The sequence below is a fragment of the Flexithrix dorotheae DSM 6795 genome (assembly GCF_000379765.1).
Lineage (GTDB): Bacteria > Bacteroidota > Bacteroidia > Cytophagales > Flammeovirgaceae > Flexithrix > Flexithrix dorotheae.
In genome coordinates, this window is sequence record NZ_KB903436.1 from 1 (window position 1) to 115,343 (window position 115,343).

General features: G+C 37.2%; 102 protein-coding genes (1 of these 102 running past the window's edge). 51 read left to right on the top strand and 51 right to left on the bottom strand.

Annotated features, from left to right (window positions below):
• Window positions 1-21 precede the first annotated feature (21 nt).
• The gene (locus A3EM_RS0110830; protein WP_425402057.1) at window positions 22-1,050 is read left to right on the top strand and encodes a PAS domain-containing sensor histidine kinase; all 1,029 of its coding nucleotides are present in this window, start codon (window positions 22-24) and stop codon (window positions 1,048-1,050) included.
• A gap of 100 nt (window positions 1,051-1,150) precedes the next feature.
• On the opposite strand, the gene A3EM_RS0110840 is transcribed toward A3EM_RS0110830, so the two are convergent.
• From A3EM_RS0110840 to A3EM_RS0110850, 3 genes are all read right to left on the bottom strand, one after another.
• Window positions 1,151-3,658 (bottom strand): glycoside hydrolase family 9 protein, encoded by a 2,508-nt coding sequence (locus A3EM_RS0110840; RefSeq protein WP_020528232.1) that lies wholly within the window; start codon window positions 3,656-3,658, stop codon window positions 1,151-1,153.
• 213 nt (window positions 3,659-3,871) lie between these two features.
• A complete protein-coding gene (locus A3EM_RS0110845) occupies window positions 3,872-4,105 on the bottom strand; it encodes an FAD-dependent oxidoreductase (RefSeq protein ID WP_020528233.1) in 234 nt (77 codons plus the stop codon).
• Window positions 4,106-4,129: 24 nt separating this feature from the next.
• Complete coding sequence (locus A3EM_RS0110850) at window positions 4,130-4,960, bottom strand: class II fructose-bisphosphate aldolase (RefSeq protein ID WP_020528234.1); 831 nt, start codon at window positions 4,958-4,960, stop codon at window positions 4,130-4,132.
• Between the two features lie 291 nt (window positions 4,961-5,251).
• Between A3EM_RS0110850 and A3EM_RS0110860 the strand changes: the two genes are divergently transcribed.
• Window positions 5,252-6,112, top strand: a complete 861-nt coding sequence (locus A3EM_RS0110860; RefSeq protein ID WP_020528236.1) for a DMT family transporter — start codon at window positions 5,252-5,254, stop codon at window positions 6,110-6,112.
• Between the two features lie 35 nt (window positions 6,113-6,147).
• Here the strand turns inward: A3EM_RS0110860 and A3EM_RS0110865 are convergent, their stop codons facing one another.
• Entirely contained in the window at window positions 6,148-7,095 is a 948-nt protein-coding gene (locus A3EM_RS0110865) for a carbohydrate kinase family protein (RefSeq protein ID WP_020528237.1), read from the bottom strand.
• A gap of 375 nt (window positions 7,096-7,470) precedes the next feature.
• Between A3EM_RS0110865 and agaR the strand changes: the two genes are divergently transcribed.
• Complete coding sequence (agaR, locus tag A3EM_RS0110870) at window positions 7,471-8,253, top strand: transcriptional repressor AgaR (RefSeq protein WP_020528238.1); 783 nt, start codon at window positions 7,471-7,473, stop codon at window positions 8,251-8,253.
• Between the two features lie 230 nt (window positions 8,254-8,483).
• Here the strand turns inward: agaR and A3EM_RS0110875 are convergent, their stop codons facing one another.
• From A3EM_RS0110875 to A3EM_RS0110885, 3 genes are all read right to left on the bottom strand, one after another.
• The gene (locus A3EM_RS0110875) at window positions 8,484-9,434 is read right to left on the bottom strand and encodes a sugar phosphate isomerase/epimerase family protein (RefSeq protein WP_020528239.1); all 951 of its coding nucleotides are present in this window, start codon (window positions 9,432-9,434) and stop codon (window positions 8,484-8,486) included.
• An 82-nt stretch (window positions 9,435-9,516) separates the two neighbouring features.
• Complete coding sequence (locus A3EM_RS45730) at window positions 9,517-11,685, bottom strand: beta-N-acetylhexosaminidase (RefSeq protein WP_020528240.1); 2,169 nt, start codon at window positions 11,683-11,685, stop codon at window positions 9,517-9,519.
• A 148-nt stretch (window positions 11,686-11,833) separates the two neighbouring features.
• The gene (locus A3EM_RS0110885) at window positions 11,834-13,111 is read right to left on the bottom strand and encodes a Gfo/Idh/MocA family protein (RefSeq protein WP_157637831.1); all 1,278 of its coding nucleotides are present in this window, start codon (window positions 13,109-13,111) and stop codon (window positions 11,834-11,836) included.
• Window positions 13,112-13,349: 238 nt separating this feature from the next.
• Between A3EM_RS0110885 and A3EM_RS0110890 the strand changes: the two genes are divergently transcribed.
• The 13 genes from A3EM_RS0110890 (at window position 13,350) to A3EM_RS0110950 (ending at window position 31,757) form a co-directional block, all read left to right on the top strand.
• A complete protein-coding gene (locus A3EM_RS0110890) occupies window positions 13,350-14,570 on the top strand; it encodes an Nramp family divalent metal transporter (RefSeq protein WP_020528242.1) in 1,221 nt (406 codons plus the stop codon).
• Between the two features lie 11 nt (window positions 14,571-14,581).
• A complete protein-coding gene (locus tag A3EM_RS0110895) occupies window positions 14,582-15,598 on the top strand; it encodes an NAD-dependent epimerase/dehydratase family protein (protein WP_020528243.1) in 1,017 nt (338 codons plus the stop codon).
• Window position 15,599: 1 nt separating this feature from the next.
• Window positions 15,600-16,658, top strand: coding sequence for a dihydrodipicolinate synthase family protein (locus tag A3EM_RS0110900; RefSeq protein WP_020528244.1), 1,059 nt, complete (start codon window positions 15,600-15,602; stop codon window positions 16,656-16,658).
• Between the two features lie 20 nt (window positions 16,659-16,678).
• The gene (locus A3EM_RS0110905; RefSeq protein ID WP_157637842.1) at window positions 16,679-17,671 is read left to right on the top strand and encodes a glycoside hydrolase family protein; all 993 of its coding nucleotides are present in this window, start codon (window positions 16,679-16,681) and stop codon (window positions 17,669-17,671) included.
• 63 nt (window positions 17,672-17,734) lie between these two features.
• Window positions 17,735-18,811 (top strand): amidohydrolase family protein, encoded by a 1,077-nt coding sequence (locus A3EM_RS0110910; protein WP_020528246.1) that lies wholly within the window; start codon window positions 17,735-17,737, stop codon window positions 18,809-18,811.
• A 38-nt stretch (window positions 18,812-18,849) separates the two neighbouring features.
• A complete protein-coding gene (locus A3EM_RS0110915) occupies window positions 18,850-19,761 on the top strand; it encodes a polysaccharide lyase (protein ID WP_157637832.1) in 912 nt (303 codons plus the stop codon).
• 218 nt (window positions 19,762-19,979) lie between these two features.
• Window positions 19,980-21,182 (top strand): SIS domain-containing protein, encoded by a 1,203-nt coding sequence (locus A3EM_RS0110920; protein ID WP_044238101.1) that lies wholly within the window; start codon window positions 19,980-19,982, stop codon window positions 21,180-21,182.
• A gap of 67 nt (window positions 21,183-21,249) precedes the next feature.
• Window positions 21,250-22,266: an amidohydrolase family protein gene (locus A3EM_RS0110925; RefSeq protein ID WP_020528249.1), complete on the top strand. Its 1,017-nt coding sequence runs from the start codon at window positions 21,250-21,252 to the stop codon at window positions 22,264-22,266.
• A gap of 32 nt (window positions 22,267-22,298) precedes the next feature.
• Window positions 22,299-23,138, top strand: a complete 840-nt coding sequence (locus tag A3EM_RS45735; RefSeq protein WP_020528250.1) for a PIG-L deacetylase family protein — start codon at window positions 22,299-22,301, stop codon at window positions 23,136-23,138.
• 441 nt (window positions 23,139-23,579) lie between these two features.
• Complete coding sequence (locus A3EM_RS0110935) at window positions 23,580-26,660, top strand: SusC/RagA family TonB-linked outer membrane protein (RefSeq protein ID WP_044238105.1); 3,081 nt, start codon at window positions 23,580-23,582, stop codon at window positions 26,658-26,660.
• 18 nt (window positions 26,661-26,678) lie between these two features.
• Window positions 26,679-28,184 carry a SusD/RagB family nutrient-binding outer membrane lipoprotein gene (locus A3EM_RS0110940; protein WP_020528252.1) on the top strand — a complete coding sequence of 502 codons (1,506 nt, stop codon included), beginning with the start codon at window positions 26,679-26,681 and terminating at the stop codon, window positions 28,182-28,184.
• Between the two features lie 238 nt (window positions 28,185-28,422).
• The gene (locus A3EM_RS0110945; protein ID WP_157637833.1) at window positions 28,423-30,423 is read left to right on the top strand and encodes an alpha/beta hydrolase; all 2,001 of its coding nucleotides are present in this window, start codon (window positions 28,423-28,425) and stop codon (window positions 30,421-30,423) included.
• Window positions 30,424-30,503: 80 nt separating this feature from the next.
• Complete coding sequence (locus tag A3EM_RS0110950; RefSeq protein ID WP_020528254.1) at window positions 30,504-31,757, top strand: NAD(P)/FAD-dependent oxidoreductase; 1,254 nt, start codon at window positions 30,504-30,506, stop codon at window positions 31,755-31,757.
• Between the two features lie 550 nt (window positions 31,758-32,307).
• On the opposite strand, the gene A3EM_RS0110960 is transcribed toward A3EM_RS0110950, so the two are convergent.
• Window positions 32,308-33,297: a sialidase family protein gene (locus A3EM_RS0110960; RefSeq protein ID WP_342663054.1), complete on the bottom strand. Its 990-nt coding sequence runs from the start codon at window positions 33,295-33,297 to the stop codon at window positions 32,308-32,310.
• 454 nt (window positions 33,298-33,751) lie between these two features.
• Between A3EM_RS0110960 and A3EM_RS42100 the strand changes: the two genes are divergently transcribed.
• Window positions 33,752-34,813, top strand: coding sequence for a glycoside hydrolase family 88/105 protein (locus A3EM_RS42100; RefSeq protein ID WP_020528257.1), 1,062 nt, complete (start codon window positions 33,752-33,754; stop codon window positions 34,811-34,813).
• A 57-nt stretch (window positions 34,814-34,870) separates the two neighbouring features.
• Here the strand turns inward: A3EM_RS42100 and A3EM_RS0110970 are convergent, their stop codons facing one another.
• The 3 genes from A3EM_RS0110970 to A3EM_RS0110980 all read right to left on the bottom strand — a co-directional run bounded on the left by A3EM_RS0110970 (window position 34,871) and on the right by A3EM_RS0110980 (window position 37,607).
• On the bottom strand, window positions 34,871-35,515 hold the full coding sequence (locus A3EM_RS0110970; protein WP_020528258.1) for a trimeric intracellular cation channel family protein: 645 nt from the start codon (window positions 35,513-35,515) through the stop codon (window positions 34,871-34,873).
• Between the two features lie 308 nt (window positions 35,516-35,823).
• The gene (locus tag A3EM_RS0110975; protein ID WP_020528259.1) at window positions 35,824-36,657 is read right to left on the bottom strand and encodes a 3'(2'),5'-bisphosphate nucleotidase CysQ family protein; all 834 of its coding nucleotides are present in this window, start codon (window positions 36,655-36,657) and stop codon (window positions 35,824-35,826) included.
• A 2-nt stretch (window positions 36,658-36,659) separates the two neighbouring features.
• Window positions 36,660-37,607: a phosphotransferase gene (locus tag A3EM_RS0110980; RefSeq protein ID WP_020528260.1), complete on the bottom strand. Its 948-nt coding sequence runs from the start codon at window positions 37,605-37,607 to the stop codon at window positions 36,660-36,662.
• Window positions 37,608-37,987: 380 nt separating this feature from the next.
• Here A3EM_RS0110980 and A3EM_RS0110990 point away from each other — a divergent pair, with 380 nt between their 5' ends.
• From A3EM_RS0110990 to A3EM_RS0111010, 5 genes are all read left to right on the top strand, one after another.
• Window positions 37,988-38,575: an RNA polymerase sigma-70 factor gene (locus tag A3EM_RS0110990; protein WP_020528262.1), complete on the top strand. Its 588-nt coding sequence runs from the start codon at window positions 37,988-37,990 to the stop codon at window positions 38,573-38,575.
• Window positions 38,576-38,666: 91 nt separating this feature from the next.
• On the top strand, window positions 38,667-39,632 hold the full coding sequence (locus A3EM_RS0110995) for a FecR family protein (RefSeq protein ID WP_020528263.1): 966 nt from the start codon (window positions 38,667-38,669) through the stop codon (window positions 39,630-39,632).
• Window positions 39,633-39,861: 229 nt separating this feature from the next.
• The gene (locus A3EM_RS0111000; RefSeq protein WP_044238078.1) at window positions 39,862-43,248 is read left to right on the top strand and encodes a SusC/RagA family TonB-linked outer membrane protein; all 3,387 of its coding nucleotides are present in this window, start codon (window positions 39,862-39,864) and stop codon (window positions 43,246-43,248) included.
• Window positions 43,249-43,289: 41 nt separating this feature from the next.
• Complete coding sequence (locus A3EM_RS0111005; RefSeq protein WP_245576495.1) at window positions 43,290-44,936, top strand: RagB/SusD family nutrient uptake outer membrane protein; 1,647 nt, start codon at window positions 43,290-43,292, stop codon at window positions 44,934-44,936.
• A 188-nt stretch (window positions 44,937-45,124) separates the two neighbouring features.
• Window positions 45,125-46,750 (top strand): metallophosphoesterase family protein, encoded by a 1,626-nt coding sequence (locus A3EM_RS0111010; protein WP_020528266.1) that lies wholly within the window; start codon window positions 45,125-45,127, stop codon window positions 46,748-46,750.
• Between the two features lie 106 nt (window positions 46,751-46,856).
• Here the strand turns inward: A3EM_RS0111010 and A3EM_RS0111015 are convergent, their stop codons facing one another.
• From A3EM_RS0111015 to A3EM_RS0111050, 8 genes are all read right to left on the bottom strand, one after another.
• On the bottom strand, window positions 46,857-47,471 hold the full coding sequence (locus tag A3EM_RS0111015) for an arsenate-mycothiol transferase ArsC (RefSeq protein ID WP_020528267.1): 615 nt from the start codon (window positions 47,469-47,471) through the stop codon (window positions 46,857-46,859).
• Window positions 47,472-47,718: 247 nt separating this feature from the next.
• Window positions 47,719-48,609: an arsenite methyltransferase gene (locus tag A3EM_RS0111020; protein WP_020528268.1), complete on the bottom strand. Its 891-nt coding sequence runs from the start codon at window positions 48,607-48,609 to the stop codon at window positions 47,719-47,721.
• Between the two features lie 228 nt (window positions 48,610-48,837).
• The gene (locus A3EM_RS0111025) at window positions 48,838-49,050 is read right to left on the bottom strand and encodes a hypothetical protein (protein WP_020528269.1); all 213 of its coding nucleotides are present in this window, start codon (window positions 49,048-49,050) and stop codon (window positions 48,838-48,840) included.
• 15 nt (window positions 49,051-49,065) lie between these two features.
• A complete protein-coding gene (locus A3EM_RS0111030; RefSeq protein WP_020528270.1) occupies window positions 49,066-49,443 on the bottom strand; it encodes a nuclear transport factor 2-like protein in 378 nt (125 codons plus the stop codon).
• A gap of 15 nt (window positions 49,444-49,458) precedes the next feature.
• On the bottom strand, window positions 49,459-49,584 hold the full coding sequence (locus A3EM_RS48310; RefSeq protein ID WP_020528271.1) for a hypothetical protein: 126 nt from the start codon (window positions 49,582-49,584) through the stop codon (window positions 49,459-49,461).
• Entirely contained in the window at window positions 49,585-50,037 is a 453-nt protein-coding gene (locus tag A3EM_RS0111040; protein ID WP_020528272.1) for a VOC family protein, read from the bottom strand.
• Window positions 50,038-50,039: 2 nt separating this feature from the next.
• A complete protein-coding gene (locus A3EM_RS0111045; protein WP_020528273.1) occupies window positions 50,040-50,477 on the bottom strand; it encodes a VOC family protein in 438 nt (145 codons plus the stop codon).
• 4 nt (window positions 50,478-50,481) lie between these two features.
• The gene (locus A3EM_RS0111050) at window positions 50,482-50,865 is read right to left on the bottom strand and encodes a DoxX family protein (RefSeq protein ID WP_020528274.1); all 384 of its coding nucleotides are present in this window, start codon (window positions 50,863-50,865) and stop codon (window positions 50,482-50,484) included.
• A gap of 140 nt (window positions 50,866-51,005) precedes the next feature.
• Between A3EM_RS0111050 and A3EM_RS0111055 the strand changes: the two genes are divergently transcribed.
• The 10 genes from A3EM_RS0111055 (at window position 51,006) to A3EM_RS0111110 (ending at window position 62,962) form a co-directional block, all read left to right on the top strand.
• Window positions 51,006-51,989 carry a GlxA family transcriptional regulator gene (locus tag A3EM_RS0111055; RefSeq protein WP_020528275.1) on the top strand — a complete coding sequence of 328 codons (984 nt, stop codon included), beginning with the start codon at window positions 51,006-51,008 and terminating at the stop codon, window positions 51,987-51,989.
• A 418-nt stretch (window positions 51,990-52,407) separates the two neighbouring features.
• Window positions 52,408-53,940 (top strand): BON domain-containing protein, encoded by a 1,533-nt coding sequence (locus A3EM_RS0111065; protein WP_169513347.1) that lies wholly within the window; start codon window positions 52,408-52,410, stop codon window positions 53,938-53,940.
• Between the two features lie 60 nt (window positions 53,941-54,000).
• Complete coding sequence (locus A3EM_RS0111070; RefSeq protein ID WP_020528278.1) at window positions 54,001-54,861, top strand: universal stress protein; 861 nt, start codon at window positions 54,001-54,003, stop codon at window positions 54,859-54,861.
• Between the two features lie 62 nt (window positions 54,862-54,923).
• A complete protein-coding gene (locus tag A3EM_RS0111075; RefSeq protein WP_020528279.1) occupies window positions 54,924-56,084 on the top strand; it encodes a baeRF7 domain-containing protein in 1,161 nt (386 codons plus the stop codon).
• Between the two features lie 440 nt (window positions 56,085-56,524).
• Complete coding sequence (locus A3EM_RS42105; protein ID WP_157637834.1) at window positions 56,525-57,289, top strand: OmpA/MotB family protein; 765 nt, start codon at window positions 56,525-56,527, stop codon at window positions 57,287-57,289.
• Window positions 57,290-57,366: 77 nt separating this feature from the next.
• The gene (locus A3EM_RS0111090; RefSeq protein WP_020528282.1) at window positions 57,367-58,866 is read left to right on the top strand and encodes a BON domain-containing protein; all 1,500 of its coding nucleotides are present in this window, start codon (window positions 57,367-57,369) and stop codon (window positions 58,864-58,866) included.
• 515 nt (window positions 58,867-59,381) lie between these two features.
• Entirely contained in the window at window positions 59,382-59,834 is a 453-nt protein-coding gene (locus tag A3EM_RS0111095) for a hypothetical protein (protein ID WP_020528283.1), read from the top strand.
• Window positions 59,835-60,169: 335 nt separating this feature from the next.
• Entirely contained in the window at window positions 60,170-60,673 is a 504-nt protein-coding gene (locus A3EM_RS45740; protein WP_020528284.1) for a PRC-barrel domain-containing protein, read from the top strand.
• A gap of 397 nt (window positions 60,674-61,070) precedes the next feature.
• Window positions 61,071-62,597, top strand: coding sequence for a sulfatase family protein (locus tag A3EM_RS0111105; RefSeq protein WP_020528285.1), 1,527 nt, complete (start codon window positions 61,071-61,073; stop codon window positions 62,595-62,597).
• Window positions 62,598-62,665: 68 nt separating this feature from the next.
• Entirely contained in the window at window positions 62,666-62,962 is a 297-nt protein-coding gene (locus A3EM_RS0111110) for an antibiotic biosynthesis monooxygenase family protein (RefSeq protein WP_020528286.1), read from the top strand.
• Between the two features lie 33 nt (window positions 62,963-62,995).
• Here the strand turns inward: A3EM_RS0111110 and A3EM_RS0111115 are convergent, their stop codons facing one another.
• A complete protein-coding gene (locus tag A3EM_RS0111115) occupies window positions 62,996-64,039 on the bottom strand; it encodes an endonuclease/exonuclease/phosphatase family protein (RefSeq protein WP_020528287.1) in 1,044 nt (347 codons plus the stop codon).
• Between the two features lie 61 nt (window positions 64,040-64,100).
• Window positions 64,101-64,331, bottom strand: coding sequence for a hypothetical protein (locus tag A3EM_RS0111120; RefSeq protein ID WP_020528288.1), 231 nt, complete (start codon window positions 64,329-64,331; stop codon window positions 64,101-64,103).
• Window positions 64,332-64,898: 567 nt separating this feature from the next.
• Between A3EM_RS0111120 and A3EM_RS0111125 the strand changes: the two genes are divergently transcribed.
• The 3 genes from A3EM_RS0111125 (at window position 64,899) to A3EM_RS0111135 (ending at window position 66,845) form a co-directional block, all read left to right on the top strand.
• Entirely contained in the window at window positions 64,899-65,345 is a 447-nt protein-coding gene (locus A3EM_RS0111125) for a DUF4199 domain-containing protein (protein WP_157637835.1), read from the top strand.
• A gap of 139 nt (window positions 65,346-65,484) precedes the next feature.
• Window positions 65,485-66,576, top strand: coding sequence for a site-2 protease family protein (locus tag A3EM_RS0111130; RefSeq protein ID WP_020528290.1), 1,092 nt, complete (start codon window positions 65,485-65,487; stop codon window positions 66,574-66,576).
• 53 nt (window positions 66,577-66,629) lie between these two features.
• Complete coding sequence (locus A3EM_RS0111135; RefSeq protein ID WP_020528291.1) at window positions 66,630-66,845, top strand: hypothetical protein; 216 nt, start codon at window positions 66,630-66,632, stop codon at window positions 66,843-66,845.
• Window positions 66,846-67,141: 296 nt separating this feature from the next.
• Here the strand turns inward: A3EM_RS0111135 and A3EM_RS0111140 are convergent, their stop codons facing one another.
• The 5 genes from A3EM_RS0111140 to A3EM_RS0111165 form a co-directional block, all read right to left on the bottom strand.
• Window positions 67,142-67,561 carry a hypothetical protein gene (locus A3EM_RS0111140; RefSeq protein ID WP_020528292.1) on the bottom strand — a complete coding sequence of 140 codons (420 nt, stop codon included), beginning with the start codon at window positions 67,559-67,561 and terminating at the stop codon, window positions 67,142-67,144.
• Window positions 67,562-67,689: 128 nt separating this feature from the next.
• Complete coding sequence (locus A3EM_RS0111145; protein WP_020528293.1) at window positions 67,690-68,079, bottom strand: hypothetical protein; 390 nt, start codon at window positions 68,077-68,079, stop codon at window positions 67,690-67,692.
• Between the two features lie 114 nt (window positions 68,080-68,193).
• Window positions 68,194-68,553 carry a thioredoxin domain-containing protein gene (locus A3EM_RS42115; protein WP_020528294.1) on the bottom strand — a complete coding sequence of 120 codons (360 nt, stop codon included), beginning with the start codon at window positions 68,551-68,553 and terminating at the stop codon, window positions 68,194-68,196.
• Window positions 68,554-68,580: 27 nt separating this feature from the next.
• Entirely contained in the window at window positions 68,581-69,462 is an 882-nt protein-coding gene (locus tag A3EM_RS0111155; protein WP_026210233.1) for a mechanosensitive ion channel family protein, read from the bottom strand.
• Between the two features lie 300 nt (window positions 69,463-69,762).
• On the bottom strand, window positions 69,763-70,287 hold the full coding sequence (locus A3EM_RS0111165) for a Dps family protein (RefSeq protein ID WP_020528297.1): 525 nt from the start codon (window positions 70,285-70,287) through the stop codon (window positions 69,763-69,765).
• A gap of 322 nt (window positions 70,288-70,609) precedes the next feature.
• Between A3EM_RS0111165 and A3EM_RS0111170 the strand changes: the two genes are divergently transcribed.
• On the top strand, window positions 70,610-71,431 hold the full coding sequence (locus A3EM_RS0111170) for a formate/nitrite transporter family protein (protein ID WP_020528298.1): 822 nt from the start codon (window positions 70,610-70,612) through the stop codon (window positions 71,429-71,431).
• 46 nt (window positions 71,432-71,477) lie between these two features.
• Here A3EM_RS0111170 and A3EM_RS0111175 read toward each other — a convergent pair whose 3' ends face one another.
• The 7 genes from A3EM_RS0111175 to A3EM_RS42120 form a co-directional block, all read right to left on the bottom strand.
• On the bottom strand, window positions 71,478-72,743 hold the full coding sequence (locus tag A3EM_RS0111175; protein WP_020528299.1) for a sensor histidine kinase: 1,266 nt from the start codon (window positions 72,741-72,743) through the stop codon (window positions 71,478-71,480).
• A gap of 74 nt (window positions 72,744-72,817) precedes the next feature.
• Complete coding sequence (locus A3EM_RS0111180) at window positions 72,818-73,828, bottom strand: SpoIIE family protein phosphatase (protein ID WP_020528300.1); 1,011 nt, start codon at window positions 73,826-73,828, stop codon at window positions 72,818-72,820.
• Window positions 73,816-74,223, bottom strand: a complete 408-nt coding sequence (locus A3EM_RS0111185) for an anti-sigma regulatory factor (protein ID WP_020528301.1) — start codon at window positions 74,221-74,223, stop codon at window positions 73,816-73,818. The genes A3EM_RS0111180 and A3EM_RS0111185 overlap by 13 nt, the downstream gene beginning before the upstream one ends.
• Window positions 74,189-74,593, bottom strand: a complete 405-nt coding sequence (locus A3EM_RS0111190; RefSeq protein ID WP_026210235.1) for an STAS domain-containing protein — start codon at window positions 74,591-74,593, stop codon at window positions 74,189-74,191. Before A3EM_RS0111190 ends, A3EM_RS0111185 begins: the two co-directional genes overlap by 35 nt.
• On the bottom strand, window positions 74,535-75,446 hold the full coding sequence (locus tag A3EM_RS0111195; protein ID WP_020528303.1) for an STAS domain-containing protein: 912 nt from the start codon (window positions 75,444-75,446) through the stop codon (window positions 74,535-74,537). Before A3EM_RS0111195 ends, A3EM_RS0111190 begins: the two co-directional genes overlap by 59 nt.
• Before the next feature lie 190 nt (window positions 75,447-75,636).
• Window positions 75,637-75,828 (bottom strand): CsbD family protein, encoded by a 192-nt coding sequence (locus A3EM_RS0111200; RefSeq protein WP_020528304.1) that lies wholly within the window; start codon window positions 75,826-75,828, stop codon window positions 75,637-75,639.
• 232 nt (window positions 75,829-76,060) lie between these two features.
• Window positions 76,061-76,477, bottom strand: a complete 417-nt coding sequence (locus A3EM_RS42120; protein WP_020528305.1) for a response regulator — start codon at window positions 76,475-76,477, stop codon at window positions 76,061-76,063.
• Between the two features lie 661 nt (window positions 76,478-77,138).
• On the opposite strand from A3EM_RS42120, the gene A3EM_RS42125 reads away from it, so the two are divergent.
• The 3 genes from A3EM_RS42125 to A3EM_RS0111235 all read left to right on the top strand — a co-directional run bounded on the left by A3EM_RS42125 (window position 77,139) and on the right by A3EM_RS0111235 (window position 80,180).
• Entirely contained in the window at window positions 77,139-78,251 is a 1,113-nt protein-coding gene (locus A3EM_RS42125) for an App1 family protein phosphatidate phosphatase (RefSeq protein ID WP_169513348.1), read from the top strand.
• Between the two features lie 98 nt (window positions 78,252-78,349).
• Entirely contained in the window at window positions 78,350-79,021 is a 672-nt protein-coding gene (locus A3EM_RS0111220; RefSeq protein WP_026210236.1) for a YiaD family glycine zipper/OmpA-like lipoprotein, read from the top strand.
• 526 nt (window positions 79,022-79,547) lie between these two features.
• Window positions 79,548-80,180, top strand: a complete 633-nt coding sequence (locus tag A3EM_RS0111235) for a porin family protein (RefSeq protein ID WP_020528310.1) — start codon at window positions 79,548-79,550, stop codon at window positions 80,178-80,180.
• 98 nt (window positions 80,181-80,278) lie between these two features.
• Here A3EM_RS0111235 and A3EM_RS42130 read toward each other — a convergent pair whose 3' ends face one another.
• Complete coding sequence (locus tag A3EM_RS42130) at window positions 80,279-81,175, bottom strand: DUF6503 family protein (protein WP_020528311.1); 897 nt, start codon at window positions 81,173-81,175, stop codon at window positions 80,279-80,281.
• Between the two features lie 246 nt (window positions 81,176-81,421).
• On the opposite strand from A3EM_RS42130, the gene A3EM_RS0111245 reads away from it, so the two are divergent.
• The 3 genes from A3EM_RS0111245 to A3EM_RS0111255 all read left to right on the top strand — a co-directional run bounded on the left by A3EM_RS0111245 (window position 81,422) and on the right by A3EM_RS0111255 (window position 84,184).
• Window positions 81,422-82,258, top strand: a complete 837-nt coding sequence (locus tag A3EM_RS0111245) for an MlaE family ABC transporter permease (protein ID WP_020528312.1) — start codon at window positions 81,422-81,424, stop codon at window positions 82,256-82,258.
• A gap of 33 nt (window positions 82,259-82,291) precedes the next feature.
• Entirely contained in the window at window positions 82,292-83,071 is a 780-nt protein-coding gene (locus A3EM_RS0111250; protein ID WP_245576496.1) for an ABC transporter ATP-binding protein, read from the top strand.
• Between the two features lie 87 nt (window positions 83,072-83,158).
• Window positions 83,159-84,184: an MlaD family protein gene (locus A3EM_RS0111255; protein ID WP_020528314.1), complete on the top strand. Its 1,026-nt coding sequence runs from the start codon at window positions 83,159-83,161 to the stop codon at window positions 84,182-84,184.
• 280 nt (window positions 84,185-84,464) lie between these two features.
• On the opposite strand, the gene A3EM_RS0111260 is transcribed toward A3EM_RS0111255, so the two are convergent.
• From A3EM_RS0111260 to A3EM_RS0111275, 3 genes are all read right to left on the bottom strand, one after another.
• Window positions 84,465-84,746: a DUF4235 domain-containing protein gene (locus A3EM_RS0111260; RefSeq protein WP_020528315.1), complete on the bottom strand. Its 282-nt coding sequence runs from the start codon at window positions 84,744-84,746 to the stop codon at window positions 84,465-84,467.
• A gap of 224 nt (window positions 84,747-84,970) precedes the next feature.
• A complete protein-coding gene (locus A3EM_RS45745) occupies window positions 84,971-85,618 on the bottom strand; it encodes a biliverdin-producing heme oxygenase (RefSeq protein ID WP_020528316.1) in 648 nt (215 codons plus the stop codon).
• 315 nt (window positions 85,619-85,933) lie between these two features.
• A complete protein-coding gene (locus A3EM_RS0111275) occupies window positions 85,934-86,956 on the bottom strand; it encodes a helix-turn-helix transcriptional regulator (RefSeq protein ID WP_020528318.1) in 1,023 nt (340 codons plus the stop codon).
• A 316-nt stretch (window positions 86,957-87,272) separates the two neighbouring features.
• On the opposite strand from A3EM_RS0111275, the gene A3EM_RS0111280 reads away from it, so the two are divergent.
• Together A3EM_RS0111280 and A3EM_RS0111290 are read left to right on the top strand one after the other, a co-directional pair.
• Entirely contained in the window at window positions 87,273-89,513 is a 2,241-nt protein-coding gene (locus tag A3EM_RS0111280; protein ID WP_020528319.1) for an ATP-binding protein, read from the top strand.
• Window positions 89,514-90,033: 520 nt separating this feature from the next.
• A complete protein-coding gene (locus A3EM_RS0111290) occupies window positions 90,034-91,389 on the top strand; it encodes a sigma-54-dependent transcriptional regulator (RefSeq protein WP_020528321.1) in 1,356 nt (451 codons plus the stop codon).
• 168 nt (window positions 91,390-91,557) lie between these two features.
• Here A3EM_RS0111290 and A3EM_RS0111295 read toward each other — a convergent pair whose 3' ends face one another.
• On the bottom strand, window positions 91,558-92,364 hold the full coding sequence (locus A3EM_RS0111295) for a M48 family metallopeptidase (protein WP_020528322.1): 807 nt from the start codon (window positions 92,362-92,364) through the stop codon (window positions 91,558-91,560).
• Window positions 92,365-92,453: 89 nt separating this feature from the next.
• A complete protein-coding gene (locus A3EM_RS47505; protein WP_157637837.1) occupies window positions 92,454-92,606 on the bottom strand; it encodes a lmo0937 family membrane protein in 153 nt (50 codons plus the stop codon).
• A gap of 477 nt (window positions 92,607-93,083) precedes the next feature.
• Here A3EM_RS47505 and A3EM_RS0111305 point away from each other — a divergent pair, with 477 nt between their 5' ends.
• Complete coding sequence (locus tag A3EM_RS0111305; protein WP_020528324.1) at window positions 93,084-93,653, top strand: DUF4142 domain-containing protein; 570 nt, start codon at window positions 93,084-93,086, stop codon at window positions 93,651-93,653.
• Window positions 93,654-94,106: 453 nt separating this feature from the next.
• Complete coding sequence (locus tag A3EM_RS47510) at window positions 94,107-94,244, top strand: hypothetical protein (protein ID WP_020528326.1); 138 nt, start codon at window positions 94,107-94,109, stop codon at window positions 94,242-94,244.
• A 33-nt stretch (window positions 94,245-94,277) separates the two neighbouring features.
• Here the strand turns inward: A3EM_RS47510 and A3EM_RS0111320 are convergent, their stop codons facing one another.
• From A3EM_RS0111320 to A3EM_RS0111360, 9 genes are all read right to left on the bottom strand, one after another.
• Complete coding sequence (locus A3EM_RS0111320) at window positions 94,278-95,747, bottom strand: AsmA family protein (protein WP_020528327.1); 1,470 nt, start codon at window positions 95,745-95,747, stop codon at window positions 94,278-94,280.
• An 85-nt stretch (window positions 95,748-95,832) separates the two neighbouring features.
• The gene (locus A3EM_RS0111325; protein ID WP_169513349.1) at window positions 95,833-96,792 is read right to left on the bottom strand and encodes a YihY/virulence factor BrkB family protein; all 960 of its coding nucleotides are present in this window, start codon (window positions 96,790-96,792) and stop codon (window positions 95,833-95,835) included.
• A 182-nt stretch (window positions 96,793-96,974) separates the two neighbouring features.
• Window positions 96,975-97,139, bottom strand: a complete 165-nt coding sequence (locus A3EM_RS47045) for a DUF1328 family protein (protein WP_026210238.1) — start codon at window positions 97,137-97,139, stop codon at window positions 96,975-96,977.
• Window positions 97,140-97,245: 106 nt separating this feature from the next.
• Complete coding sequence (locus tag A3EM_RS0111335; RefSeq protein WP_020528330.1) at window positions 97,246-97,467, bottom strand: hypothetical protein; 222 nt, start codon at window positions 97,465-97,467, stop codon at window positions 97,246-97,248.
• A gap of 177 nt (window positions 97,468-97,644) precedes the next feature.
• Window positions 97,645-98,544: a mechanosensitive ion channel family protein gene (locus A3EM_RS42140; RefSeq protein WP_020528331.1), complete on the bottom strand. Its 900-nt coding sequence runs from the start codon at window positions 98,542-98,544 to the stop codon at window positions 97,645-97,647.
• A gap of 83 nt (window positions 98,545-98,627) precedes the next feature.
• Complete coding sequence (locus tag A3EM_RS0111345; RefSeq protein WP_020528332.1) at window positions 98,628-99,413, bottom strand: DUF1206 domain-containing protein; 786 nt, start codon at window positions 99,411-99,413, stop codon at window positions 98,628-98,630.
• Window positions 99,414-99,507: 94 nt separating this feature from the next.
• On the bottom strand, window positions 99,508-100,272 hold the full coding sequence (locus A3EM_RS0111350) for a hypothetical protein (protein WP_020528333.1): 765 nt from the start codon (window positions 100,270-100,272) through the stop codon (window positions 99,508-99,510).
• A gap of 67 nt (window positions 100,273-100,339) precedes the next feature.
• Window positions 100,340-100,714 (bottom strand): hypothetical protein, encoded by a 375-nt coding sequence (locus A3EM_RS0111355; RefSeq protein WP_020528334.1) that lies wholly within the window; start codon window positions 100,712-100,714, stop codon window positions 100,340-100,342.
• Window positions 100,715-101,189: 475 nt separating this feature from the next.
• The gene (locus A3EM_RS0111360; RefSeq protein ID WP_020528335.1) at window positions 101,190-102,362 is read right to left on the bottom strand and encodes a dipeptidase; all 1,173 of its coding nucleotides are present in this window, start codon (window positions 102,360-102,362) and stop codon (window positions 101,190-101,192) included.
• 471 nt (window positions 102,363-102,833) lie between these two features.
• On the opposite strand from A3EM_RS0111360, the gene A3EM_RS0111370 reads away from it, so the two are divergent.
• The 5 genes from A3EM_RS0111370 (at window position 102,834) to A3EM_RS0111390 (ending at window position 108,096) form a co-directional block, all read left to right on the top strand.
• Entirely contained in the window at window positions 102,834-103,415 is a 582-nt protein-coding gene (locus A3EM_RS0111370) for a Crp/Fnr family transcriptional regulator (protein WP_020528337.1), read from the top strand.
• Window positions 103,416-103,496: 81 nt separating this feature from the next.
• Window positions 103,497-104,180 (top strand): type 1 glutamine amidotransferase domain-containing protein, encoded by a 684-nt coding sequence (locus A3EM_RS0111375; RefSeq protein ID WP_020528338.1) that lies wholly within the window; start codon window positions 103,497-103,499, stop codon window positions 104,178-104,180.
• A 2-nt stretch (window positions 104,181-104,182) separates the two neighbouring features.
• Window positions 104,183-104,665, top strand: coding sequence for a GlcG/HbpS family heme-binding protein (locus A3EM_RS0111380; protein WP_020528339.1), 483 nt, complete (start codon window positions 104,183-104,185; stop codon window positions 104,663-104,665).
• 12 nt (window positions 104,666-104,677) lie between these two features.
• Window positions 104,678-106,252 carry a Dabb family protein gene (locus A3EM_RS0111385; protein WP_020528340.1) on the top strand — a complete coding sequence of 525 codons (1,575 nt, stop codon included), beginning with the start codon at window positions 104,678-104,680 and terminating at the stop codon, window positions 106,250-106,252.
• 413 nt (window positions 106,253-106,665) lie between these two features.
• Complete coding sequence (locus tag A3EM_RS0111390; protein WP_020528341.1) at window positions 106,666-108,096, top strand: glycoside hydrolase family 125 protein; 1,431 nt, start codon at window positions 106,666-106,668, stop codon at window positions 108,094-108,096.
• Between the two features lie 76 nt (window positions 108,097-108,172).
• On the opposite strand, the gene A3EM_RS0111395 is transcribed toward A3EM_RS0111390, so the two are convergent.
• The 3 genes from A3EM_RS0111395 to A3EM_RS42145 all read right to left on the bottom strand — a co-directional run.
• Window positions 108,173-111,595: a VCBS repeat-containing protein gene (locus A3EM_RS0111395; protein ID WP_020528342.1), complete on the bottom strand. Its 3,423-nt coding sequence runs from the start codon at window positions 111,593-111,595 to the stop codon at window positions 108,173-108,175.
• Window positions 111,596-111,764: 169 nt separating this feature from the next.
• Window positions 111,765-113,285 (bottom strand): RagB/SusD family nutrient uptake outer membrane protein, encoded by a 1,521-nt coding sequence (locus A3EM_RS0111400; RefSeq protein ID WP_020528343.1) that lies wholly within the window; start codon window positions 113,283-113,285, stop codon window positions 111,765-111,767.
• 13 nt (window positions 113,286-113,298) lie between these two features.
• On the bottom strand, window positions 113,299-115,343 hold the 3' portion of the coding sequence (locus tag A3EM_RS42145; RefSeq protein WP_157637838.1) for a SusC/RagA family TonB-linked outer membrane protein. It continues 1,210 nt past the right edge of the window; the window shows 2,045 of its 3,255 coding nt (coding positions 1,211-3,255); the start codon falls outside the window, past its right edge — the gene reads right to left on this strand; the stop codon is at window positions 113,299-113,301.

Below are 115,343 nucleotides of genomic sequence, written 5' to 3' on the forward strand. Positions count from 1 at the left end.
GATCAGGCTTCAATTGTAGCCATCACTGATAAAAGGGGAGTAATTAAATATGTTAATGACAAGTTTTGTCATATTTCAAAATATTCAAGAGAAGAATTACTTGGGAATACACATTCAATTGTGAATTCGGGACACCACTCCAAAGCTTTTTTTAGACACATGTGGAAAACCATTTCCTCAGGTAAAATNTGGATGGACGAAATTAAAAACAAAGCAAAGGATGGTTCTTTTTACTGGGTAGATACTGCCATTATTCCTTTTAAAGATGAGCAGGGAAATATTATTGAGTATATGGCTATAAGACAAGACATTAGCAACCTTAAAATTGCCCTGGAAAATTTAAATACTCAATTGATTAAAAACGAGCAAAAAAATAAGGAAATTGAAAATTTTGTTTATATCGCTTCTCATGATTTAAAAAGTCCATTAAACTCAGTGAAGCAAATTTTTAATCATGTTTTAAAAAATTATTCGCTAGAAGAGAATGTAGGGAAGTGTATGGAGATAGCTCNAAGGTCGATTGAAAGNTTGAGAGATTTGGTAACAAGTTTACTGGATTATTCCATAACAGATCAGCAATATTTATTGGAAGAAGTTAATATCAATCAGATTTTAGANGCTGTAAAAAGTGACCTGAAAAGCTTAATGGATGAAACNCNGGCNGATCTGTATTTTAAGGAAATGCCCACCATCCCGGTTTATAAAGTCCCTTTTCGACAATTGATTCAGAATCTTGTTGCAAATGGAATGAAATACCACCGGAAGGATATAAACCCTAAAATCTCCATTTCCTTTACAGAACAGTGTGATCATTACGAATTTCGAGTGTGTGACAATGGAATTGGGATTGAGCAGTGCGATTTTAATAAAATATTTGTTCCATTTTCCAGACTTTCCAATGGGACAGATACAGATGGAAATGGATTAGGGCTGGCCAATTGTAAAAGGATAGTAGAACTTCATGGAGGTAAAATCTGGTTAGAAAGTAAAGTTAACCAGGGAAGTACTTTTTTATTTACCCTAAAAAAATCGGTTGAAAATCAAAATTAATCCATTTTTTGTCTCAAAAAATGGATTAATTCCTGAATAGTTTTTTTGCTGTTGTTTACCGCCTCCAGTCAAATTGTTTGGGTGGAAAAAGCAATCTTCATCAATCAGGCTTTAACCGAAGCAATTCTGGGAGTGAGACAAATTCATATCCTTTTTTCTGAATAGACTGAATCATTTGGTCAAGTTTGAGGTAAAACTTGTCTTTCCTATCCGGATTTGTTCCTATATGGCTTAGCAGCATAAATCCATTAAGCCCTTCCTTTTCTTCAAGTTCGAAAATGGATTGCAGAATTACTTCACTACCCTTATAATTTTCCATTTCCGGAGTGGTATAATCTGCATGTGAAATTGTTCCTGGTGAATAATTGATCAATTGTAGATCTAACTGTGCAGTCCACTGGGTAATCATTTCATCATTCCATTCATAGGGAGGCAGGAAGTATGGGGCATTCTCTTTTAGTATTCCAAATCTTTCCATTTCCTTATAATTATTCAGTAAATCCAGGGTAAATTCATCATGGGAAACCAATCGTTTTTTTTCTTTAGTCCAGTCATTATAAAGCAAATGTTTGTCGGAATGAGCACCCAGGTAATGGCCATCTTTTTGCGCCTTTTGAATAAAATCATGGAATACTTCATTGCGGTAAAAATTGCCAGTAAGGAAAAATGAACCCTGAATATTATATTTTTTGAGTGTGTTTAAAATAACCTCTGCCCCATCTCCAAATTGGTCTCCTGTAAACACCAGATTGATTTGCTTTTTGCTTTTATCTCCCCTGATAATTGCCCCGCTTCCATCGTAGGTATATGCCTTTTTCACATGGCCTTTTTCCAAACTTTCTTTTTCCATAGCGGAAAGATAATATACCAGACTTGCGGTACCATCCATAGTGGGTTCATTGGTAGAATAATCTCCCGCATCATCATGGTAAACCACAAAATCAGATTGAAATTCAGCATAACTGTCTTCTTCATAAAGCTCAAGCCCAATCAGTTTTTTGAAAATCGAACCATAAACAGGCCCATCTACCAGCCCGCCATAAGTCTGATAGCCATTGAGAATAAGTAAAGATGAATGTGGTTTTACAGGAGAATCTGCGTAATTAGGCAAACCTACAATCATAGTGGTTCCCCATGGATTACATCCAAAAAGCCAGTCCCGCAATGCGGCTTCCATTTCCAAATATTGGTTGTCATTTGTAATTTCTCTGTACAATTTTGCCTGAGTCATTCCAGCCGAGACAAAATGGTTAGAGCACCAGACCAATGGAGTTCCGATAAAAAATGGATTTTCCTTTCCCCTTTGGTATAAAGTCTCCAATCCCTCTTTGTAGTAGGAAATCACCTGGGCTTTATCCATATTTTTTGTGGACTGGGCAAATTCAAAATGTCCTACATTTAAAAAAGGATAGTATTGATAGTGACTCACGGAATCACGCCCAATCCATGGAGTAAGTTTTTCCGCTGATGCAAATTTTAAACCTTCTTTTTTATAGAATTCTTTGCCGGTCACTTTAAATAACTGACTCGCTGCAAGTTCCATATCATCCAACCAATTATCTTCCTCATAAAAATAGGGGCCTTTACACGGAGCGGTTTGACTTACTCCCGGGTTAGCCATTCCATATTTGAATGCATCTTCTGCCCTTTTCTGTAGATCTTCGGAGTATTCCGGAAAAAAATCGGGCAATATGGCTGCACCCAAAGCAAATGCAGAGGCAAATTTTCCCGCAGTAGAAGCAACTCCTGTGGATCTGTTTTGGTACTTTTTTAAGCCTTGTTTCTCTGCAGAGGCCAGGTACACAGGCCTTCCCTTATAATTTTCATTGTAAACAACGGAGTCCTTATTGGGCAATCGAAATCCTGCATGATCTCTGTCATCAGCAATTTGATTGTAATATTCTGTTGGGGAAGGATTCATTCTTTTCAGCCAATCCATCCCGAATTTGGCTTCATCAATTACATCTGGAATGCCATTTGGTCCGGGTAATCCGTTTGCCTGATAGGCATCCCCAAATACCTCCGGATTTTCCTGATAAGCAAATAAAAGTTGAAAAACAGCATTGGCTGAGGTAGCGGTGTATTGTAGATAATCGGTGGCATCATGCCAGCCTCCGGTCACATCAATTCTTTCTCCGGTTTTGGTAGGATGGTAGATAATGTATCCGTCATCCAAATGACAGGAATCTGTTAAAAAAGGGTTATATCCGCACCTTTGCTGACGCATGTATTTCAAAAGAAAATCAGCAGTGTGGTCATAAACTTGCTTATGAATTCTAATTTCAGGTGAAATAACCTGTCCTACCTTAATGTAATATTTCCCTTTTTGCCTGAAATCGGAAAAATTGAGCCGATAGCCAGTCTTAAATGGCCCAAACGCTCCTTTGGATTCTATTTTTTGGGAAGTGAATACTTGCTCATCAGTAAACACATCATGCAAAGAAAAAGTGGTAGGATTCAGTACTGTTTTTGAGACCAAAACGGCTACTTTAGTGGAGCCTGGGAGATACCCCAGGTTATTTATCCTAATCCAGGAAGCTTGTTCTGTAGTTAAATTGGTTGCTGAAAAGTTTAGTAAAAAAATTGAGATTAATAAGATGTTTTTCATTCTAAATGTTGACTATATGGTTAAACTAATAGTGTAGTAGACATTAAGAAGCAAATTAATACAATTTTTTGTGCTTTCAGGTGGTGATACAATGTGTAATTATGAACGGTTGATATTCTTGGCTTTTAATCTTTGTTTCAGTACTTCATACTCCAGATCATGAAGTGAAGAATTTTGTTCCAATGTTAATACCGCTTCAGTGGCTGCAGATTGTCAAAGTACTTTAAAAATAAGTTCCATTTGTATAGAGTCAAATGCAATATGGAATGCCCTTAGGCATACGGGTACGAATAAATTACTACATTCTTCCTGTTTTGGAATAATTGATCGGTAAATTATAAAAAATGGAGTTGAAACATAGGCTCCCACATTTCCTTCATTGCGTGCAAACCCCTCTGCTGTGACATAACGCTGCACCTTACGGGAGTCCATTCCATAAGCTGCCAAACCATATTATCTTCTACTTTATTTTTACAAGAAATTTTTCCCACTAACTACCTGTAATTTATGGTTAACTAAATCAGAGACCGCAAGCATGGCTGGGGGAAAAACCTTTCTGAGGTCAATTTCCGAGTTTTTTTGCAAAAGACCACTTAAACTTTGCATAAACATATTTTTAATTTCGGTGGCCAAATTGATTTTGCAAATTCCCCTTTTAACAGCCTCTCTCAAGGCAACATCTGGTATCCCAGAACCCCCATGCAATACAAGGCATGCATTTGTTTCCTTCCTAATGGCGCTTAATCTTTCAAAATCTAATTTGGGTTCTCCCTGATAAAATCCATGTGCGGATCCTATAGCTACAGCAAGGGCATTAATGCCAGTTTCCTCAATAAACAGCCTGGCTTCTTCTGGGTCTGTGAAGCCAACTTTCTGATGTGACTCACCTAATTTGGCAATGTAACCAAGTTCTGCTTCCACATTGGCACCATAATTTTTGGCGATCAAAACTGCTTTTCTTGTGGTTTTGATATTCTCCTTAAATTCTTTTTCACTCGCATCAATCATTACTGAATCAAAACCTGCTTTCAGGCATTCTTCCACTAATTCAATAGATCCTCCATGATCCAGGTGTATCCAGCCTTCAACCTGGAATTGTTTCAACCCGGTACGTGCCATCTCTACAGCTACTGACATTCCCATATAATCTATAGAGCTTTTTGTCAACTGCAAAATCACAGGCATTTCCGTTTCTCTGGCAGCAGTCAGTATACTTCGTAAGGTTTCGTAATTGTAAAAATTACAAGCCAGGAGTGCTTCCTGGTTTTCCTGACATTCTCTTAATTTATCCTGTAAGTTCATGTATTAATTTTTTAAGCTGTTATTTCAAAAAGACTTTTCTAAAGGTCAGTTTCATCTGCTTTTCCAGTTTTATGAGACCGTGAGCCCAGTTTTTTGGCCAATAATCCTAATGGTTCAGGCAAACGAGTCATCCTATTTCCTTAGGATTTATAAAAACAAAACCTTTTATTAAACTTTCGTTTTATTTTTAATAGCAAATATATATCTTTCAAAATATTTTACAATAGTAATCATTAAGTTTATTTAAGAGTAATTTCTTATTTACACTTTCAAAACATTATTAATATCATAATGAAATCGACACCTTGGTTAGCTTACGCAATCACTACCACTATTTTTTGGGGAGCTTGGGGAGCATTAATTGAAATACCTGAAAAAAGAGGGTTTCCGGAAACCTTAAGTTATTGTGTATGGGCATTTACGATGCTAATACCTACATTTTTTGCATTAAAGAACATCAAATGGAAAATAGAAAAAAACAGAAAATCGATACTCCAAGGAGTCCTTATAGGGCTTTTAGGAGCATTGGGGCAACTGGTATTATTTAAAGCACTTAGTTTGGGGCCTGCTTATCTTATTTTCCCTTTTATCTCCCTTTCTCCTGTTGTTACCATCTTATTTTCCTTTATTTTTTTAAAGGAAAGAACTTCACTCAAAACCTGGATTGGAATTGGCTTAGCTTTAGTGGCCATACCTATGCTATCCTATCAACCCCCGGAAAATGGCTCATACGGGCACCTATGGATTTTTTTGGCCCTTTTTGTTTTTTTAGCCTGGGGGATTCAGGCTTTTTTCATGAAACTTGCCAATCAGTCCATGTCCGCAGAAAGTATCTTTTTTTACATGGCCATTTCGAGTATTGCCTTACTACCCATTCCTATTTTGATGACCGATTTTGATCAACCTATCAATTGGGGTTGGGATGGACCACTGCTGGCTGGGGGCATTCAGGTCATGAATTCTATAGGGGCTTTGAGTCTGGTGTATGCATTCAGATATGGTAAAGCTATTATTGTCAGTCCATTAACCAATGCAGGCGGGCCAGTAATCACCATTATTTTATCACTCATTATTTACGCAGTATTTCCCCATTGGATTATTTTAATTGGGATGATCCTGGCCGTTGTAGCTATATTTTTAATGGCAGAGTAACTTTACTTTGCCATTAAAAATTTGAAAGAGCCTTTTTAGAGACTTTCACCGAATTTTTCCAGGGCAATTTGTTTAAAAACTTCCATATTTTTAAAAGCTGTTGTGCCTCCGGGATAGGTTGTTGAAACAGCACCTGTCAGGTTACCAAACCGCTGGCATTCCTCCACTGGAGATTGATTAATATATTTCCAGACAAAACCTGCATTAAAGCTATCTCCAGCACCGATTGAGTCCACCACTTTCTCATTTAAAAACGGGGGCATATCCCTGGATTTACCATTATAAAATACCAATGACCCTTTTCTTCCCCTTTTTATCACCAGGACCTTGCACCATTTTTTTACCTTCTCAATTGCTTCCTCTAGAAGCGTACTTTTTGTAGCCAAAAGCAATTCGGTTTGGTTGGGCAGAAATATATCCACATGAGGTAAAATTCCAGGGAGGTCAAGTTCCCATTTTTCATTTGGGTCCCATTGCATATCAAAAGAAGTAGTAAGTCCAAGTTGTTTGGCCAATTTAAATAACCTTCCCACATCTTTTTGCAGTCCATTTTGTAGAAAAACAGAGGAAAGGTGCAAATGCCTTGCTCTTTGTAATTGTTCAATACCAATATCTTCAAATACCAAATGGTCCATGGCTCCCGGATGGGTAAGATTTGCTCTGTCTTCATCCACATTCAACACCACCGTAGCCCCTGTGGTCAGAAATGCATCTTCTATTATTAAAGAAACATCAACCCCGCTTTCCTGAAGACTTGAAATAATTAACTTTCCGAAAAGGTCTTTTCCTACCTTACCAATTATAGCTGTTTTTGCACCCAGTTTGCTAATATTTGAGGCAAATATAGCTGATGAGCTCCCAAGGGTAAGGTCCATATTTTTGGCAATTATTTCTTTCCCTACCACGGGAAATCCCTGGATACTGTTAAGAATCAAATCTACATTTAATTCCCCAACTACGATTACGTCTAAATCTTTCTCCATTTTAGCATTTTTTTATATTTTAGAGGACCTTTCCATAATTCGCACCCACCAATGTAAGGTTTAAAAACCATGGTTTTGCTAAATTATAATTACATTTCTTTTATAACAAGTATATTTGCATTATCTTTCGATATATTTAAATAAAGAAAGGTTTTGAAGACATTAAAAATTTTTTTCCTGGATGTAGAAAGAAAGATTAAAAACCTGGCAATTTACAAACAAAAGAAAACTCAATGAATACACAGAATTTACTTATGTAATTTTTTACTATAACCCGGAATAAACTATAATATATGTATCAAAGTGTTATTTTTGACTTTTGATTCATTCCGAAAAATCATTTTTATACAAAACAAAGTTTAACAAGGCAGTCAAATGGATGGTGAAAATAAATCAACAGTAAGTCGAAGAATTGCAATTCTGGACAAGCTTAATAAAAATGGGCAAGTGACCGTGAGCGAATTAAGCACAGCCCTGGGTGTTAGTGAGGTCACCATTAGAAATGACCTGACGAATCTTGAAAAAAAGAATATGCTGATTAGGGCACGAGGGGGCGCAATGAAAATAAAGCAAAATTATGTTGGTCTTGATCACCCATTATCCGACAAACAAAAAAAGCACCTGCAGGAAAAAAAGGAAATTGGGAAAAAAGCCATTGAATTCATCGAAGAAGGGAATACTATCATCCTGGACTCTGGCTCAACCACCTATGAAGTAGCTAAAAATTTTAGCAAGTTTGAACAGCTTACGGTTATTACCAATGCGCTAAATGTGGCTACTTATTTAGCTGAAATCAAGAATATTAATGTCATAATTCCCGGTGGGACCCTGCGGCCGGATTCACTTTCCCTTACAGGGATTCTTGCTGAGAAAGGCTTCAGAAACTACTTTTGTGATAAGTTATTTCTAGGGGTTGATGGCTTTGATATTGACCACGGGATTTCTACTCCTAACATTGAAGAGGCGCATTTAAACCAGATTATGATAGAAGTTTCAAAAGAAGTGATTGTAGTGGCAGATTCCAGTAAATTTGAAAGAAGAGGATTTGCTTTTATAGCTCCTGTGAATAAAATAGATACCGTTATTACTGATAAAGGAATTTCTCTGGAAAAGAAGGAGAAAATGGAAAGCCTGGGTATAAAGGTTGTCATTGCCTGAAAGACGTTATTTCACATTAGCCCAAATAAAAAACACCAGAGAAATCCCTGGTGTTTTTTATTTTTCTCACTTAGTTATTGGTTAAGGTGGAGTTTTTAGTTTTCATGGTCGGTGGCTACCGTTCTTATGAATTGGGTTAAAAGGATAAGGTGAAAACATAGTAATCTGTATACTAAACACAATTCAACATGAATTAACCTTTGATATCTTAAAAACCTTACGGTATATTATTATTTCATCTCCTTTATTTTCAATCTCGCTTTTATAGTTGTTAAATCTTTTTTCATGGTGGCTTTAGCCAACAGCTCTTTTTCCTGTTTATTGGTAATCCCCTTATAGGTTAGGTAAGGCAGGTGCAAAGAAATAGGACCAGCTAAATCCATAGCCTTGTACAAGTCAAAGTATTGATCAAAATTGACCATACCTTCCTCCAGGGGTACATTTTTTATTTCCCATTCCCTTTTGTTTGTTTGGGTCCAGTGGAAGTCTTTAACTGCACTGCATTTGATAAACTTTTGGATCAATTTTAAATCATTGGGCCAGGAGGAACTCCCTTCAACAATTGCATGTCTGATATCAAACTGTACCCCTATCCATTTCGGGTCCAGGTCTTTTATGAGGTACCACAAATCCCAAATTGAAGCCCCTATCCTTCCCACTCCATCATGGTTTTGATAAGCTCCATGAATCCCATACTTTTCGTTTAGTTCCGAAAGCTTTTTGAATTTATCCTTATAGATTTCCAGATTTTCCTCTATGCTTATATTTTTATCAAAATAGGAATACTCAATGCGGTAAATTTTAATACCACATTGGCTTGCGGTTTTCAATACCCGCTCTGTATAAGGTTCATCAGCATTATGGATATCAGTAGCTATCATTGGAACTGCCACACCTGATTTGGTAATTTCTTCAATGGCTTTTGGCAATTGCTCTTCTACCTCATAAGGAAGGACATGGCCTTTTTTTCTTACGGTGAGGTCCACTCCATCAAATCCTAGTTTTTTGGCAAATGCACCCAATTCCCTAAAATCCATCCAATCCAGATGTTTGGAAAAGATACAAATGGGGTTGGCATTCTTTTCACTTTCAACAGACAGGAAATTATTTTTCCAATTTTCTCCCATGGTAATTCCCAAGCCTGAGACAGCCGAAAATTTGATAAAATCCCTTCTTTTCATTTTGAATAAATGATGGATTATAGATGATTGATTAAAACCGTTTTTCTGAATTAAAATACACTTTCTCAATAAGTAGTAATGCTTATTTGAGGTAAGTATCAGCGTAATACTTCATATATTCTTTCAACTTGTTTTGGTATCCTTCCAAATCCAGTAACTGTTCATCATAAATCATGTAGGACATATCTGCTGTTCTTTGTGCAAAATGTCTTGCCCGGTCCTGCTGAAAGAAATATTTTTGATTTGCTGTAGAATACCCTTTGGGCAAACGAGATTTCTCCCAGGTTTTCACTAAATCACCATAAACCTGAGCTCTCCTTTCAATACTTTTTGTGATCAGTAAAGAGGCTTCTTCCATATAGTTATACGCAATTTTATGATCTATAAAATGACTTCTGTGTGCCTTGGTGATCAGGTTTTCCAAACTTTCAAGATCTTTATATGTCTGGGTGGTATGTGTTATCATTCGGGCGATACTCCGGAAGATTTCAAAGTCATATTTATTTTTAACAGGCAGATTCAGGTTGTTTTCCGTAATCTGAATAGCCCGCTTCATTTTCTCATTTATTTTTGAAGATTTGAGAAGCATTTCCCGGTATTCCCTGATCCAATAAGGATCATATTCCAAGGCATCACCCCTTGGGAGGTCAGGTAAATGGGTTTTACCCACATCTCCCCAGGCCCAAACCTTTCGCTCAAATGTGTTCATATAATAAAAAGCCCCCTCATTCAAGAGCTCAAACAACTCTTGCATATCTGTAGCATCTTCACCATAGTAATTATTAAAAAAACTGTGGGTAAATTCTTCCAGACCAGGTTTTTTGCCATTCCATGAAAAAGCTGCTGAGGTGACAAAGCTTAACATCCATACCTGGTTATGCAACCCGGAATCATCCCATGAAGTGTTGATCATACCATCAAATACTCCTGAAATGGCCGTAGAAGTCAGAAATTTATAAGAACCTTCGAGGCTTCCTTCTTTCCTCCCCTGCTTTGATTCCCTGAAAAAATACGGAAGAAACATTTGCTCAATACCCGGGTTAGGATCATAAGCAAAAACTTCATGTCCTAATGCTTTTGCTTCTTTGGCATATTTGAAACCTGGTTTTTCATATTCGTAACTTTCCGTAAGTACCAGGTCCCGGTCAGGCTCAATTCCTACAGCGGGTGATTGGCTCATTTTCCAACCCATTGGTCTTTCCCAGGCCATTACTTTCCTACCCTTTGATTTGAGGTACTTTGTCGCTTTATTCACAAATAAATGATACACACCACTTGCCCCTATCTCGCTGGCCTTAGCTTTACATTGTTGGCAATGCGCCAACTCATAAGTTTCATCACTACCAATATGGATATATTCAGATCCTGGGGTCGCTTCTATGGCATCATCCCATAGCCTGAAGAGTAAGTCGTAGCTTCCTTCTTTTAAAGGGCAAAATTCCCAGTTAGAATTGGCAATTTCCCTCAGATGTGCATGCTGGGGCCATTTTAATATAAAACTCACATGACCAAGGCCTTGTACCAGGGGAACCAACTCAATATGATATTTTTTAGCATAAGCCGTAAATTCCTGCATTTCAGCCATGGTAAACGCTCCGGGTGCACCAATTTCAGGTTGAGAGGGATAAGCTAATTTATCTTCCCATTCCCATACCAGCATATTGATTTTGTATTTGGCCATATCCCGGATAAAACTTTCCACATAGGCCTTTTTATCCTGATGATGTTTGGTATCGTAATGGACTGCTCTTTCTTTAATATCCGGCCAATCGGTAATCTGCATGCCATAAATAAAAGGCACTGACTTTCCTTTTTTTATTAATTGAAGCAAAGTTTGGGCACCATAAAAAAGACCAGTAGAAGATTCTGCTTTTATGGTAAGTAATTTATGATCCACAAAAAGATGGTAACCCTCCACGCCTACCTTTCTTGAAATCCCTTTTTTAGTCAGGATAATTGAATTTCCGGATGGATTGGAAGCTATTTTGGCTGTGATCCCAAACTCCTCCTTTAATTCGGTTATTAATACATCTGCAGTAAACTTATCATCTTCAGAGGCATTTGGGTCAAGAACTATGGAAATTGGAGATTCAAAATAAAAATTGTCACCATCAACAATTACTTCTTGTGGGTAAGGTATTACATTTAATCCAAGCTGGTATAAATCAGTGGCTTTTGCTTTAAAGGTCAACAGGAATACCAGGGAGAGGGAAAAGGCAAAAAAAGATGAAATTATCTTGAAAGATTTCATTTATTTAGTAGTTAAGTTTTTAAAAATTATTAAAGCTGGGAGATTTCCAACAAAGCAAGTTTTAACAATAGATAAGGCAAAAGCACCCCTTCATTCAGATGAAGGGTTTATGATGGAAAATCGTAAAAAAATATGGGCTTTACCTCAATTAATACACTTTAGATATACCTGGTTTAGGTACAGGGTAAATGCCATTTTCATCTGGTAAAATTGGGGCTGTAGTATCCCAGTCCATGTTATCCGGGGAAAGCTTTACCTCAGAGTTCAGGCAATCTTCCCAGGTAACCACCTGACCCGAGTGACAGGCCATTCTACCCATTATTGCAGCCAGTGAGCTTTTAGCTCCAAATTCGGTATCATTAATCGGAGTATCATTTACGATGGCTTCAAATAATTTATCGTGTTCAATCTGGTAAGGGTTAAGGTTTTCCTTGTCCCTGTATTTCCAGATTTTATTACCACTCAAATCTTTGATGCCCTTATTTACATTGGCTGTACCTTTGGAACCAATGAAAAAAGTCCCGTTTTTATTCCAGGTATTATCCATCACCCGAATCTGACTATGCATGGTAGTACCATCGGCATACAGATATTCAATGTAAAAGTGATCGAATACCTCTCCTGTATCGGGGCCATCCAAAACAGCTCTTCCCCCCATGCCCTGAGCACTAACCGGATAGGCTCCCTTTGCCCAATGTACAATATCTGTATTATGAATCTGAAGTCCTGCGGGTGCAGCGCCCCACAACCAATTGAAGAAATGCCAGTTTTTTATTTGAAAAGCCAACTCGGAATTTACAGAAGACCTTGGAACGACCTTATAACTGCCCTTCATATAGTAGCAGGTTGAAGAGAGTATCTCTCCGATCTTTCCTTCTTTGATCTGCTCCACCATTTGAGTATAGCCTGGATCATATCTGTTTTGTAGTCCCACCACTACTTTCAGGTTTTTTTGAGTAGCTTTTTTACCAGTAGCCAATACCTTTCTTAAACCCGGCCCGTCACAAGCCAAAGGCTTTTCCATAAATACATGCTTTCCTGCATCTACGGATGCTTCAAAATGCGCTGGACGAAAGCCGGGAGGTGTCGCTAATAGGACAACATCTGATTCCTGGATGACTTTCAGGTATCCATCAAAGCCTACAAACTTATTTTTTTCTGGTACTTCCACCTGTCCTTTAATTTCTTCCATTGCCATGATATGGGTGTAGCTTTTATCTAATTGCTCCTTAAATACATCAGCCATAGCCACAAGCTTTATATTAGCTCCCGCTTTTAATGCCTGAACAGCAGCACCAGTTCCCCTGCCCCCACAACCCACGAGTCCAACCTTTATTTGGTCTGTTCCTGAAGCAAAAACACTTTTTGAAAAAGACAACGAACTCAAGGCTACTCCCCCTCCTATCGCTAAGGAACTCTTTTTCATAAAGTCCCTTCTTTTAATATTTTTGGTTATTTTCATAGTGAGAGATTTTATTTTCTTAGCAAAGATACCATTTTTTATTTTATTTCATTATTTTTGAGAAATAAAATTTACGAAACCTTTCTTTTTTAAGGAATTCATTACTTTTGCTTTATTATTATATCCTTCAATATTTCATTATTTTTAGAAGGGGGCTCATGAAAGTTATCGGCTCTGATCAATAAACCTTGTTTGGATTTTTATGCAAAAAAACAATACTATAGTATCTATAAAAAAGCGATTGGTTTCTGTTGGTCCTGGAATAATCACTGCTGCTTTGGTTTTTGGTCCGGGAAGTTTAACGATTACCTCTAAGATGGGAGCCATGTATGGCTTCAATATGATTTGGGTAGTTGCCTTATCAGTTTTTTTTATGATGAGCTATACTGAAATGGGTGCCAGAATTGGTATGGTTTCCAAAAACTCCCTCCTTGGGGAAATAAGAGGAAGATGGGGGAAAGGCACAGCAATTATTATAGGCTTAGGCATATTCCTGATTACTTCCTCTTTTCAGGCGGGAAATACCATTGGAGCTGGACTGGCTTTCGCAGAATTGACAGAAACTTCCACCATTCCCTGGGTTATCGGTTTTACCGCCTTGGGAATTTCATTACTTTTTTTTAAATCATTTTATAAAGTGCTGGAGCGGATCATGCTGGCCATGGTTGGATTGATGTTAGCCTCATTTTTCATCACCCTTGTGCTGGCTCAACCAAACCTGGCAGATGTTTTACAGGGATTCGTGCCTACCCTTCCGAAAGGAGCTGAAATTTTAACCATAGCACTGATCGCATCGAGCTTTTCCATTGTAGGAGTATTTTACCAGGCTTACCTTGTCAAGGAAAAAGGCTGGAAAAAGGAGGAGCTCAAACAGGGCAAGCGCGAAAGCTTAACAGGGATATTCATATTAGGCTTAATATCCGCATTTATCATGATAAACGCGGCTGCTGTATTGCATCCCAAAGGAGTGGAAGTTAAATCAGCACTGGATATGGGGCTGGCACTGGAGCCTTTATTTGGAAAGATCACAGCATTGATTTTTATGCTGGGTCTGTTTGGGGCTTCTTTCTCTTCTCTGGTTGGAAATGCAACCATTGGAGGGGCATTATTTGCAGATGCTTTTTCCCTTGGAAACAGACTTGACAACAAAAATGTGAAATTGCTGATCATGCTTGTCATGGTGGTGGGGGCTGTCATTGCATTGTCATTTGGCAAACTGCCCCTGGAACTTATCATTTTTGCTCAGGCCATCACCATTGTACTTGCTCCTATGATCGCAGTAGCACTACTATTAATTGCCAATGACCAAAATATTATGGGTGAGCAAAAAAATAATATCACTCAGAACATCACCTGTTCCTTAGGCCTGCTTCTATTACTTTTTTTAGCGGGCAATCATATCTATTTTTTATTTATTAAATAAACAAACAAAGTATGGGAGACCTGAAAAAATTAGAAGATTTACTTTTGCAGCCCTCTGCAGACTTAATCGAAGACTTGAAAAACCTGGAGGATGATATTTTAATATTGGGTGTGGGGGGGAAAATGGGACCAAGCCTTGCTTTGCTGGCAAAACAGGCATTACAAAAAGCAGGAAAGACAAATCGAGTGATAGGAGTTTCCCGTTTTTCTTCCGAAAATCTGGAGCAGGATCTCAATAAGAAAGGAATTGAAACCATCAAAGCGGATCTTTTGAATGAAAAAGACCTGGAAGCGTTACCAGATGTTCGAAATGTCATTTATATGGCCGGGACAAAATTTGGTACGCAGGGAAATGAATCTTTCACCTGGGCAATGAATGCTTACCTTCCCGGCAGGATCGCAAGTAAATTTAAGCATTCTAATATTGTGGTATTTTCCACAGGAAATGTATATCCCCTGGTTCCACTGGTTTCTGGAGGTGCAACTGAGTCTGTCCAGCCGGGTCCGGTAGGAGAATATGCCCAATCATGCCTTGGCCGGGAAAGGGTATTTGAACATTTTTCAAAAATAAACAAAACACCAATGTTGATTTACCGGCTCAATTATGCGGTAGATTTCAGGTATGGTGTTTTGGTTGAAATTGCCAAATCTGTAAGGAATGAAGAACCAATTGATCTCTCTACCGGTCATGTAAATGTAATTTGGCAAAGTGATGCAAATGAATATGCCCTGCGTTCGCTAAAGCATTGCAAAAACCCAATGGAAATTTTAAATATCACGGGGCCAGAAACGGTTTCAATTCGTTGGCTTGCCAATGAATTTGGACTCAGGTTTGGGAAAAAACCTCATTTTATCAAAGAAGAACAATCCACTGCACTTCTTAATAATGCTTCTCAGGCGCATAAGCTATTTGGATATCCAAAAGTGTCCCTCCAAACCATTATTGACGCTACGGCCATGTGGCTGGAAGAAGGTGGGGCACTGATAAATAAACCAACACATTTTCAGGAAAGAAAAGGAAATTACTAAAATGGCTACATTAAAAAGAGAAATCAGAGAACTCCTTCATGAGGGAACCGTTATTCCTGCACATCCCTTGGCACTTAATGCTAACCGAAAACTAGATGAAAGGAGACAAAGGGGCTTAAGTAGATATTACCTGGCAAGTGGTGCTGGAGGAATTGCTGTGGGTGTCCATAGCACACAGTTTGAGATTCGGGATAAACAACACAACCTATTTAAACCGGTATTGCAATTGGCTGCAGAGGAGGTAGACAAGGCTAATTTAAACAGACCTTTTATCAAAATAGCAGGGATAACCGGACCCACTGAACAGGCTATTGAGGAAGCTGAAACAGCCGTAGAACTGGGATACGATATGGGTTTACTTAGCATGGGAGGGTTGAATGACTGGACGGAAGAAGCTTTAATTGAAAGGGCAAAAAAAATAGCGAAAATTATCCCTGTTTTTGGTTTTTACCTTCAACCAGCCGTGGGGGGAAAGGTATTTACCTATGAGTTTTGGAAAGCCTTTGCTGAAATACCGAATGTACAGGCCATCAAAATGGCACCCTTTAACCGGTACCAGACACTGGATGTAGTGAGGGCAGTTTGCAACTCCTCGAGATATAAGGAAATCGCCCTTTATACAGGTAATGATGACAATATTGTGGTTGACTTATTGAGCAATTATGCCTTCAAAGTAAATGGCGAACTTCGGGAAAAATCTATTGTGGGTGGCTTATTAGGTCATTGGGCAGTATGGACACAAAAAGCAGTTGAGCTCCTCTGGGAAATTAAGCAAATTAAAAAAGAAAACAAGGGCATCTCCCAGGAAATATTGACCAGGGCAATTGCCGTGACTGACACCAATGCCGTTTTTTTTGATGCCGCAAATAATTTCAAAGGATGTATTGCCGGACTGCATGAAGTTTTGAGAAGACAAGGGTTGCTGGAGGGCATTTGGTGTCTGAATCCTGATGAAGATTTATCCCCTGGGCAGTATGAAGAAATATCAAGGTTGTACAAAGAATACCCGGAATTAAATGATGATGCTTTTGTAAAAGAAAATTTAAACAAATGGATTTAAATCAATCCGGAATTTTTGAAATGGAAATATTTATAACTAAAAACTTTACGACAATCAAAAAGAATAAATATTGGGCAATAGCGGTGCTCTTCCTGGGACTATTTGCCTGTCAGCACAATGAAAAGGGAAATACCGATAAAGAAAATTCTCCTCAGGAAAACCTTCAATTCCCAAAGGAAATGGTTGCCTTTAGTCCCTATCAAAAGAATCCTTTATTTTCTGGCACTGAAAGGGATACCTGGGACAAAAAAATAAGGGAAAGAGGATTTATCCTTCAGGAAGATGGGAATTACAAAATGTGGTATTCCGGGTACAAGGGTAATAATCAGGATCCAAAATATTTAGGTTATGCTACTTCCACCGATGGAATCAATTGGGAGCGATATGCAGAACAACCAATCTTTGAGGAAAAATGGTGTGAGGATATGATGGTAACTAAGCACCAGGGCAAGTATTATATGTTTGCAGAAGGGGCAAATGACATCGCCCATGTGCTTGTATCCGTAGATGGAATTTCCTGGGAAGAATTAGGTGATTTGGAAATTTCCCAGACAAATGGAGAGCCTATTGCTCCAGGACCTTTTGGGACACCGACAGTATGGATTGAAAATGAACAGTGGTACCTTTTTTATGAAAGGGATGATGAAGCTATTTGGCTGGCCACTTCCGCGGGTGATCCAAGAATCTGGAAAAATTTACAGGATGAACCGGTTTTAAAAAAAGGGCCGGGAGATTATGATAAAGGGGCTGTAGCTACCAATCAAATAGTGAAATTTCAGGACAAATATTTTATGTATTATCATGCTTCTTCATACCCTGACTGGCAATCCACTAATGCAAAATGGTCCTCAAACGTGGCCATGTCAACCGATTTGATCCATTGGGTAAAATATCCTCATAATCCTATAATTGAAGGGGATTACTCCAGTCCGATCCTTGTCCCGGACCAAAAGGGAAATTTCCATCTGTATACCATGCATGACCAGGTCCGATTGTATTTGCCTACTGAATAAACCTGAGGAATTTTAAAAGGAGCCTGAGGGTAAACTGATCACAAAAATTATAACTCTAATGCAATGAAAAATTTTATTTCTTCTGTTTTGCTCATTTTTCTTATTTCTTCCTGCAATGAGGAAGCATCATATTACAAGATAAGTGATTTTGAAAAAGTGACGAAAACAGATGTACATGTTCATATTCATACCGAACGTCTGGCTTTCTACGATCAGGCCAAAAATGATAATTTTAAATTACTGACTATTGGATTGGATTCCCATAACAAAGAAAAAAAGGTAAGAGAGCAATATGCCTATTCTGTTTATCAGGTAAGCAAACACCCTGAGGAAATTCAATTTGCTACCGCCTTCACCATGGAGGGTTGGGATGAACCTAACTGGCTGGAAAGACAGCTTCAAATGCTAGATTCTGCCATAAACAACGGTGCCAGGGCCGTGAAGGTCTGGAAAAATATTGGTATGGTTTACCGGGACAAAGATGGAGAGCTTATCATGGTAGACAACCCAAAACTTGACCCCATCTTTCAAATGCTTGCCGATAGGAAAATACCAGTTATCGGGCACCTTGGTGAACCTAAAAACTGCTGGTTGCCTCTCAATGAAATGACGACTAATAACGATAGCACATACTATGCTTCACATCCTCAGTACCATATGTTCCTTCACCCGGAATTACCTTCTTATGAAGACCAGATTGTTGCCAGGGACAAAATGCTGGAGAAAAATCCCAACCTGATATTCATAGGAGCACATTTAGGAAGCATGGAATGGGATGTGGATGAAATTGCTAAAAGATTGGATAAATTTCCCAATATGGCAGTGGAAACCGCAGCCAGAATGGGGCAGGTATTTTATCAAACTCACCATGACAGGGAAAAAGTAAGGGATTTTTTCATCAAATACCACGACAGGGTATTGTACGCCACTGATTTAGGAGATTCAGGCAAAAGAGAAGTCAATGACTTACATGAGTATTTACACAACACATGGTTGAGGGACTGGCGCTTTTTTGTAACAGATGAAGAGATGACAAGTGATTTGGTAGATGAGCCATTTCAAGGCTTGAAATTGCCTAAAGAAATTGTGGATGATATTTATCTCCATAATGCCCAAAAGTGGTTTAAGATATTCAATTAAAATGCTCATTCGAATTTGTAAAAATAAAATTTATAGCATTGATTAGTACATTAATTTTATTGGCTTTATTTCTAGCTTCTGCTTGTAATCATACCACTCAAAAAAAAGATGTTCCCCCTACCTCCTATTGCCTTTCTTGTACCGAAGAAATAGAGGGTATCATTTTTTGTGATGATTTTGAGTCGGACGATCCTTTAAGCAATCGTTATTTTGAATACCATGATGATAACGGGGATTTTGTTAGACTTGATGGGGTTGGGAGAGATGGCAGTGCTGGTATGAGAGCTATTTGGCAAAAGGGAGAAGTGGATGCCGGTGCCTTGAGAAAATCTTTTGGGAAAACTCCTGGTGAATATATCAGTAAACACGCAAGTTTTCCACAACAACAATTTAATGAAATTTATTGGAAATTAGAGGTAAAAAACCAGATCGGATGGGAAGGTGGTGGGGCTGCTAAACTTACCAGGGTCACCACAATGGTCAATGATGACTGGGCACAAGGAATGATTGGGCATATCTGGAGTGGTGGTCCTGAAAATAATTATCTGGTATTGGATCCCGCAAGTGGCATAAGTGAAGGGGGAGAGCTTGTTTCTCAAAAATATAATGACTTCGATCATTTAAGGTGGCTCGGTAATATCACAGGAACAACCGATCTTTTTAATGATAGTAATGTAGGAAAATGGTATTGTGTCGTAGGGCATGTAAAATTGAATACCCCAGGTCAGGCAAATGGAGTTTTCGAGTTTTGGATAGATGATACCCTTCAGGCAGCACGATATGACCTCAATTGGCATTCTGATTGGAATACGAACCCCGAAAATATGATGATCAATGCCGTATTTTTTGAAAACTACTGGAATAGTGGTTCTCCAAAGCAGCAGGAACGCTACTTTGATAATATTTTAGTTTCTACCAATCCAATTACCTGCAATTGCAAGGAAGAATAACAGACTAATTTGACTCTCCTAATTCTAAATTACAACATATTGAAAAGAAAATACTAAGGTGATGGTAACTCCTTCAATTCAATGCAAAACTGGGCTTTACTCCAAATTTCTACTTTCTTTTCCAAAAAGAGTCATATTTTTTTAAAATTTATAAAAGAAAAGGTTTCGAAAATAAAAAAATAATGATATGTTTATATCATGAATCAAAACAAAATAAAATGGAAGAAATATATCTAGGTTTCTCCGAAAGGGAATTACAAGAATTTGATGGATTAAATACTGCAAGAGAAATTTGTGGACAACCAGATTTATGGCTGAAAACTTTTGAACATTTAAATGAAAACAAAACCCATACTTTAAGCTTTCTTCAAAGGGCTTATTCAAATAAAAACTTACAGATTATCCTTACCGGAGCAGGTTCATCTGCATTTATCGGTGATATTTTGGAAGGACTTTTTCAAAAAAATACCAATCATAATGCAAGGGCAGTAGCAACTACTAACCTGGTTACGCATCCAGAAAATTACCTCAATAAACATACCCCAACATTAATGGTATCATTTGCGAGGTCGGGTAACAGTCCTGAAAGCCTGGCAACCATAAGGTTAGCGGATAGCATTTGTGAAAAAATCTACCATATTGTTATCACCTGCAATAAAGATGGGGATATTATCGATGAAATTTCCCCTGAAAACAGTTTACTTCTTTTATTACCTCCAAAGGCTAATGACAAGGGATTGGCTATGACAGGCAGTTTTACCTCCATGGTTTTGACTGGTTATCTAATTTCTAAAATTGAGGAAATAAGCTTCCTTGAGGAACAAATAGAACACCTGGCGGAAAGTGCTCAAAAGGTATTGAATGAATATAGTAAGGTTTTGCTTGATGTGGCAAAAATGGATTTTACCAGGGCAATTTTTCTGGGATCAGGTCCTTTATTGGGTTCTGCCAGGGAAGCCCATTTGAAGCTTCAGGAACTTACAAGTGGTATGGTCATCTGTAAGCATGATTCTTTTCTTGGTTTAAGACATGGGCCCAAAGCAGTTATTGATAACAAATCATTACTCATTTATATGTGCTCGAATGAACCTTACATTGAACAATATGAAGCTGATTTTATCCAGGAAATAGACAATGGAGAAAAAGGGATGTGCAGAATTGGAATTGGAGAGCATTTGGCTACCCCCCATCTTTATAATATTGCAATAGAGCTTGGTCAAAAAAACAGTCCTAAAATTGACCAGGATTTATTACCGATAATCAATGTGCTACCTGCCCAAATGCTTGCATTTTTTAAATCATACTTATTAGGACTTTCACCGGACTCCCCTTCTTTAAATGGTGCCATTTCAAGAGTGGTAAAAGGGGTGAACTTATACCCTTATAAACAAAACAGTTACAAGGAGGCAACTTCAGAATAACCTGATAATCGTATTAATTTTATTTCTTTGGCAATATACTTAAACTGAAACCACAATTATTAAAAGGATGCATTACAACTTGGAAGACTTCTACACGGTAAAAAAAATTGATGCACATGTTCATATAAATGGTCATTTCACTTCATTTATGAACCAGGCAAGGCGTGACCAATTTTATTTGTTGAGTATAAATACAGAAGTACCAGGATATCCTGTCTTAGCCAAACAACAATCACATATTCACCAGCTTTCGAAAGACTTTCAGGGTCAAGTGGGCTATTTAACTTCATTTTCAACAGAGCACCTTCATTCGGACAATTGGGAAGAAAAAGCTTTAGCATACCTCAAAGCTTCTTTTGAACAAAGTGCAGCCGGAATGAAAGTATGGAAAAATATTGGAATGACCCTCCAGGACAATAATGGGAAATTCATCATGATAGACGACCCATTATTTGACCCAATATTTGATTTTGTGGAAGACAATAACATCACAGTCTTAGGACATATAGGGGAGCCCAAAAACTGCTGGCTTCCTTTGGAAGAAATGACTGTCAACAATGACCGAAATTATTATAAGGAACATCCTGAATACCACATGTACCTTCATCCACAATATCCTACTTATGAAGAGTTGATTCAGTCCAGAGATAATTTACTTGTAAAACGCCCCGGGCTAAAATACATTGGAGCACATTTGGGTAGTATGGAATGGTGTATAGATGAGGTGGCCAAACGGTTAGAAAAATTTCCAAACATGGCTGTTGATCTCACAGACAGGATATGCCACTTACAATATCAGTCCATTACCAATTGGCAAAAAGTATATGATTTTTTCGTCAGATATCAGGACAGGATTATTTATGGAACGGATCTGGAGCCGCAAACCAACCTGGCTCCTCAGGAAGTGATGAACAGAGCCCATGAAGTCTGGATGATGGATTGGCAATATTTTGCGACTAATGAAACTATGAGTACGCCTGCTGTTAATGGCTCTTTTGCGGGATTGAATTTACCAAAAGAGGTTATTGACAAAATCTATTATTCGAATGCCAAATCCTGGTACCAACTTAAAATTGACTTTTAATATTTTATTTGTCCATTTAATTGCTAAAAACCATGAAAAATGTCATTCCGCTTATTTTAAGGAAAACAGCTATTTCTACATCATTTCTTAAGGCGATCTTCATATCAGGTTTGTTTTTATTTACCCAGTGCACACCCCAGTCCCAAGCTGTGGAGGAAAAAGTATTAATGGCTGTTTTTGCACATCCTGATGATGAAATTTCAGTTGGGCCGTTGCTTGCAAAATACGCCAACGAAGGAGTTAAAGTTTATCTTGTGATTGTTACTGACGGGCGACTGGGTACAGGACGCTCAGGTCTTCCCTCGGGGGAAGGGCTGGTTGAACTTAGAAAAGAGGAAGCAAAATGTGCTGCCGAAAGATTTGGTATCGAACCACCAATCCATCTTGGTTTTCATGATCAATTGGATTTAGACAAGGGCTTTTTTGGGCACACTCCGGTAGCACAGGAGCTTATCCGGAAAATGGATACTCTATTTAGTGAAATACAACCTGATGCAATTATTACCTGGGGGCCAGATGGAGGTTCCAATCATGTTGACCACCGGTTGGTAGGGGCTACCGTCACTCATGTTTTTCTAAGCAAAAAAAGGTCAAAACAACAATTTTTATATTACTACGGGCAACCTGCTTCTATTTTTAAGGATCAACCGGAACAAATACTCCGAAGCATTGATGATCAGTACCTTACCACCAAAATTAATTACAACAAAGAGGATCTTTCAAAAACCTTGGAAGCGCTGTCTTGTTACCAAAGCCAATTTGGTCCTGAGGTGATGGAACAAAAGGCTTTAAAGTTTAAAAAGTTTAATTACTCAGTCTACTTGAGGCCTTTTATGGCTCCAACTACCTCATCAGAAGATATCTTTCATTAAAAAGCTTTCCCTTTTCCTTTCACTCTTTATCCTAAATGCCAATACCGTGATGAACAAGTTCATTTTTCCAACCTGAACTAAGTAGTAGGTTATTGAATTTTCACCAAAAATTAACACAATTTCCTTTCACCTTACACACTAAAGTAAAACTGCATAAATAATTTAACGAAAATATAACGAAAGGTTATAAAAGACTTGTTATTTATCTTATCTTTCTATAGATTTACATATACTGAAATATATTTCATTTTTACTGTTAATAATTTTCAAAAACTTATTAAAAATGTTATGAAACATTTCTAAGTAATTATTCCTTCCCGTATATCTCTAATCAAAATTATTATGAAATTTAAAAATTACACTTTTCATGTTTTGCAATGCCTTAAAATACATTTTGGCATTAACTTTTGGATTTTTATTTTAAGCATTTTTTTACATCAAATGGCTTATGCTCAAAGCAGAATAGTCACTGGTACAGTTACCGCTGATCAGGGTAAGGATCCCTTACCGGGGGTGAATGTATTAATAAAAGGTACAGCAACAGGGACTGTAACTGATATAAACGGAAAGTTTTCTATTGATGCTCCACCTGATGGTATTTTGGTGTTTTCATTTATTGGCTACCAAACCTTGGAGGAAGGGATCATGAACAGGTCTGTAGTGGATATTACTCTGGAGGCAGATGTACAGCAACTTTCGGAAGTTGTAGTAACGGCCTTTGGAATCGAAAGGGAAAAAAAGGCAATAGGTTATTCTGCACAGGAAGTTAAAGGGGAAGATCTTTCAATTGCAAGGGAAACTAACGTAATGAATGGACTAAAGGGAAAGGTAGCTGGTGTACATGTGAACTCATCTTCTGCAGGTGTAGGCGGATCTTCTTTTGTTTCCATAAGAGGTAATAGTTCTTTAAGTGGAAACAACCAGCCCTTATATGTGGTGGATGGAGTGCCTATTAATAATGATAACCTGGGAGCAGCGGGTATTTGGGGAGGAAGAGATTACGGAGATGGCATTCAAAATATCAACCCCGATGACATTGAATCTTTATCTGTTTTAAAAGGGCCTAATGCTGCAGCACTTTACGGTTCTAGAGGATCAAACGGGGTAATCTTAATTACCACCAAAACCTCCGCTAAAAAAGGTATTGGTGTTTCGTTTAATTCTAATGCCACTTTTGAAGAACCTAATGTTCTTCCAACCTTTCAGAATAAATATGCAGGTGGCTATGATGATGATTTTAGTGCCTGGAATACCCAAACAATTGATGGGGTCGAATATCCGGTTTATCCAGGCTGGTTGCTGGACCAATGGGGGCCAAAAATGGAAGGTCAACTGGTGGGTATTCAAACATTGCCTGAATTAGGTCTTGTTCCACTTGTAGGACAGCCGGAAGATAACATCAGAAACTTTTACAGAACTGGAAAAACCTTTACCAATACACTTGCAGTAACTACAGGGTCTGATAAAATTAACTTCAGGTTATCAGTTTCCAATCTCACAAATGAAGGAATTCTTCCCAATAGTTCATTTGACAGGAATACCGTGAACATGAATATAGGCGCAAATGTTACTGATAAGCTTAGGGTGGAAGCCAAGGCCAATTATGTAAATCAAAAAGGGAAAAACAGACCGGTAATCGGGCAGTCATCAAGTGAATCGGTGGCCCCCAGCTTAAATTTAATGGGCCGTCATGTAGATTTAGACTGGCTCAAAGAATATAAAACCGAAGATGGAGCTTACCGAAACTGGAAGAATAATTCTCCTACAAACCCTTATTGGATTGTAAACGAATTCCTTACTGAAGATCAAAGGGACAGAGTAATCGGTTTTGTTTCTGCCAATTATGAATTCACGGATTGGTTGAGTCTTATGGCCAGGGTTGGTAGTGATTTTTACACGGATATCAGGTCAGAAAGGGTGGGACAAGGCACCCCGGGAAGTGCAAGAAGGGACGGTATTGTTAAAGAAAACATGTATAATGTGAAAGAACTGAATACCGATATCATCCTGACAGCCAAAAAGGATTTCTCTGAGAACTTTACAGGATCTCTTAACCTTGGATTAAACAAGTACAATTATAAGCTTGAAAGAGTGGGATATACCGGAACGAAACTGGATATTCCAGACCTGTATCAAATCACAAATACATTAAATTTGGTGGCAACTCCAGCTTACATCAGAAAAGAAACACACTCTGTATTTTTCAATGGGCAATTAGGTTATAAGAACTTTTTATTCCTTGATGTTACAGGTAGAAATGACTGGTCTTCTACCTTGGGAGTTAATAATTATTCATTCTTTTATCCGTCAAGCAGCCTTAGTTTCGTATTTACAGATGCCCTGCAGGTTGACTCCAACATCCTAACTTTTGGTAAACTAAGAGTTTCTTATGCAGAAGCAGGTAATGATGCAACTCCCTATCAAACCATTACTGGTTATGCCATTTCCCAAAATACTTTTAAGGGTCAAAGATATGCCAGTGTGACCAGTAATGTAAAAAATGCGGATCTCAAAAATGAGCTCACCTCTTCATTTGAGGCGGGTACCGACATTCGCTTTTTTAATAATCGCCTAAGTGTGGATTTTACTTATTATAATTCTTCTACCATCAATCAAATTCTCCCTGCAGAAATTTCAGCTTCAACCGGCTACTCTACTTTATTGGTGAATGCAGGAGAGATAAAAAATGAGGGGATTGAGTTGTTATTGTCAGGAACACCTATTTCGATGAGTAACACGTTCAAATGGGATTTATCTGTCAATTTCTCTAAAAACAAATCGAAAGTTGTGTCTCTTATTGAGGACATAGATTCTTATACACTAATCAGTACAAGTAATGCCAGTATTGAAGCCAGACCTGGTGAATCTTTCGGTAATATTGTGGGGTTCCCTTATAAGAGAAATGAAGAAGGAAGATTCATCATTACTGAACTAGGATCCTATCAGCGCGATAACGAAAGGGTTGTATTAGGTAACATTCAGCCAGACTGGTTAGCAGGGATTACCAACACCTTTTCTTTTAAAGGGTTTAGTTTAAGTGGCTTGCTTGATGTTAGAAAAGGTGGGCAGATTTATTCCTTCAGCAAGTATGACCAGACTGCAAAGGGAACCGGAAAATTTACTGAAAACAGGGATAATCTTGTTGCTGATGGTGTAGTGGAAAATGAAGATGGCTCCTTTTCCGAGAATACCCAGGTGGTAGCCGCACAAGCCTATTATGCCCAAAAAGCATGGGGAAATATTGGAGAAGAATTTGTCATGAATGCTGATTATGTCTCTTTGAGAGAAGCCAGCTTCAGTTATAATTTTAACTCTTCCATGTTATCAAAAACTCCTTTTAGAACAGCTCAATTATCCATTGTTGGCAGGAATTTATTATACCTCTACCGCGATCCGCAGGCAAAATTGATGGGGATTAGTCCGGAAAACGCCTTTGCTCCTACAGCGGCTGCACAAGGCTACGAATTTGCCTCCATTCCTACGACAAGAAGTATTGGATTTAATCTATCGCTTACATTCTAATTTAAACGCTTAAGGACAATGAAATTTAAAGATATAAAAACAGCTTTTTTGTGGGCACTCCTCATCGCTGTAACTGGTGCATGTACTGATGATTTTGAGGAAATTAACACCGACCCAAATCTGGTTACAAAGGATAAAGTAAACCCTGATGCCATCTTAACTTATGTTTTAAAAGAGTCAATTTTTGATATTATTGATTTTGGCAGAATCGGAGAATATGCTGGTTATGTGAGTAATCCTTCTTCTGGATTTCCTCTTCAAAATGTAATAGGAAGTTTTGATGATTACAGGGCTAAAATCGTAAATGTTACTGAGCTTGAACGCCTAACGGCTGAGGACCCCACCTTTTCCAATAAAAATGCAATAGCCAAAATCTGGAAAGCATGGTTATTTTACCGAATGACCGATAATTTAGGTGATGTCCCTTATACTGAAGCCGCTCTTGCTTTTGAAGAAATTATCACAAAACCTAAGTATGATGAACAAGAATTCATTTACAAGGATTTATTGAATACATTAAAAGAGGCTGCTGCACAATTAAGGGATGAAGAAAACCAAAAGTCTTATGGCACTGCAGATATTTTATTTCAGGGAGATATTTACGCATGGGAGCGCTTTGCCAATTCCTTACGGTTCAGGTTGGCTATGAGGGTAAGATATGTGGATGCCGGGCTGGCCCAACAACATATCAGTGAGGTAATCAACAGCCCTTTAATTGACAGCAATGATCAAAATGCGGAGCTTACTGCTGAGGGTGATGATGCCGTCCTCAATGAAAACAGAGGCCCATTTTATAACTATGTTGCTAATAATAATGTAAACCCCTTACATCCATCCATGACTGTAAGTGAAAACCTGCTTCAAAGGAATGATCCAAGGCTGAGCATTTATCTCACAGAATCAGAATTTGCAGGGTACCGATCAAGGCCATTTAATATGGTATCTGAGACACAAAAACCAAGGTATTCAGGAGACAGTATCACCAAAGTAGGCGAAACTTTCTTGGTATCTGATTATACTTTCAAAGTCTTTACTGCAGCGGAAGTAAAATTCTTAAAGGCAGAAGCTGCTTTAGCAGGGATAATTTCAGGGGATCAGGAAGACCTTTTCCAACAGGGGATTCAGGATGCGATGGCGCTTTATAGCGTAAGTCAGGACAGTATTGATGCGTATCTGGCCAGCCCATATGGTTCGCTAAGTGGGACTGAGGAGGAACAATTGGAGGAAATTATAGTACAAAAATACCTGGCCAATTATTACCAGACTCACGAAGCCTGGGCCGAATACAGAAGGACAGGTTATCCAAAAATTTGGATTGGTGATGGACCTTCTGATACAGGAGGGCAATTGCCAAGGCGTCAGATGTACCCACTGGATGAACATGCTAAAAACCTGGACAATATGACTACCGCAGCAAAAAGACTGGCAAACGGAGATGATCCAATGAGCAAAGTTTGGTGGGATGCCAAACCCGGGCTTCCTTATGCCCATCCCAAACAGGGTCAATTTCCTCCGGAAGAATAATTTCAACACCAGCTATAAATAAAAAGGAGCAGGGTTTTGGGTAACCACAAAAAATTATCACAGTTTATAAGCCAACATCTATGGCTATGGAATAAAAATTTTTCAGAATTTAACCATAGGTGTTGGCCTGCTCTTTTTTTTTCATGAAATTGAAATGAGATAAGGAGGAATATTAATAATGATAAAATTTTATAATTGCATGCAGGCTAAAATAATTATAGGTTTAATTTTTTGGCTAATGACTACTTTATGCTTTGCCCAAATACCCTTTGGAAATAGCCAGCCCAATAATATACGATACTATCTAAACCGTACTGCCTGTGAAATCACTCAAAATTCTCTATCAGGGGTGAATTCCCTTGGAGATTGGGAAGGCATTAAAAAACAACGATACAGAGAATTAGTAGAAATGTTAGGGCTTTATGACAACCCTCTGGAAGGGGAACGCCCTCCCTTAAATATTAAAAAAACAGGAACTGTCAGGCAAAAAGGCTATAGGATTGAAAAAATTTATTATGAGTCTTTACCCAGTTTATATGTGCCTGCGAACCTCTATATTCCCGATGGTATAAAAAAACCTGTTCCAGCAATATTATATGTTTGCGGTCATGCACCCACTCAAAAAGAAAGATACCAGGAACATGCCCAGAAATTTGCAAAGCTAGGTTTTGTTTGTCTGGTTATCGAGACCATTCAATTTGGGGAAGTTCGGGGAATGCATCGGGGCCAGGAATCATATGGTCAGTTCCACTGGTATAGTCGTGGTTACAATGCGGCTGGTGTAGAAACATGGAATGGAATCAGGGGAATTGATTTGTTATCTCAGTTGCCAGAAGTTGACCCAGAAAAGATTGGGGTTACTGGTATCTCAGGGGGAGGTTCACAAAGTTGGTACTTACCAGCCATTGACCAACGGATTAAGGCAGCTGCTGCAGTAGCCGGGGCTGGTTCTTTGGAAGGACAAATTTACCACCGCACAATCGATGAGCACTGCGATTGTATGATGCCCAACAACACCTATCTCCAGGATTTTGCTGATTTCGGAGCCCTCATTGCACCTCGTCCTTTTATGATTGCCCAAACCAATAGGGATGGGTATTATTCCTTCGAAAGCGTGCAGACTTTATATAACAAAATTAAAAAAATATACACTTTTTATGAGGAGGAGGAAAACCTCATTTTGGCCGAAGGATCTGGCAAACATGGCTATGGGGAAACTTTTGAACTAAGAAAAGATATCCTGGCTTTTTTCCTTAAAGAACTGATGGACAAAGACATTTCTGAAAAAGAAATAGAAGCTTTTGATCAGGAAATATTGCCCCGACTTTCTGTAGAAGAACTTCGGGTGTATGTGGATGGCATTCCTGAGGATGATCGTACCTCAACTATTCAGGATTCCTTTGTGAAACTGGCAAGTCCCCCCGAAATTTCCAATAAAAAAGAATTTGAAAATTATCGAACAACTGTTATCGATTTCCTAAAAAAACAGACCTTTCATGCTTTCCCCAAAAAAGAAACGCCTTTGGATGTCCATTTGGAATTTCAGGATAAAAATTTCGGAAAATATGGAAGAGAGGTTTATAGGTTCACCTCAGAAAAAGACTGGAAATTAGAATTATCCTTAAAAAGAACCCTTCCAAAAGATAGCCTTCAGCCGGTTTTATTAGTATTGAGAAACCCGGAAGAAAAAAGATATGCTTCTGAAGGTTTTGTTTCAGGAGCGGGGAAAAACATGAATATTGTTTTTTTCGAAGCTAGGGGAATTGGGAATACGGGCTGGTCCCAGCAATTACAATGGCACATTAGAAGAGCATCCAACTGGACCGGTCGTACAATTGCCTCTATGAGGGTATATGATGTACTTCGATGTGTTCAGGTTCTAAGAAATACTTCAGGTATAGACCCCGAAAATATAAGTATTGCCGCACAAGGTGAAATGGCAACGGTTGCCCTTTATGCTGCCCTATTGGATGGAAATATCAAAAACCTGGTCATTAAAAACCCACCAGCTACTCAGAATATAGCCAGTAGTCCTGATGGAACCGGGGATGCGATTGAAATGCTTAATTGTTTGCGTATTACTGACTTGCCACAGGTAGCAGGGTTACTTTTCCCAAACAATTTTATAGCAGTTAAGGACTTGCCTCCCTCCTATCAATGGGCAGAAAAACTGTATACCAACCTTGGTACTTCAAATCATTGGATAAAAGTGGAAAAAGTATCGGAATGGAAACCCTAGTAAAAATATAAATTCCTCATTAGTTAATTAGCTTAGAGTAAACAACAACCTCAGTTTAAAAGAATTTAATCCTGAATTAAGTGAATAATAAATCAGATGTTTTAATTGTTGGAGGTGGAGTAGTCGGTCTTTTCATTGCCTATTATTTGAACAAAAAGGGATATGAAGTAACCATTGTGGACGAAGGCCCTATGAAAAAAGCCGCTTCCTATGGTAATTGTGGTTTGGTAAGCCCCAGTCATGCTTTGCCATTAAATAGCCCGAAACTCATGTGGAAAGCAACAAAATGGCTGATGAAGCCCGACTCCCCTTTTTATATCAAACCGCAATTAAACTTTTCCATGATGCAATGGCTGACTCAATTTGCACTGAATTCCAGCAAAGCATCCATTGAGCGGGCAATGCACGGCCGGCATAATATTTTACAAAGCTCCCGACAACTTTATGACCAGTTTTTGGCGGAAGAAAAAATCAATTGCGACTGGAATGATAAAGGAATATTATTCTTATTTAAGCATGAAAAAACTTTTTATGACTATGAAAAGGTAAATGAAAAACTTATATCTGAAATAGGACTGGCCGCTAAACCATTTGCTGAAAAAAAACTGATTGATTTTGAACCTGCTATCAGGGAAGATGTTTTTGGTGGCTTTCTTTATGAGAATGATGCCTCTTTAAAACCGGATAAATTAATTACAAGCCTGAATACCCTGCTCAAGGAGAGAGGAGTTAATTTTAAAGATGGGGTAAAGGTAAACACTTTCAATACACAAAAGGACCAGGTAAGTGAGGTAATTACCAGCAATGGAGAAAAACTTAAAGCCCATCATTATATCCTGGCTGGGGGCGCACTGTCTCCCCTCTTCCAATCTCAATTGGGTATTAAGATCCCGGTAAAACCCGGGAAAGGTTACAGCATTACTATGCAAAGTCCTAAATACTCCCCAAAGGTACCCTGTATTTTTGAGGAAAGAAAAGTGGTGGCGACACCCTGGGGTAATTCTTATCGGTTAGGTGGAACCATGGAGTTCAGCAATTATAGTACTGTTTTAAACAATAAGCGGCTAAATGCCCTCAAAAAAGGAGCTGCTGAATATCTAAAAGAACCTTTTTCTGAAAGTGAATATGAAGAATGGACTGGTTGGAGACCCATGACTTCGGATGAACTTCCAATTATTGATTTTTCAACCGGGCATAAGAATTTGCTAGTTGCTACTGGTCATGGTATGTTAGGTGTGAGTATGGCCCCGGGCACAGGCCAGTTAATTGCTGAATTACTTTCAAACCAAAAAACACACATCAATCCTGCATTTTATTCTTTAAAAAGATTCTAAAAAATGTTTTTCCAAGGGTTAATATAACCCGGCAATTAGCCTTGAATATTGAAAATTAATCAAACGTATGGTTTCCACACTAAACTACTTCAATAAAGGATGAAACATTTTTGGCTAATCAATTACTAAAAACTCATTTTATTATAATGCTGTACATAAGCAAGACCGCCTTCAAAATTAGTGTGGGAAAGACTACCAGATACGGGAGATTTTTTTCAAGTCCCAAGTGGGAAAATATTGCAAATACCTTCCTTACTTGCTCGGAAGACCTTTTTGAAGGCAAGATTTTTTCGTCTATTTTTCATCGACTGGAAAAATAGACAAAAGCTAATTCATAATGCTTTGCTTATAATTTAGTATTGAAATTTTGGGTGAAAGGTCATTAATAAAATTAAAAAAGTTGCGAAAACTCCCAAAAATTTGCTTTCGCAACTTTTTTAAATTTTTAATATTCTACCCTATATGCCGGGTTATACAGGATTGAAAAGTTTGAGGGTGGGGGTGTCTACATAAAAAAGTATACTACCCGAATAAAGTCGGCCTCTGGAAATTACTCTGGCCAGTTTCCATCTTTTATTGGTTTTTTGATAAGTTGATCAGGATCCACCACAACATGTTTCACTTTGTCCCGCTTCCAGGTGTAAACAATATGAACTTTACCATCTTTTGCCTGAATCACAGAAGGGTAAGAGTATTCCCCAGGCTCATCTTCCAGAACAAGTGCGGCATCCCACTGCTTACCATCGGAGGACACAGCAACATTTAAAGGCGATCTTTTCCCTCCCCACTTGTTAGGATTTTTGCCAATATGGTTATACACAAGCAAAAAGCTTCCATCTTTCAGGGTTTCTGCATCTGTTCCGGAATTGGGATTTGGCAGTCCAGAAGGCTCCAAATCGCTCCATTGAATGCCACTATCCTCAGACCAGGAAGTCAGTACACTTACCTCTTTACTTCTTGCCATAATCTGAAGCTTTCCGTCCTTATGAATGAGTACACTTGGCTGAATGGCATTGTATTTTTTACCATCGTTGATGGGCTCCCCTTTTGTCCAGGTCTTGCCGAGGTCCATGGAATACTCAAAATGCACACGCCAGCCATCATGTTCTGTACTCGTTGGACTGATCAACATGCCATTGCTCAATAAAACAGGCTTGTTTTTGATAGGACCAAGTACACCCTCCGGAAGCATCACAGGCTCGCTCCATGATTGGCCGTTATCATGAGACTCTATGATTAATCCCCACCATTCCCTGGGGTTGGGACCAACTTTGTAATAGAGTTGCAATGGTCCATCAGGGACCTGGTACAGTACAGGATTCCAACAAGGATACCTTAAGTCTTCGTTTTGAATTCCGTTTGCCACAGATACCGGATCACTCCATTTACCATTTATTTTTCTACTTACCCAAATTTCTACATCCTTATTTTTCTCTTTAGTCCCTCCAAACCAGGAGGCTACCAAGCCACCCTCGGTTTCAGCAATGGTTGAGGCATGACATTCTTTAAAGGGAGCCTTTTCGTAAATAAACTCTTCCACTAAAATACCTTGTTTTTGGCCAAAGGATAGAGAAATTGATAACAGTAATAGATTGGTTATTATTAAAAAATGATATCGCAGATTCATATTTATTAGTTTTGTTTTATTTAATATACTCCGGGACAATGAAAAGTTACCCTTTAGAATTCATCTTTTTTGCAACAATGAAATATCACTGAACAACTGAGTTAAAGATAATGGTGAAAACTATGGGTGGACGCCCAAATATATTGTCTTTTAAAATCTTTTTTTGTTTTTTGAAATAAATTACACTAAACACCGGATTACCAATCGTATTCTATAATTATTTTATAATATTAAGGGCTGTTTTAAGCTACAATTCTGATTTCATGAAATGAAAATTATTTATTCCAGGCGTGCATAGTATGCGTAATGGATACAAAATTACTGCACTCGGAAAATATTACCGGATTGAATATTCAATGATAAATTTATGAAGAAGAAAATAACATTATTTTTGAGTTTTTTCCTGTTGGGATGGACTGCTAAGGCACAGGTTAATGTAGGTAAGAAAATTGAAGTTGTAAATGATCCGGCAATTATTGGAAAAAAAGTAGCAGAAAATGTCATCCACAGGAGATTTGGCTGGCGGTATCAACGTGTCTGTGCTTACTATGGCAGTTTGATTTTTTCCGATGTGACTCATGATCCGGCAATACTTGAGAAAGTGAAGAAAGGGTATCACAGTTTTTCAAAGGGGCTTAAATTCAATTTGAAGGGACATGTAGATTATAATGTATTTGGTATTTGGCCTTTTGAGATCTATCGCCAAACGGGTGATGCACACTATCTGGAAAAACCAAAATTTCTTGCAGATCATGAATTTGAAAAGCTTCAGGAAGATGGCCTATCAAGTTTTACCCGTTTCTGGATCGATGACATGTATATGGTAGGTTCCCTGCAGGTTCAGGCTTACAAATCCTTAAAAGATACGGTTTACCTCAATCGGGCTGCTAAAACAATTAAAGTTTATTGTGAGAAATTGCAAAGGCCTAACGGAATGTTTTACCACAGAGCAGATGCACCTTTCTACTGGGGGCGTGGCAATGGTTGGGCTGCCGCAGCTTTTGCGGAAATCATTCCGGTATTGCCACAAGATCATATCTATTACCAGGATATAAAATCGGCTTTTCAAAAAATGATGAAGACCATTGCAACTCACCAGGATGAAGAGGGCATGTGGCATCAATTATTGGATGATCCGGATAGCTATCCGGAAACTTCATGCACAGGTATGTTCCTTTATGCCCTGGCCACAGGTATAGATTATGGTTGGCTGGATGTTGATGATTATGGGCCAAAAGTTTCAAAAGGCTGGGATGCCCTTGCAGGATATGTCAATGACAAAGGGGAAACCGAAAATGTCTGCATCGGAACTAACGCCAAAGATTCCAGGAAACATTACCTGACAAGACCTACAAGTACTGGAAATTTCCATGGGCAGGCTGCTGTACTTTGGTCAGCCACAGCCATACTTAGATTAAAGCAGGATTAGCGTTACCAAGATTTTATCCACTAATTTTTCACTTCATTTTCTTTAAGGTAAGGGCTTTTATTCCTTCTTCCCCCTTAGTAGCATCCATTTGGGAACATGCAATTTCCAGTGAATAGCTGCTGCCCGGAATAAGAAAGTGAGCACTGCGCATCCAATACCAACCAATGACATGTGGTTTGGAAAAACATTTAAAAGTACCGTATAAAGGAATGCCCCAAGGGTTAAAGGAACCGCATACAATTCTTTCTTCATGAACAGGGTGGTATTCCCGGCAAGTACATCACGGATAACCCCACCACCAATGGCTGTGGTTAATCCTAATAACACGGGTCCTGCCGGCATGGCAAATTCCAAAGCTCTTGTCTTTTCAGCCCCCTGAATGACAAACATGGCTACACCCAACCCATCTAAATAAAGCATGGTGGAATATACATATCTGCGTTCCATCAGTCTATTCCCATAAAAGGCTACAATACTGGAAACCAGTGCCACCCAGATATAATTGAGGTCATTTCCCCAAAAAATAGGTTGATCAAGAAGGATGTCCCGAATAGTGCCCCCTCCTACTGAGGTGACGATACCCATTACACATGCTCCAAAAAGGTCAATATCTTTTGGAATAACAGCAAGGACTGCTGTCACAGCAAAGGCGACAGTACCAGCCATTCCAAGTGCATAGTAATAAAATTCAGGTACGTACATAGGTATTCAATTCACTGTTCTCTTTCTATTAACTACAAAAAACTATCTCAGGCAATCCTTCGCAGCAGAAGCTTATTGATTGCTGACATTTTTTGCTGCTCCACTTGAAAAGAAGCATTCGGCAAAGCTATCTACAAGTGCAATTAAATCCATACTTGAATTCTGTTATTTTTTATTACCTGACTACAAAATTTACCACAGGATGTCCGACTTCACCCCTCGGTAAAATAGAGGATTATTTCCTCGGTAAAATTCCATTTTTAAATGATTCCCGGTTTTGAACCTATACAAGCATTTATGAAATCTTCTTATTTATTTCCCAAAATCATATTAGCATAAAATACACCCTGATGATTCATAAAAGTGCTGTCTTTTCTATTCAAGTCTAACTTTCCGCCCTCAAAATTTGTGGCAGGCAACCCTAATTCCTGGTAAATACAGGCTGTAGCGGCAAAATCCCAAATACTCCCCCCTCCACTTTCTTTTTTCGGAAATTTTAACATACATGCAGGGCCATTTTCCAATACAAGAATAGCGTTCAATACAGAACCCGAACCGGCAATTTCTTTTATCCCATTTAAATTGAACTTCTCTGCATTTTGGTTTAGCAATGTTGTTATTTTACCTGCCTGAGGGGTATCCTTTAACTTGCGATCTGTCACATAAGTTAGATAGTCATTTTTATGCTTAATTTCCCAGCGGCTATCATTCTTATATGCTCCATCTCCCTTAATGGCATGGTACAATGTCCCTGTGCTGGGATCAAAGACTACTCCAATATATGGTATCCCATCTTTTGCAATTAAAGCAATGGATACGGAAAACCCTGGTTGCTTATTAATAAAAGGCAGCGTTCCATCCATCGGGTCGATACACCAGAAAAAATCTTTATCAAACCGGCTTTCATCATCTTCAGTCTCTTCTGATAAAAGCGCTAAATCAAAGGCTTCACAAGTGGGACGCAAATGGGAAAGGATTGCTGCTTCACATGCCCTGTCCACTACAGTGACCACTTGTGAAGCATAACTTGATCCTCCCTGTTTGCTTTCCACCACAACTTCCTCATTCATGTATTGCTGAATGATTTTTCCTGCGGAAAGTGCTGCCTTGACGGCAATATTTTTAAGTTGTAAGAAATCCATTTTTAAAGACTATTGATTACTTCTGCTGTTACTTGTTCGCTATATCCATTTATTTTCCAGTGCCCGGGACTCCACCCTTTTAAAAAACGATGAAAGTCTGCCCAGGCTACTCTGTATAAGGAACGCCATTCAGCTTCTAAGGCTTCATTTTTTGCGCCAAGTTCATTTTGTAAATGTTCGAAATAGGTATCCAGTATTTTTATTTCCAACCGTTCACATGCCCTTTCATCCAGACAACTTCCTATAAAATAGGCCACATCTTTCATCCCACATCCACCACCAACATATTGAAAATCTACCCCTGCAACCTGTCCATCCAGAGCAAAACAGAAATTGGCCAGCTTGGCATCCCCATGTACAAATGTTTTGTATGCACTGGCATTCAGTTTTTCATCTATAAATGGAGCTGCCGCTTTCAATTGAGGATCATCCAATACCGCTAATTCCTGTGGTCTGGTCTCCAAATGCCAATAGGTTCCCACTTCCCAAAGCCCATCAGGAACCTTACCCAGAAAGCTCGCATGAAACTTGGCTAACCATGCCAAACACTTTTCAATTTCTTCCCACACGATAGACCGTTTGCGTAAGGGGAAACCTGCTGCATCCAAGTCTTCCAGTAACATCATTACCTCATTGTTCCGTCTTGCTATGGCAAAACATTGTGGCAGACGAGCTATGCTGTCCTGACTGTATTTGTCATACCAGGTAGTTTCAACTTCATATGATTTTAACTTCCGCTGATGACTGATATCTGTATTCCAACCACGTGGATGCCTATTATTTTTGGGCAACTGCACATGCTTTACTACCACACTTTCCAAAGGAGCATCTTCCAGTTCAACTCGTATGATTTTTCCGTACCCACTCCATAATTCCTGAATCACTTCTTTTTCAGTTATTGAGGAAGCTTCTGTACTTTGCAGGATTATCGACTTAAAATGTTCATTCATAGGGCATCAAAGATAATAAATTGTCTAATGTTAAGTCCCTGATTCTTCTTTTAAGGCTTGGGGTATGCAAATAGGGTTAAAAATTTTTACAGCGATATATTTTAATTGAATGAGGCTTAATAATTTTTAGATTGCTCTAAATAATTTGGGAAAGTTATAATGAGGTATATTTTTCGACTGGTTGTAAACAAAAAGTTTAGCACATATTTTTTTTACACTAAACCATTAAATGGTCCTGTCCCAAAATTGATTTATGCCTTGGTAAACAAGGTCCATCCTCCTGTTTGGAATAGTGAGATTAAATTTTTACTTTTAGTTATAGCCAACAATATGTTCATCAAATTCTTACCTTATAACCAAATTGTAAAATTTGAAATTTAATGTTTAACAGACCTTCAATAAAAAATTACCAGAATATTCCTGATGATAAATTGCTTTTTCTAATACAAAAGGATGATGAGGATGCATTCCTGGAAATTTATCAGCGATATTGGTCGAAACTTTATAATTACGCATTTAATGTAATCCGAAAGACTCAGGTTTGTGAAGATATTATCCAGGAAATATTTGTTGACCTATGGTTGAAAAAAAAGGAAGTTTTAATTTCAAACCTTTCTGCTTATTTATTTAAATCCGTAAAATTTCAGATTTTTAAATTCCTTCGTCATCAGGAAGTGGAACAACGCCATTTGCAGACTATTAATAAAATAAAATTAGTGAATGAAACAGAAAATTTAATCAATCTGCAGGACCTTGAAATTATATTAAATGAGTCAATCACCAACCTTCCAAACAAGTGCAGAGAAATTTTTTACCTGAGCAGATTCGAACAAAAATCCCATCAGGAGATTGCTGACCAGCTTGGTATTTCTGTGCAAACGGTTAAAAATCAGATAAGTAAAGCCCTCAAATTACTCAAAGCTTCCATCCCAAGTCTGGCTGTTTTCCTCATTTTGTGCTTCAGTTAAAAAAAAAGTAATTTTTTTTTTAACTGGCATAGTACCATTCCTTTTGCTAAGGTACTTCAAGTTAGAACCATCATAAAATGAAACTTCCCCTATGGATAAAAAGGAAATAAGTAATTTATATGAGAAATACCTCAGAGGGGATTGTACCTTAAAGGAGGAAAAACTTCTTGAGGATTTTCTGGAATCTTTTCAACATCAAAAAATAAAGTTTGAAGAAGAAAATGAGGAGTATAAAAATAACAGGGGCTTAAGAATTCTCAATAATATAAAATTTGAAATTCAGGATAGAGAATACAAATCAGTTTGGAAAAGAAGGGTTTTAAAATATGCAGCAATGCTTACCATTCTGCTTGTGTCAGGTTGGATTATTTATCAAACTAATCTGCCTCAACCGGAAAACAAGAAAGCTGAAATTGCCTATATAACAAAGAGTACACAAAAAGGACAGCGTCTGGAGCTGGTGCTTGGAGATGGTACTTCCATTAAAATAAATTCGGAAAGTGAATTGACTTTTCCAGAGAAATTTATTGGAAATAAACGAGAAGTTTTCTTAAAAGGTGAAGCATTTTTTGAGGTAAAAAGAGATGAAAAAAGACCATTTATTATTCGTACAGAAAATGTGACTACCCGGGTATTGGGTACTTCTTTTAATATCAATTCTTATCCGGGAGAAAATGAAATTCAGGTAGCTGTGGTTTCGGGAAAAGTACAGGTGGTATCTGATGAAAATAGGAAAACTGATGCTGTAATTCTTACTGCTGAAGAAATGGCAACCTACCATAAAGGCAAAAAAGATATCACCAAAAGTCGTCATGATAGTGACCTTACTGCATGGAGAGATGGGATTTTGCTTATAAAAGGGGAGAATTTCACAGAAATTATAGCCATCCTTGAAAGATGGTATGGAGTAGAATTTCAATTAAAAAAACCTGTTGTACTGGAGTCTGAATTTTATGGCAGATACAACAATGAAAACCTGGACAACATATTGAAAACGCTAAGTTATGCAGGCGGTTTTAAATATAAACTTAAGAATAAGCGGGTAATCATTTATTGACCTCCTGTAGCCGAAAGGAAAATATTTTTAACTAAAATAAAATGAAAATGAAAACACGAATCAAGCCTAGTTCCCCCAATTCCAGCTAAAGGCCGGGTAAAATAAAAGCCAGTCCTTCCTAAGAATTACCGGCTTTTATCTTTCATCCTTATTTCCAGAAAAGTTTTGGCGAACACAGACTGGAAAAATAAGGATCTCATTGACTTTATTCATCAATAACATTAAAAGTATGAAATTGAAATTAATACAACAAGTAATTTTTATGTCTAAATTAGCATTATTTGGACTTTTAATTCAGTCTCTTTTATTTACAGTTCTTATTGCAAGAGATGGAAAGGCTCAGAAAAGTATAGAAGAAATTTATGTTGACATCGGATTTTCCAATGCCAATATAGGTGAAATTATCAAAGGGCTGGAGTCCAAGACAGAATTCTCTTTTATATATGAGAAAAGGAATATTTCTAAAATTGACATGATTTTCAATTATCAATTTGAAAATGAATCATTGGGAAATATTCTCAGGAAAGTTGCCGAAGAATCCGGGTTAGCCTTCAAAAGGATTAATAACAATATTACGATAAAGGAATGGAGAGTTAAAATGGAGCCTTTGGAAGAAGCCTTTGAAGGAATTACGTATCAACAGAAGATTTCCGGGAAAATTACCTCAGATGAAGACGGAGAGCCCTTACCAGGCGTGAGTATTTTAGTGAAAGGGACTACCAATGGAACAACCAGTGATTTAGATGGTAATTATTCCCTTATGGTTCCGGAAGGAAGTTCCCTTCAATTTAGCTATATAGGTTATAATACTCAGGAAATCGTAGTAGGAAATCAAACAGAAATTAATATAGTACTGGAACAAGATCTGGAACAACTTGATGAGGTAGTAGTGGTAGGTTATGGCACACAGAAAAAAGTGAATGTAATTGGTTCTGTTTCACAAATTGACTCTAAGGATATTGAAAACAGGCCGGTTTCTCAACTTTCAAATGCTTTGGTTGGCCAAATGGCTGGAGTTACGGTTATTCAACGATCTGGAAAACCTGGAAGCAGTTCTGAAATTAGGGTCCGGGGTGTAGGTTCATTTGGGGCTACTCCAAGTGCATTAGTGCTTGTGGATGGAATCCCGGGTTCGCTCAATGAAATTAACCCGGATGACATTAAATCAATTTCGGTTTTAAAAGATGCTTCCTCTGCTGCCATTTATGGAGCTCGTTCTGCTAATGGTGTAATTCTTATTACCACAAAAAATGGACAGAAGGGCAAGATGTCTGTGAGTTATAATGGATATGTAGGGATTACTTCTCCCACAGAATATCCGGATTTGGCTGAATCCTGGGAATATGCGGAAATGTTTAATATTGCTTCCGGTTCCAACAGTTATACAGCAGATGATATTGCCAAATTTAAATCAGGTGAAGACCCTGATAATTATCCTAACACCAACTTCCTTGATGAAGTTTTTTCGAGAAATGGCGTTCAAACCAGTCATAATGTATCCCTATCCGGAGGACTGAATTCTCACAAATATTTTCTTTCAGTGGGTTACTTAAATCAGCAGGGTCTGGTAGAAAAAAATGATTATGAAAGATTTAATGTTAGGCTAAACCTGGAAAGTGAACTTACAAAAAACCTTACACTTACTACTCGGGTAGCCCTTTCCACTGAAGAAAGGAATGAACCACAGGCCACAGCAAATAAGGGCGGAAACTTTGAAGACCAGCTTATTCAAAATGCGGTGAGATATCCTTCTGTTTTCCTTGGTCAGGCTTCCAATGGCGATTTTGGCATTGGGCCAGAAAGTGGAGGAACACCTGTAGCCTGGTTACAATCAGCTTCTTACCGATACAGGCCTACCAGTAAAGCCGGAATTAATGGTCGGTTAGACTGGAAACCAATAGAGGGTTTAACCCTTTCTGCAATCGGAGGATATAATTTCACTTTAGATGAGGATGAATCCTATCATGCCTCCATGGTACTCAATCCTCAGGTAAATTTAGCTTTATCTGATAAAACTCAGTCAAGGAATAAAAATTTATTTAAAACCATGCAGTACCTGGCTGAATATGGTAAGGATATAAATGGGCATTCATTCAAAATATTAGCCGGTTATTCATTTGAAAATGCAGTAACAAGTTATTTTGATGGTTTTCGTCAAAATTTTCCAAGTAATGACTATACCAGTCTGACAATGGGAGGAATTGACAATCAACAGGTAAATGGATTTGATGAAGAATGGGCAATTCAATCCTTGTTTGGCCGATTGGTATATCAGTATAATGATAAATTTTTATTTGAAACCACAGTCAGAAGAGATGGTTCTTCGAGATTTCCAGAAAACCAGAAATATGCTACTTTCCCCTCAATGGCGCTTGGATGGAGAGTTATTGAGGAAGATTTCATGCAAAATATTACCTGGCTTTCCAACTTGAAACTTAAGGCTTCATGGGGAATTCTTGGTAACCAGAATATTGGTAATTATCCTTATCAGGCCACACTTGCCTCTGGTAGAGATTATCCTATTGGGACAAGTGTTTCAACCGGAGCTGCCTATGCTACCTACAAAGACCCAAATATTCACTGGGAATCAACAGAAACTTATGATTTAGGTTTTGAATCAGGTTTTTTTGACGACAGATTAAGGTTTAATGCCACTTATTTTAACAGAAATACCTATGATGTTTTATATACGCCATCTTCAAGCGTTTCAGCTGTTTTAGGAGTAGGAATTGGGGAAACCAATACCGGAAAAGTGAAAAATGCTGGTTGGGAATTTGAATTAGCACATGAAAATAACCTGGGAGATTTTAGATATAACATTCAGGGTAACTTAACCATCATTCAGAATGAAGTGGTAACCCTTGGATTGGGAAATGTAAATCAACCAAATGGGTTGGTCGGTAATGGCAGTGATTTGTTTATTGGTTATCCTATGCAAATGTATTATGGTTATTTATCTGATGGGGTATTTTTAGGTGAGGATGATATCAATGCGTGGGCAGATCAAACTAAAGTAACTCCGAATGCACAGGCAGGAGACATTAGATATAAAGATATCAGTGGACCTGATGGAGTTCCTGATGGTGTAGTTGATCCCACCTATGACAGAACTTACCTAGGTAGCAGAATTCCAAAATATACATTCTCCATGAACATGGGGATGCAATATAAAAACTTCGATTTTTCTGCCTTTTTACAGGGAGTTGCCGGGGTAAAAGGCAGGATGGAAGGTTATGCAGGATATGCATTTTTTAATCTGGGAAGTATTCAGCAATGGCAAATGGATGGGAGATTTAATCCGGATAGCCCTGAAAGATACCCTGAATATCCAAGGCTCGAGGTACTAACCAATAGTGGATCTCCCAACACGCAATTATCTGATTTTTGGGTAATTAGTTCTTCATATCTCAGGATAAAAAATCTACAAATAGGATATACTATTCCTAATTTAGTTTTGGAGCCTGCTGGCATTCAGAGCATACGGGTGTATGCAAGTGGAGAAAATTTATTCACTTTTAATTCTTATCGGGAAGGATGGGATCCGGAAATTAATTCTGGTGGTGCGTATTACCCCATTTTGGCCACTTACACTTTGGGTGTAAATGCCAGATTTTAAATCCATATTTCCAAAATTCAAAAAAGATAAAATCGATGAAAATGAATAGCATAAATAGATATATAATATTAAGCGTGTTTTTCTTTAGTTTGACAGGAATCATGACTTCCTGTGAGGATAAACTGGAACAATATCCCGAAAACCAATTTGCTTCCGGAAGTTTCTGGACCAATGAAACAAATGCCTTAATTGCTTTAACCGGAGTATATCGCGGTGCAATTGAATATGGCACTAGTGTAAATCCGCCAGATTGGTGGACCTATAGTGGTATTGTTTTCTTGGAGCATGCCACAGATAACGCTTATGACAGAAGAGGTGACAATGCCAACCAAAACAGACTAACTGATGGTACTTTATTACCCAATAATGGCGTACTTTCGTCCTATTGGGGGGGATCGTATAAACGAATTGCCATTAGTAATGACTTTTTGGAAAATGTGGTAAATGTACCAATGGAAGAAGCCAAAATAAACAGGATGGCGGCTGAAGCCAGGTTTATCAGAGCAACTCAATATTTTTATTTGTCACAGTTTTGGGGAGGAGTTCCTTTAGTGACAACCACCTTAACTCCTGATGAAGCAAATGTGGTCAACAAGGCTCCAAAATCAGAAGTTGTACAATTTATTATCGGTGAATTCTCCGAAATAGTAGATGACCTGCCAAGGTTTTCCGAATTAACTGATGCGGAGCAAGGCAGAGCCAGTAAGCAGGCGGCATTAGCTTTCTTAGGTAGAATCTACCTGGCGGAAAAGCAATTTGCGCAGGCTGCAGCAACTTATAAACAAATCATAGATTTTGGAGATAATATGATTGATCCTGACTACCAGTCAATTTTTCTCCCTTCCAAAGAAAATAGTGCTGAAAATATTTTTAGCTCATTGTATTATGATGGAATAGCCGGGAATGCTTTACCTCAGCATACTTTACCGGCCTCTTCCGGTGGGTGGCATATTGTAAATCCATTAGGAAGTCTGGCAGATGCTTATGACTGGGATGACGGTACTCCTTTTTCCTATGATGACCCAAGGTATAATTCAAGGGATATGGGTGCTAACAGGGACCCTCGTTTCAGGTACACCCTTACCTGGGATGGATGTGATTTTCAGGGACGTACTTTAGTGGTTCATCCAGATTCCACCAATTCCCTTGATCAACTTACTTATTCAAAACAAGCCACCAGAACAGGATATGGCCTCAGAAAATACTTAGATGAATCGTATAATGGAGGATTAAGGCTTTATGGAGGGAATCTTCCGGTTATCCGTTATGCAGAAGTCTTATTAAGCTATTTGGAAGCTGAACTTGAAGCAGGATCAGTAATTACTCAGGATTTATTAGACAATTCCATCAACCTGGTGAGGGGAAGAGAATCTGTAAATATGCCGCCAATTACGGAAACCGACCCGGCAAAACTCCGGGAGATTATCAGGAAAGAGAGAAGGGTTGAAATGGCTATGGAAGGCACACGACTTTGGGATTTATTGCGATGGGAAATTGCAGGAGATGTTTTGCAGGGGGACTTTTGGGGAGCTCCTTTTCCAGATTCTGAACTATATGAATCTACCTCTAAAAAACTCGATCCGAACTTCAGGTGGTATGTAACTACAAAAAACTTCAGGAAGGGAATAGATGAGGTTTGGCCTATACCTGAATCCGAAACCAATATTAATCCAAACCTGACAAATTAAACACCTACACTCCATATCAGGAACTGGTATGAGTCTTTAATAACAACCTCTAAATCGTGTATTTATATGATTAAATACACGATGAGGTTAATCTTCAATATACTACTTTATCAGTGTTTGGAACATAAGGGTATGCCCTTCGCAGGGCTACCTTATTCTAATACTGGACAAACTTTTACCATCAATTTATGAAAAAATACTTTGCTATATTAATCTTTGTGATAATCTCTATCAATGGATGTCAATCCCCAACTACTGAAACGGCCATGGAGCCTCCTGTTTTAGCTCCTTTTTCGGGATTGGATACATTGGCTACTAACGACTGGTGGAACAGAGGAAAAAGTAAAATAGTGGATATAGATGTTCCCAGAGAGGAAGTGGTTGCTTTCGGAATGTATTCTGTGGCAAATCATGTTTTAAAACTTTCTGCTCAGCTTTTCCCCCTATATCCTGATGAAACCCGGGAAGTCAGATTAGAAATAAAAGAAGGAAACAGTTGGAAAGAAATACAAAAGCAAACCGTAAACGATATTGGCTGGTCTGCCTTATTCAGAATAGAAAACTGGGACGATTCGAAAAATATACCCTATAGAATTCTACATGGTGAAAAAGCTTCTTTTGAAGGGACAATCCGAAAGGATCCAAAGGACAAAAAGGAAATTGTACTGGCAGCCATGTCTTGTAATTCCAATCAGGACAGAGGAATGAGGGAAAATTATATCCGAAATATCAACTTTCAGGACCCTGATCTTGTCTTTTTTGCAGGAGATCAATCCTACGATCATCATGAACATACCGCAGCCTGGTTAAAATTCGGATTGCAATTCAGAGATATATTTAGGAATCGACCATGCGTCAGTATTCCGGATGATCACGATGTAGGTCAGCCAAATCTTTGGGGTGAAAATGGAAAAAAGTCAGTGGCCAAAGGAGCCAGCGATGGAGGTTATACGTATCATCCGGAATATGTGAAAATGGTAGAAAGATGTCAGACTGCCCATCTTCCTGATCCTTATGATCCCACCCCAATAGAACAGGGAATTGGTGTTTATTACACTAATTTAATCATTGGAGGAGTTGATTTCGCCATTGTGGAAGATCGAAAATTTAAATCCGGACCAATGGGTAAAATTCCCCAGCAAGGCCCCCGACCCGATCATATCAATGATCCTAATTATGACCCAAAAACTGTGGATGTGGAAGGTTTGAAATTATTGGGTGATCGCCAACTGAATTTCCTGGAAGACTGGGGTAGAAATAAGGAAAATTCTCTTATGAAAGTAGTTTTATCGCAGACAGGGTTCTCCTGTGCCTCTCATTTACACGGTTCAAAGGAAAACAGGCTACATGCAGATATGGATTCAAACGGCTGGCCTCAAACCGGTAGGAATAGAGCGCTTGAAGAGATAAAAAAAGCTAATGCCGTCCATATTGGAGGTGACCAACATTTGGCGACTGTAATCAAACATGGTATTAATGAGTTTGGAGATGGCCCCTGGTCGTTTGTGGTTCCGGCTATTGTGAACAATTATTACAGCAGATGGTGGTGGCCTGCAAATGAAAAAGAAGGATTAAACCATAATCCTAAAAATCCTTTGCCATGGACTGGAGATTATCTTGATGGATTTGCGAATAAAATATCAATGTATGCCTATGCCAACCCTGATTCTGATTCTAATGGAGCTGGCTACGGTCTGATCCGTTTTCACAAAAATGAAAATAAAGTAACTTTCGAATGTTGGCCCAGAAACGTTGATGTTAGGGAAAGTAATGCTTCACAATTTGTGGGCTGGCCAATTACCGTAGAACTTTAGTATTAAAGTTTTTTACTAATTGAGGCGAATTTTGTAAACGTAGGCTTTTTTCATTGGAAATTTTAACCGTGAAAAAGCCTACGTCTATTTAATCATTTTCCCAAAATCACACTTTGGAAAATACATACAACATTTCCCTGGCAATGTCTCTGCATCTTTCATCATATTTTTCCTCCTGCTGAGGGGTTCCATCATAAGCTTTGGGATCATCAAAAGGAAGAGAAATCCTTTTAGCTGCGGTAGGAATAAAAGGACAATTGGCATCTGCATGAGAGCAGGTCATCACCGCAGCAAAGCCATTTTGTATGTTAAAACTGTCATCATAGGTTTTTGAAAATCCAATGACAGCTGGTTCGTCTGGGTGGTATTTGATCGCATAAACAGGATTACTGGCATCTGAAAGCTTTTTGATTTCCAACCCGGCTTTTTCAAGTGCATGAGCAGCCATATGATACATAGCTGTGGCTTCGGTACCCCCTGAATAGGCCTGAACGTTTTTAATCCCATAATGAAAAGCAGCTACCTGTGCCCAAACCTGGGACAAGTGACTTCTTCTGGAATTATGGGTACAAATTAAAATCAGGTCAGCATTTCCCTTTTCCTGCACAGCAGTCTGAATAAAAGCAGTCAACTGTTCCAGTACGTTTTTTCTTTCCTGAGAAATCTGGTCAAATTCTAATTTAACTTCTTTAATATATTGTTCTAATTTTTGAATATCCATAATTTTATTCTGAGAGGAACATGGCTATTTCCTCAGTTTTTTGATAATCATTTGTTTTATATAACATATTACCATCAGTATCTGTAATCACGAAGAATGGTAACCCTACTTTTAACTCCAGGAAGCGGGAATCTTCCTTGTACTTTTCAAATACTTATGAAAGGTCGTAAGTTTTAAATTTAATATAGCACCACTTACTATTAGACTCATGAAGTTGCGGATGTTCTTTCATTAGCAGCCTAAAAAATTAACAACATCCCGATCCTGGTGCACAGGAATTTTCAGGGCTTTGAAGCGCTGAAAGTTTGATTTTGGATTTTGTTGATTGACCTCCGGGTTTCTCTGCATAGACAGTTATACTAAAAATGCCTGTCTCCCCTTTATTAAAATCTGATATTTTCTGGTCAGATAGGTACTTGCTTAATATGTCCTCTGGAATACTGATAGGTTTTTCTTTTTGTATAACAATATGCTGAAATCCCATTTCCTTAATATAATTCAGGTATTCTTCTTTTTGAATCGCCCCCGCCACACAACCCGCATACATTTCTGCATCAGCACGCAAAGCTTCTGGTAATTCCCCAACCAAAACAATGTCCGAAATACTAAAGTGGCCACCAGGTTTTAAAACTCTGAAAATTTCCCCAATCACCTTTTGCTTATCGGGTACAAGGTTAAGCACACAATTACTTACAATTACATCTGCCACATCCTCATTTACAGGCATATTGTCTATGTCACCTTCCCTAAATTCTACATTATTAAAGCCTAGTTTTTCTGCATTTGCCCGGGCTTTTTGAATCATAGCCGGAGTAAAATCTATCCCGATAACTTTTCCTTCAACTCCTGTTTCGTGACGTGCCACAAAACAATCATTACCTGCACCTGAGCCTAAATCAATTACTGTATCTCCTCTTTGAATTTTGGCAAATTGAGTAGGCAGCCCGCAACCTAATCCCAAATCCGCTTCTTCTACATAGCCTTCTGTTCCTGTATAATCATCCATCATGATATTATATACCTTATTGGATGAAGGGGTAGCCCCACAGCAGGAGGAAGCATTTTCTGCTTTTTCCTGGTTAGCTATTTCACTATACTTTTCTTTGACTACATTTTTTAATTTTTGCTCAGTATTCATAATTTTATGTTATTGCAATATAACGATAATATTAAATAAATTTTTTTACCAGCATTCACCTGATAAACTTATGTTGCTTCAATTTGATAAAAATTATTATCCAGTAAAAGAACATTATTTCATTGCAATATTGCAATGAAATAATGTTTAAAACAAATTTTCGAACAATTAATTTTTCCATTGGTTTTAAATCACTTTTTCAGGTGAAAAGATTTATGGGTTTGGGGATTACTCCAATATGTTAATTTGAATTCCCATCTTTTCAGAAATAGCCTCAATTTCAGTTTTGTTTAGCTCATTTTCATAGACTATCCTGAATATTTTGTCACAATCTTCCAGGTCAAAATTAATCTGCAAATCGGGAAAGTGGGACAAAATAGTTTTTTCAAGCTCTTTAGCCCGATGAGTACTCGATAAATTTGTGCGGTATACTTCAACCATTTTTAATTACACACGTCAAATTTTGATTACGAAAGATTTTATTTCATTCAAAACTTTTGAGCCGGCACTTTGGAATTTATAGATATCGCAAAAGGCATATGTTCCTCCTTCCATCACTATCCATCCATTTGCCGCACCTTCATTTCCATGAGTGATGATCGAATCAATTATCAACTCTTTAGCTTTTGGATATTCCTGCATTTCCTTAATTTTTTCTTTAAAGGCTGCTTTGCCATTCAAATCAAAATCTCCATAAACACACCATTTTATATTTTCTCCGGCATGGTCTATTAGAAAGGAAGCATTGCCTTCAGCAAATGCAATATTGAAATCCCTTATAAAGGCTTTTTTAGGGGAATTTCCGCAATCTGGTTTTATGTTGATTTTAGTCATAATTATATTTTAGGTTCAATCATGCTGAATTTTACTTACTCCAATTACTGCAGCGTAGGACTGATCCAGCTTATCATCTTTTACCAGAAGCAGCCCACCGTTTATTGAAGCAGTGGGTGCTCCGGGTTCATACTGATTCATTTAATTTTGGTAAGCTTCTTCTAATTCAGCCACAATAATTTTACTCATTTTCATCATTGCATTCACCACCTTTTTGGCTTTTTCAGCATTTGGGTCGTTGGATAGCCTAATCAGGATTTCTGGAATGATCTGCCAACGCACTCCGTATTTGTCCTGTAACCATCCACACATGGAGGCTTTACCACCGTCATTGATAAAAGTATTCCAGTAGTAATCTACCTCTTCCTGATCTTTACAGTCTACATAAAAGGAAATTGCATCATTGAAAGCATCATGTGGTCCGGCTTCCAGAATAGAAAAGCGTTGATTACATAACTCAAATGTGGTGACCATTGGCACTTGAGAGATAATTCTGGAATCAGGGAAAATATTAGTGTAGTATTCAGCTCCCTCTCGTCCATTGGTTTCAAACCAAAGAAAAGGGGTAATTTTGGGGTGATTAATTTTAGCCATGATTAGATTTTTTCTTCGCAATTAAACATCCATTGAACACCATATTTATCTGTACAGGAACCAAAATAATCTCCCCAAAACATTTCAGCGAGTTCCATTGTAATCACTCCACCTTCAGAAAGTTCCTCAAAGAGTCTTTTTGTTTCTTTTCTGGTATCTGGCTGAAGATTGATACTCATATTATTTCCGAAATTCAGGTTGAAACCCATAGATTCCGGAGCATCCGTGCCCATGAGTATATGTCCTCCGGTAATCGGTAACATAATATGCATCACCAGGTTTTTATCTCCCTCTGCCAATGGAGGCATACCTTCTTGTGGTGGAGTATCCTTAAATCTGGTGATTTCACCAATCAGATCAGTTTGAAATACCTTTTTATAGAAATTAAATGCTTCCTCTGTGTTTCGTGAAAAATTAAGATACGTACTTACGCTTGCCATAATATTATTTTTTAAATGTGAAAATGCTTTTAACTTGTGGGTTTCTTAAAAGTAAGCCACCCCATGCCAGTATCCCGATATAGACGGGAAACAATACATGTGAAAATAAAGGATTGTCTACCCGAAGGTTTGAGGCGATTGCTCCACCAAAAAATCCGGTCATTAATATGGCCCCTAAAATTGCAGTGCGTGGAATTAAATATAAAATGGTAACCACTAGCGAAAGGAGACCCATGGTAAGAATATGATGTACTGGCCATCCCAACTCAGAAGTGGTGTCTATAACTTCTTGCGGGCGGATAAATTTAAATAAGGTATCCATAAGCATAAAGGCTATCACCAAACCACTCATGATCATGCCTAAAGTTGATTTTTTTAGTTTATTCATTTGGTTAGTTTTGAGTAAAATATACTATACAAATATACCTTGGGCCAGCATGAATGATACCTTGCAATTGCGACTAATTAAGGGGTTGATTGCGACATTCAGAATTGATATCTTAGCTGACTTATAATTTGACATTCCATATGAAACACATCTCTATTCTTATCCCAAAAGGTCAATTTAGTATTGTCAATATTGCAGGGACTTTTCAAATCCTAAACTGGGCAAATGACATGTTTTTTCAACAAGCCAGAAAAAGACTGTTTGAAATTGAATTTGTTGGTCATCACAAACCTTCCAATGACTCAAACGGGTTCTTCAGTGTAATGCCTTCCAAAACACTGGACCAGGTAGAAAAGACTGATTTAATTGTTGTTCCTGCAGTTCATGAGGATCATGCCAAAGCCATTGAAATGAATGAGAAAGTTATCAGTTGGATACGCCAGCAATACACCAATGGAGCTGAAATTGCTGCGTATTGTATCGGTGTATTTCTTTTAGCCGAAACCGGACTTTTGAATGGCAAAACATGTTCTACCCATTGGGGAGAAGCTGTACATTTGCAGGAAATGTTTCCAGAAATTAAAGTGCAATCTGAGAAGATCATTACCGAATGTGAAGGATTATACACAAGCGGAGGAGCTTATGCCTTTACCAATCTGGCCATATATCTGATCGAAAAGTACGGGGGAAGAGAACTGGCAATTCTGACTGCTAAGGCTTTTATGATTGATGTTGATAAAAATGATCAATCTCTCTTTGCCATGTTTATTGGGCAAAAACAACATCAGGATGAAATGGTGCTTGAGGTTCAGGAAATGATAGAAAAAGATTTTAAAGAACAGCTGAATGTAGAGCAAATAGCGAGAACAAAAGCCACTAACCGCAGAACACTAGAACGCAGGTTTAGAGCAGCTACAGGCAATTCAGTTATCCAATATCTACAGAGGGTCAGGATAGAATCTGCCAAAAAGTTGTTGGAGCGCGAAAATAGTAATATCATGGACACTATGTTTTTAGTGGGCTACAGTGACAGCAAGGCCTTTCGGGAAGTATTCAGGAAACATGTGGGGATTAGCCCCTCCGAGTATCGAAAAAAGTTTGCGGCTGCGGTTTCACTGGGATAGAATGGACTAGAAAGATTTTACGTTTATTCCGCTGATAAATAACGCAAAACAGGAGCTACTGGATAAAATAGGCAGGATATACCCAGTAAATTGAATTGTAGATCATTCCCTTCAAATCTGTAGAAAGCTTTCCACAATCATGCTTTCATTGCCCCTGCTAATAAACTGTAAGCCCCTCATTTACAACCTTCTGGCAAATATCGATTGGGATTCCCGGCCATGGCATATTCTTTTCTTCAGTAATTGTAAATGATGATTTTAAATCATTTGACCCAAATTATTGGAACAGGAGCAAAATTGATGGAGATTTTTTTGAACTGACTTTTCCAGGTAGCTATTTTTTGAATTTGCGCATTCAATAAGTGAAGAATTCAATCTCCAGGTTTGGGTATAAATGTTAAACTTTAAAGCCAAAGTTATGGAACCAGAAGATACATTAAAAAACACATTCAATCATATTATTCAGTTTATAAGGGAACATCCTCAAATATTTATCTTGTTAGTTTCCCTTTGTTTTGCTTTTTCCAGTGTTGCACAGCAACGGGAAATGGATGACGAACAAATAGTATTGGTTCTGGAATCTCAATTTGCAAAAAGTCAGGGGATTCCTGAAAACAATATTGATATTATTTCCGAAGACGGTATTGTTTCACTTTCCGGTCATGTCAATAATCTGCTGGTGAAAAGAGAAGCAAGAGAAGTAACCATGTCTATTCGTGGTGTAGTTGGGGTAATAGATAGAATGGAAGTGAAAAATAAAGTAGTTGCTGATGATAAAATAAAGGAGAATATTAAAAGTGCAATTTCCAAGAATCCTGCAACCAAAAATTATAAAGTAAATATCAGTGTGAATGATGGAGTGGTCACCCTGGGGGGAAAAGTAGATTCATGGCAGGAAAAGGAACTTACTGAAATGTTGGCCGAAAAAGTAATTGGTGTAAGATCAATTGAGAATAACCTCATTTTTACTGCTACAGCAGATAGATCAGATTTTGATTTAAAACAAGATATCTGGTATAATTTGAAATGGGATAGAAGAATTGATGAAAACCTTATTGAAATCAAAGTGAATGATGGAGTAGTTTTTATTTCGGGTAAAGTTGGAAGTGCCTGGGAGAAAAACTGGGTAGGCCTGAAATCCTGGATCAATGGAGTAGAAAAAGTAGATGTCTCGGGTCTGAAAGTCCGGGAAAAGTATAGCCAGGATGAAATCAGAGAGGAAGTCATTACCATTGTGCCGGATACTGAAATCCGAAAAGCAGTAGAAAATGTATTTCAAATCGATCCAAGAGTGAAACGGGAAAAAATAAAAATCACGGTAAAAAACGGTGAAGTTTTACTAAGTGGAAAGGTAAATAGTCTTCAGGCGAAAAATGCCGCAGCAGATGATGCCAATAACATAGTCGGAGTATGGAAAGTGAATAATTTGCTTAAAGTACAGCCATCAATCATTCCCGATAATAAACAATTGGTAAGCGATGTAGAGTGGGTATTAAATCAAAACCCCTATCTGGAAGACATTGAAGTACACGTTTTTGCCGAAAATGGGAAAATTACTTTGCAGGGGGCAGTGGATGCTCAATTTGAAGTTGACTTAGCGGAGGAACTGGCTATGGATGTCGATGGTGTCCTTTCTGTTCAAAATAACCTGATTGTGGATTCCAACCTGATGCCAAAGGATTTTACCTATCACAATTATTACAGGAGCTATATGCCCGGACCTTACCAGGTTTTAGGCATTAATGACAAAGAAATTAAAGATGACATTGAAGAACAAATCTGGTGGTCGCCTTTTATAAATCCTGAAAATATTAAGGTAGAAGTAAACGAAGGTAGGGCTCTGCTTACCGGTAAAGTAAACTCAAGTCAGGAAAAGCAGTATGCCACCATCAATGCCCTTGAAGCGGGAGCCCTGGCAGTTGACAACAGGCTGAAAGTCAGCAAAAACTGATGTAAAGCATAACTGACTTTAAACCAAAAAATTCAATAAAACCAAAACCTAAAAAAGAAAATGGAAAAAGCAATTGTATATTTCGATCTCACAGATGAATCCAAAAAACTGGTGGAGTATGTGATGCACCTGAAAAGGCTCATTCCCTTACAAATTCACCTGGTCTATAATCCCGTAATTTATGATTATGCCTTTTATCCGGTATCACCTGCAGGATTATATGATCAATCTACATTTATTCCACCAATAACTGCCGATAAACAAGAACTGGAAGAAAGGATTCATGAATTTATAGATAATTCATCCTGTTGGGGAAAATCCGAATTAAAAGAAAATTTAAAAATTGAAACGGGCGAATTGTTCAATGTCATTCAGGATTATAAAGATGAAGTAAATGCAACTTTTGTGATCATTCCTGAAATTGATGAACGAATCCTTTTGGAAAAGTTTTTCAACAATGAACAGTTTAAAATTATAGAAAAAGTAGATGTCCCTGTAATGGTAGTCCCAAGAGATTTCAAATTTCAGCCCTTTAAATCCATAGTTTATGCTACAGATTTTCATAAGCGGGATAAAAAAGCCATACAGTTTTTATCCAGGCTGGCCATCCCTATAAATGCTCCAATTCATGTGGTGCACATAGCGGAATCTGAAAGTTCAGAAACCACTAAAAACATGGATAAGCTGCACAAAGAAGTTCAGGAACTCTTACAACATGATGCTAAATCCATAAATTTTGAATGTTTTGTGGGTGATCATGTCACGGCTGCCGTCCACCAGTTTGCACAAGAACGCGAGGCGGGAATAATAGCACTATTACAGCAGAAGGAAGGGTTTCTGGCCAGAGTACTGGGGCGAAGCACTACCGATAAAATGACGAAAAAAACGAATTTCCCCATTCTTGTTTTTAATAAAGATTAACCCGATTCAGTAAAATTTTATCCCAAAATTTATTGAATCTAATCAAAAATTATTTTAAAAAAATGAATTTATTTAACAGAGAAGTATTTGAAAAACTTGCTGAAAAAGAAGAAGAAATTGCAGTCTCCTTATTTATTCCTACTACACGTGGTGGCCATGAAGTGTTAGAAGGAAAGGATGCCATCCATTTAAAAAATGAGCTGAGACAAGCCAAAAACCAATTGGTAGATATTTTTAAATTGACCGAACCGCAAGCCGAATCATTTTTAAAACCGGCTAGGAATTTAATGCGAAATGATGAATTCTGGAGAGAACAAAGTGACGGCCTAGTCCTGTTTATTAGTGATAATGACATGAAGGATTTTTCCGTTCCGGTAAATTTCAGGCCTGAGGTTTATGTATCCAACTATTTTTATCTAAGACCCCTGGTACCCATGGTCAACAAAAGAGAGAAATACTTCCTCTTGTTACTTAGCCAGAATCAAATTAAATTCTATGAATGTACCAAATATGCAATCACGGAGGTCATGATTAAAGATCTGGTTCCGGAGGGAATGCTGGAAGTAGTTGGGGAAGACTACAAGGAAAAAACATTGCAATCTCGTTCCGGACAGGGAGAATCAGGTGAAGCCATGTACCATGGACATAACGTAGCGAATGACAAGCACAATGAAGAACTGGAAAAATACATGCGTGCCATCGATGAAGGATTAAATGAAATGCTCCATGATGAAAATGCCCCACTTGTAGTTTGTGCAGTTGATCATATATTTGCCGATTTCAAAAAGTATAGCAAATACAACAATATTTTTCCAGAAAATATAAGTGGTAATCCCGAACACGAATCTATTCTGGAATTACATGAAAAGAGCGTAAATCTGCTAAAACCATTTTTTAATGAAGCACACCAACAGGCCTGGAAACAATTTGGGGAAAACGTACACCAGGAAAATACCTCCACAAGTATAGAAGAAATTCTGCCAAAGGCCATCAATGGCAGAGTAGAAACGCTTTTTGTAGGTAGTGGTTCGGACCGATATTTTGGAAAATACAGCCGGAAAAACAATACTATAACAAAGAACAAAATCCAATCTCCGGATAATTATGAGTTAATCGACCTGGCTGCCAGAAAAACTATTGCTCAGGGAGGTAATGTGTATATTAAAGAAAAAGCAAACCTTTCTGGCCACGAACAAATCATGAATGCTTTCCTGCGGTATTAATCCGCAGCTTTCATAACCTGAATTTGATCTACATTTTTCAAAGGAATACGCATTATTGGGTATTCCTTTTTTTTGTGATTTCAAAAAAGCCCCCATTTAAGTTGTAGAATCACTTACATTTTATTGTAGATTTAATTCCTCAGTAAGTAAATAAAAATTATGATTTTATTTATTTTAATTAATTGATTTACAGTTAATTACAGCTTTTAAAGCATATGAACCCCTTACGGGCATAGTTCTTCCTTTATTAATAGTAGCAACCTTTAAAAGCTTGACTAACAAAAAAATAAAATCAATAAATCTGATTGTGAAATTATGCCTTTTTCCCACGAACAAAGGATTATTTCATATCTGAAAAAAATAATATCGAATAACTCTAATACAATTTGAAGTCAGGGTTTCTCCCCACTTCAGTGTATGAAAATAAAACCATAAGCATTATGAAAAAGTCATTAATATTTACCATTGTAACAGGATTTACCTTCCTTTTTTCAGGTTGTGTTTCAAAGAAAGTTTATGAAGCACAAGTAACGGAAAGCGTGAGTTTAAAACAGGAAAACAGGCGAATGGCCGAGAGGCTGGACAGCCTGGATCTGGCAAATCACGGATTACAAACTCAGGTAACCGCACTCACAGAATACGCCAGCAACAAGGCTATTGATCATATGAATGAAAAGCTTGAAAAGGAAAAAGAAGTAAATCGGCTCAGGTCCATGCTCCTAGAACAAAAAACCAGACTGCAGGGCCTTAAGTGGACAATTTCCACACTTTTATTGCCTTATCAGGAAATCAGTAACAGCACATTCATAAAAGATGGAATGTTATATATTTCGTTGGATGAAAGGTTACTTTTTCCCTCAAACAAAGCCAATCTGAATGGCTCTGGTAAAAAAGCACTAGATGCCATTTTGCCAACACTTTTCGCAGCAAATGATTTAAACATCATGGTTGTAGGACACACGGATAATTTACCAGTAATTAATGGTCCTTACAAGGATAACTGGGAACTGAGTACGGCAAGAGCCAATGCAGTGGTTAGGTACCTCATGGAAAAAAGTAAAATCAATCCCGGTAGAATTACTACAGCCGGTAAAAGCTTCCATGATCCAATCACACAAAATAATACAGTGGAAGGAAGAAGGGCAAACAGAAGAACTGAAATTGTGCTGATGCCCAAAATGAATGAGGTACTCGATTTATTGTAGTGGAAAGGCCTCTACAACCTCCTCAGGGAATTTCATAGGTAAACTCTAAAAATACCAACACTTAAATAAAAAAAATCATGAAAACGATAAATAAAAAAAATTCGAACTTAAAACTGCTGATTGCCGGAATTATGGGATTCATTTTGCTCTCAGGCAGCGTTTTAGCACAGAAAGCTCAAAGAAAAATTAATGACGAAAATATAAAACTGGTGGTGAAATCAGAATTAATTTCTCACCGTGAAATAACCGGGTTTAACATAGATGTTAAATCTACGGAAGGTATAGTCACTCTTGAAGGTAATAGTGATAATCTTTTGGAAAAAGAGCTTGCGGGAAATTATACCAAGTCGATTAAAGGCGTAAGAGGTGTAATTAACCTGATTGAGGTCAATCCAAAAGTTATTCCTGATACTGAAATTGAAAAAAATATTAATACCGCCTTGCTGAAAAATGCAGCCACTGAGTCTTTTGAAATTGATGTTACTGCCGTAAACGGTCTGGTTACTCTGGCCGGTCAGGTAGATAGCTGGCAGGAAAAGAAGCTGGCCGAGAATGTGGCTAAAAGTATAATTGGTGTCCGTGGTGTATCTAATCATTTGATTTTTACACATCAAAATAAAAGATCCGACCAGGAAATCCTTGCTGATATTAAGGAAGCCCTGAAATGGGATGTCAGAGTGGATGATGCACTAATTGATGTAGAAGTCATTCAGGGAAATGTGAAGTTGTCTGGTGTAGTAGGAAGTGTGCCTGAAAAAGAATGGGCGGAACTGATTTCATGGATTAATGGTGTACAACAAGTGGATGCCTCATCTCTTGAGGTAGATAAATGGTTCGACCGAAAAGCATTAAGAGAGGGGAAGTTTGCCAACGCCAGTGATGAAGCGATAAAAAAAGCCATTGAAGATGCCTTTGTGTACGACCCAAGAGTAAATTCCTTTGATCCGGGAGTGGTAGTAGAAAATGGGAAGGTGTTTTTACAGGGAAGTGTACCTAGTATCAGAGCTAAAATAGCCGCTCAGGAAACGGCTCAAAATATAGTTGGTGTATGGTCTGTAAAGAATTATCTAAAAGTAAGACCAGGTACCATTCCTGAAAACCTCGCGCTTATTTCTGATGTAAGGGACATGTTCGCCTTAGATCCTTTTTTAAGAGATGAAGCCATTGAAGTAAAAGTGAATTCCGGTATAGTGACCTTAACGGGAAATACATCCACTGAATACCTTAAGTTCAGGGCTTCTGAGAAAGTTTATGATATTAAAGGTGTTGTGACCGTGAAAAATAAGATTCAGGTGGGTGAAGAACCAAATGAATCGCTAAGCAGTAATAACTCAAATACGCTTGACCAGAAAACGCTGATAAATGATATTGAAATTAAGGAGCAAATAGAAGATCAGCTTTGGTGGTCTCCTTTTGTAAATCAGGATGAAGTTCAGGTAGAGGTATTTAACGGCAAAGCCACACTTAAAGGAGTAGTGGATAGCCAAAGGGAAAAAACTTATGCCGCTATCAATGCATTGGAAGGCGGTGCCACTACGGTAATCAATCAATTGGAAGTGGAAAAAACAAATAACTAAAAAGCAGAATAGCTTAGTTTAAAAGAACCAAATTCAATGGTATTTGATTTGGGATTTCTAGTTGTAAAGTTGAATGGGATGGGTCATGGCAAATGCTTTTGGCTCATCCCTCACTTTTTTATACTGAAGAAGAATTCCAAATATAATTCAGCAAACCCGGAATCATACATGCTTTATTTTAGGTAGTTTTTGATTTTTTAGGTTTAAAGGATTGCAAATCTCCAGGAGGAATAACTGGGAAAGTGTGGAATAATCACCAAAAAATTGTGGAGAAAAAGAAACAATTTTCTGGCATAGGGGAAAGTTGAATTTTATTTTATAATTATAAGTAATTGAAAATCAGTATATTACAAAATAATCTGTCTGTTTATAATATAAATTTAGAGTTGGTATAAATTTTCTTATTAATAAAGCAACAACCTAAAAATCATCCATTTCTTATTTGAAGATAGAATGGAAAAGGATTTAAAAATTATATAAAAATCAGGATTATAACACTAAAAATTTAAAGTAAGATGAAAAAGCTAAAATTGTTCAACATCGCCCTTTTGATCTCTGCAGGTTCATTTTTTTACTCATGTAATCAGGGACAAAGATCTGAAAACTACGAAGAAAATGTAGAAACCACTGTAGAAGAAATTGATGAAGATTTCGAAAAACAGAAAGAAGCTCTGGAAAGAGATATTGAGAATAAAATGGAGGAACTGGATAAGGAAATAAGCACCTGGGATGACAAAATAGAAAACTCAGGTGAAAAAGTCAGTGCCGAAATGAAAGAAGACTGGCAGGAAGTAAAAGCTGATATGGAGAAAACCAAAAATGATCTTGCCGCTGAACTTGATAAAGTAAAAAATAGCTCAAAAGAGACTTTCAACGATATAGAAAAAGAATTTCAAAAAACTTCCGAAAATATAGAAACCGAATTTGAAAAGTTCGGAAACAAAGTGGAAGAAGCATTTGAAGGATAATTTTGTTTCAGTTTAAGTTAATACAACAAATTCTTTCAACCAGTAAAAATTCTTCAACTAGCCAATAAAACAACACATTCGGGCAGGATTCCCGTAAAACCGGAACTGCCTGAAAAACACTGCTAACTTAACTAGAAAACGTTCAACCAGCTAACTAAAACTAATGCTCCTCACATACTGAAAAATGTATGTTTTTAATACATCATGAAATGACAACTTAAAATCATAATTTATCAATTTTCAGTTTGTAAGCATATAAAAGGCAGGTAATTACACATTACTTGCCTTTTTTTTAAAACATTTTTTTTAACCAATATAAATATAAAAATAACAAGATGACACCATATAAATTCACAAAAGCAAATGTGCTAAAAGATACAAAAGTATATTCTCCACAAAACCAGTTATTGGGTACGGTAAATGAGGTAGTAATCGATAATACCACAGGAAGAATAGCCTATGTGGTTATGGAATATTCCGAAGAAAATTTTAATAAATTATTTGCTATTCCATGGCAGGTATTTGCCTGGGATATGGTATCAGAAGGAAAAGCTATCCTGGATGTGAGTAAAGAAAAAATTAAAAATGCACCAGGATTTAACAAAACCCAATGGCCGGATTATCCTCAGGAAGAATTTCTGAATCAGGTGTATGTTTATTACAATAGCGATCCAGCCTTTAATCCGATAAATGATCCCGTTTATAAAACGAAAAATGCAGGCCTCGATAACTCAGGAGAAGCTAAAACCATTGAAGAAGCAGGGTTTGATTCGAATAAAATTGAACGAACCGGAATGTCCAGAAATACTGCGAGAGAAAAATGGCTGAGCACCAATTAATCAAAGACATTAAGAGCTTGCTTAAAATTTAGGTTTTCAAGCCAAAACGTCCAGTTTTTCGTGAGGTTGCAAAAATGGGCGTTTGCAGCGAAACAGTTAAAATTTAAACATGCTCTAAATTAATATTACGGACCTCATTTGGTCCGTAATTATTTTAAGAAAGCAAAAATTCCCACCCGGAAACAATCCCATCTACAGCGGTTCCTGCCCACATTCATTCTGTCTGTTCGTAAATTTCTTATCCTGTATAGCTGGTGCTACACTTATCCAGAAGCACCATTCAATTACTCATGAAAAAACTTAACTTTATCTTTTCTTTTTTTAAGCTCGCATTTTCCCAGGAAATATCTAAAAGTTTAAAAATTTATTAGATTAGGGGAAAACAAACCCACATCAATTGAAGAATTTTTTAATTACATATTTTTTATTATCCCTTTTAATATTTAGTAACTGTAATGAAAAGGGCACGGATCATAACACCCAGCCGGAAGAAAAAACAAATATCATTTTATTAATGGGAGATGACCATGGTTGGGATGAAACGGGGTACAACGGACACCCTTTTGTTAAAACACCTGTACTGGATGAAATGGCCTCAAATGGTTTGAGATTTGACAGATTTTATTCGGGACATCCAAGCTGTTCTCCAACAAGAGGAAGCTTTATGACTGGAAGGCACCCTAATCGCTACGGTACTTTTGCTCCCGGCTGGTCTATCAGGCCGGAGGAAATTACCATTGCCCATTTGGCTAAAAGTATGGGTTATGCCACAGGTCATTTTGGGAAATGGCATCTTGGGCCGGTAAAAAAAGCCTCCCCTACGAATCCTTCAAAAATGGGTTTTGAGGAATATCTTTCACATGATAACTTCTTTGAACTCAACCCGGTATTCTCAAGAAACGGGGAAGATCCTCAAACGTTCGAAGGAGAGAGTTCTGAAGTAATTATTGATGAAACCATTCAGTTTATATCCAAAACAAATCAAAGTGCGCAACCTTTTATGGCAGTTGTCTGGTTTGGCTCCCCTCATGAACCTTACAGTGGACTGCCCGATGATTTAAAACTTTATGACAACCTTCCCGATAGCCTGGATAATGTAAAGGTAAAATTGACTTCAAATAAAACCGGAGAGCCCACCGAAAGACCTTTGGGAGAAGTTTTACGGGAACGCTATGCCGAAATCACGGCTATGGACCGGGCTATTGGAAAATTACGGATCTATCTGAAAGAAAATAAGCTGGATGAAAATACAATTATATGGTATTGTGGAGATAATGGCACACCTAAAAGCGCTGCAAGAACTGGGCTGACCGTAAGAGGGGAAAAAGGACTGTTTTATGAAGGAGGGATCTTGGTACCCGGAGTAATGGAATGGCCTGCAATGATTAAAAAACCTGCTACTTCAAAGTCCATAGCGGTAACAAGTGATTTTTTACCGACCATAAATGAAATATTGGGCACCCAAATGCCAAACCGGCCAATAGACGGAACTTCTTTATTACCGGTGATAAAAGCCCCTGAAACAGCCCGAAAGGAGCCGTTGTGCTTTTGGGGAATTAATGCCAATGATTTGGTACAGGATACTACTCCAGTATACATAGATTCAGAATTACAGGAAGGAACCACACCACTCGTGAAAAAGATGGGAAATCAATATACCCGCTCGTTTAAGAACTTTGTATATAACCACACCACTGAAGCACACTTTGGGGGAACCAGAGCCATTATGCAGGATAATTTTAAACTTATTATAGACGGAACTGAGCAGGATAATCTTACTGCAGAATTATTTGATATTGAAAAGGATCGTGCAGAAACAACAAACATTGCCAGTTCCCATCCCGGGAAAGTTCAGGAGCTGAGTAAAGAGCTATTGAAATGGCAAAAATCTGTTTTAAACAGTCTGAAGGGCAATGATTATTAATACACAAACCCTATCAGACAGATAGAAAATTTTTCATACGTAAACCAAAAATTCTGAATGATAAAACCATGATACGGATAATTTATAGCTGGAAAGTGGAGCCGGAAAAATTGGAAACTTTCATCGAAACCTGGAAAAAAACTACTAATAAAATTCATGAGGAAGTGGAAGGAGCAAGAGGTAGTTTCATGTTACAGCATGAAAAAGATTCTACGGAAATAAAGACTGTTGCCAAATGGGATTCTCTGCAAGACTGGGAAGAATTTTGGCATGAGGGCAATCATAGCCAAATGGGGAAAATGCATGATTTGGGAAAACGTATCTCCGTAGAAATTTTTAAGGAAATTGAGGATTTCACAAAATGAAAAATTTGCTCAATCCAGGAAGAAAAAATTAAATTACAGCGCCTCCAGTTTTTCTTCCAGTACTTCAGAATATTTTTCGGATAATCCCGCATAGCTTTGTACTTTTTCTTTGCCTGGATTAAACTGCAAACTGGCCAATATGGGAAAGTGATCCGAACCAGTATGGGGAAGTCTCCTGATTCCAGCCAATAGGAAATTATTAGAATGAAAAATATGATCCAGTGGCCAACGGGCAAAAAAGTAATCCGCATGGAAGGTGTTAAAAAAGCCCCTACCCTTTCGAGGATCCAGAAGCCTGCTGATTTTCTGGAACATTCGTGAGGTTTTCGACCAGGCTACATCATTCAAATCCCCGGCAATGATTACCGGATTTTTGGATCTCAATGCTTTTTTTCCAACCAAAATCAATTCTATATCACGCTCTGTAGACCTGTCATTTTCAGGTGGAATGGGTGGTGTGGGGTGTATCCCATAAAAATCTATCCATTGGCCTGATTGTAATTGTATTTGGGCAAATATGGAAGGAATTCCTTTCTCTACTAAAAAATTAACCCTGGCATTTTGAATGGGCAATTTGCTATAAAATAATATCCCGTAAGTATTTTCAAGAGGATATTCAATAAAATACGGATAATGGTCTTTCAAACCGGAAAGGGCTTTTTGCCATTTTTTATCTGTTTCGACCAACATCACGACATCAGGGTTTTCTCTTTCCACCAGATCAAGGGTTTTCTGGAACTTTTTGTTGTGCATATACACATTAAAAATTAAAAGACTGATCTGTTGGTCTTCATGTGATTCTTTAATCCATTTTGATTCCTTTTTTCCCAAAAAAGTATAGGGAAATATCTTTTTAATTTGGTAAAGCAAAGCAGCTGCAAGAAGCAGCACAAGAAAAACCATTAAAGGTGAAATTTCCAAAACCAGGATTACACCTATCAGACATGCTGTTTTTATGAATAACAATTGGGGTCTTGGGAATTCCCATAAACGGAAAAACCAATGGTCTTTCTTGAAGAATGGTATAAATGTACCTATTCCAAAAATTAAGCTGGGGATGATTACTAACCATTTCATTTTCCTTACAAATGCTAAGTTTATTTACTATTTAAATCGAATCACACGGTTTAAGGCGATGCTAAAACCTGTGATTGCGCATAAAATCAACTACCAGGATCATAAATGCAAACATGCTGATTGTAGCAAAAGTGACCATGTCTGCTTTCCCGGCATTTTGGGCTAATTCAAGGTTATTTTCCAAAACTTCATATTCCAGGTCAGTCCCATAAGCTTTTAGCCCAAAAACCAGCGTTCCTGTCAGGCCTATAAAAAAGAAGAAGATCGCAAATTTTTTTATTAAATCAAACATTGTAGTAATTGTTATAAATGAATCATATGTTATTTTTCAAAGTGCTGACCAATGAAAAGTCGGTTTTCAAATTAAAAATTTGAATTTGATTTAGGTGATGCCAGGCAGTAAGCAATCTGGGCTGTCTGGTTGTTTAAAGATGATTATTACTCAATTAAGCCAAAAGCATAATTATACCAAACTGGCCAGGTAAGACTTTTAAAACATAAGAGTCTTATTTTCAATTAGTTATCGATTTAATTACTTCTTCAAATTGTCTGGAAATTTGTGTAATTTTTGAAACAATGAGGTGAATTTTCTACACCTCTATTCTCCTCTAGAGCAGCCCTAAGTTGGTTTAGGAGGCCATTTCAAAGTTTACCCTCATTCCACAACATTGTGGAATTCTGTACTCAATAAAGGATGCCTGTAATTGGGTAGTATTTCTTTTTTTTTATTTTATAAGTTATTGATAATCAGGTATAAATACTAGAATCCAGGATTTAAATTCCCAAATAAAATGTAACTGGAATAAGAATTTCAATAGAATGTGTAACACATAATACTAAACCTAAAAAAACTGAAATAATGGAAAATAAAATAGGAATAAAATATGGTATAATTAGCCTTATCGGCTATATCGTATTTTTTGGATTAATGAAAGGATTTAATTTGGTGGAAATCATAGAACTTCGGTTTCTAAATCTGTTTATCATGATTTCGGCAGTCTGGTTGGCTATCAAAAATTATAAGAAAAATTCTTTCAACAGCTCCTTTTATTATGCTGGATTTTTAACCGGCCTGACTACTGCCATTGTTGGGGTACTCGGATTCGTGGTTTTTATGGGCGTTTACCTTCAGTTTTTAAACCCAAACTTTATGAATTACCTGAAGGCTAACGAACCATTCGGACAGTATCTGAATCCAGTCTCTTTGATGGGTGTATTGTTTATAGAAGGACTTGCTTCCGGCCTGATTTCCACCTTTGGGGTGATGCAATATTACAAGGCCAAAACTGAAAGTCTAAATGCCTAGTTACCCAAATTTTTCAAACTTAACAGCCCTCCGGGATGTTTTTATCTTAATAGAAGAAAAATCTAGGTAAAACCTTCTTGTAGGATTGGGAAAGCTTGCAGGAAGAATTTATAGTTCAAAATTATAAAATTTGAAACTCATGAAATACGCACTTAATCTTGGTAAATTATTTGGAATATCACTAAAAGTTCACTGGACATTTGCTTTTATTTTGCTTTGGGTCACCTTCCTGAATTTAAGCTATGGACAAACGGCTATGGGAATAGCATGGGAGTTATTTTTTGTAATTTCCATATTTGGCTGTGTGGTACTTCATGAGTTAGGGCATGCCCTGGCGGCCAGAAGATTTGGCATTCCTACTAAAGATATCACACTTTATCCTATTGGTGGTGTGGCCAGGCTACAAAGTATTCCCAAAGAACCGATGAAGGAATTGGTAGTGGCTATTGCAGGGCCTGCTGTAAATGTAGTGATTGCCCTGATTTTGTTTATTGGGTTTAAATCCAATCAACAGTATATCGAAAATTTAACACTTTTGGATGAGCCCTTATCTCTGGCTACCTTTCCCTATTATTTAATGACTGCGAATATTGTGTTGGTTATTTTCAATGCCATTCCGGCTTTTCCCATGGATGGGGGCAGGGTTTTAAGGGCTTTACTATCCATGAAGCTTCCAAGACTACAAGCTACCCGGATTGCCATGTGGATAGGACAGTTTTTTGCCGGAGTATTTATAGTGGCAGGATTGTTTTATAATCCCTTCCTGATGCTCATTGGTTTCTTTGTATTTTTTGGAGCCAGAAGCGAATATAAGTATATTAAAAACTTCGAAAGATTTGAGCCCTATATGGTTAAAGATGCAATGAGCCAGAATTATGTCCCTGTATCCACTCAGGATACCATAAATGAGGCCATGGAAAAATTCTATAATAGTCCCGGCCAGGTGATCATTGTGGAGAAAAACGGAGTGATTTACGGAATAGTCCGCAGACACACTATTGAAAAATACCTGAAAGACGGGCACAATAAACAAAGAAAAATTACCACCCTAATGGATAAGGAATTTGAGGTAATAGATGCCAACCAAAATCTAAATCAGGCTTATAATTACCTGATCAGAAAACGGGACAAATACTTTCCAGTAATGGTGGATAACAGAATCAGCGGGATCATTTCCTTCAACAAAATCAGGGAATTTCTGATCCTGAAAACGGAAGGTTATCAATACTAAAAAACAATGCTTTAACAATTAAACCAAATTATGTTTAACCAAAAACTAAAATTATGCAATACCAAAGAATTGTAAATGAAATTAAATCAGCGAAAGAAAAAATCAGATTCGAACACCCTGAAATTTACAGACACATTAAGCAGGGCTCTCATGAAGACCTGATTAAAAAAGCCAATAATTATTCAAAGAAATATTTAAAGGAATATCTAGGCACTTTAAAAAGGATTATGCATAGCCATACCCGAAAAAGATATATAGGAATTTCATAAAAGGTAGTTATTAGTCAATAACAATCCAGAAACCTTTAGGCAAATTGCCTGAAGGTTTTTTTCTTTTAGTCTGTTTTGAAATGAGTCTGACAACATTGCCTACCTTTAAAAAACTATTGAAAGCCTTCACTCAATTACCCAGCTTACTAAAGTAAAGGATTTCCTTGGGAGAATGAATAGATTTTGTTTTAGGCGATTCAATTTTGGGTTAGATGGGTCGCCCCAAAAAGTAATGGAGATTATTGGAAGAAAATTGAAGAAGCATAGCGCAAAATCTACCAACAGCAGCAAAAAAGTTATTCTTTAGATAGCTTCATTTTGTCCAGAATAATTTTTCTCACATCTGCAATGAAATAAAAAGCAATTATCACAAAGGCAATATAGGCTTCCTGTAACCACATGATATAAAGCAAAACCACTAAGGCAACCGGACTTAAATAATTCAATTTATGAGATAGTGTGACAAGATAATGGCTAATTTTTGGAGAAAGCAATGATTTATACCATTCAGTGGAAATACTATATAAAAGCCTGAGTAAAAGGATAAAAGAAACTATTAAAACAATGCCTGTAAGTAGGTAAATGGTTTGTGTTTCAGTTCCATTTGTGGAAACTGCAAAATAAAAAAACTGGACTGTAAAAAATAAAACCAAAAGGATCACCACAGGTTGCATGAATTTTTTCCAAAGTTCCAGTAAAAACTCTTTTCTATTCATTGGATAAGTAATTTATTAGGTGTCTGGTTTCAGTGCCTGTTCCAGGTAAGCTATAAATATTAATTGCCAAAAACAAAAAAGCCCCTTCATACACAAAAGGGGCTTGGTTTGGAATAAGAATAAGTGGTTTATGCTTTTTCTAAGACTTTTCTGGAGATGTGTTTTTTGATAAACAACTCATAGATCATAAATAACCAAAACACAAAAACGTGGAAGGTAAATAATGTGATTTCCAGTATCATGGTGAAAGAAAATAGAGCAATATTTAACCCCAGATTGGCTGCTACTTCAGCAGCTATCCCTGACTGCGCATTGAGGTCGCTAAAAAAACCTGATTCATCACTTACCGTCTGAATATCCATAAATTGGGCAGCAATTAAAATCAGAAAAGTATAGCTCAGGAAAATAAAGAAATTGATGCCAAAAACCTTCAGGCCTTTGTGCTGACTTCCATATTCACTTTTGGCCCATAATATGACCGTTGCCAGGAAAAAAGTTGTGAGGATCAGAGTTGCCATAGCTATAAAAGTTTTGTTTTGGTAAAAAACCCAAAGAAACTCAATCCAGCGCTAAGCAAATAGAACTGAATTGAGTGGGTTGTAGATTATTTGGTGTTAAAGCGAGATTATATTTTAATGAGCCAATTCTTCAATTTTATTAATATCCATGATGTCATCGGCTATAAAAATTTCATCTTCCAGATAAACTATCGGAGTTCTTAGAATATCTGGATTATTGATAATCATAGTGGCGATATCATCTTCACTATAGCTTTGAGATACATCGATCAAATCCATGTCAGGAATATTGATGTAAATCATGTCTATCAATTTTTTATTCATCTTTTCAGCTAATTCAAAAAGCTGGGTTGAAGTCAGGTTATTTTTGGAAATGTCTCTCTCCAAAAAATCCATACTTACAGCTTTTGTGTAGCCTAAAAGCTTTTTATCGAGCAGTTTTCTACTATTATAAATAAAATGGTTTGGTTCCATGATTTCTAGATTTATTAATTTTGATTTTTAGTTATGGTTATTGGTAAATGGAGCAAGAATCTCCCTTTGATTTTTCAATTCCAGCGTACGGATTGGGAAAGGAATATTGATATCTTTTTCATCGAATGCTTTTTTAAGTGCTTTTACTGCTTCACTCATTGCCCCAGGAGGTCCCATTTTTTCCCGGTCAATCCAAAACCAGATTTTAAAATTGATGCTGCTGCTTCCGAATTCTTCGTATAAAACCTGCACCTCTTTTCCTTCCTGAAGGAAAGGCAGACTTGAAATAGCTTCATGAGCAGTATCTTCTGCCATCTGAAGGTCCGTGTCGTAGGCTACACCACAATTTAATTGCATCCTCCACTCCCCGGTGGTACTGTAGTTCTTAATTGGATTTTGGAAAATATCTTTGGAGGGAATCTCTATTTCCTGTCCACCAAAATTATTGATGATGGTAGAACGCAGGTTAATTTGCTTCACTTGACCAAAATAGCCATTAGTTTCTACTACATCTCCGATTGATATGGGTTTTTGTACGGAGATAAAAATACCAGAAAGGAAATTCGCAGTAAGATCCTGAAAAGCAAAACCAAGTGCCAGACCGATAATACCTGCACCAGCCAGCAAGGAAGTCACTGTTTTTTGAAGGTCCAGGATGCCCAGTGCAAAAAATAACCCGATGCAAATCACTATGATGGAAACTATCTTTCCCGACAATTGCACAAGAGATTCGCCCACATGGAATTTGTGGATAATATTAATGGTGATTTTCTTAGCATACTTTGCTAAAAAGGCAAAAAATATGATAACCAGAACCGCCAGTACAAAATTGGGAATATGACTTACAAGGGTTTCCGCCCAAAGGCTGAGTTTTTCGGTTAGTAGTCCAACTATGTTTGAGATTTCCATTGTTAAATTCATTTTTAATTATTTAAATTTCAAAAACATAAGGGAAATGATTGTACCGTAAAATACTTTGAAAATTAACCTGCTGATAATGAACGTTTTAAATATTTATTAGAAAATAATTAGTGCTGATAGTTGTACTTTACTTTCTACAGATGTGGAGATTTCACCCCAGTCTAAAATCATTCATACAGTTATTCCACTGGCTTCAGGTGAGGAATCAATATTTGATTGTACCCCAAAAAAAAAGCAACAGCCTTTTCCAAAGCTGTTGCCCATAAATTTGTGTCAGGCCAGAATTTATTATTTCTCTAAAAAACTTCTCCACATCCACGCATATTTCTCATGGATAGTTAGTCTTTGCGTTAATAAATCTACGGTAACTTCATCTCCTGCCTTATCGGCTACCGGTACCACTTCTCTCATTAGTCTTACCAGTTGCTCATGATCTTTTAGCAGATCTCCAATCATTTCCTTCTCTGTGGAATTCATCTTGCCATCTTTCACAAAAGCCAGTTTTGAAAACTCTTCTAATGTTCCCGGTGCGCCAGCACCAAGTGCTCTCATTCTTTCGGCCAGATCATCAATCGCAGAAAATAAATCATTATACTGTTCCTCTGTCATTTTGTGAATAGTGTAAAAAAGATCACCTTTCACATTCCAATGATATAAATGGGTTTTCAACATCAGCAAATAACTATTTGCAATAGTTTTAGATAATCCAGAAGCTATTTCTACCCGGTCAAGCGCCTGGATACCTGTATTTAATTCAATTTTATACTTATCTTCTTCTTTAAGATTTACTTCATTCAACTCTACTGTTTCCATTAAGTATTTTATTTTTAGTGATACATTTAATTTCAGTTGTATACTTTATGGAAAAAACTAATCCATCTTAAATGAAAATATTTTTTGATCTGATAATCAATTAGTTATAAATTATTAATCCAGATAAATTAATATTTATTGTCTCCATAAATCCTCATTCATGTAGAATTAATTCCTCATTTTTCCGACAATTTCTACCCCTGTGCACCTGGGTAAGGGTTTTTACAAAAGGTATATTTTTAGCTGAATGAAGTTAGAGCAAAGAAGTCTTCATTTACCTGTTTGGAGGCTTTTATACTAATCCGACAAAAAATTAAATTTAATGGAAAATCCCATAAGAAATTTTCAGGAGGTCATCCAAAAACTCCAATCCCCCAAGTCTGTAAAAGAGGTGCTGGAGGAACAAATAAATATTGCCATAAAAAGTCATCAGAGATCTAATTTTGCACTTTTGCTTTCTGCCTTTGGTGCAGGATTGGAAGTAGGATTCAGTGTGTTTTTGATGGGTGTGATTTATACACTCTTTCAGGATAGTTTTACTGAACATACCCTGCATTTTTTCCTGGCTTTCGCCTACCCAATAGGATTTATTTTTGTAATAATTGGGAAATCTGAGCTTTTCACGGAACACACCACACTAGCCATACTACCAGTTTTTAACAATGGCGTTACTTTAAAAGCACTGGCAAAATTATGGGGGTTAATTTATGCCGGTAATCTTATTGGAGGCTATTTCTTTGGTTTAATTGTAACTGCTGTGGGACCTGAAATGGGATCAATTGATCTGAAAGCTTTTGAATACCTTGCTAAAAAAATGGTTGCACACAACTGGTGGATCATTATCGCAAGCGGGATTTTAGCCGGTTGGCTCATGGGTTTATTGAGCTGGTTAATTGCTTCTTCTCAGGATACCATCAGCCGAATAGTTGTTGTAATCATTGTTACAACCGTTATAGGACTTGGCGGACTCCATCACTCTATTGTAGGATCTATAGAAGTATTTGCAGGATTAATCTCCAGTAAGGCAATCACATTGTCGGACTATATGGTGTTTCAGGTTTGTGCTACCCTCGGGAATGCCATTGGGGGAGTAGTTTTTGTTTCCACCATCAAGTATTCTCACATTAATGCAGCTGAAAAATAAGATATTTGCAGAGTCCTGATTTCCCCTTGATAAAGGGGAATCAGCTTCATTTCCAAACCAGGAAGAAGAAGGTACTTCCTTTACCTATTTCGGATTCGAGCCAGACTTTTCCCCGGTTTCTTTGGGCAATTTTCTTCACCAGAGGTAAACCCAGGCCTGTGCCTTTTTCCACTGAGTTCAGTTTTTTACCTACTGTCCGGTACAGGTTAAAAATATCTTCATGATATTGTTTGTCAATTCCAGGCCCATTATCGGCTATTTTAACAATTACCCCTTTTGCATTCTCCTCTGCGGATATGTTAATTTTCACAAGTTCCTTATCACAATATTTAATACCATTGGTAATTAAATTGGTCAATACTTGTTGCATAGCCACTTTATCATAACTTACGGAGGGTAAATCCTCCACTTTAAATTCAACTTTCTTTGGGCTGGAGATCAGCTCAATCACCTCTTTTGTCAATTCATTCAAATCGATTTCCTCCTGCACATCTTCATGCGCAGAAGAAGTGGCATAGTCCAGGTAATCGTTAATCAGTTTTTTCATATTTTTCCCTGCCCGCAAAATCATATCAAACATCTCTGCAGTTTCTTCGGTAAGATCATCCTTATAAAAAGAGTTAATCATTTCGCCTGCTGTAAAAACTACATTCAGAGGCGATTTTAAATCATGGGACACTACATGGGCAAAATTTCTGAGTTCTTCATTTTTTTCTTCCATCTGAATGACCATGGCTTGAAGCTTGGCATTTGCCGCTGCCAATGATTTTTCATTATTTTTTATTGTTTCATAAGCTTCCTGGAGTTTTTGATTTTTCCTCTTTAAATCCTGAAGGGGAGAGAAGTTGATTTCTTTTTCGATATGTTTTTCCCAACTGGAAATTGTATGGCTGTCCACAACCTGCCCGCCTTCAGGAAGAATTTTTCGTAGAGTTATCACAGTGCCCTCGTCAGATTTTTCTATATCCACATATTCCACCAGCTTTTGGCTTCCTTCCAGGCCTAGTCCATCTTTGCCATCCGGGCCGGCCACATTTTCCAATACTTCGGAAAAATCAAATTCATCACGGCCAAAATCCCTGATGATCGCTTCTAAGTACTGTTTCTTTTTTGCGGTGATAATATTAAGCTCCAGAATTCCTCCGTTTTGGTGCAAAAGTACATTTCTGCAGACTTCCGAAATCGCAGTTACAAATTTGGTGATGTTATATTGACTAAGACCAGCAGATTTGGCAAATTCCCTAATAGATTTCAGGGTGAAGATTACGTCTTCCTGATACCTGATTCCGATCTCTGTTATTTTTAATTTCATCTTTTTAGTAGCTTGGCTATTAATTTTATAAATATGGCTACAGCTTGTCTTATTTTGAGATGAATAATTTCAGCTTATTGATTTTTAAATACCAATATGGATGAATCATCATTAATTCTCGCCTGTTTGGAAAAAATTGCCGAGGCCATAATAATTGGTATTTGATTCCGTAGCGGCTCCAAATTGAGTAAGCCACAATCTCTTATCCCATCGGAATGCATTAGCAATGTGTCTCCCTTATTGAATTCCTCCTCCAGCATCTTATATTTTTTCACCTGATTTCCTACAATGCCGGGATAGGATATAAAAACTTTCCTTCCAGAAGTCTTTTTTATAAATGCGGAAATATTGCCAATTCCAATATACTGGAGCTTATTCTCCTTTTTCAGAAAGCGAGCCATTCCCAAAACACAACCCCTGGAGCCTTTTATACCCTTATCCATCAGTTGCAGGAGCTCCACCAGATTTTCCTGAGCATTTTCCTTAAAAATCTTTACCGCATTTCTGGAAGCCAGGGAAGCTTCGGGGCCATGACCTAATCCATCAAGTAATAAGATTTTCGTTTCATCTTTTAATTCTTCTATAGCCACAGCATCTCCGCAGAAATCCTCCCCCTGCATGGGGACACATATCCAGTCATAGTTCAGGGCTGATTTTTTCCTGGAATCTTCTTCAATAAATTTCCTGGAAATCAATGAATTTCCAAACACAGGTGAGTTATAATACAGGAACTGATCCGAGAGCCTGTTAATACTTCCCAGGCCATGACCCAGGCTTCCACTTGAGGAAAATCCATCCTCAATGGCTTTCTTCATAAATTTGATGTGTGGCCCATTGTCACAACTAATTACCTCCACCCCTTTGTCTTCCTTAATGATTCTACATAAAATCCACCGGTTTCCTTTGGCGTACTTTATTAAATTGGTGCCCAATTCAGAAATGATAATGGAGACATCAGAAATAAAATTTTCAGGGAAATGATAGCTCCTCATGTAGAGCTCAAAAAAACGCCTGAAATCTCCTATTTTAGATTTGTCTGTAATTAATGCTCCTATATTTTTATCAATAACATTTATTGCTTCCATACCATCAATTTAACCACAGTTCCTTTATTTAATTCAGATTTTAATTGAAATTCATCTACCAGATTTTTCGCTCCTGGAAGTCCCAAACCTAATGATTTGTTGGTAGAAAAACCCTTTTGAAGCGCCAATTCTTTATCCGGAATTCCCACCCCTTTATCCTTACAAATGACTTCGAGCCCAATTTTGTTATCTTTTTCAATTATTCTGATAATGATTACCCCCCCTTTACCATGGATCAACATGTTTCGCAATATCTCACTCGATGCAGTAGTTATTTTGGTTTTAACCAAATCTGATAATTCAATTTCCTCTGCAAGTTCTTTTACTAGTCCTCTACCATTTAAAAAATCGTTTTCATTTTTAATCCGTATCTTTTTCTCCTTGATCAGTTTCATCAATACGGTTCAATTTAGTAATTTTTTCATTTAACAATTCTATCCCATGTTCTACATTTATAGCAGTAAGAATATTGGGCATTTCCAGTCCTAATTCTACCAGGGTAATAGCCACTGCAGGTTGCATGCCTACCACCACTGTTTGGGCGTCCATCAACCCTGATATGGAAGCGATATTATTGATTATTCTGCCCATAAATGAATCGATAATGGGAACAGAAGAAATATCCAGTAATATCCCTTTTGAATTATGTTTCTCCAGGGTTTCAGCAATGTCGTTTAAAAGTTTTATTCCAAGACTATCATAAATTTCACTTTGAATGGTGATTAACAATAGATTTCCCAGCTTCAGTATTGGAATCCTGTCCATATTTCAATTCTAATTTATGTTCCTTTTTCTTATTAATTATTTGCAATGCCATTTGTATAGCTTCCGACATGGTCCCTTTTGTTTTAGTAACTCCGAGATCAATATCAAGACTTATTATGGTTTGGGCAATGGCGGGACTTATTCCGCTGATGATGCAGGTAGCTCCCATGAGTCGGGCAGCTGCAGAGGTTTTTAGTATATGTTGGGCGGTTAGTGTATCAAGTGTAGATACACCGGAAATATCTATTATGGCGATTGAATAACCTGTATCATTGATGGCATTTAATAACTTATCCATAATCTGCTGAGACCGCTGACTATCCACTGTACCAATAATTGGCACACCCAGAATTCCGTCCCACAATTTAATAATTGGTGTGGAGGCTTCCAGCAGCTCTTTTCTTTGTCTCCTTATAATTTCTTCCCTATCGGCAATAAAAGTATCAAAAGTAATTGTTCCCAGTTCATCAATAAGCTCATTCAGTGTTTTAAGCTCAGTAAGCAGTAAGGTGGGCTTTTTGTCATAAATACTTTTCAAGAAAAACATCAAACTATTTTTCAGGCTGAAAATAAACAAGGCAGATTCCTTAGCTGTATAGCCCAAAAGTGTTCTTTTTTGGGTGATTTCCACAATCATTTTCCTTAATGGGATAAATTCTTTGGAAGTCACATCAAAATTTCCAGGAGACAGTACATTTATAAATTCCTCCAAAAACAAATTAGATTCCCTTAATAAGTCTTCCTTATCCGCCAAATCTTCTCTGTGCACATTGCCATTGAGTTGCGCTTCTACCCAATGGTTTAGAATTTCCTCCTTTTTTTCGGTAATTAATTCTACAGTTTCGTTTTTCATGTGTTTGATATATTTGTTTCTTATCGTTTAAAATAGTTTGCCGGAAAGTAATAATTAACTTCGGGATATTTGATTTGAATAAAGTTAAAAAAATGGCCATCCTGAATCGAAAACTAATAACCATTTTTCTAATATAAAAATACCATTACAGGATTTTCTGTAATGGTATAAATAACAATTTTTTGAAGTGTTAGTTTTGGTATTGGTGGATTTTCCTTTTTATGGTTTCTTTTTCCTCACCCACTTTCTTCTGTATTTTTCCCAGAAGTTCTTCTTCCTGGCCTTCCACATAAGTTAAATCATCATCGGTCAGGTTACCATATTCTTGTTTTAATTTTCCTTTAATTACGTTCCAGTTTCCTTTAATTTCTAATTTGTCCATTTTGTGTTTTTTTGGTTATAGTGAAACATTAATTTAATTACTATAACTAAGGAATCAATATGATACCAAAAAATAATCAGGAATTAATAAATTGAAATTTAGGCGATAACTAGCTAATTAACAAGGGGTTATATTAATTCGAAAGGGGAAGGGAAACTTTCTGGAAATGGAAATTTGAGGATTATTTTCTACAGCATTTGAGGTGATATCTTTACAAATAACCTAAGACCGACTAATTACTAAGATTTTCTACCGCTTTTATAAAAGTAAGTAGGTTGAATGGTTTTTCCAGAAATTCGCTCGCTCCATTATCTAAAGCCCTTTGTCTGATCCCCCTGTCCAGGTTTCCCGAAATAATGATTACTGATAATTCGGGAAAAGTCTCCTTTGCGTGATCCAGAATACTAAACCCGGAGCCATCTGGCAAGTTCACATCCGAGATAAGAAGTGCTGGGGTATTTTCACTCAATTCAGTCATACCCTCCTTTATAGTATGCGCTAAAGTGGTCTCATAGCCAAATTTTTTGAGTACGTTTTTAAGTAATTGGGAAAGATCTAATTCATCCTCCACTATCAGGACTTTCTTTACATCAGTCGCTGGCTGTATTTCTTTGAAGTTATTATGCTCCATATTTTTGGAAGTAGTCATAAATCGATAATTAAAAGAATGGAAACAGCATTTCCATTTCATTTGAATAAAAGTGAAATAATCAAAACTAATTTAACCTTATATGCTCCAAATGCTGAAATTTGAAATTTATTCTATTTAGTTTATTTGAAAAGGAAGCACCAAAGATTAGCATTATAGAATATTGTTCCCTTAGAAAGGTCAAATATCAGTAATAAATTCTACCGCAAAAAAAATGCGTTGTTACCTATTTTAAAAATCCACCTCATCTCCACAAATAAATGCAATAAACTATTTTTCAGATTTATATAAAATAATATTCTGTATCATTATAAAAATTAATATAAAAAATTAAAACTTTTGGTTTTATCAAATAATTAATAAAATAAAAATTTGAATACAATCTAATTTAAAAATCTCCTATTCATCAAATTAGTTCGTTTAAGAAGCTATTTTCCCTTGAATGTGTGGAGATAAATCAACTATTATTGTGGAATTAGCAGTACAGGTCCATCAATCATGAAAATCTCACTTTTTTTTAAACTTCTAATTTTCAGCTACTTACCTAAAAAGTAAATTCATCTGTCAATCAGGCATTTTCTTTTCAATTACAATTATCAAATAAGAAAAGAAACCCATGAGCAAGTTATACAAATATCCTTTCAAATTATTTAAACTAAAATTGAAAAAGGTTTTAGGCTGGAGGGAAAAACCAGTGATCCAACCTTACAGGGGAATTGGAAGCGATACTTCGATTAACCTTAAAGGCAGGGTGTTAGAAAACAGTGGCCTTTCCAGCCCACAGGAAGAAAACTCCAAATGGAAAAATTTTAAGGCCATGATCAAAAGATATTTGAGTGATGGCTTACCAGGATTACCAGTAGAAGCCAGGCATGGCAATAAGAAAAAAGTGGTATGCTCAGATCAAAATGGTTTTTTTGAAGTGAATTTCAAGAATGAAAGCGCATTTGGGGAAAACGGACCAAACTGGGGAGAAATAGAGCTAAAGCTTTTGGATACGGTAGATGAACAAACTCCCGACTCTATGGTAAAAGGAGAATATTTAGTGGTAAATAACAAGCTGCAATATGGTGTTATTTCCGATGTAGATGATACTTTTTTAATTTCTTATTCTACAAAATTTCTAAAAAAAATAAGGCTGCTTCTGTTTAAAAATGCGCATACAAGAGTGCCCTTTAAGGGAGTAGCCGCATTTTACCGGGCATTGAGAAGAGGAAAAGACGGAAGGCAAAAGAACCCTATTTTTTATGTATCCAGCAGTGAATGGAATTTGTATGATCTGCTTGTTGATTTTTGCCATTTCCACAACATTCCGAAAGGTCCTTTTATGTTGCGGAATATACCTAAGAATCCACTGAAAATATGGAAATCGGGAAGGGGAAACCACAACCATAAATTTGATAAAATCGTACGGTTGCTGGAATTATATCCGGAGCTAAAGTTTATCCTGATAGGCGATACCGGCCAAAAGGATGCTGAAATTTATGGTAGTGTAGCCATGGAATATCCAGAACAAATCCTGGGTATTTACCTGAGAGAAGTAAATAAAGGGAAAAATAGTGTGATGATAAACAACATCAAAGAAACGATTGCTGCAAAAGGTGTGGAAATGATTTTAGTTTCCGATTCGGATGAAGCTGCAAAACACGCTTATGAAAAGGGCTGGATCCATGCCAACGCCCTTCCGGCCATCTATCTTGAAAAAGAGAAAGACCGGCAGACACCTTCAGACATGCAACAACTGTTTGGCGAATACCCATTTTCCCAAAACTGAAGCAATTGAAATCAAATAAGTTCAACCTAAATATATTTAGCCTGTAACAACCACAGGTAACTAAAAATCAAAAATTGTTCAACCAAATAACGAAAAAAATGAAACGTATATTAAAATCTATTGCGCTAGTCTCATTAGGAATTATGATCAGCACAAGTTGTGCTAACTGGAGTAATACCGCTAAAGGCGGAGCTGTGGGAGCAGGTACAGGTGCTGCCATTGGCGGAATCCTGGGAAATAAAAATGACAACACAGCCAAAGGTGCTATTTTAGGTGCTGCTATTGGCGGAGTTACTGGTGCCGCTATTGGTAAATACATGGATATGCAGAAAAAAGATCTGGAAGAGGAATTGGGCGAGAAAGCAGAGGTGGAAAGAATAGGAGAAGGATTAAAAGTAACCTTTGAATCGGGTGTACTTTTCGATTTCAATTCCAGTAAATTACAACCAGCCGCACAAAGCAGTATCGAAAAAATGGTAGAAACTTTTAAAGAATATCCCGATACAGATATTCGGGTAATTGGTCATACTGATAGCAAAGGTAGTGATAAGTATAACCAAAAACTTTCTGAAAAAAGGGCTAAATCCGTAGTGGATTATGCAACAGCTTTAGGATTGGAAAGAAACAGGTTAATCTCTATTGGTTTTGGTGAGGAAGACCCGGTGGCTTCCAATGAAACAGAAGCTGGTAGAGCGGAAAACAGAAGAGTAGAATTTGCAATTTATGCCAATGAAGAGTTGAAAAGAAAAGCAGAACAAGGTGAAATTTAATCCCTTTTAACCTAAACCAATAACCTCACATTTTTGCAAAACCTGTTCATTACAATGAACAGGTTTTGCTGTTTTACAGGAAAAATAATTCCTCTCCCAGCCATTAATTTCCAAATTTTCAGGATTTTTATTGGGACAGCGTTTTGGCAATTTTAAGCATCTGTGCTCCACACCAGGTACTCCAAACCGGATACTATTATACCCTAGAAATAGTAATCTCTCAATCAGACTTTTATGGCAAAATAATATCTGGTTAATTTTGAATTATTACTTATTAGGGTAAAATTTTGTGAATTCGGCTGGTGGTCCAATTCCCCAATATCATAGAAAAAATTCCACATTTTCCCCAAACTAGATTTAGCCAATTTAAAACAAAAATTTTATATCTATTTGATTATTAATACTTTATGTTGTTATGGCAATTTGCCATGCAAAATGGAATAATTATTACAAATAGAGAATTGACCCTGCTACAATTGTGAGGGAGAATATCAAAATCAAATTATAACCTTAAAACTAAATTGTTATGAAATCAGCTAAAACAAAATTAATCGTAGGTCTGTCATTATTAATCGGATCCTTATTCGCAACTGTCACTGCATTTGCCCAGGGACCTTCAGTTGGATTAAAAGGCGGTCTGAATTATTCTTCCTTACAGGTGGAAAATGTAAAAAATGAGAGTTCCAGATTGGGGTTTCATGCGGGTATTGCTGCCAAATTCCCGATCACAGATGTAGTGAATATCCAGCCAGAGATTGTCTATTCCAATAAGGGAGTGGAAGCCGAATATGATATTGCCACATTTGAGGGAACAAACAAATTGAACCTGAACTATATAGATGTACCCGTGCTTTTGGTATTTGATATCGCAGAAGTTTTTAATCTTCATGCAGGTATTTATGGTTCTTATCTTTTAGATGCCAAAGTAAAATCTGATGGTGATTTTGGAAGCGGAGCCACCGACCTGAATAAAGAAGATTTTAATGAATTCGACTATGGTGCTTCATTTGGTGGGGGTGTAGATTTAGGAAGAGTAGAATTGGGAATCAGATACAACAGAGGATTGAGAGATGTGGCCAATTCTGGTGTTTCCAATCAATTTGTAGGGAATTCGAGAAATTCTTTATTACAGGTTTACACCATTATAGGATTAAAATAAAACTTCAAAGTTTCAATTATAACCTAATGCTAACAAAAGAAAAAAGCACACCTGTTTAGGTGTGCTTTTTTTCCTTATTTCAAATGAAGGTTTCATCACTAATTCATTTCTTCAATTACCTGAGCCCCATCCGGCACATTAAAGAAAGATGATTCTAATTCCGGTTTAAATACCACATCTGTCACTACTGTTTTAGTAACATATTCCTGTACAGTATCCTCTCTATACATAAAAGTCCTGTGCAGGCCGGCAAAGGAAATTCCATTGACCAACTGCCTGTTTTCATATGTCATTAGTTTTTCAGGGGTATGACCACCTTCAGGGAAAAATCCCGGATAAGAAACAATATACCTAATAACATCTATCAGATGAGTTTCCCGATTAATATAAATAATATAATAATCTTCAGGTGCATCCCCCACATTTTCCTGGTAGGTAACCTTCACCAGATCATAAATTTTATTTTCAAATTCCTTCCCCTCTTCAAATAAAGATAATTTTACCCCCTCATCGCTAAATACAAAAGGCATACTCACAAAATAATATGGGGTAAGCGACCAAAATCTGGGATTAATTTTCAGGTCATTTTCAACTGAAACCTGCCAGGCTTTTTCCCCATCCCAACCAAAGGAAACCTCTGGGTTATCTGGCAAATAATGCCTGCTTCTTGCAGACCAGGTGTCTATCGTCTGGTAAGTATCCCTTACGGTTTTGGCAGTATCCAATGGCCGGTAATTGAACCGGAAAAAAACAGGTCCGTTGTTATACCATTTCTCCAATCCTCCATGTGCTTCTATAGATTCCCAAACCAGTTTGCCTTCAGGTGATTTGTTTAATCTTTCCTGGGCCGCAAGTACTCTTGTGGTCACCCAGTCCTTTTCGGGTTTTACTTTATTTGATTCCTTTCCTTCCGAGTTTTTTTCATGCTGAACATTTGTATTACAGCTCCACAAAAAAGTGGAAAAAATAATTATTAATTTGCAATGGTTTACCATGTTTTTTTAAAGAATTAAATTTCTCTTTGTTTTAGTTGATATTGATTTCAGATTGCAGGAACCGGATTATGAAAAAAAAGTTCAATTCTATATTTTACCTCTGTAGAATAAATTACCCAAACTCCTGAAAACCATGGGTATTTTCATCCCCGAATTTCACGCAAAATTTTTTATATTAATCTGAAAATCAATTACTTATATAAAATATCATTATTTTTTCATTAAGCTGGTAAAAACATCAGTTCAATGGAAAAAGAATTAACAGGTACTACCAGTTCGATTAGAAATACAATACGGCAACAGGAAGAAGAAGAAAGGTTATGGATTCCCGAAAGGTTTCATCCTTTTTTTGAAACCATGGCGAAAATTGCCAGATTTATTGGAAGGTTTTTCAAAAACTTATTCAATCCACCTTTTGAAACCACAGCATTTCTCGATCAATGCTATAAAATAGGATATCAGTCACTTTTATTAATAGGAATTACTGCAGCCATTGCAGGTGTGGTATTTAGCCAGCAATCCCGCCCTTCTCTGGTGGCCTTTGGAGCCCAATCCTGGTTGCCTTCCTTTGTTTCCATAGCAGTGGTAAGGTCATTGGGCCCACTGATTACTGCCTTGATATGTTCTGGAAAAGTGGCTTCAAATATAGCAGCCGAATTGAGCTCCATGCGGGTTACAGAACAGATCGATGCCATGGAAGTTTCCGCAACCAAGCCTTTTAAATATCTAATTGTAACCAGGATTTTGGCCGCTACCATAATGATTCCCATTCTCACCATTTTTGCGGATACCTTATCGTTGATGAGCTCTTTTCTTTCAGTAAATATTTTAGATCAAACCAGTTTTAACCTGTTTTTTACAAAGGTTTTCGAAGCCATAAGCTTTCTGGATATCATTGGGTCCATCTCAAAATCAGTATTTTTTGGATTTGCCATAGGGGCAGTAGCCTGCTACAAAGGTTACTACGCCAGCAAAGGAACCGTAGGTGTAGGAAAGGCAGCAAATGGAGCTGTAGTCACTTCCATGTTCCTCATATTCATTATCGATTTACTTGCACTTCAGGTCATTACATTTTTCAGGTAAAAAATGGGAGACTCAATAACCAAATAAAAAATTATGGAAGATCAATTAGAAATGAAAAGCAAACCATTGACAAGTACCACTCAAAAGGAGATTGTCACGGTGCAAAACATTTATAAATCATTCGGAGAAAAAAAGGTACTGCAAGGTGTGAGTTTTCATCTGAAAAAAGGTGAAAACCTGGTCGTATTGGGAAAGTCAGGTACCGGGAAATCCGTATTGATAAAATGCCTTGTTGGATTACTCTATCCCGACCGGGGTAGTGTGAACGTGTTGGGAGAAAATGTGTTGGAACTTGATCCTGTAGCCCTGGATGCACTAAGGCTTAAAATTGGGTTTAATTTTCAAAATAGTGCCTTGTACGATTCTATGACAGTGAGGGAAAATCTCGAATTTCCTTTAAAGAGAAACTTCAGGGAAATGACTGAAAAGGAATTGGATAAAGCAGTAGATGAAGCCCTGGAAAGTGTTGGACTTTCTCATACAAAAGACCTGATGCCATCTGAACTCTCTGGAGGTATGCGAAAAAGAATTGGTATTGCCAGAACCCTGATTCTGAAACCGGAAATAATGCTTTACGATGAGCCTACCAGCGGACTGGATCCCGTGACGGCAAAGGAAATTAACGAACTGATTGTGGAAGTTAAAGAAAAATACCACACTGCTGCAATCGTGATTACCCACGATATCAGTTGTGCCAGAACCACAGGAGACCGTATAATGGCCTTGGCTGAAGGAAAAGTTTTAGAAGCAGGAACATTTGAAGAAATTTCCAAAACAGATCATCCGGCCCTCAAAGCATTTTTCGATTATTAATTAGTACAGCATCAAAAATCAGGAAATTGAAGGGAAAAAGCCCCATACAGGTATCCTCAAAATATTAATCTCATAAAAATTAGAACAATGAAAAAGCAAAATAAATCAAGAACTATAAAATTAGGCGTATTTGTCACGCTGGGTGTGGCACTGCTTGTAACTGCTATGCTAATTCTGGGTACGCAATCCAAAATGTTTGTGTCTAAATTTCCCCTGAAAACTACTGTAAAAAATGTGGAAGGACTAAAAGAGGGAGATAATGTCTGGTTCCTGGGGGTGAAAATAGGAGTGGTAAAAGCAATCGAGTTCGGAGGCAGAAATTCACTGGATATCACCATGTTACTGGACGAAAATATCAAACCCTTAATTAAAAAGGATTCGAAAGCAGTTATCAGTTCTGATGGAGTATTGGCAGGAAATAAAATTGTTTCCATTACACCTGGAAGTGGCAATTCAGCTGCAGTGGAAGAAGGAGATGAAATTGCTTCTGAGGTGCCTTTCGACACGGATGAAATCATCACTACTTTATCTGAAAATAATGATAACCTGGCTGATGTAACCAGAGACCTCAAAGTAATCACAGAAAGAATTGTTTCAGAAGAAGGTATCGTGGGAAACCTGATTTCCGATGAAACCGCTTCACGCAGATTTGAAAATATCCTGCAGAACCTTGAAAAAACAACTGCTGCTACGCTAATGGTTACGGGAGATCTGGCTAAGTTCAGTGCCAAACTGAATGATAAAAATAATCCTCTTCAAATGCTGATGGCAGATACTTCAATCTATTATAATCTCCACCAAACGGTAAATAATTTTAATCAGGTCAGTCAGGATGCAGGCCAAATAATAGAAGAACTGGTTCAAACTTCTCAAAAACTTAATCAGGAAGATAATACAATTGCCCTGCTCACTGAAGATGAAGAATTTGCAAAGACTTTGGAAAACACTATGGAAAACCTGGAAGAAGGATCTGCAAAGCTCAATGTAAACCTGGAAGCCATGCGGGAAAACTTTCTTTTCAGGAGATATTTTAAAAAACAGGAAAAAGAAGCCAGAAAAGCGGAGAAAAAAGCACTTTCGGAAGGCTCAAACGATATATCATTTAATGATTAATTACCAATACATCCTAAGAGCATGTTTAAATTTTAACTGTTTTGCTGCAAATGCCCATTTATGAAACCAAGCTTGAAAACCTAAATTTTAAACACGCTCTAAACAATAACCTACTACACACAAGAATCCACTGGTAAATTTTTGCCAGTGGATTTTTTATTGATAATGCCCTATCATTTTTATTCACTCTGTTTTTTCATAAAAAAAAGGATGAAGAACCATCTTCATCCCTTTATTATTTTGGAACTAAAATCACCTATTAGATTTATTTTGAATATTTTTAAGCAGGGGGATCCTGTTTAGTTACTTTCTTCCAAACCGTTACGAGACCTTGTTCGGTTGCCAGTTTACCTAAACTGATTACCACTCCTGAAAGAATTGTCCAACCCAGTAGTTTCTTAAAATTTCCTGTAGATTGAATAGATTGAGATTTTTTGGGGGGCTCTTTTTCCTTCACTTTCTTAAAGCTTTTACTTAGTCCCTTTTTCATGACTACAGCAGTGGCCAGGGAAGCCACAGTTGATAGCCCCTTCCAAATATTATTTTGTGATGTTATGGCCATGTCTATTTATTTTTTGGTTAAAAAATTCTGATATAATAACATTATAGAAGAATTTGTACCAAAGAAAGAAATCATAAGTACTTAAATTATAAGATGCTTAAAATCAAATACTTATGATATAGGTAAATTGTAATAATCCTATTATAGCTGTAGGATATTTTACCCAATATTGTGGAATTAGGGAAACTATCAGTAGCTGTCCCTAAAAGTAGAGCATTATTGAATTACCGGTTTCCCAGCTCTTTTTCAGCACATTTAGACATCATTTTCATGGCGGTTCTCTTTTTTTGAAGGTCTTCCACAATGGAAATAAAAAAACCAAAAGTCTCTACAGCTTTATCAATTATGATACTGTAATCAGCATCTTCCTTTTCCTCCTGGTTTAACAATTCCTGAATTTCTCTCCAATACTCCCCTGTATCTCCTTCATACCCTCTGAAAAATGTAAAATCTGATATAAACTTTAAGGTGGGGTTCAGGACCATTTTCCTTAAAATAAATTTACCTCCCAGTGTAGCTCCTTCGCTTACATAAAGTACCCCCAATGCTTCTTGCAGATTCCCAACTATTAGTTGGCTTGTAGGTTGAGTCTCATTTAAAAACTTTTCTCCGTCAATTCCTTGTTGAAGCAGGTCTTTCAGTAACCACTCTGTTTTTTTCCTTTTCCCTAAATCCAACACATTCTTTTCATTTTGGGAAAGTCCCTTTTCGAGGGCCTCTTCCAGGTGTGCATGTGCCAACAGATTGATCAACAGAAGTTCTTTAAACTCAGCTACGGATAATGAATAATTTAAAATTTTCTCCTGGTATAGTAGCTTTTCTAAAGCCTTATGCTGGTCGGAGGTCGCTTGTCTTAGTTTTCCTAGTATCATTTTGTGTGGGTTATAAATCTGGGCTGATCGAGTTAAAAAAATAATTTAATTGAAAGAATTTTCATTCATAACTGCTGAATCTAAACATCTCTTTGAATCTTGGAGTATAACCGAATCCAGTTCAGGCAAAGCTGATTAATTACGACAAATTATGGAAGTGATATTACTCAAAGGTACTTCAGCTAAAAAGAGATTTCATGTTTAAATTGGATAAATATGGGCCCAAGAGGGATTTTTCCATGGTTGGAAAAAACATGGAATAGAAACAAAGGGAAACAGACAACCATGTTTTTATCCAAATTTATCTTAAAATAATTAAAGTACTTCCGATTGAAAGCGCTTTACAAATTCACTTGGCAGGCTTCCAAATTTTTCCCTAAACCGCCTTGCAAAATGACTTTTATTGGAATAACCTACCTTGCTGGCTATTTCTTCGATATTCAGGGTATCTTCCAGGAGCAAAAGCTTTGCTTTTTCAAGTCTTTCTTCTCTTAGGTATTTATATATTGAAGTGCTGTAAATAGTTCTAAAACCTTTTTTCAATTTGTATTCATTGATTCCGGCAAGTTTGGAAAGGGCTTTAATGGTTGGTGGATTTTTCAAATCCTTTAAGAGTAAATCTTTCGCCTTTTTAATTAGTGCTACATCATTTTTTCTAAGCAAAATTCTGTTTCCTTCAGACATCATATCGTCCTGATATTGTTTAACCTGCAGGGAAAAAAGTTCCTGGGCTTTGGATTCCATATAGGCCTTTCTAACGAGTCCTTCATGCGTATTGGAATAAACTTCATTGATACACTCGGCTATCGCAAAACTGTAGTTGCTTTGGTAGTAGAAAGAATGATTTCCACACTTATCCCTAAAAGCAGACGCTAGTTTTTCAGGAATTGAATCCAAATCACAATTGATTTTCTTCAGAAAGGCTTCCCTGTTAATTTGCAGACTACACAACTGAATTTCCTGGTTGGCCGGTAACGTAATTTTTTGGTCACAAGTCTTTTTTGAGGCCGTAATAGAGCCTTGCAAAGGGCTCAAACCATACTGAATAAAATCGGAATCGATGGAATGAAATGTTTCCCCTTTTAAGGAAAATAAAAACTGCAGAGGTTGGAAATCGTGCGGTTGATATTTGATTTTTAAATCGTCTTTTAACTCGCATTTTACCATAAGCAAAGCCAACCCAAATGGAAAAGATAGTCCTTTAATAACACCGATTCCAACTGATTTTGGCAAACTCACCATACCCTCCTCACAATCGAACTCTGGTTGTACTTTCAATTGTTGGGCAAATTCAGCAACAATCTCTTTTATTTTATGGGAACTTAAATAGATTTTCATGGCTATGAGGCTTTTTTACACTTGTGGGTAAAAACTTCATACCACATCCCATTAAAAGAACTTTACACTTTGTAAATCACTGAAAATGAGACAACTAATCATTATTCATATTTTAATAAAATGTGTAGAAGTTGTAGGATAATTTCCACATAATTGAGGTAAAGATCCAGAGGTAAGAAAGCATCATTCCAAAAACAAAACAATCCTTTTCAGGTTATAATTAATCCATTCTAGGATGTTTTTTATTAAATTTTGGCAAATATTCCCAGTACCTTTATAAACTGAAAAATACCAAGCTTTTTTACCTATGGAATCAATGCCAATTAAAGTCGACTTAATAAACTGTGCTGACGAACCTATACATATTCCTGGAAAAATCCAGCCTCATGGCTTCCTGATTGGAGTTAACCAGGACGACCTGAAAATTACCCATGTAAGTGAAAATATTGAAAAATTTATCCATCTAAACTATCAGAGCTTACTTTCAAAATCCCTCCATGAACTGCTGCCTGAGGAACAAATAAACCAGATTAAAGACTGGCAAAAAAATAAATTACATCCCATATTACCCCATACAATTCGGTTTACACATCAACCGGCCAGTTCATTTTTATTTAATGCCCTGATCTACCATTCCGGAAACTATATTATTCTGGAACTGGAGCCTAAAATGGGAAATGACCAAACCATTTCAGGAGAATTCTATTCCACGGCACATTCTATTTTTGAAAAACTATCTGAAAAATTTCAGGACAACACACCATTTCAAATTTTGGCAGATGAATTAAAACAGGTTACCAGATATGATCGAGTGCTTATCTACAAATTTGACGAGCATTGGAATGGTTCCGTGATTGCAGAATCGAAGGAGGATAGTGTAAAACAGAGTTTTTTGAATCATCATTTTCCGGAAAGTGATATTCCTGCACAGGCCAGAGCACTATACCTTAGTAACTGGGTAAGGGTTATTCCGGATGTAGATTATCAGCCTGTAAATATAATTGCCCCCGACAAAGTTACATTAGATCAGTCTCTTTCACCTTTGCGAAGTGTTTCTCCCATTCATATTGAATACCTGCAAAATATGGGTGTGAAAGCCACCATGGTCATTTCCATCGTGTGCAATAACAAACTTTGGGGTTTGATTTCCTGTCACCATTATAGTCCCAAATTATTTAGTTTTCCAGAGCGGAATAATATTGAATTCATAGCGCGCTATTTTTCCAATTTTATTTCCATTTACCGGGAAAAACTGGATGTGACTGCATTCAATAAACTGCTCAAAATAAAATCAGAACTGATACTGCAAAGCAATGAGCAGAAGAGTCTGGAAAAAGGCTTATTTAAAGGAAGGGTAAACCTGCTTGACCTGATCGATGCAGAAGGTGTAGCCTTTTGGGATCACGGAAAATTGACTAAATCAGGAAATTGCCCTTCCAGGTCAAACTTGGAAGCCCTTGTCAATTGGCTGGATAAAAAAAAGGTGGAAAATGAATTTCAAACCAGGAATCTATCTAGCGAACTTCCCAAAAAAATGGAATGGGATCCTCATTTCAGTGGATTACTAAGTATAAAACTTTCCAAGCAACAAAGCCAGTATATCTTTTGGTTCCGACCGGAAATTATTGAAAGTAAATCCTGGGGAGGAAACCCTCATAAAGTATTTGAAAAATCGGAAGAAGGGTTCAGACTTTCCCCAAGAAAATCTTTTGAAAAATATCTTACAATGGTAAAAGACCATGCCCAGCCCTGGAGTGAGCCGGAAATTAAGATTGCCTCCAGACTGAGAGAGCAAATTGTAGAGATTTTAAATAAAAATGCGGAGGACCTCAGGCTCCTGAATGAAAAGCTTGAGAAATCAATTAAATTAAAAAATGATATTTTGGGTATTCTGGCTGTTGACCTCCGAAACCCAATAAATGTGATTCTGGGCTCTAATGAAATTTTGAAAATGGAAAACAAGGGGATGCTTTCCGATTCAGAAGACAAGGAGTATTACCTGGAACTTATCGAAAAATCCTGCAAAAGAATGGATGGTATTTTAAAAGATTTACTCGATTCGGCTTCTATGGAAGATGGAAATTACCAAATCTTTCCGAAAAAGGTAAAACTTAACAAATTCCTGAATAAGATTTTGGCCAACCAAAAAAGCCAGGCGCATAAAAAAAATATGGTGATAAATTCCAGGCTGAATGCTACTCATGATACCGTGAAAATTGATGTAGAAAAATTTTCCAGGGTAATAAACAACCTGATATCTAATTCAATTAAATTCAGCTATAATAACAGCAATATCGAAATTGAAACATTCAATAGAAATAATCAAATTGCCATAAAAGTGATCGATTTTGGAATAGGCATGAACCAGAAACTTCTGGAAAAACTATTTGAAAAATTTTCTACCGTAGGAAGAAAAGACCAGAAAGGAGAACAATCAACCGGCCTTGGAATGTATATCATTAAAAAGATTGTGGATTTACATGGGGGAAAGATAAAAGTAAAAAGTGCTCCTCAGAAAGGCACTGTATTTACCTTGTTTTTGCCACTTTCAACCTGAGCCTGAGTTCCTTCTAAGGCATTGGTGCTCCTCAGACTTTGATTGTAGGAGATTTTCATCAAAAAAATTCAACTATTGTGGAATTAATTGTAGAATTTTTTCTACAGTTGTGGAAAAAATTCCATTATACCTACTAATTTTTGTTTCAAACAACTCTTTCAATTTTTAAATTTTGATTCTCCATACAGGATGAAAAATTTTGAAACCAGGAAAATTAAGAATATAAAATGATCTGATTGTCAGTATTTTATATGCGTTTTTCATATATTCCGATACACCGATAAAACCTGGAATAAAAATTAGGATACACCATGTAAAAAATGAGATATTTTTCCCCTGTGGAATTTGCCCCATTTTTGACTTAATTTAATGGAATATGTTACTTTTTTTCCACTATTTCTTAGCCTAATCTAGCAATTTGTTATTCAAATTAATAAATAAGGAAAAACAAAAGCGCAATTAAAAATGTTTAGACACTGGCTAATTTCACATTTTTAACCCTAGGCATATAACTATCTTTATGAGTAAAATATTAATAATAGACGATGATTTTGATATCTGTAAACTGCTTACAAGATTTTTTTCCAAGCATGGCTATGAGACTTTTGAAGCCCATAATGCCAAAAGTGCCATTGATTTTTTAAAAGAAACCGCTGTTGATCTGGTTCTTACCGATTTCAGACTTCCCGATGAAGATGGCATCAGTTTATTACAGAAAATTAAGTTATTAAGACCCCAGACACTGGTCATCATGATTACCGGATATTCCGACATCCGGATTTCGGTAAAAGCAATTAAAGCAGGAGCATTTGATTACGTGACCAAACCACTTCACCCGGATGAAATTCTTTCTACAGTAAAATCTGCTTTAAAGAAAAAAAATACGGTAAATACTCCAGCTCCAGCCAAGCAAATACCCCAACGGTTTATTCATGGTACAAGTCCGGAATCCCAGAATGTATTAAAGCACATCAAACTGGTGGCTCCTACTCAAATGACCGTGGTGATAGAAGGAGAAACCGGAACGGGAAAAGAATATGTGGCCAATACCATTCACAATTTTAGTAGCCGTGCGGGAAAACCTTTTGTTGCGGTAGATTGTGGAGCGCTTTCCAAAGAACTGGCCGGGAGTGAACTTTTCGGGCATGTAAAAGGTGCTTTTACCGGTGCCATCGCTGAAAAAACAGGATGTTTCCAGGAAGCCAATGGCGGTACCATTTTCCTTGATGAAATCGGGAACTTACCCTATGAAATCCAGGTGAAACTACTCCGGGTGTTGCAGGAAAGAAAAATCTCCAAAGTAGGTAGCAATAAGGAAGTTCCCATAGATGTTCGTATTGTGACTGCCACCAATGATGACCTGAGAAAATCAGTTGCTGATGGCAGTTTTAGAGAAGATTTATACCACAGGTTAAATGAGTTTAATATCACCCTTTCACCACTCAGAAAAAGGAAAGAAGATATCATTCTCTTTGCCAATCATTTTTTGAGAAAGGCTAATGAAGATTTGGGAAAAGACATTTCCGGATTTTCATCTGATGTGGTAAAAATTTTTAATCGCTACCCTTGGTATGGCAATTTAAGAGAGATGAGAAATGTGGTGAAAAGAGCGGCATTAATCACTCAGGGAGAATACATCCAGCAGGATGCCCTACCCCATGAAATTACCTACCATCATGCTGATAGCTTTAGTTTTGACCATGAGGAAGAGGAAAACATTACCGATCTGAAATCCTCTGCTGAGAAAGCTGAAAAAGCAGCCATCATTAAAGCTTTACAGGAAACAGATAATAATAAAACCAAAGCTGCAAAAGTGCTTAAAATTGATAGGAAAACCCTCTACAACAAACTTAGGGATTATGCCATTGATTTATAATTTCTAAATTTTTTTACCTAAAAAACCTGACTTAATAATTTGTAAGTCAGGTTTTTTTGTGTGTGCGGGTTAATACACAATAAATGCTAAAAATTATCCCGGCAGAGTCTTTATGGAAAGATAACCCTGCCGGGATAATGACTAAGTGTGTCAAATGAGGAATGGTTTTTAATACACTTCCTGATATTTCAGGGCTTTGGGAATTAATCTTTTTAGTTTATTAATTCTGGTTTCAGGAGAAGGGTGAGTAGATAAAAACTCCGGTGGTCTGCTCTCTTGTCCTGTTCCTGCATTCATTCGCTTCCAAAACTCAGGTGCTTCATTAGGATCGTACCCTGCCATGGCCATAAAATAAAGTCCCATTTCATCGGCTTCAGATTCATGGGCACGGCTATAAGGCAACATAATTCCAATCTGAGAACCAAGTCCAAAAGCTGTTAAAGCCAGTTGCTGGGTGGCCTCTGGTTTTTTACTCAGGGCAGTCATTAAAGTCATTCCGCCAAGTTGAACAGCCAGTTCCTGGCCCATTCTTTCGTTTCCGTGTTGGGCGATGGCATGGGCAATTTCATGTCCCATTACCACAGCGATGCCATTTTCATCCTGGCAAATAGGCAAAATACCTTCATAGAAGGCTACTTTTCCACCAGGCATGGCCCAGGCATTTTTCTGATCGCTGGCAATTAAATTAAATTCCCAGTCAAAACCTCTCATTTCTTCTTCCATACCATTGGCTTTAAAATAGTTTTCCACTGCCCTTGCAATTCTTCTCCCTACCCTTCTCACCATTTCAGTTTGGGCTTTATTGGTGGATAATTGACTTTGGGCTAATACCTGGTCGTAGCTTTGCTCACCAAGGGCAAGCATTTGGGAAGCCGGGAGTGGGGCAAATTGAGATCTTCCTGTAATGGGTACAGTACTACAACTATAAATTGTGAGCACTAAAAATATAGTAAAGAGGGCTAATAGCTTTTTCATTTTTCTAAAATTTAGGTTGAACAGTTTCTAATGAGAAGGAGCAGGGAATAAAGCTATTCCTTCCTCCTTCTTAAGGCTGATAATTATCGCTAAATTCGCTGGCCTCTGATCAGTCGGAAAATTATGGCAACCACTGCAATCACTAGTAATGCATGAATTAAACTTCCTATATTAAAAACAAAAAATCCTAGTAACCAACCTATTACCAACAGGATAGCTATAAAATACAATAGATTTGACATGACGTTTCAGGTTTGTTGAACATTATTTTTAATTATTGAATCAAATTTCCATACCATGAAACTAAATGTGCACTTGATTAGATGGAAATAATTAAAACAAAAGACTGATTATCAGATACTTAAATAGAAATGTTCATATTTATCGAGGTATTCACCCTTTTCATTCCTTTCAAAAAAATGGGGAAAAATAACCACAATAAAACCCCAAAAGTGAGTATAAAATTTCTCCAAAAATGCCAGCTTATTTGCAGTGTTATCTTTTTAATAAATGCCTGATGGCCTTACAAATCGTTTGAAAAATTCTACAATTATGTGGATTTTCCTCGTCAAAATTATTTTTTAAGCACGAAACGATCATTTTCTTAAATAGCTTATTTTCAGGGGTTTAAAGCCTAATTACTTTTCAATGGCATAATTGGCAAGCAATTGTGATTATATACATCACAAAATCATTTAGTTAACCTAAACTTTTTTATCATGTTAAAAAACATTTTAATAATTTCCGGATTATGTAGTGCGCTTGTCTTTTCATCGTGTAACTCAAAATATAAAGATGATGCTCAGGTAGAATCAACTGAGGAGATAAATGAAGCTAAATTCTCTCACAATGATGACAAGGAAGACGATGCAGAATTTTTAGTGGAAGCAGCCGGCTACAATATTATGATACTTGAAATCAGTGAGATTGCCAGGAAAAAAGCCATTTCACCAAGAGCTCAAAGTTTGGCCAAATCAATGGCTACAGAACACCAAATGGTTAAAGATCAGTTGAGCAGTATAGCCAGAGAAAAAAGCATTGTGCTCCCTGTAGAATACGTAAGCAATGAGCACAATACTAAGGAGAAATTTATGGATATGGTTCCAGGCGAAGATTTCGATGAAGCCTATGTAGAGTTTATTGAAGATGCACACGAAAAAATTAAAACTGAATTAGATGATATAGACGAAATCAATGATTCAGAAATAAAAACCTGGGCAAAATCTTTTATTTCAAAAGTGGAGATGCATGAAGAAATGGCCGATGAGATGGAAGATAAAATAGACTAATTTCCATTTAAATACCATAATAATTTAAAAAGCAACTTAGTTTTAAGTTGCTTTTTTTGTGTCCCTATCATTTTCCGGGGATCAATTTCCCCATATTTTTCCTCAATGTTGTGGCTTCCTGCCAACAATTTATATTGCCAAACCAGAAGAGAAAGAATACTAAAATAACTAATTTACTGGTTATCAGTTGCTTAAAATAAAATACTTTCTTTCATTGGCCACCTATGAACCTTGGAATGAATTTTTATTAAACTAAGTTGAAATTCATCCTATAACCTTAGAGCATGTTTAAATTTTGTTTTTTGAAGCGAAGTTTCCGAACCGGGCAGACGTTTCTGTGCATTTTGCAGCCAAAAGGATAAATTTTAAACATGCTCTTAAGAATTTCTAAACAAAATAACCCTTTAATAGATTTTTTAAGTATCCTAAAGATTTTTAAAAATATAACTAACCATGGAATCCATTTTAAATACCAGCTTACAAGACCTAACCACATTTTTTACAGACAACAGACTGATTATTACGGGAATTTTAGCCCTAACGCTTTTTACAAGTGTTTATCTGAAAGAACTCTTTTATAAAATGAAGTAAGTAAATATTCGAGTAATGAAGGGAGGGATTAGCTTATAAACCTACAGTAGATTGTATTCCGGAAAATATAGATTTCCACCAATAGTTTACAATTGATTTTTGTTTGTCTCTATTGAATTTGATGGTTCCCTTTCTAAATTTTTTCCCGGCTATGTTTTCTTTAGGAATAATGAGGGTTTCCATCAAATCAAAAATTATTTTCTTGAAAAAGTTAGCATTTTCATTTTTTTTGGGATGGATCATGGAAGCATGAAGATCATGATAATAAAAATTCAAATTTCCGATGCTAAAGTTTTCGTTGGCTGTAACTGAAAATTCCATTTTTTTCATCTGGCCACTTTTCAGATGTACGAAAGCCACATTTTCAACCATTGGATTAAGCTGGGGAAGATACATTTCACCAATTGTTCCCTTAAAATTAAATTGATTATCCTCCCTGAAAATATTGAAATGAAAATCGGCTGTGACACTTCCTTTTCCCATCAAATTGCCACTGGCTTTTATATCCAGTTGACCATTAGAAAAATGATTTGGATCATTCGATAAAGCGTGAGAAGTTGCATTTAAACCATCAAAAAATACTTTACCAGGGGCTTTCCCATCAGGTTTCAATTCCTCATAAGTAACCATTCCATTGCTTAAAGAAATGGAATCTATTGTGAATTTTAGGGACATTTCCCGAATGATTTGCTGGGGAAGCACTACGAATCTATCAGGATTCATGGGTACATTTTTGTCCCGGAACAAGTTCACCTGCATGCTATCCATTGATATCGCTGAAGCATGGAAATAATGCTGATTCAGCAGGCTATCAAGATGAATTTGATGAATGGAAATGGCAGGAATCAAAACCTCCGATCTATCCGTTTGAAAACCTTTTTTCCGGGAAAATTCGTATCGGGGATATTGGGGAATTAATTTGAAATTTTTGAAACTCAGGTCAAGCTTTTTCGCGCCATTACTTTTTATTTCCTCAAAATTTAATTGATAAAATCCATCCACCGTTTTAGCTGAAATTTGGGAAAGTCTTATTTCATGATCATCAAAAGAAAAGGCTTTCAAATCATTTTTGGGAAAGGATAAATCTTTTACATGAAAAGCTAGCAGGGCATTAAGAGAGTCTACAGGGAAATGCTTCTTCCGTTTTGAAACCTGAACTTTTCCCCTTTCTATAGAAATCTGCTTTGCAGAGAAAGTCTTATCCAAAATATAAGCTGAATAGCTAATACCTGATATTTTAATTTCGGGAAATTGGGCAGTAATATGGGGAAGGGAATCCTGATTAACTTGATTAGTGGTAAGTCCCAGGTTTTTGAAGGAAATGGTGAGGGGTAGAAGGTTGATGGAAAGTTCATCATAATCAAGGGAAACAACTTTATTTTCCTTCAGTTTTTCAGTAATGGTTTCCCGAAGATAGCTTTCTAAAACAGGAGGAAGAAAAATATAGATTAGCAGGGAAAAAACCACTGGCAAAAGTAGCCATAGAAAGTATTTTAGTTTCATTCAGGAAGTAAATAAGCACGTTTCAAATTTATTTCTTTTAATTGAATTCTGGATTTTGTAATTAAATAAATAGCGCTTTTTTCATTTAGACATTTTGAAATGAAGTGTGGAATGGTTTGCTTACGTTTACCTTATTTTTCTTTTTTTGCGCTACTTCAGGCTTAATTTCCCTACCAAACCATTTACTGTAAACCTGGGTAAAAACTGCTCCAAAGAAAAAGATAATACTGGTATAAGTCACCCAAAGCAAAATAATAACCACTGAACCTGCCGCCCCATAAGTAGAACCGGGATCACTGGTTCCAAGGTAATAGCTAATTAATTCTTTTCCAATTTCAAAAAGAATGGTTGTAAATACTGCTCCAATTATCGCATCTTTCCAACGGATAATGGCATCGGGTAACCATTTAAATATACTTGCAAATAATAAGGAGGTAATCACCATGGAAACCATAAAATTGATAATTTGTAACAAAATCATTCCCTGTTCCAGGCCAAATTGTGAAAGGTTATTTCCGATAAGGGCAATAAGTGAAGATACAACCAATGAAATGATTAATAAAAATCCCATTACCAGAATAAGACCAAAAGAGGCTGTTCTGTCAATAATAAGCTGGAGCCATGGTTTCCTGGGAACTTCTTTGATCTCCCAAATCTGGTTGAGACTAATTTTGATGTGGTAAAAAAGACCCGTGGCAGCATAAACTATAGATCCTATACCAATAATGGTCGCCATTTTTGAATTCTCCTGATTACCGGCTTTATTCACCATTGTCTGGATCTGAGAAGCTCCCTCCTTTCCTATCAGGTTTTTCACCTGAAGGAATATTTCCTGGGAAATAGTTTCTTCCCCGAAAAAAAATCCTGCTGACTTTATTACAATAATTAATAATCCTGGTAAGGAAAAAATGGCAAAATAAGAAACAACAGCAGCCAGCCGGAATGGGTCATTGTCTCCAAACTTCTGAAAAAGTTCTTTGATAAACCCGAGATGCTTTTTGCCGGTTTCTTTTACTTTTTGAATAAAGTTAGCCGTTTTTTCCATCAGCATTATTTTTTTTGCTTTCTTAAGGAGTAATTCAAAATTAATCGTGTATTATTTTGCCATATAAGACTGATAAAGAGATTACTTTTTCTCGGAAATATGAGTACTGGTGCTTAAAAACATATAAAAAATGGCTATTTGGGATTAATCCACAAATAGCCAATATGCTTATCCATAGCAGGTTATCTCCCCCTTACCAAATTGAATAATAGAGATACTACAAATACAACTAAAAATATGAAGAAAATAACTTTAGCGATTGAAGCCGCTCCGGCTGCAATTCCTCCAAATCCGAATACCGCTGCAATTATTGCTACTATTAAAAAAATTAATGACCATTTAAGCATGACTAAAAAGTTTAGGTTAAAAATTTGATTGATTTAAATACCATCAGAATTTTATCAGGAGCTTTCTCCCCTAAAAAAATTGATGGTGAAATTGATTTGATTTTGATTAAAATGAACTACTTCGGCTTTTATCAGAAGCAAGCAATCCGATTCCACTCAGGAAAACTACTCCAAAGGCTACAACCGGAACAAAACTACCCTGTTCGGAAATAGTGATATTCATTCCTAAAAATTGCAGGCTTTCGGCTTGTTCAATTGCATTATATCCTGTGAGCAAAGCTCCAAATAATCCAATTACAATTAAGGTTATTCCAATATACTTTTTCATGGCTTATTGTTTTTTATAAAAGATAAATACAAAATTGCTCCAATTGATAATTAAATATATAAATTATTGATAACCAATATATTATATTTGTTTAGTACTTTTGTTTTACCTCCATTTATGCAGAATTAATTCTACTGTAGTGGAAATTTTTCCACATTAATTACTGTTTTTGCATCATTAATTTTGGTTGGTTTTGTGCAATTGTTGAGATTGCATTTTTAAAGGAATAGGTTGTCCTTCCTGATAAATTTTTAGTTCTACAATATCCGCAGGCATGCTGAACCCGTTTTTGGCCAGACTCACCAGAATATTATTCATTATTTCAGTTCTTAATACCGCCATTTCATGTTGGTAATTAAAGGAATTTACCCAGAAAAAAATCCTCAGGTTGATTGTACTGGTACTAAATTCTTCTAAAAGAATAAAAGGCTTCAGGGCTTCCCCATGTTCAATTTTGGTTTCCTTCTCAAGGGTTTGTTTGATCAGGGAAACGGCTTTGGGAATATCATCTCCATAATCCAGGCCTATTGTAAAATCGTATCGCAGCAAACCATCACGGGTGAAATTCACCAGAGGATGCTTAATGAGGATGGCATTGGGTACAAATATATCCCGTCCATCAAATGTCCGGATGTGGGTATTCCGAAAACTCAAAGACTTCACCTTTCCCTTTATACCTTCTACTTCTACCACATCTCCAATACTGAACGGGCGGCTAAAAGCCAGGAAAAAACCAGCCAGAAAATTTTCTCCAATATCTTTAAAGGCAAAACCAATTACGATGGCTGATACTCCTGCACCCGCCAGAAGCCCACCAGCCGCTTTCCCCAATCCCACCTGATTGAGAAAAATAACTACTCCTATTACCAACATGGAAAGGAATATTATTCTGCCAATAAAATTGACCAGTAACTTGTCTTTGACCTTTTTTAAAAGTTTCCTTTTGGTGTAAGACCGGATTAAAGATCCGATAATGATGAAAAAAACCAATAAGGTAACACCAACGATAAAGGACGGAAAGCCCTGAATGATGGCTTCCTGGAAATTTCGGAAAGAGGAAATTAATTGGTCAATCATAATAAATGGTATTGGGTATGGCTTAAAAAAAAAAGGGTAGTCTGGAGTCAGTTTTAGCTCAGGGAAAATTTTGGAATACAGGATTAAATTCCTGCCATTTCTCTGTATTTGGCTTTTATAAACATGAACACTCCATAGGCCAACAAACCGATGGCCACCACTGCCAACACAATAGCTCCAAATTCATTTTGGATAAAACTGAGTGCCTCCTCTGTTCCTCCAGCCTGACTGGAATTGGCTGAAAAGGCCGCCTTAAATGTCAGGAAGGAAATTATTGCTATTACTACACCCCTTGCGGTATAACCCACTTGTCCGGATTTTAACACCAATTCTCTGGCTCTTTTACCCAAACTGGCCTCTTTTACTTTGTCTTTAAATTTACCGGAATAGGCTCTGTAAAACTGATAACCCGCTTTACCAAGGAAGATAACCCCAAGAATACCGACCATAATTTGTCCGTAAGATTCGCTGAGCAAGGTATTAATAAGAGACGCTTTACTACCTCCGGAACCTGAGCTGGCTCCAGCCACTGTGTTAATAGCAGTATACGATAAAAAACCATAAAATACACCACTGGAGAAATATCCTATTCTTCTAAAAATACCCTTTGCATCGTTACCTTTATCCTCAGGGTCTGCAAAAGTTTGGTAAAACCTCCAAAATACAAAGCTGATTAAGCCCATTGCAGTAATGATTAAAAGTACCTGCCCGTAAGTCTGACTGGCCAAATATTCCAGGGCTCCGCTACTCCCGGTTTTTTTACCTCCGGCTCCGAACGCAGCCATTGCTGTTAATCCGCCTATCAGGCAATATACAAAGCCTTTGGTGGCAATGCCAAAGCGTGCAAATTTTTCTTTCTTGTTATTCATGGTTGAAAATGATTTAAGTTTTTTGGTGAATATTTAAGGGTAAATAAATAGTAGAAATTTTTCTGAAGAAGGGCCAAACCCTATCAACAGTTATTTATTTGGTTGCCAGATAAAAATCTGGTGTATTAGATACTTCAGGGGTAAAAACAAACTCGGTAAAGGACCGAAAAGTGGCATATGGATTTTCCTTATTTTCCTGAACAATTCTGTAAACTTTACCAGTAGCCTCCACCTCATAGCTAAAAATTGCACCCTGGTGTACCAGATGCAGGGCAATATTTTTAGTTCTTTCAAAACTCAAATCCCAATGGTCAGCATACCGAATACTTTTTAGGGGAAGATCATTATCCCTATGATTTATGATTTTCATTTCCTGAGGATTTTTTTCCATAAATTGATGAAGGGAAATCATAATTTGATCTGCTTCAGGAAGTAAGTAAGCTCCATCTTTATTAAATAAAACATTGTCATTCACGATCAGTCTAACCGCATTTTTATCCTGAAAAACATGATATTTTCTGCGATCGGAAAAAGCATCCTTCAGATTTTTTTCCAGTTTATCTAATTGACTGAAATAATTTTTCATAGCTTTTTCAACTGCCACTGCTGAATTGATGGCATTTTGGTCTACATCCGCTTGTTTAACCAATTCCACAAGCGATCTTACCTTTTCCTTTTGTAATTGCTGGTTTTTGAATTTTAGTTTTCTGTTCTCCTCCACAAGTTTTCTTTGCGATTCAATCAAATCGTAATATTCAGTGGTATAATCAAAGCGATTCTGAAAAGCCACATCTTTAGTGGCACAGGAGGATAAAATGATTGAAATAAAAAAGTAGAGCTGTAGTTTGATAATTTTCATGATAATGGGTTTTTAGTTTGAGGATTTCCTCCGGCTAAAAACTATTAGTGGAGGGAGCTGAAGAAATTTAGAATCTCCTGAACATTCTCATGTCCTTTTTATATTTTCTGTTAAGTAAAAAAATACTTCCAATTAGGGTAAGTACATTCAGGCCTGCAGTTGTCAAAAGTGCTATCAGTAAATTTTCATGATAGAAAAAATTAAATATGGCTACACCAAAAACAAACGGAACGGAAGAAAGGGAAATACTATAAAAAACACTTCCTAACTCTCCGGTATATTCTGTTTTTTTAATATGGTGAATAGAACCGAAGTAATAAAAAATACCTGAAAGCAGGAAGGCTAAAAAAAGATTAATAGCCTCCAATGAACTGAAAAATTCCCCCAAAAAGAAAAGTTGTGCTGCAAGAGCGAAAGACGAAAGAATTAACAGATACTTCATAATACAATTGGTTTATATGTTGTTAGTGATTATTAAAAATGTTTTAGAGATAAAACAGAATTGAACTGTTCCGTTTATCCACACTCCTGCTAATCAAATTACTGTGCCTATTCTCCATTAGAAAATTATTTGAGACATATTTTGCTGATTATCAAAGTGTTAAAAATAAAATAAAAAAGAATGGCAGACCCCGGATGGATAATGTTGTGGGAATTTTGCTACAATTTTTGGGGAAAACTGTTACTTTTAATTGATTTGTGGAGAATCAAATTCGACCAATCAGGTTAGACTTTTAGATTTTATTTTGACTAGTCTCTGAAATGAAAATTAGGTAGTAATTCAATATTAACCGTGTATTATTTTGCCATAAAAGTCTGATAGAGAGATAATTGTTTCTCGGAAATAATAGTTCTTGGTGTGGAGCACAGGTGCTTAAAAACACGCTCCCATTTCAGGAGGAAATCTTTATTTTTTCCTATCTAAGATTCTTTAACATAAATTGTTTTACATTTTCACCCATAATGGCTCTTATTTCCGCTTCTTCAAATCCCTGATTCAATAATTCCTCCACCAACAAAGGTAAACCCGTTACATCAAAGGGAACTGTGGCACTACCATCGTAATCCGAACCCAAAGCTATACATTCCACCCCGGCAATAGATTTAATATGTTTCATGGCTTCTACAATACCTTTAGTTAATGGTTTAGTGACTGCGCCATCAAAAAAGCCTACACCTATCAACCCCTGGTTTTTAGCAATTTGGATAATGTGTGCATCGGACAAGTTACGATTATTATCTAAGGTGCCTTTTACCCCTGTATGGGAAATTAGTAAGGGGCTTTGGGTCTGTTTCAAAACATCGTCAATTAAAGTGGGAGAGGCATGTGCCAGATCAATGATCATCCCCAACTCGTCCATACGTATAATCACATCACTTCCAAATTTTGTGAGTCCGCCCTTTGAAATACCGTGGGCAGAACCTCCAAGTTTAGTATCAAAGAAATGGGTGGGTGCAAACATACGAACCCCTTCCTGATAGAGCCTGTCCAGGTTTTCAATTTTTCCTTCCAGACAATGTCCTCCTTCAATCCCTAAAAAACCTCCAATTACCCGATTATCCTGTTTCTTTAGGGCAATCAGTTTTTTCAGGTCATCTTTGTTTTTCACAATAATAAATTCATCATCAAAATCGATGGCCAGTTGATGAAGTTTTTGACTTTGGTAAATTGCCCTTTCCATCAAGCTAAACCAATTGGAGACAGGTCTGGCTTGTAAAAAATTGAGTAAAGTAACATTATCAAAAGCATCTCCAGAGGTTTTCGAAAAGTTCTGCCCTTTGGGTGATTTGGTCACAATTGTAAAGGCCTGTAAGGCCATATTTGCTTCCTGCATTCTTGGAAAATCCACATGGCCTATGGAATTTTTTACGGTGAGATCTCGGCTCCAAAGCAACGCATCACAATGTAAATCAGCCACAAATTCCAGGGAACTGTACAATGCAAGAGCCTCGTCTGAAACCTTATAAGGAGGCAGTGATTTTGTCTTGTTTAAGGTTTTGTCAAATTTCTCCGGCACAATAAACACTACCGCTGAATAAATTATTGAAATTAATAATAAAATAATAGCAGGCCATTTAAATCTTTTCATTGTTTGTTAATTATGAAGTGCTGTTAATGAAGTTATTTAAAAACTGAATTCCCCTATAGTGATTAAAGATAATACTGTGACTACCTATAATACTCCAACTATTAAGGAATTGACTAGCTGACATATTTTTTTATTAAAGCAGAAGCCAACATCCGGATTTTAATTAGAACATGTTTAAATTTTATCCTTTCGGCTGAAAATTGCCCCAGAGACGTCAGCCCGGTTCGAAAACTTCAGTTCACTATAAAATTTCCCAATAGCGCTGCTATTCAAAAATTTTAAAGCATCCTGAAGACCCCAAACTGACATTTTTAGCTTTGATCCGACATTTCGGAAAAAACAAAACTTAAACACGCTCTTAGCCAATTTACAATGACTATTATTTCAATTATTTGTATATTTCGTCAGTGAAGAAAAGTGACCTTTGCATAGCGGATTTTATGTAAAGGATACTCGAAAATTTTTAGAACGATGTCATACCAATTGTTAAAGGAAAATATCAGGAGAAACGTAAATTTTTCGGATATGCAGATTGATGAAATCTGTAGCTTTTTTAACACAAAAACGGTCAAAAAAGGAGAATACCTGCTCACCCAGGGCAGTATTTGCAAATTCGAAGGCTTTGTAACCAAAGGATGTTTTAGAATCTTTATTATCGATACAAAGGGTAATGAAAATATCCTTTATTTTGCTGCTGAGGACTGGTGGCTGATTGATACCGACAGTTTCATGAATCAAACGCCCTCAGATTTGTATTTTCAGGCCCTGGAAGACAGTGAAGTGCTTATTATTCAAAAAGCGGACAAAGAGCGCTTATATGATCAACTACCTCTGGTGGAAAAACTCTTTCGCATCATGTCCCAAAAAGCACTTGCCGCCTGGCAAAAAAGACTGATCAGAAACCATTGTTTAACAGCCAAAGAACGCTACCAGTATTTTTTGAACACCTATCCGAATATTGCCTCAAGAATTACAGACAGGCAAATTGCGGGTTATCTTGGGATTACGCATGAATTTTTGAGTAAGATTAAAAGCAAGTCTTTAAAAAATTAGCTTTTTATCAGGATTGTTGAACTTGTTCAATTTTTTCCTCACTTCAGGATAATACTTTTGAATTCCAAAACTAAGTATTATATGAAAAAAGTATTATTTGTATTGACAAGCCATGAAGATCTTGGGAATACCGGAAAAAAAACCGGATTCTGGATCGAAGAATTTGCCTCACCTTATTACCACCTGATAGACAATGGGGTAAATGTTACTTTAAGTTCACCCAAAGGAGGACAGCCTCCGATTGATCCTATGAGTAATGAAGCCGACTATCAAACTCCGGCTACCATCAGGTTTAACGAAGATGCTGAATTAAAAGAAGCTTTATCCAACACCACTCGGTTAGAGTCCGTCAATTCATCCGATTTTGATGCCATATTCTTTCCTGGTGGACACGGTCCGTTATGGGATTTGGCTGAAAATAAACATTCCAACAATTTAATCGAAGATTTTTACCAACAAGGCAAACCAATCGGAGCGGTTTGTCATGCACCGGTTGTGTTCAAAAATGCCAAAACCGAAGCAGGGCATCCATTGGTAAAAGGGAAAAAAGTGACCTCTTTTTCAAACTCAGAAGAAACAGCCATGGGTTTGGATGAAATTGTCCCTTTTTTAGTAGAAGATGAATTGAAAAAAAATGGAGGTGTATTTTCCAAAGGGGATGACTGGCAATCTTATGCCATTGAAGATGGCCTTTTAATTACGGGACAAAATCCTGCCTCATCGGTAATGGTAGCTCAACTTTTATTAAACCAGCTAAAAAATTAAGGATGAAAAGTTTAAAACTAATTAAGCTAGCTGTTTTCCTAATCGGATTAACTTTTGGTTCGGCAAATGCTCAAATCACCCATAATATTACTCAGGAGGAGGCCTTAAAAATAGCTTTAGCAGCCAAAAATAAAGCGGTAGAACAAGGGGCTTTGGTAAACATAGCCATAGTGGATGCCGGTGCAAATCTTAAAGCCTTTATCCGAATGGATGGTTCCTACCTTGGAAGTATCGATGTAGCCATTAAAAAAGCGAAAACATCTCGTTTTTTTGATATTGAAACAGGAGAATTAGGAAAATTAACCCAGCCAAATGGTATGCTATTTAATATTGAACAAACTAACGGTGGGTTGGTCAGTTTTCCTGGAGGAGTTCCAATAAGAGATGAAAATGGAAATATTGTGGGAGCTATAGGAATTAGTGGGGGTACCATTGAACAAGACCACGAAATTGCTTTGACAGGTGCTATGGCTATTTTGAATTAAAAAAGAGGTGAAATGAAAAAAATGGTTTTAAATGTAAATTATAAAATAGTCCTTGCTGTATTAGCAGGGCTCTTTGTGAACTTAAGTGCTGCTTTTCCCCAGAATATGGTCCATAATTGTTATACCAGCCTGGTGCCATTGGATTCAGCAAAAACCACCAATAATACGGTTACGGCATTTGCTTACCAAAAAGAAGGATTACATCTGGTTTTTACAGGTGGAGATGGGGGTTTCCTAGATGTTTTTAGCTTAAGCGATAAAGGTATGTTACAGCCTTTAGCCACCTATGAACTTTACAATAAAAAAGGGCCTGCCAGGGGATTGGTAGCAGATAATATTGGAGGAAAAGATTTCCTGTTTGTAGGAAATAAAGGAGGTAATGCCGTTGAAGTATTTGAAATTGAAGATGATGGCCAACTCCAAAGGGTATTTTTACTAAAAGATACTGAAGAAACCCATCTGGGTACTGTTATCACACTTAAGGTGGTCCATATGAAAAAGGCTTCCTACCTTTTTGTAGGCGGGCTGGAAAATACCCCCGGTTTAAGTTGTTTTGAAATCCAGAAAAATGGAAAGCTAAATCATGTGCAATCGCTTAAAGATGATGATACCATACACACTGATGGCATCATTGGGATGTATGCCCATAATATTGAAGGAAAAACCTTTTTGTTTACGGGTGGATTTCAGGACAATGGGATAAGCAGCTTCAGGGTATTTGAAAACGGACACTTTGAAAATGTAAGTAACATTTCGGACAATGTAAATGATCGATATCTAACTGGAACTTACCCTGTTGACGGGGTTACTTTGGGAAGTAATCATTATGTAATAGTAGGCCACAGACACCACAAGTATTACAAAAGGACAAACTTCATCAAAAAGAAGGATTTCGTTTACCACGGGGATGGAGTAAGTGTTTTTAAGGTAAGTCCGGAAGGACATTTAATTCCTCATGATGTACTGATCGATAACGATTCTACCTTATTGGCCGGGCAAACACGGATTGAGGTTTTACAAGTAAATGAGAAGGAGGCCATCGTAACTATTGGAACCAGAGATGACAACAGTATACAAGTTTGCCGAATGGGTGAGGATGGCCTGCTCAAACCTTCAGGTGGTTTAAATACCGGATATCCTATTTACTATGGTATGGCTTCCCATAAGATAGGTGAGGACCTTTATTTTCTTGCAGGATCTGTGAGTAGCGATGTAAAAAAACTCTTTTCCTATACCATTAAAGCTGTAAATCAGATGGTGGAAACAGCTCCCCAAAAGGTTCTTCGGCATATTGTTAACCTTAAATTCAAGGAGGAGGTTTCTCAGGAAAGAATTGAAATAGCGGTAAAGGATTTTATAAATCTTCAGCAAAAAATTCCGGAAATTATTGGTTTTGAATGGGGAATCAATAATAGTGAAGAAGGACATAGCAAAGGTTTTACCCATGGATTTACCTTAACTTTTAAGGATGAAGAGGCTCGGGAAATTTACCTAAAACACAAAGACCATTTAGCCTTAGTTGAAAAAGTAGGGCCCATATTGGAAGATGTTTTCGTAATGGATTACTGGACCAATAGTGATTTCTAAAAAACAAAAGATATCGGGAAAAGATAGCAACCAAAAGATATTCCTTCCCGGTATCTTGCCTTCTTTTTAACTAACCAACACTTACTTTAAATATCCAACCTAGGCTTAACATTTCCACAAAGTCTCCTCCTTTTACCCTCTAAAATCGTTTCTCTTCCATTCATTCAAAGTCTTCTGGTTTTATTTGGATAACCTGATTAGGCAGGATTATTCCCTTGCATGAAATTCAGTCATATCTGTTGTACTTACCTCATAAACACGCAAAAAACAGCAAATAAATGAGTTTTTTTGTTTAATTGTTATAATTTTAAGGCTGTAAAGAAGATTAGGAATAAATGAAAATGCCTGATTTATGGATTTGTCATTTACCAGATCTGTTTGATAAATACTATTAACCTATTACTTTCAACACGATGACTGAAAGAAGAGAATTTCTAAAAAAGACAATTTTAACAGGCTCAAGCATGGTTTTACCCATTCCATTTTCTGAAGCTTTTTTTCAAAAAGAATTTGAAAGCCAAAGGCCTAAACCCAAGGATAGAAATTTCACCAGCGAAGCCGTAGAAAAGACAATTGAAAAGGTTAAAAAAGGGCTGAAAAACAAGGAGCTTGCCTGGTTATTCGAAAACTGTTTTCCCAATACACTGGATACTACGGTAAAGCATAAAATGATAGATGGGAAACCAGATACTTTTGTAATCACCGGAGATATTGAAGCCATGTGGCTGAGAGACTCCACGGCACAGGTTTGGCCCTACCTGCCATTGGCCAATGAAGATCCAAAACTCAAGGATTTATTAGCCGGAGTGGTCAACAGGCAAACCAAATGTATTTTGATCGATCCTTATGCCAATGCTTTTAATGATGGTCCGATTGGAAGTGAATGGGAAAAAGATCTGACCGATATGAAGCCGGAACTTCACGAAAGAAAGTGGGAAATTGATTCCCTTTGTTATGCGGTTCGTCTGGCTTATGGGTATTGGAAAACAACCAATGACACCTCCTGTTTTGATGAAAACTGGCAAAAAGCCATGAAATTAATTCTCCAGACTTTCAAAGTACAGCAAAGGAAAGAGGACAAAGGACCATATAAATTTCAGAGAGTTACCCCAGTGCTTACCGATACTGTTGCAGGTCAGGGTTATGGAAATCCCATAAAACCTGTAGGCTTAATCTGCTCCATATTCAGACCTTCAGATGATTCTACTATTTACCCCTTTTTAATTCCTTCAAATTTATTTGCGGTAGTTTCATTAAGACAAATTGCCGAAATTTTTGAAGAAGTGATCGGTGAGGAAGAATTTGCAAATCAATGTAAAAACCTGGCATTTGAAGTTGAAGAAGCCGTGCAACAATATGCCATTTCCAATCACCTGAATTTTGGAAATATATATGCTTTTGAAGCAGATGGCTTTGGAAACCATGTTTTTATGGACGACTCAAATATCCCCAGTCTGTTATCCCTGCCCTATTTAGGATGTTGTGACCCGGAAGATTCTATTTACCAGAATACAAGAAGGTTTGTGTTAAGTACCTCAAATCCATATTTTTTCAGGGGGAAAGCTGCTGAAGGTATTGGAGGTCCTCATGTGGGAATGGATTACATCTGGCCGATGAGTATTACCATGCGGGCTTTAACCAGTGAGGATAAAGATGAAATCAAAAGTTGTGTGAAATCACTTATTGAAACTCACGGAGGAACCGGTTTTATGCATGAAGGTTTTCACAAAGACGATCCAAAAGATTTCACCAGAAAATGGTTTGCCTGGTCAAATACACTTTTTGGGGAATTGATTCTAAAATTATATAATGAGCAACCAGCACTCTTAAATGAAGTGGTCTAAAATTTAAGCTTATTAAAACCCATAGATAAAACTGACAAGTGGAAACACTGTTTTATCTATGGGTTTACACTTAAATTCAGGGAATTGTAATTTGAAAATGATCATGGGTATCATTATTATTGATGACAATTAATGACTTATCATTCCGATTATTTAAATAGAGCATTGACCTGACATCCTTATCAGCAAAAAAACCTGTCTGGCTATTTTCAACATATTCGAATTTCCCCTTTCCCAATCCTTTGAAATAAGCCCCTATTCCCGCATCTGCCCGGGTAGTTTCAATTTCAGCTACGTAATTATTTCCGGCTAGTAATAAATCCCTGATGCCATCTCCATCAAAATCCTCATAAAGGATGCTATTAAGGGTAGAAATCTGGGCTACATTTTCGAAAGGAGAAAAAGTAAACCCATTTTCATCCTGAATAAACAGTCCCGATCTGAATTCAGTAGCTTTTAGGTGCAGCGCTTCATCTAATCCCGAACCAAAAATTCCATATAAATCTTTTGACGCAAATTCATTATACGATTTTATTTTTGTCTGTAGAATTGGAATTTGCTGAGAAGTACACGATTTCCCCCTCACAGGAACCTGTTTATCGTCATAATATTTGGCCAGAATTATATCTTCTACTCCATTTAAATCAAAATCACTGGTATAAACATGAAAAGGCTTTTCTTCAGAAGCATGATACTTATAATTTAACCCAAGATTTCCTGCAATGATATCCATATCCCCGTCCTCATCAATATCTTCAGCAATTAATGTATTCCACCAGCCCACACTTGAATTTAGTACTTCGAACTGCTTACTTCGTTTGAATTTCCCCTTCTCATTGGTAAAAACCTCAATACCCATCCATTCCCCTGTCAGGATTAAATCATCATCCTGATCACGGTCAATATCAGTCCAAACTGCATCGGTTATCATGCCAATATTCTCCAGCTCCGGGGCAAGATTTGGCGTTCCAATTTCAAAAACTCCACCCCGATTGATCAACAAATAACTCTGAGGAGGATATGGGTATTTTCCTTTAATAACCCGTCCCCCCACAAACAAATCCAGATCACCATCATGATCAATATCCGAAGGCATTACCACAGAATTGGCAGTCCTCAGATTGGGTAGGGCATTCGAAGCTTTTGTAAATTGACCCAGTCCGTCATTTAAATATAACCTGTCCTGAAGCCAATCAGATCCTTTTTCAAATTCATAACTTCCACTCACTATGTAAAGATCCTGATCTCCATCCATGTCTGCATCAAAGAATACAGCTCCAACATCTTCACAAAGGCTATCTATCCGAAAATCGGGAACACTTTGTTCAATAAAACCACCATTTGATTTCCCTAAAAGTAAAAGAGAAGTTTGTTGATAGGCTCCTCCTATAAACAGATCGACATATCCATCACCGTTTACATCGGCTGATGCTGTAGCAGGGCCAGTTTGCGAAAGTTTGTGTGGAAGTAACAGTTGTTTTTGATAATCATCATAATCAACTTCCTTGTGGTGATAATTGAATGCTGTTTTTTTGAATTTAATGGGAGGGGAAACATTAATATTATCCCAAGAAATATTTTGATCAGCATTTGCAATATCCACCTGCACAATTTGATTTACCGCAAGGGAATTTATCTTTTGTTTGCGGCCATCAGGCCAAATAATTTCAGCACTTGGTATTTCATTAATTTGTCCTAACCCAAAATGCAATTTATTACTTACCGATGAAAGGAAACCTCTGGTATTGATCAATTGTCTGGTAAGCACAGCATTATCCGCCAAATGAAGGTTTACTTTTACCCCCACACCGCTTTGGTTTTGCGGAGGCCCCTTAAATTGAAATTGTAAAAAATTACCCTCCTTTCTTTCTATGGCGGTATTTTTTAGAATTGTAGCTTCATCATTAATATTATTTACCACAATTTCCAGGTCACCATCATTATCCAAATCGGCATAAACTGCCCCATTAGAAAAAGTAGGAGGATTTTCCACCCAACTGGAAGATTTATCTTCAAAAGATAATCCATCCAGATTTTTGAAGAAGTAATTCTTTAATTTCTGCTGAGGAAAAGATTGGGTAAATCTAAGAAAATCTTCATCTGTGGGTTTTTTATTATTTGCTCTCAGCGTAGCAACTATTTCTTTTGACTTATCCTGATCAATTACATCCCTGAAAATTCCATTAGTGACATAAATATCATTCAATCCATCCAGGTCAAAATCAGCCAGTAAGGCAGACCAGCTCCAATCCGTGTTGGCCACTCCTGCCAGATAGGCTATTTCACTAAAAGAATTATTCCCATTGTTAACCTGAAGTACATTATGCATATACTGGTAATGATATCCTTTATTGACCAGTGTATTGAATTTATCATTGGAGATCATAGCCATGGTTGTTTTAGACCTTACATAGTCTTCAGGACTCATATCCAAAACCATAAGATCAACCAGTCCATCATTATTGATATCCCCGATATCTGCTCCCATGCTATAGTAGGAAATGTGCTTAAAAAACTGATCCTGACGTTTTGAAAACGTACCGTTCTGATTATTGATAAAAGCAAAATCAGGCACTGTGAAATCATTAGTTACATAAATATCCAGCCAGCCATCCTGATTTAAATCTCCCACCTGAGGATGAAGTCCAAATCCTTTTTCTGGTAAAATCCCTGCATTAAATGATTGATCGGTGAAGTAACCATTACCTTCATTTCTATACAATTTATCACTTCCCCGGAGGCTGTCCGTCCCAGGATCTTCTTCTACATCCGAAAGTTTGGGAATTTCCTTATAATTTCTATCCACCAATACGGCATTGGAAACATAAACATCTAAATCTCCATCCTTATCATAATCAAAAAAAGTAGCTGAAATTGATCTGTTCCTATCGTTTAACCCAAATTCTGCTGCCCTTTCGGTAAATGTTAAATCTCCATTGTTGATGTACAACTGGTTTTCATAATATTCATCTGAATCCTCCCAACCTGCTCTGCAAATATATAAATCCAGGTATCCGTCCTGGTTAACATCTGCTACCGAAACGCCTGTGTCAAACCCTTCTCTCTTTTTTATGCCACTATTTTCTGTAATATCTTCAAATTGTAAATTCCCTTTATTGAGGTATAGTTTGTGTGGATTCAGGTTTGAGGTAAAAAAAAGATCCACCAATCCATCATTATTAAAGTCGGCTGCAGCAACTCCTCCTCCGATGTAGGAATATATATATTTAAAATAATAAAAATCCCGGGTTTCCTCTATGCTGTTGACAAAATTCACATTGGATGCTGAAGAAGGTACACTCACAAACAGAGGTGAAGTTCGGGAAGCTTCATCCTGATTATCACAAGCTGAAATTACCAGTGCAACAAAAACATAATATACAGATGTTTTAGCAACATTAATCCACTGATTACCAATAACTAACTTATCAAATAATTTTAGTGATCTTCTTAAGGGAAAAATATAATTGAGTAAATGCCCAAGGTGAAAATGACTCATCTTAAAATAGTAATCGAGTAAAAATGCTAAATTTTTTGTTCCTTTTTCAAGCTGAAAAAGAAACCGGAATCAGGCTTCAAAACATTTTTAAAACGTTTATCTTCAATAATTCCGGTTTTTTCTTGTCCCCGACATGGTATAGTTAAAAAAACCAGTTATGCTAATTTGATTAATTCCCAGAATTCTCAAGTTGGGGAGCTTTATCAATTTCTCCCTGTGGAATTGGGGTAAAGTAATTGTCCGTTTCCAGACTTCCCAAAATTTGATTAATTTCCTGAGACCTGTCACTTAATGCTTCCTTTACCGTTTCAGTTCTGGTCATATCAAACCACCTTTCAAACTCCCCGCATAGCTCCCATTTTCTTTCAATAAAAGCAAGTTCAACCAAATCCCCACTTGTAATATCCGAAGGATAGGTATTCGTATAAGGAAGTAAACCAGCGGCCCGTCTTCTTACCTGATTAAAAGCCTCCCAGGCTTGTGGATTGGCATCTCCAGCCCTTGCAGATGCCTCAGCATAGGTTAATAAAACCTCGGCATATCTCATAAAATAGCGGTTGATATTGTTATTTGAGTTATTACTGGTTGGGGGAATTTCTTCCGCTAAACCCGTAACCTTTTTCAATAATGGCCTAGGTTCATTTTCAAAATCCTGCCATTGGGTCATCACCCCATTGATTTCCAGCTCAGTGACGTATGAAGCTTCTTTCCGTGGTCCTTCGGGCATATCATTCATAAATTTAACCTCCGCAAATGTTTCAGTCCATCCTCCTACATCACCGGGATAACCCAACCTACCAGTAGTTCTATTTCCAAAGGCACCTCCACAAGGGCGACACATCACTAAAGTAAACACACCTTCGGAATTAAATCGATTTTCATCCTTTTCCGACCATAAGGTATTCATATCCTCAACCATGGCAAACCCATGGGCACCCGCATTGTCCATTACTTTTTTGGCAGCTGCTGCAGACAAGGCAAATTTTGACTGATCTTTAAGCGGCCAACCACCCCAATATAAATATAGTTTGGCTAAAAATGCATTTGCAGAACCCTTATTGGGTCTGTTGGCAGATCCGGGTGAAGCCGGGTTTAACATAGGCAATAACCTTTCTGCCTCCATAAAATCACTTTCAATCTGCTCATAAATTTCCAGTATTTCAGAAACATTTTTTTCCGGATCCGGAAGGGATGACAATTGCAAAGGTACCTTTCCAAAACTACGCGTCAGATAAAAATACAATAACCCTCTTAGAAAATAGGCTTCACCTATTTTGGCATCTATCAGTTCTGTATCTCCTCCTGTAATTTTATCACGGCTTTCAATGACGTTATTTATAGACCGCATGGGCAGATACATGGCATTCCAATGATTGACTACTCGTTCTGTTGTCGGGGTAACATTTCTTTGATCAAAGGCCCTGAAACCAGCTTTATTACTTGCACTATGTGTGGTAATATCATCTCCCCCAAAACCAGGAATGTAAAAATGGGACCATTTTGCATTATCCTGTACCTGGCGGTAAGCACCTGCCAAAGCCGCATCGAGTGCTTCAGGGGTGGTCAGTACTTCTGGAGAAAGCAGCGATTTACCCGGATCTTCATCCAAATCTATACACCCGTATAATAAACCAATTAAAAAAACAGTAATTATGGATTTCGAAAATATATATATTAAATTCTTCTTCATGATTCGGTAAAGTTTAAAAGCCAATATTTATTCCCAGGGTATATGTTTTCGGATTTGGAATTGCTCCATAATCTAATCCTGTGGCAGTATCGTTATTATTGATACCAGCTGTGGTATTATTATTAGCCGATGAAGCTTCAGGGTCATAACCACTATAATTGGTAATAATAAATGCATTTTGTGCACTGATATAAAACCTAAGTGATCTCAACCCATTGTTGATGGGTACATTATAACCTAGGGAAAGATTGCTGAAACGTATAAAATCACCCTTTTCGATATACCTTGTAGATTGATTTATATTTTGTCCCGAGGCTGGAATGTCATTTTCATTTTCAGGAGTCCATCGATTAAGAAATTCAGTACTGGTGGCATGGAGGACATTTCCGGTAGCCAGAGAAATCATTGACCTGGTGGCATTAAGGATTTCAAAACCATGAGCTCCGGTAATGAACATATTAAAATCAAAATTGGAGAAATTTATGGTGTTGTTCCAACCCCAGTTAAACTTTGGAGTTCCATTCCCAATAATGCCCAGTACCAAATCGCCATTTTCATCCACAAGGTATTTAGCATCTCCTGGAGCAGCATCATTTGCTGCGGCATCTGCAGTTCTCCATGTACCCAGAAACTGTGCCCCATAAAATGAACCTAAAGCCTCCCCTACCCTGTAAATATGAGTACTCAAACCCGTTCCTCCTATAGCGGAAGATCCTGTAACCTGTTGTGTTTGGTCTGCAGCCAGTGAAATAACTTCATTTTTATTATTGGAAGCCGTAAAAACAGAATTCCATTGCCATCTTTCATTGTCAATCACATCCGAAGACAACATAAATTCAAACCCGCTATTTTGAACTTCCCCCTGGTTAGCTGTGATGGTTCCACCTCCGGCAAATGCCGGAACTGGTACATTCAGGAGGAGATCTGTAGTATTCTTTTTATAATAATCTACAGAGAAATTAAGTCTTCCTGCGATAAAAGAAAAATCAATACCTGCATTAATTTGCTTAGTAGTTTCCCAGTGTAAATTTGGATTAGCGAACCTGCCCGGAGCCAATCCAACAGTTTCTGAAGCTCCGTCTAATGGATAATTCGTTCCGGTGGAAAGGGTTGGGTAAGTCAGATAATTGCCTACATTCTGGTTTCCGGTTTCTCCATAACCAGCTCTCAGCTTAATATTATCAATAAAACTACTGCCTTTTACAAAGCTTATTTCACTTAAATTGTATGCCGCTCCAACTGACGGGAATACTGCTGATCGTTGATTTTCCCTAAACCTGGAAGAAGCATCGTGCCTGATGGTTCCGGTTAAGAATAAATTGTTGTTCAATCCATACTCCAGCCTTCCCACAAAGGATTGGAGGGAATTTTTATTATAGTCGGCATTGGCTCTTTGAACCTCAGCAATTTCGAGCACTGCATAAGTTGCGGGAAATATATAATTAGAAGCAGTAAACCCTCCGTTCCTTCTTTCTGAGCCTGTTATTTCATAAATTCCGGTCAATTTGATATTATGATTTCCAAAGCCTTTTTCCCAGGTTAAAATATTACTCCACTGATAGCCCTCGGTTCTGCCATGGCCACCTCCTGCTCCGGCAAATCCATTGGGTTCATAGATTTGATAATCCTGATAATTTTCAAACATGGTATTGTACAGGTTAACTCCTAAAATGGACCTTATATTCAACCCATCTATGATATCATAAGAAACATTCAGATTGGTATTTATTCGATCTTCCCAGGAATGGTTATCCCTATTGTTTTGCACAATCAGAGGATTATTTAATATTGAACCGTACGGAGAGGTTAGATTTGGTGTACCATCTTCATTCCATGGAGGTAACGTTGGATCCCAGGAAAGGGCAGCTGTTATACCAGCCCTTTGATCACCATCAGGTCTTAATCCACCCTGAGTGAAATTTTTCCTTCTTTCCCTACTTCCAAACAGGTTTAATCCTAATTTCAATTTTTGGGAAACATCCATATTGAGGTTCGTTCGAATATTATACCTCTTGTACCCGGTATTAATAATATTCCCTGTCTGTTCCACATAACCAC

What these genes read in the sequence shown, in the direction of transcription:
- A3EM_RS0110840 (WP_020528232.1), bottom strand. Translation starts at nt 3,658, where the DNA reads ATGAAAAACATCTTATTAATCTCAATTTTTTTACTAAACTTTTCAGCA.
- A3EM_RS0110850 (WP_020528234.1), bottom strand. Translation starts at nt 4,960, where the DNA reads ATGAACTTACAGGATAAATTAAGAGAATGTCAGGAAAACCAGGAAGCA.
- A3EM_RS0110860 (WP_020528236.1), top strand. Translation starts at nt 5,252, where the DNA reads ATGAAATCGACACCTTGGTTAGCTTACGCAATCACTACCACTATTTTT.
- A3EM_RS0110865 (WP_020528237.1), bottom strand. Translation starts at nt 7,095, where the DNA reads ATGGAGAAAGATTTAGACGTAATCGTAGTTGGGGAATTAAATGTAGAT.
- agaR (WP_020528238.1), top strand. Translation starts at nt 7,471, where the DNA reads ATGGATGGTGAAAATAAATCAACAGTAAGTCGAAGAATTGCAATTCTG.
- A3EM_RS0110875 (WP_020528239.1), bottom strand. Translation starts at nt 9,434, where the DNA reads ATGAAAAGAAGGGATTTTATCAAATTTTCGGCTGTCTCAGGCTTGGGA.
- A3EM_RS45730 (WP_020528240.1), bottom strand. Translation starts at nt 11,685, where the DNA reads ATGAAATCTTTCAAGATAATTTCATCTTTTTTTGCCTTTTCCCTCTCC.
- A3EM_RS0110885 (WP_157637831.1), bottom strand. Translation starts at nt 13,111, where the DNA reads ATGAAAAAGAGTTCCTTAGCGATAGGAGGGGGAGTAGCCTTGAGTTCG.
- A3EM_RS0110890 (WP_020528242.1), top strand. Translation starts at nt 13,350, where the DNA reads ATGCAAAAAAACAATACTATAGTATCTATAAAAAAGCGATTGGTTTCT.
- A3EM_RS0110895 (WP_020528243.1), top strand. Translation starts at nt 14,582, where the DNA reads ATGGGAGACCTGAAAAAATTAGAAGATTTACTTTTGCAGCCCTCTGCA.
- A3EM_RS0110900 (WP_020528244.1), top strand. Translation starts at nt 15,600, where the DNA reads ATGGCTACATTAAAAAGAGAAATCAGAGAACTCCTTCATGAGGGAACC.
- A3EM_RS0110905 (WP_157637842.1), top strand. Translation starts at nt 16,679, where the DNA reads ATGGAAATATTTATAACTAAAAACTTTACGACAATCAAAAAGAATAAA.
- A3EM_RS0110910 (WP_020528246.1), top strand. Translation starts at nt 17,735, where the DNA reads ATGAAAAATTTTATTTCTTCTGTTTTGCTCATTTTTCTTATTTCTTCC.
- A3EM_RS0110920 (WP_044238101.1), top strand. Translation starts at nt 19,980, where the DNA reads ATGGAAGAAATATATCTAGGTTTCTCCGAAAGGGAATTACAAGAATTT.
- A3EM_RS0110925 (WP_020528249.1), top strand. Translation starts at nt 21,250, where the DNA reads ATGCATTACAACTTGGAAGACTTCTACACGGTAAAAAAAATTGATGCA.
- A3EM_RS45735 (WP_020528250.1), top strand. Translation starts at nt 22,299, where the DNA reads ATGAAAAATGTCATTCCGCTTATTTTAAGGAAAACAGCTATTTCTACA.
- A3EM_RS0110935 (WP_044238105.1), top strand. Translation starts at nt 23,580, where the DNA reads ATGGCTTATGCTCAAAGCAGAATAGTCACTGGTACAGTTACCGCTGAT.
- A3EM_RS0110940 (WP_020528252.1), top strand. Translation starts at nt 26,679, where the DNA reads ATGAAATTTAAAGATATAAAAACAGCTTTTTTGTGGGCACTCCTCATC.
- A3EM_RS0110945 (WP_157637833.1), top strand. Translation starts at nt 28,423, where the DNA reads ATGACTACTTTATGCTTTGCCCAAATACCCTTTGGAAATAGCCAGCCC.
- A3EM_RS42100 (WP_020528257.1), top strand. Translation starts at nt 33,752, where the DNA reads ATGAAGAAGAAAATAACATTATTTTTGAGTTTTTTCCTGTTGGGATGG.
- A3EM_RS0110970 (WP_020528258.1), bottom strand. Translation starts at nt 35,515, where the DNA reads ATGTACGTACCTGAATTTTATTACTATGCACTTGGAATGGCTGGTACT.
- A3EM_RS0110975 (WP_020528259.1), bottom strand. Translation starts at nt 36,657, where the DNA reads ATGGATTTCTTACAACTTAAAAATATTGCCGTCAAGGCAGCACTTTCC.
- A3EM_RS0110980 (WP_020528260.1), bottom strand. Translation starts at nt 37,607, where the DNA reads ATGAATGAACATTTTAAGTCGATAATCCTGCAAAGTACAGAAGCTTCC.
- A3EM_RS0110990 (WP_020528262.1), top strand. Translation starts at nt 37,988, where the DNA reads ATGTTTAACAGACCTTCAATAAAAAATTACCAGAATATTCCTGATGAT.
- A3EM_RS0110995 (WP_020528263.1), top strand. Translation starts at nt 38,667, where the DNA reads ATGGATAAAAAGGAAATAAGTAATTTATATGAGAAATACCTCAGAGGG.
- A3EM_RS0111000 (WP_044238078.1), top strand. Translation starts at nt 39,862, where the DNA reads ATGAAATTGAAATTAATACAACAAGTAATTTTTATGTCTAAATTAGCA.
- A3EM_RS0111005 (WP_245576495.1), top strand. Translation starts at nt 43,290, where the DNA reads ATGAATAGCATAAATAGATATATAATATTAAGCGTGTTTTTCTTTAGT.
- A3EM_RS0111010 (WP_020528266.1), top strand. Translation starts at nt 45,125, where the DNA reads ATGAAAAAATACTTTGCTATATTAATCTTTGTGATAATCTCTATCAAT.
- A3EM_RS0111015 (WP_020528267.1), bottom strand. Translation starts at nt 47,471, where the DNA reads ATGGATATTCAAAAATTAGAACAATATATTAAAGAAGTTAAATTAGAA.
- A3EM_RS0111020 (WP_020528268.1), bottom strand. Translation starts at nt 48,609, where the DNA reads ATGAATACTGAGCAAAAATTAAAAAATGTAGTCAAAGAAAAGTATAGT.
- A3EM_RS0111025 (WP_020528269.1), bottom strand. Translation starts at nt 49,050, where the DNA reads ATGGTTGAAGTATACCGCACAAATTTATCGAGTACTCATCGGGCTAAA.
- A3EM_RS0111030 (WP_020528270.1), bottom strand. Translation starts at nt 49,443, where the DNA reads ATGACTAAAATCAACATAAAACCAGATTGCGGAAATTCCCCTAAAAAA.
- A3EM_RS48310 (WP_020528271.1), bottom strand. Translation starts at nt 49,584, where the DNA reads ATGAATCAGTATGAACCCGGAGCACCCACTGCTTCAATAAACGGTGGG.
- A3EM_RS0111040 (WP_020528272.1), bottom strand. Translation starts at nt 50,037, where the DNA reads ATGGCTAAAATTAATCACCCCAAAATTACCCCTTTTCTTTGGTTTGAA.
- A3EM_RS0111045 (WP_020528273.1), bottom strand. Translation starts at nt 50,477, where the DNA reads ATGGCAAGCGTAAGTACGTATCTTAATTTTTCACGAAACACAGAGGAA.
- A3EM_RS0111050 (WP_020528274.1), bottom strand. Translation starts at nt 50,865, where the DNA reads ATGAATAAACTAAAAAAATCAACTTTAGGCATGATCATGAGTGGTTTG.
- A3EM_RS0111055 (WP_020528275.1), top strand. Translation starts at nt 51,006, where the DNA reads ATGAAACACATCTCTATTCTTATCCCAAAAGGTCAATTTAGTATTGTC.
- A3EM_RS0111065 (WP_169513347.1), top strand. Translation starts at nt 52,408, where the DNA reads ATGGAACCAGAAGATACATTAAAAAACACATTCAATCATATTATTCAG.
- A3EM_RS0111070 (WP_020528278.1), top strand. Translation starts at nt 54,001, where the DNA reads ATGGAAAAAGCAATTGTATATTTCGATCTCACAGATGAATCCAAAAAA.
- A3EM_RS0111075 (WP_020528279.1), top strand. Translation starts at nt 54,924, where the DNA reads ATGAATTTATTTAACAGAGAAGTATTTGAAAAACTTGCTGAAAAAGAA.
- A3EM_RS42105 (WP_157637834.1), top strand. Translation starts at nt 56,525, where the DNA reads ATGAAAAAGTCATTAATATTTACCATTGTAACAGGATTTACCTTCCTT.
- A3EM_RS0111090 (WP_020528282.1), top strand. Translation starts at nt 57,367, where the DNA reads ATGAAAACGATAAATAAAAAAAATTCGAACTTAAAACTGCTGATTGCC.
- A3EM_RS0111095 (WP_020528283.1), top strand. Translation starts at nt 59,382, where the DNA reads ATGAAAAAGCTAAAATTGTTCAACATCGCCCTTTTGATCTCTGCAGGT.
- A3EM_RS45740 (WP_020528284.1), top strand. Translation starts at nt 60,170, where the DNA reads ATGACACCATATAAATTCACAAAAGCAAATGTGCTAAAAGATACAAAA.
- A3EM_RS0111110 (WP_020528286.1), top strand. Translation starts at nt 62,666, where the DNA reads ATGATACGGATAATTTATAGCTGGAAAGTGGAGCCGGAAAAATTGGAA.
- A3EM_RS0111115 (WP_020528287.1), bottom strand. Translation starts at nt 64,039, where the DNA reads ATGAAATGGTTAGTAATCATCCCCAGCTTAATTTTTGGAATAGGTACA.
- A3EM_RS0111120 (WP_020528288.1), bottom strand. Translation starts at nt 64,331, where the DNA reads ATGTTTGATTTAATAAAAAAATTTGCGATCTTCTTCTTTTTTATAGGC.
- A3EM_RS0111125 (WP_157637835.1), top strand. Translation starts at nt 64,899, where the DNA reads ATGGAAAATAAAATAGGAATAAAATATGGTATAATTAGCCTTATCGGC.
- A3EM_RS0111130 (WP_020528290.1), top strand. Translation starts at nt 65,485, where the DNA reads ATGAAATACGCACTTAATCTTGGTAAATTATTTGGAATATCACTAAAA.
- A3EM_RS0111135 (WP_020528291.1), top strand. Translation starts at nt 66,630, where the DNA reads ATGCAATACCAAAGAATTGTAAATGAAATTAAATCAGCGAAAGAAAAA.
- A3EM_RS0111140 (WP_020528292.1), bottom strand. Translation starts at nt 67,561, where the DNA reads ATGAATAGAAAAGAGTTTTTACTGGAACTTTGGAAAAAATTCATGCAA.
- A3EM_RS0111145 (WP_020528293.1), bottom strand. Translation starts at nt 68,079, where the DNA reads ATGGCAACTCTGATCCTCACAACTTTTTTCCTGGCAACGGTCATATTA.
- A3EM_RS42115 (WP_020528294.1), bottom strand. Translation starts at nt 68,553, where the DNA reads ATGGAACCAAACCATTTTATTTATAATAGTAGAAAACTGCTCGATAAA.
- A3EM_RS0111155 (WP_026210233.1), bottom strand. Translation starts at nt 69,462, where the DNA reads ATGGAAATCTCAAACATAGTTGGACTACTAACCGAAAAACTCAGCCTT.
- A3EM_RS0111165 (WP_020528297.1), bottom strand. Translation starts at nt 70,287, where the DNA reads ATGGAAACAGTAGAGTTGAATGAAGTAAATCTTAAAGAAGAAGATAAG.
- A3EM_RS0111170 (WP_020528298.1), top strand. Translation starts at nt 70,610, where the DNA reads ATGGAAAATCCCATAAGAAATTTTCAGGAGGTCATCCAAAAACTCCAA.
- A3EM_RS0111175 (WP_020528299.1), bottom strand. Translation starts at nt 72,743, where the DNA reads ATGAAATTAAAAATAACAGAGATCGGAATCAGGTATCAGGAAGACGTA.
- A3EM_RS0111180 (WP_020528300.1), bottom strand. Translation starts at nt 73,828, where the DNA reads ATGGAAGCAATAAATGTTATTGATAAAAATATAGGAGCATTAATTACA.
- A3EM_RS0111185 (WP_020528301.1), bottom strand. Translation starts at nt 74,223, where the DNA reads ATGAAACTGATCAAGGAGAAAAAGATACGGATTAAAAATGAAAACGAT.
- A3EM_RS0111190 (WP_026210235.1), bottom strand. Translation starts at nt 74,593, where the DNA reads ATGGACAGGATTCCAATACTGAAGCTGGGAAATCTATTGTTAATCACC.
- A3EM_RS0111195 (WP_020528303.1), bottom strand. Translation starts at nt 75,446, where the DNA reads ATGAAAAACGAAACTGTAGAATTAATTACCGAAAAAAAGGAGGAAATT.
- A3EM_RS0111200 (WP_020528304.1), bottom strand. Translation starts at nt 75,828, where the DNA reads ATGGACAAATTAGAAATTAAAGGAAACTGGAACGTAATTAAAGGAAAA.
- A3EM_RS42120 (WP_020528305.1), bottom strand. Translation starts at nt 76,477, where the DNA reads ATGACTACTTCCAAAAATATGGAGCATAATAACTTCAAAGAAATACAG.
- A3EM_RS0111220 (WP_026210236.1), top strand. Translation starts at nt 78,350, where the DNA reads ATGAAACGTATATTAAAATCTATTGCGCTAGTCTCATTAGGAATTATG.
- A3EM_RS0111235 (WP_020528310.1), top strand. Translation starts at nt 79,548, where the DNA reads ATGAAATCAGCTAAAACAAAATTAATCGTAGGTCTGTCATTATTAATC.
- A3EM_RS42130 (WP_020528311.1), bottom strand. Translation starts at nt 81,175, where the DNA reads ATGGTAAACCATTGCAAATTAATAATTATTTTTTCCACTTTTTTGTGG.
- A3EM_RS0111245 (WP_020528312.1), top strand. Translation starts at nt 81,422, where the DNA reads ATGGAAAAAGAATTAACAGGTACTACCAGTTCGATTAGAAATACAATA.
- A3EM_RS0111250 (WP_245576496.1), top strand. Translation starts at nt 82,292, where the DNA reads ATGGAAGATCAATTAGAAATGAAAAGCAAACCATTGACAAGTACCACT.
- A3EM_RS0111255 (WP_020528314.1), top strand. Translation starts at nt 83,159, where the DNA reads ATGAAAAAGCAAAATAAATCAAGAACTATAAAATTAGGCGTATTTGTC.
- A3EM_RS0111260 (WP_020528315.1), bottom strand. Translation starts at nt 84,746, where the DNA reads ATGGCCATAACATCACAAAATAATATTTGGAAGGGGCTATCAACTGTG.
- A3EM_RS45745 (WP_020528316.1), bottom strand. Translation starts at nt 85,618, where the DNA reads ATGATACTAGGAAAACTAAGACAAGCGACCTCCGACCAGCATAAGGCT.
- A3EM_RS0111275 (WP_020528318.1), bottom strand. Translation starts at nt 86,956, where the DNA reads ATGAAAATCTATTTAAGTTCCCATAAAATAAAAGAGATTGTTGCTGAA.
- A3EM_RS0111280 (WP_020528319.1), top strand. Translation starts at nt 87,273, where the DNA reads ATGCCAATTAAAGTCGACTTAATAAACTGTGCTGACGAACCTATACAT.
- A3EM_RS0111290 (WP_020528321.1), top strand. Translation starts at nt 90,034, where the DNA reads ATGAGTAAAATATTAATAATAGACGATGATTTTGATATCTGTAAACTG.
- A3EM_RS0111295 (WP_020528322.1), bottom strand. Translation starts at nt 92,364, where the DNA reads ATGAAAAAGCTATTAGCCCTCTTTACTATATTTTTAGTGCTCACAATT.
- A3EM_RS47505 (WP_157637837.1), bottom strand. Translation starts at nt 92,606, where the DNA reads ATGTCAAATCTATTGTATTTTATAGCTATCCTGTTGGTAATAGGTTGG.
- A3EM_RS0111305 (WP_020528324.1), top strand. Translation starts at nt 93,084, where the DNA reads ATGTTAAAAAACATTTTAATAATTTCCGGATTATGTAGTGCGCTTGTC.
- A3EM_RS47510 (WP_020528326.1), top strand. Translation starts at nt 94,107, where the DNA reads ATGGAATCCATTTTAAATACCAGCTTACAAGACCTAACCACATTTTTT.
- A3EM_RS0111320 (WP_020528327.1), bottom strand. Translation starts at nt 95,747, where the DNA reads ATGAAACTAAAATACTTTCTATGGCTACTTTTGCCAGTGGTTTTTTCC.
- A3EM_RS0111325 (WP_169513349.1), bottom strand. Translation starts at nt 96,792, where the DNA reads ATGGAAAAAACGGCTAACTTTATTCAAAAAGTAAAAGAAACCGGCAAA.
- A3EM_RS47045 (WP_026210238.1), bottom strand. Translation starts at nt 97,139, where the DNA reads ATGCTTAAATGGTCATTAATTTTTTTAATAGTAGCAATAATTGCAGCG.
- A3EM_RS0111335 (WP_020528330.1), bottom strand. Translation starts at nt 97,467, where the DNA reads ATGAAAAAGTATATTGGAATAACCTTAATTGTAATTGGATTATTTGGA.
- A3EM_RS42140 (WP_020528331.1), bottom strand. Translation starts at nt 98,544, where the DNA reads ATGATTGACCAATTAATTTCCTCTTTCCGAAATTTCCAGGAAGCCATC.
- A3EM_RS0111345 (WP_020528332.1), bottom strand. Translation starts at nt 99,413, where the DNA reads ATGAATAACAAGAAAGAAAAATTTGCACGCTTTGGCATTGCCACCAAA.
- A3EM_RS0111350 (WP_020528333.1), bottom strand. Translation starts at nt 100,272, where the DNA reads ATGAAAATTATCAAACTACAGCTCTACTTTTTTATTTCAATCATTTTA.
- A3EM_RS0111355 (WP_020528334.1), bottom strand. Translation starts at nt 100,714, where the DNA reads ATGAAGTATCTGTTAATTCTTTCGTCTTTCGCTCTTGCAGCACAACTT.
- A3EM_RS0111360 (WP_020528335.1), bottom strand. Translation starts at nt 102,362, where the DNA reads ATGAAAAGATTTAAATGGCCTGCTATTATTTTATTATTAATTTCAATA.
- A3EM_RS0111370 (WP_020528337.1), top strand. Translation starts at nt 102,834, where the DNA reads ATGTCATACCAATTGTTAAAGGAAAATATCAGGAGAAACGTAAATTTT.
- A3EM_RS0111375 (WP_020528338.1), top strand. Translation starts at nt 103,497, where the DNA reads ATGAAAAAAGTATTATTTGTATTGACAAGCCATGAAGATCTTGGGAAT.
- A3EM_RS0111380 (WP_020528339.1), top strand. Translation starts at nt 104,183, where the DNA reads ATGAAAAGTTTAAAACTAATTAAGCTAGCTGTTTTCCTAATCGGATTA.
- A3EM_RS0111385 (WP_020528340.1), top strand. Translation starts at nt 104,678, where the DNA reads ATGAAAAAAATGGTTTTAAATGTAAATTATAAAATAGTCCTTGCTGTA.
- A3EM_RS0111390 (WP_020528341.1), top strand. Translation starts at nt 106,666, where the DNA reads ATGACTGAAAGAAGAGAATTTCTAAAAAAGACAATTTTAACAGGCTCA.
- A3EM_RS0111395 (WP_020528342.1), bottom strand. Translation starts at nt 111,595, where the DNA reads ATGAGTCATTTTCACCTTGGGCATTTACTCAATTATATTTTTCCCTTA.
- A3EM_RS0111400 (WP_020528343.1), bottom strand. Translation starts at nt 113,285, where the DNA reads ATGAAGAAGAATTTAATATATATATTTTCGAAATCCATAATTACTGTT.